Origin of the sequence: Massilia agri (genome assembly GCF_024753255.1) — a bacterium.
Taxonomy (GTDB): domain Bacteria; phylum Pseudomonadota; class Gammaproteobacteria; order Burkholderiales; family Burkholderiaceae_D; genus Telluria; species Telluria agri.
Genome location: NZ_JANUHA010000007.1, coordinates 56,336 through 171,678 on the forward strand (window position 1 = coordinate 56,336; position 115,343 = coordinate 171,678).

The window sequence follows — 115,343 nt, forward strand, 5'->3', positions numbered from 1 at the left end:
GCGTTCGCCGCGCTCGACGTCGACGAGTTCGTAGCCGAGGCCACTCACTGTTTTGGCGATTAATTCAAACTGCTGCACGACGCTTCTCCAGGAGCTTCAAAACGATTTTCCAAAAAAAAAATGGGCATCTGCCCATCTTTTTGTATTCACAACCCAACCAGATGAAAGCACTTGCACCAAGAAAATACTGGGAAGAACTTTGATTAGGCTGCAAATTATACAGTGATCCTGCTTCTCTCGCAATCGCCGTGAGTAGAAATGACAAGTAAACAACAGTTAGCAGGAATACCATAAGGGGCTATGGCCGCCATTCTACGGCATTGCAGCATGGCGCGCCCGGCGTCGCGAAAAAATTCCCGCGCCGGGCGTCAATGACATCAGCCGCGCCATGGCGCGGCCACCCTTCTCAGCCGCGGCGGCCGCGACGCGGGAGACCGTGCTCCGAACCACGCGGACCCTGGCCGCCGCGACGGCCGCCGCCGGTGCCGGCGAAGCCGAAGGTGGTCTGCAGCGGATCAGGCTGCTTTGGACGGCCGCTCTGCTTGCCGCCGCCGAAGGAACCGGCATTATTGCCACGTCCCTTGCCTTTGCCGCCCTGCACACCCTGCGGACGGCCGGCCGGCATGCCGGGCAAGCCCTGCGGGCGATTGGTACCGACGCGCACCACCGGCGGACCGAAGGGGTCCACATTGCGGTTGGCGTCGGCGCGGTCGATGCGGTTGCCGTCGGCGCGGTTCGGTTGCGGGCCCTGGCCCTTGCCGCCCTTGCCGCCGCCCTTGCCCTTGCCCTCCCCCTTGCCAAATTCGGGCGCGCCGCCCTTCTTCTCGACGCCGAACGCGGCCATCAGCGCGCGCACGTCGTTGTCCTGCAGCTCTTCCCAGCGGCCGCGCTTGAGGCCCGTCGGCAGGGTCATCGCGCCGTAGCGGGTACGGATCAGGCGCGAGACGGTCAGGCCGACCGCCTCGAACATGCGGCGCACCTCGCGGTTGCGGCCTTCGCCGATCACCACGCGGTACCACTTGTTGATGCCTTCGCCACCGCCATCCTGGATCTTCGAGAACGAGGCCAGGCCGTCGTCCAGCTCGACGCCTGCGAGCAGCTTCTGGCGCATGCCCTCTTCCAGCTCGCCCAGGGTGCGCACCGCGTATTCACGGTCGATGTTGTAGCGCGGGTGCATCAGCCTGTTGGCCAGGTCGCCCGAGGTGGTGAACAGCAGCAGGCCCTCGGTGTTGAAGTCGAGGCGGCCCACGGCCAGCCACTTGCCGGTCTTCATGGTCGGCAGGCGGTCGAACACGGACGGACGGCCTTCCGGATCGTCGTGGCTGACGATCTCGCCGGCCGGCTTGTGGTACACCAGCACGCGCGGCGGCTTGTTGTTGTTCACCTTACGCTGGATCAGCTTGCCGTTGATGCGCACCGCGTCGGTCGGCAGGATGCGCTGGCCGATGTGGGCCGGCTCGCCATTCACCGACACGCGGCCGGCGATGATCAAGTCTTCCATGTCGCGGCGCGAGCCCAGGCCGGCCTCGGCCAGCACCTTGTGGAGCTTGGGCGCGTCGTCGTCGGCGGTCAGGTCGCGGCGCACGGGCTTGGACTGCTGCTGACCACGGCCGCCTTCATTGGCGTCGAAGGCATCCGAGGTGACGAAGGAGAACACGGCGTCGGCTTCATTGCCCTTGCCGCCCTGCTTGCCTCCCTTGCCCTGCTGCTTGCCCTTGCCCAGCTGCTTGCCCTGCTTGCCGCCCTGGGCCTGCTGGCCCGGCTGGGCATTCTGCTGCGGACGCTGGCTTTGCTGGCCGCGGCCTTTTTGCTGCTGGTTGCGGCCACGTCCTTCGCGCTTGCCTTCGACCGGAGCCTGCTCACCCTCGGCGGGCGCCTGCGCAGCCGCTTCCGGCTGGGCGGCCTGCTGCTCCATCTGGCGCGCTTCGCGTTCCTGGCGCTTCTCGCGCATCTGGCGCGGACCGCGCGGCTTGCGCGTCTCGCCGTCGGCGTGCGCTTCCTGCTGCGCCGCGACCGGCTCGACGGCGACCGGAGCCGGGGCAGCGGCGGGCGCTTCGGCCGCCTTGGTGGCGCGCGGCTTGCGGGCCTTCGGCGCCGGCTTGGCCTCCAGCTCGGGCGCGGCTTCCGTCACGGGAGCGGATTCGGCAGGCGCGGCGGCCTTGCGGGTGCGCTTGGGCTTGGCAGCGGCTTCGGCCTGCACTTCCGGCTGCGCCTCAGGCGCCGCTTCCTTCGGCGCGGCCGGCTTGCGGGTGCGCTTCGGCTTTGCCGGCGCGGCGTCGCCCGCGTCCACGGGCAGGGTGTCGTTCGGTTCAGTTGGGTTCATCGTTCGTGTCTTTATTATGCTGACCCGGCCCAGCGGCATCTGCCGTCTCGTGGTCACTATTCCGGTCAAAAATCGAACCGTCGACAGGCAGGACGCCCGTCTCGGTATTCATCTCGTCTTCATTGGCGGCCGCCTCGGCATCCGCCTTCTCAAAGTTCTCGTTCAGCGCCTGCTCCAGCGCCTCGAGGCTGCGGCTGTCCGGGCCCTCGCTGACCGCCTGCAGCGGCGGCAGCTGCGACAGCGAGGCCAGGCCGAGGTCGTCCAGGAACTGCTTGGTGGTGCCCAGCAGCGCCGGGCGCCCCACCACTTCACGGTGGCCGACCACGTCGATCCAGCCACGGTCTTCCAGCATCTTGATGGTCTGCGAGTTCACCGCGACCCCGCGGATTTCCTCGATGTCGCCGCGCGTGACCGGCTGGCGGTAGGCGATGATGGCCAGCGTTTCCAGCGTCGCGCGCGAATACTTCGGCGGCTTCTCGGGCGACAGGCGGTCGAGGTAAGGCTTCATCTCGGGCCGGCTCTGGAAGCGCCAGCCCGACGCCAGGCTGACGATCTCGATGCCGCGCCCCTGCCAGTCCTGGCGCAGTTCTTCCAGCAGAATCTTGATCGTGTCGCTGCCGACGCCGGCGTTCAGCTGGCGGCCATTGGCGTCGACCTCGGCGAAGAGCTTCTTCATGCCGTGGATCGTCATCGGCTCGCGTGCGCACAGCAAGGCGGTCTCGAGGACGCGCTTGGCCTCGTCAGTATTCATATCGCGGTATCGTCACGCTCAGAATGCAAGAATCAAGTTCAATAATCCGTCTACGCGGGTGCAATCGCGGATGCCAGGCGCGCGCCAGGGTGGCGGTGCGAAGGTGCTGCGCAAATGCTGGAATCCGGGGCCCGGGCCTGGATGCGCCGGGCTGGTTTGGCGGCGGAAAAGGTTCCGATGCGGGTTCCGATATGCGCCACGGCTCTGTTGGTGTTTCGGCGAAACGCGGGTTCGCGGGTGATGCGGCGGGGGCGTCTCTAGCAACTGGAAGGCATTGTAACCGATAAAACCGGCGAATGGACAAGACCCGCCCTCCGGGAAAGCACGATTGCCGTCAAATCCTGCCTGGATTGGTGTCGAATCGGCGCGACTCGGGCCGATTCGTCTCAAGCGGCCAGTTTTTCCGACAAAATCGCCGACACGCCGAGGAAGGCCGGGTAGTCGGCCGTGATCACGTAGGTCGGCACCGCGGCCAGGTAGGCGCTGAAACGGCCCTTCTGTTCGAAGCGGCGGCGGAAGCCCGACGCCAGGAAGCGCTCGCCCAGGCGCGGCACGATGCCGCCGCCGATGTAGACGCCGCCCTGGGCGCCGAGCGTGATCGCCAGGTTGCCGGCGGCGGTGCCGAGCATGCCGCAGAAGACTTCCAGCACCTCGTCGCACAGCAGGCATTCGCCGGCCAGGGCGCGGCGCGAGATTTCCGGCGCCGCCAGGCTTTCGCCCGGACGGCCGGCGCGGTCAGCCAGGGCACGGTAGATCAGCTCCACTCCGGCGCCCGAGAGCAGGCGCTCGCTCGAGACGTGCTCGAACTCGCGCCAGGCGTACTGGAGGATCGCGACTTCAAGCTCGTTGACAGGCGCGAAGCTCACATGGCCGCCTTCGCTGCGCAGTGCGGTCCAGTGCCCGTCGGCGCCCGGCACCAGGCCGGACACGCCGAGTCCGGTGCCCGCGCCGAGCAGCCCGAGGGGCGCGTCAGGCAGGGGCGCGCCGCCGCCGACCTGCAGCTTCTGCTCACCCAGGTGCGGCAGCGAGCGCGCCAGCGCCGAAAAGTCGTTCACCACTTCCAGCGTGTCGAAGCCGCACTCGCGGCGCAGCGCCTCGATCGAGAAGGCCCAGTGGTGGTTGGTCATGCGCACCTGGTCGCCCGTCACCGGATTGGCGATGGCGATGGCCGCGTGGCGGATGCCGGCGTGGAGCGCGGCAGCCTGCGGCAGGGCCAGGTAGCTGCGGATGGCATCGGCCAGGGTCGCGTGCTCGCTACAGGCCAGCACCTCGATCGCCTCGAATCGCCCGGCTGCGGTTTCCAGCGCGAAGCGGGCGTTGGTGCCGCCGATGTCGGCGAGCAGGCGTGCGCCGTCCGCGAAGGCGGACGAGAGGAAAACGGGGCTGGGAGCGAGGACGGTCATTGCAGCATGAAGAGAAGCGATGACCAAGCTTACTAAACTTCGTAGTGCTCTTACAAGTTATTTTTGTAGTTTAGGTACAAGCACGCAAATCCACCTCGCTTCGTACAACAGGGAACCAGCCATTCTGAAGTAGTCGAACTACCTCATCAACACGTTGCCGGATCCAGCTCCGGACCGGCGCCGTGGTGCGCGTTCCAGGCGTCCAGTCCGCCCTTGAGGGGGCGGGTGCGGTGGAAACCGTTGGCCAGGAACTGCTTGGCCACCTCGGCGGCCGTCACGTCGTTCGGGCAGCTGCAATACACGACGATGTGGCGGTTGCGGTCGAGGCCCGCCATCAGCTGCTCCGGCGGGCAGGACTTGAACACCAGGGCGCCGGGGATCGCCGCCTCGATGCCCTGCGCCGTCAGGCTGCGCGCATCGATGATGAGCGGGTCGTGGCCGGCGTCGATCAGGTCCAGCAGCTCGCCCACCTCGATGCGCGGCACGGCGGTGCGGGCGCGGTGGCGGCGGCGCTCGACGTACTTGACGGCGACGAACAGGGCCAGCAGCGAGGCGAGGACGGACAGCGCGGTGCCGCCCATGGTTTCCAGGGTGGCCAGCAGCTCCTCGACGCCGTCGTGGAAGAGCACGCCCAGCAGGATGCCGGTGCCGCTCCAGAGCGCGGCGCCGGTGATGGCATAGGCCAGGAAGGGGCGCGCCTCGGTGCCGATGGCGCCGGACAAGGGTGCGGCGATGGTATTGAAGCCCGGGACGAATTTCGATACCAGCAGCGATTTCGCGCCGAAGCGGCGGAAGCGGTCCTCGGTCTGGTTGACGCAGGAATCCGGCGACAGCGAAATCTTGCACAGCAGGCGCAGGATGCGCTTGCCGTAGAAGCGCCCGGCGCGGAACCAGAACAGGTCGCAGATCAGGCAGGCGCCCACGGCGGCGAGCAGGCACAACTGCCAGGCCAGGTCGCCGTCGACGGATAGCGCGCCGGCCACCACCAGGATCGGGAAGGCGGGAATCGGCAGGCCGAACTGCTCGACAAGGACGATGCCGAACACGATCAGCACACCGTAGATTTGCAGCAGTTCGATAAGTTGAGGCATCGTTCTAGTGTATCCGAATTCCCCTCCGATCACAGGCGGCCCGGCCCTGTCCTTTGGCAGGGAAACAACGCTTTCCTACACCCCTCGTGGAATCGCATCCAGCAAGGTGCGGGTGTAGGCGTGCCGCGGGTTGCGATACAACTCGTCCGAGTCCGCCAGCTCCACCACCCTCCCCTTGTGCATCACCATCACCTGGTCGGCGATGTACTTCACCACCGACAGGTCGTGCGAGATGAAGATGTAGCTCATGCCGTACTCGTCCTGCAGGTCCTGCAGCAGGTTCAATACCTGGGCCTGCACCGACACGTCCAGCGCCGACACCGATTCGTCGCAGACGAGGATTTCCGGCTTCATGGTGAGGCAGCGCGCGATCGCGATGCGCTGGCGCTGGCCGCCGGAGAACTCGTGCGGGTAGCGGTGGAACGCGTGCTCGGGCAGGCCGACCCGCCCCAGCAGCATGTGGGCGGTCGCCACCCGCTCGGCGTCGTTTGCGCCGATGCGGTGGATACGCATGGGCTCCAGCAATATCTGCCCCACCGTGAAACGCGGGTTCAGCGAGGCATAGGGATTCTGGAAGATGATCTGGATGCGGCGTTTATACGCCTGGTAGTCGCGCTCCGGCATGCCGAGCAGGTCCCGGCCGTCGAACAGCGCGCTCCCCGCCGTGGCGCGGTGCAGGCGCAGCAGGGTCAGGCCGACCGTGGTCTTGCCCGAGCCCGATTCGCCGACCACGCCCAGGGTCTTGCCGCGCCCCAGGGTGAAGGACACGTCCTGCGCCGCCTTGAATTCGCGCTTGCCGAACAGGCCCTCGCGCAGCCAGAAGCTCTTGGCCAGGTTCTTCACCACCAGCAGCGGCTCGTCGCCCGGCTCGGTGCCGCGCGTGCGCTGCGGCAGGGCTTGATCGGGCTGGAGGCGCCCCTCGATGTAGTCGTCGATCACCGGCAGGCGCAGCGGCCGCTCGTCCAGCTTCGGACGGCAGTGCAGCAGCGCGCGGGTGTAGGCGTCCCGGGGCGCGCCGAACACCTGGCTGGCCGCGCCCTCTTCCCGCACCTCGCCGTGGCGCATGACGATCACGCGGTCGGCGATCTCGGCGACCAGGCCGAGGTCGTGGGTGATGAAGAGCACCGCCATGCGGTGCTTCTTCTGCAGCCGCGCGATCAGCTCCATGATCTGCTTCTGGATCGTCACGTCGAGCGCCGTGGTCGGCTCGTCCGCGATCAGGAGCTTGGGCTCGCAGGCGATCGCCATCGCGATCATCACGCGCTGCTGCTGGCCGCCCGACATCTGGCTCGGGTAGGCGTCGATCTTCACCGCCGGATCGGGAATGCCGACCTCGGCGAGCAATTCCAGCGTGCGCGCCCGCGCGCCCTTCGCCGTCATGCCCATGTGCCTGCGCAGCACCTCGCCGATCTGGTAGCCCACCGTGAACACCGGATTAAGCGAGGACATCGGCTCCTGGAAGATCATTGCGATGTCCTTGCCGCACAATTCCCGGCGCGCGGACGGCGGCAGCGCGAGCAGTTCGCGCCCGTCGAAGCGCGCGCTGGAACCGGGCTTGACGATGGTCGTTTCAGGCGCCAGCAGCCCCATCACGGCCAGCGAGCTGACCGACTTGCCGCTGCCGGACTCGCCGACCAGCGCCACCGTGCTGTTTCTCGGCACATCGAAGGACACGCCTTTCACGGCCTCGACCGTATTCTTCCTGTCGACACGGAAGTCGATGCGCAGGTCGCGCACCTGGAGCAGGATGTCCTCGTTCATTTCAGCTTCGGATCGAGCGCGTCGCGCAGCGCGTCCGCGAACAGGGAAAAGGCCGTCACCAGCACGGCCATGGCGCCGGCCGCCGCCGCGAGCTGCCACCACTTGCCGAGGATCAGCTCGTTCTGCGCCTCATTGAGCATGCTGCCCCAGGACACCACGCCGACCGGCACGCCGAAGCCCAGGAAGGACAGGATCACCTCGGCCTTGATGAAGCCGACCACCAGGATCGACATCTGCACCAGGGCCACGTGGGCGACGTTGGGCAGGATGTGGCCGAACATGCGGCGCCAGCCCGATGCCCCGATCGCATCGGCCGCCATCACGTACTCGCGCGCCTTGTGCTTGATGTACTCGGCGCGCATCAGGCGGTAGGGGCCGGTCCAGCCGGTCAGGCCCAGGATGAGCACGATGGTCGTCACGCCTTTCTGCTGCAGCACGGCGGCCACCGTGAGGATCATCAGGATCGAGGGAATCGAGGTGAAGATGCTGTAGAACCAGTTGAACAGGTCGTCCACCACGCCGCCGTAGAAACCCGAGAGCGCGCCGAACAGGGTGCCCAGCGCCACCGCGACCAGGGCCGCCACCAGGCCGACGACGATCGAGGTCTCGCCGCCCTTGATGGTCTTCTTGACGATGTCGTGGCCCCACTTGTCGGCGCCGAAGGGCAAGGTCGTGGCTTTCTCCACGGGCGGATGGCTGGCCGCTACCTGCGCCTTGAGCTCGGCCAGTTCAGGGCCCAGGGGGTCGAAGGCATTCGGCGGGGTCTCGCGCGGCAACTGGGCCGCGGCCAGCGCGCGGGTTCCCGCATCGGCGCCGATGAAGGTGGGCGGCGCATAGTTGACGGCCACCTCCTCTTCCCAGTCGGCGGCCAGCAGGCCGGCGCTGGACAGCAGCAGCATCACGAGGAAGGCGGCGACCACCGCGAGCGCGCCCATGGCGACGCGGTCGGCGCGCAGGCGGCGCCAGGCCAGGGCCCACAGGCCGGGGGAAGCGGCATGGGCCATCATGAGAGCTTCACCCGCGGATCGACGGCCTGGTACAGCAGGTCGGCCAGCAGGTTGAACACCATGGTCGCGGCGGCGACGTAGACCGTGATCGCCTTGATCACCGGGAAGTCGCTGCGCTCGACCGCCAGGATCACCTCCCGTCCGATGCCGGGAATGCCGAAGAAGCGCTCCAGCAGGAAGGCGCCGATGAGCAGGGCCGGCAGGTTGGCCATGACATGGGTGATGATGGGGATCGCGGCATTCCTCAGCACGTGCACCCAGACCACGCGCCGCTCGCTCAGGCCCTTGGCGCGCGCGGTCCGCACATAGTCCTGGTTCACCTCGTCGAGCACGAAGCTGCGGTAGAGGCGCAGGGTCGGCGCGATCGACACAGCCAGGCCGATGATGATCGGCAGCAGCGCATAGCGCAGCAGGTTCTCGCCGAGGCTGTTACCCCAGCCCTGCACCGGGAACAAGCCCATCTCGTAGGCGAAGACGTACTGGAACACGATGATGTAGACCAGGATCGAGATCGACATGCCGACCGTGCAGGCCACCATCACGGCGCGGTCGGTGAGCGAACCGCGCACGAAAGCGATGCCCAGCGCCAGCGCGATGCCGAACAGGGTTTCCAGGATGGTGAGCGGCACCAGCACGGTGAGCGAGGGCCCCAGGCGGCTGGAGATGATGTGCGACACCGGCTCGCCCGTGCTCCAGGCGTTGCCGAAGTCGAAGGTCAGGATCTGCTTGATGAAGATCCACAGCTGGACGGCATACGGCTGGTCGGTGCCGAGCTGGCGCCGGATGTTCTCGATGGCGGCCGTGTCGGCCATCTTCCCGGCCAGCAGGTAGGCAGGGTCGCCGCCGACCCAATTGAACAGGACGAAGACCAGCACCACGACCCCGAGCATGGTCGGCAGCATCTGCCACAGGCGCCGGACGATAAAACTCAGCATGGAACTCCCGGATGGTTGAAGCGCCTATTCTGCCGTCTTGCCGTGCCGACAGCCATTCCTATTCATTGCCTCGCCATAACGTAGGGTGGGCGATCCTTCGCCCACGCGTTCAAACTACGTCTCCCGGCCCGCTCCGTGGCTGGCATACGTCCGTTGAACGCGTGGGCGGAATCTGCGGGGCCGCCCAGGCCCAACCTACTCCTGGCGCAGGCGCCGCTGGCGAACGGCCGCCGCCAGGTTTTCCAGCACCCCGATGCTGGTCTCCCAATCGATGCAGCCGTCGGTGACCGACTGGCCGTAGGTCAGTTCCTTGCCCGGCACCAGGTCCTGGCGGCCGCCCACCAGGTGCGACTCGATCATCACGCCGACGATGCGGTCGTCCCCGCCCGCGATCTGGCTGGCGATGTCGGCGCACACCGGCACCTGGTTCTGCGGGTTCTTGCTGCTGTTGGCGTGCGAGGCGTCGATCATCAGGCGGCTGGCCAGGCCGTTGGCGGCCAGCTGCCTGCACGCATCCTCGACGCTCGCGGCGTCGTAGTTCGGCGCCTTGCCGCCGCGCAGGATGATGTGGCAGTCCTCGTTGCCCGAGGTCGAGACGATCGCCGAGTGCCCGCCCTTGGTCACCGACAGGAAGTGGTGGGGCTGCGACGAGGCCTTGATGGCGTCGGCCGCGATCTTGATGTTGCCGTCGGTACCGTTCTTGAAGCCGACAGGGCAGGACAGGCCGGAGGCCAGCTCGCGGTGCACCTGCGACTCGGTGGTGCGCGCGCCGATCGCGCCCCAGCTCACCAGGTCGGCGATGTACTGCGGGCTGATCACATCGAGGAATTCGGTGCCGGCCGGCAGGCCCAGCTCGTTGATGTCGCGCAGCAGCTCGCGCGCCATGCGCAGGCCGTCGTTGATGCGGAAGCTGTTGTCCATATAGGGGTCGTTGATCATGCCCTTCCAGCCCACCGTGGTGCGCGGCTTCTCGAAGTAGACCCGCATCACGATCCCGAGCTCGCCCTTGAAGCGCTCGCGCTGCTCCACCAGGCGGCGCGCATATTCCAGAGCAGCCTTGGGGTCGTGGATCGAGCAGGGGCCGACCACCACCATCACCCGGTCGTCCTGGCCGTGCAGGATGCGGTGCAGGGCCACGCGCGCGCCGGCTGCGGTCTGTTCGGCCGCCGGCGTCACCGGAAACTCGCGGATGAGGTGCGAGGGCGGCGTCAGTTCCTTCATTTCGCGGATGCGTAAGTCGTCGGTGCGAGGCATGCTGTACTCCGTATCTTGGTGGGTGGTATGTGAAAGCAGGGCTATAAACGAAAAAACCGCCATCGCTGGCGGTTTGTCTGGATTGCGTCGGACTGTTCTTTGTTAAATCGCGTGAACCTGCCGCTACTCCACCGCCAAGGGGCTGGAATGGCTAAAGTAAAAGTGGCGGCTAAAGAAAACGGTGCGGTGCATGCGATGTCCGATGGGGTCGGGGTTGACCATGTCTCATTGACTATAACAACATTGCATGAAGCTTGGCAAGCTCTTTGTCGCTTGTCCAGACAAGCTGTTTTGCACCTCGGCCGCACCGTGACCCGCCCCCGATTTGGCGACTGGTTGCGTGAACCACACAGGCCCCCCTTCCCTTTCCGAGCACTTTGAGCGGGATCAGTCGCCGTTCATTAATCAGTGCAACAGTCCCTCCAAGCCCCGCCGGTTTCTGCACTGCTTGCGTTCTCGCAAGAAAATCATCTTGAGATATTGATTGCACTCAAGAGTCAGGACTGCGGGAAAACCCAACCACTGGAGTCCGGACATGACTGAAACCCTGCTCTCGCGCGCCTTGCGGCGCATCTTCGCCGGCGGCGGCGCCGTCGGCCTGGCGTTGTTGGCGGTACCACCCGAAGTGCTCGCGCAGGAAGCGGCGCCCAAGCCGGTGGCCCGCGTCGAAATCACCGGCTCGAACATCCGGCGCGCCCAGGCCGAGACCGCCTCCTCGGTGCAGACCGTGAACCGCGCCGACATCGAGCGTTCCGGCAAGACCACGGTCGCCGAGCTGCTCCAGACGCTGGCGGTCGACAACTCGGGCTCGGTGCCGATGACCTTCGGCGGCGGCTTCGCCTCGGGCGCTTCCGGCATTTCGCTGCGCGGCCTCGGCACCGCCTCGACGCTGGTGCTGCTCAACGGCCGCCGCATGGCGCCCTACGGCCTCGCGGACGACGGCCAGAAGGTGTTCTCCGACCTAAACGTCATCCCCACCGACGCCGTCGAGCGGGTCGAGATCCTGAAGGACGGGGCGTCGGCCATCTACGGTTCCGACGCCATTGCCGGCGTGGTCAACATCATCCTGCGGCGCGACTTCAAGGGCACCACGACGCGCGCCATGATCGGCACCGGCGAGGCCGGCGACGGCCAGACCAACAACGTCGCCCTCACCTGGGGCACGGGCGACCTCGACACCGACCGCTACAACGTGCTGCTGAACTTCGAGTACAAGAAGACCGACGAGATCTGGAACCGCGAGCGCGGCAACCGCGACTGGATCGGCAAGGCCGACCTGCGGCCCTGGGGCTTCTCGGCCCAGGAAGCGCTGGGCGGCTCGGGCGCCATCACCGGCAACAACGCCTCGGGCAGCGGCTCCATCAACGGCAATGTGCGCAACCCCGACACGCTCGACTACTACAACCGCGGCAACCCGGCGGGCGTCGGCTTCACCCGCCTGTTCCCCGGCGCGGCCTGCAGCAACTTCACCAACCACCCGCAGGGCGACCCGGGCGGCGGCTGCCTGATCGACGCGGCCTGGCAGTACAGCCAGATCCAGCCCGACTCGGAATACGTCTCGGTGTTCGGACGCGGCACCTTCAAGCTGAACGAGCGGGTCGAGGGCTACACCGAGCTCAACCTCTACAACAGCCTGAGCGAATCCGGCACCACGCCCACCGCGGTCAGCTTCAACCAGGGCTATCCGGGCGGCCCGGTCAGCGGCGCCGGCGTGGCGCTGGGCGCCGCCCACCCGGACAACCCCTACTTCGGGCGCGAAGCGCGGCTGCGCTACCTGGCGGCCGACGTGGGTCCGCGCATCTCCAGCATCGACTCCACCTTCCTGCGCGCCCTGGTCGGCGCGCGCGGCGAGGCGGCCGGCTGGGAATGGGACAGCTCCCTGCTCTACTCGCGCAACAAGGTCAGCAACGAGCGCACCGGCTACCTGCAGCGCGACGTCACCTTCGCCCTGCTCAATCCCACGGCCGAGAACGTCGCCGCGGCCATCGCCAACAGCCCCGGCTACCGCGCCCTGCCGGTCGGCAGCTTCTGGCGCATCGCCGAGAATGCCGGCCTGAATTCGCCGGCCATCTACGCCGCCCTGTCGCCGGAAATCTCGAACGACGCCCACACCGAAATCGCCCAGGTCGACTTCAAGGCCACGCGCGAATTCGGCAAGCTGGCGGGCGGCGCGCTCGGCGTGGCGGTGGGCGCGGAGTTCCGCCACGAGTCGGCCGAGCTGGAACCGACCTCGGGCACCGAGCGCGGCAACATCATCGGCCTCGGCTATTCGGCCTACGAAGGCCAGCGCAATGTCTTCGCCATGTACGGCGAGGTGCTGGCGCCGGTGCTGCCGGGCCTGGAACTCACCGGCGCCATGCGCTGGGACCATTTCACCGACGTGGGCAATGCCTATACGCCGAAGGCCGGCATCAAATGGACGCCGATGCGCCAGCTGGCCCTGCGCGCCACCTTCGCCCGGGGCTTCCGCGCGCCGAGCCCGGCGGAAAACGGCCGCGGCGGCCTGGCGGCCTTCTCCACCGCCGACGACCCGATCCGCTGCGCCCTCGGCGTGGAGGCGGCCTGCAACCCGGCCAGCATCGCCCTCATCACCTCGCCCAACCCCGACCTCGATCCCGAACGCTCGAAGAGCTTCAACGTCGGCGTGATCTGGGATCCGCTGCCGCGCACCAGCGTCTCGCTCGACTTCTGGCAGATCAAGCGCAAGAACGAGATCAACCAGGAACAGGTCGACGCCGCGATCCTGGCCGGCCGCGTGGCGCGCGACCCCAGCACCGCGGAAGCGGGCATCCCGGGCGACCCCGGCGCCATCACGGCGGTGCTGGCCAGCTACGTCAACTCGGCCAGCACCAAGGTGCGCGGCATCGACCTCGACGCGCGCCACAGCGTGCCGCTGCCGCAGGGCCTGGGCAACCTGGTCTTCGACGCCAAGTGGACCCACCTGATCAAGTGGGAGCGTACCGAGCAGGACGGCAGCACCCGCGACTTCGCCGGCACCCACGGCAACTGCGACGTCACCAACTGCATCGGCACCCCTGACAACCGGGTGAACCTGCGCGCATCCTGGGAGCGTCCCGACTTCCGCCTGTCGGCCAACGTGAACTACCGCGGCCGGATCGACAACACGCTGTTCAAGGACGATCCGGACGGCTGCGCCACCCACTTCGCCAACGGCAACGACGCCCCGACCGATTGCGAACTGGCCTCGTTCACGACGGTCGACCTGGTGTTCCGCTGGAAGCCGCAGCCGCGCTGGGAGGTGTTCGGCTCGATCCAGAACGTGTTCGACAAGGTCGCCCCGCTCGATCCGCTGACCTATGGCGCCGTGTCGTACAACCCGCTGGACTACGCCGGCGCCGTCGGCCGCTTCTACACCCTGGGGGCGCGCTACAGCTTCTGATATGCGCAAGGGCCCGGGACGGTGGCGCAGGCGCGCGCGCCCCGGGACCGGGCCCGCTCCCGCCGGTCCAGGGGCCGGCGCGCGGCACATGCGCCGGGCGCCGGCCGTTTTTCATCCAACACAGCACTCCTCGCCACCATGAACGAAACCTTCCTGTCCCGTACCCTGCGCCGCCTGTTCGCCGGCGGCTCGGCCGCCGGCGCGCTGCTGTGCGCCCCACCCCTGCTGGCCCAGACCTCGCCGCCGGCGCTCCAGCCGCCCCAGACCCCGACGGCCGCGCCGATGCAGCGCGTCGAAGTCACGGGCTCCTCGATCCGGCGCCGCCTGGCGGCCGAAACCTCACTGCCCATTACCACCATCCGCGCTTCCGAATTTGCCAAGCAGGGCCTGGCGACGGCCCAGGAAGTGCTCAATTCCATCCCGATGAACCAGTCCTCCGAGGGTTCGACCGCGGCGGTCGGTTCCGGCACCGGCGGGCGCGCCACCGCCGACCTGCGCGGCCTCGGCGGCGACAAGACCCTGGTGCTGCTCAACGGCCGGCGCCTGGCCAACCACCCTTATTTTGCCGACAGCGTCGACCTCAACATCATCCCGGTGGCGGCGCTCGAGCGGGTCGAGGTGCTGCGCGACGGGGCGTCGGCGATCTACGGCACCGACGCCATCGGCGGAGTGATCAACTTCATCACCAAGCGCTCCGTGGAGGGCGCGGCCGTCACCTTCGAAGGCTACGAGCCCTACCGGCGCGGCGGCGGCAACGAGCAGCGCCTCAACCTGTCCGGCGGCTGGGGCGACCTCGAACGCGACGGCATCAGCGCCTGGGGCGTGATCGACTGGCACCAGCAAAGCCCGCTGCGCGCGACCGACCGTGACTTCTCGCGCACCGGCATCCGGCCCGATCGCGGCATGTTCGAGGTCAGCGGCACGACCTTCCCCGCCAATTTCTTCTCCGATCTCGGCATCAGCGGGAACCCCTACTACCCGACCTGCCAGCTGCCGGAATCCCCGCCGCTGCCGGACGCGCCGCTGTGCGCCTTCGATTACACCCGCTATGTCGACAACATCCCGAAGACCCGCCAGTTCAGCGCCATGGGCAGGCTGAGCCGCAAGTTCGGCGAACACACCGGCAGCCTGGAATTCGTGCACGGGCGCAGTACCAACGAAGCCCTGGTCTCGCCGCCGCCCCTGTCCGGCATCGGCGTCATCATGCCGGGCAGCAGTCCCTTCTATCCGGGCAACGGCATCGTGCCGGCCTTCCCCGGTCTCACCGGCGAGCCGCTCGACATCAGCTGGCGCCCGCTGGAAACGGGCCGGCGCAACAATTTCGACGCCAGCGTGACCGACCGCCTGCTGGCCAGTCTCGAAGGCACGTTCGCCGGCTGGGACTACAACACGGGGATTTCCTATTCGCTGGGCAAGGCGCGCAGCGTCTTCAACGGCGGCTACGTCATCGACCAGCGCATCATCGACGGCGTCGCCGCCGGCATCCTGAACCCCTTCGGCATGCAGGATGCGGCCGGCAGGGACTACCTCGCCAACTCCCTCCTGTCCGGCGAATACCTGCACGCGCGCATCCACAGCGCCGCCGTCGATGCGCGCGCCAGCCGCGAGCTGATGGCGCTCCCCGGCGGCCCGCTGGGCTTCGCCGTCGGCGCCGAGTTCCGGCGCGACCGCGCCAAGTACTTCGTCAACCGCGAGCTGGCCTCCCAGGCATCCAGCTCGGGTTCGGCCGATGCCCAGGACCAGTCGGGTGCGCGCAGCATCTGGGCCCTGTTCAGCGAGGTCAATGTTCCCGTCATCAAGGACCTGGAACTCAACTTCGCCGCACGCTACGACCACTACAGCGACGTCGGCGGCAGCTTCAACCCCAAGGTCGCGCTGCGCTGGCAGCCGACCCGCCAGGTGCTGGTGCGCGGTTCCTTCAACAAGGGTTTCCGGGCGCCGACCCTGTTCGACCTGTTCGGCCCGCAAACGACGACCAACAGCTCGGACACCTACAACGACCCGGTGCTGTGCCCGGGTGGCGTGCCCATTCCCGGCGCCAACCCCAACATCGCCTGCGACCAGCAGCAGCAGGTACGCGGCGGCGGCAACCCGGACCTGTCGCCCGAACGTTCGCGCACCTACAGCGCCGGCATCGTGGTCGAGCCGACGCAGAACCTGACCGTTTCGCTCGATTACTGGAACATCCGCCTGAAAGACCAGATCAGCTCGCTGGCCGAGCAGACCGTGTTCGGCAACTTCGAAAAATACCGCGACCTCTTCGTCTACAACGCGGCCAGCAACCAGCTGCAATACGTGCTCCTGATCACTGACAACCTGGGCGAGGTCAAGACGCGCGGCCTCGACCTGTCGGTGGCCTACCGGATGCCGCGCACGCGCTTCGGCAATTTCTCGGCCAACCTGGACGGCACCTACGTCAACAAGTACGACTACCAGAACGAACCGGGCGGCCCTTTCACCGAGAACGCGGGCCGCTACGCGGACGCGACGCCGGTCTTCCGCTGGCGCCACAACCTGCTGTTCACCCTGGTGCGCGGCGACTGGAGCTTCAACCTGACGAACCGCTACATGTCGCATTACACGGACCAGAACACGGCAGTGGCGCCGGAGTTCTTCAACAAGGTCGGCCACTACTCGACCTGGTCGATCTCGACGACGTATACGGGCAACGACAAGGCCGAGCTGACCGCCGGCATCAAGAACCTGTTCGACGAGAAGCCGCCCTTCACCAACCAGGTGACCAATTTCCAGCTGGGCTACGATCCGCGCTATACCGACCCGCTGGGCGCGACCGTGTACATGCGCCTGACCTACCGCTTCCGCTAGACCAGGCACAGCACCGCATCGGAAGCGCGGCTGGAAACGGCAACGCCCGGTCGAAACCGGGCGTTGCTGTTCATGCCGTGAGTAGCGGGGTGGATATCAGGCGGTACCGCCCACGGTCACGCCATCGATGCGCAGGGTCGGCTGGCCGACGCCCACCGGGACGCTCTGGCCTTCCTTGCCGCACACGCCGACGCCCGAATCCAGGCGCATGTCGTTGCCGATCATCGAGATATTGTTCATCACTTCCGGACCGTTGCCGATCAGGGTGGCGCCCTTGACCGGATAGCTGATCTTGCCGTTCTCGATCATATAGGCTTCGCTTGCCGAGAACACGAACTTGCCGTTGGTGATGTCGACCTGGCCGCCACCGAAGTTCACCGCGTACAGGCCGTTCTTCACCGAGGCGAGGATCTCCTGCGGATCCTTGTCGCCGGCCAGCATATAGGTGTTGGTCATGCGCGGCATCGGGAGGTGGGCGAAGGACTCGCGGCGCGCATTGCCGGTCACCGGCATCTTCATCAGGCGCGCGTTCAGGGTGTCCTGGATATAGCCCTTCAGGATGCCGTCCTCGATCAGGGTGGTGCACTGGGTCGGGTTGCCCTCGTCGTCCATGTTCAGCGAACCGCGGCGGTCCTGCAGGGTGCCGTCGTCGACCACGGTCACGCCCTTGGCCGCAACGCGCTCGCCGATGCGGCCCGCGTAGGCCGAGGAACCCTTGCGATTGAAGTCCCCCTCCAGGCCATGGCCGACCGCCTCGTGCAGCAGCACGCCGGGCCAGCCCGGGCCGAGCACGATGGTCATCGGCCCCGCTGGCGCCGGACGCGCCTCCAGGTTGACGCAGGCCGACTTCACGGCCTCGCTCGCATACTTGTCCAGCAGCTCGTCGCTGAAGTAGCCATAGTCGTAGCGCCCGCCCCCGCCGGACGAGCCGACTTCGCGGCGGCCGTTCTGCTCCGCGATGACCGTCACCGACACGCGCACCAGCGGTCGGATATCCGCCGCCAGCACGCCATCGCTACGCACCACCAGCACGACGTCGTATTCGCCGGCCAGGCCGGCCATCACCTGCACCACGCGCGGATCCTTGGCGCGCGCCATCTTCTCGACCCGCTCCAGCAGCTTCACCTTCGCGGTCGCGTCGAGCGAAGCGAGCGGATCGTGCGGCAGGTAGAGCGAGCGGCCACCGGTCGGACGCGCCGCGGTGGCGATCTTCACGCGGCCAGCGCCCGCGCGCGCAATGGTGCGCGTCGCCGCCGCCGCATCCAGCAGCGCCGCTTCGGAAATATCGTCGGAATACGAAAACGCCGTGCGCTCGCCCGACACGGCCCGCACGCCGACACCCTGGTCGATCGAGAAGCTGCCGGTCTTGACGATGCCCTCTTCGAGACTCCAGCCCTCGCTCTTGGTGAACTGGAAATACAGGTCGGCGTAATCGACCTTGTGCGTGAACATCGAGCCCAGCGCCTTGAGCAGCTTGCCCTCGTCGAGGCCAAAGGGCGTCAACAGCACGTCACGGGCGACGGCCAGGGAGGAAAGGTTCGGTTCGAATGGTTTCATTTTGCGTTCGGTCTTTCTATGGAAGTTTCATTGTGCCATATCCGCCCACATCGTACCGGACACAAACCACCCAAATGGGGTCAGAGTCAAATTGTTGAGCACGATCCTTCAGACCATACCCGTTGAATAATAGATCTGGCATTACGCCAATTGATCCGAGTTTCTTGGCAAATAATTCGACTCTGACCCTCATTACCAGGCAATTGACCACCCCATCCCCTAATTAGGGTCAGAGTCAAATTATTGAGCACGGTCCGTAAAACTATTGCTAAGAAAGACGAAACATGGACTGCAAGCTACTGAGCGGTAGATCTTGGCGAACAATTCGACTCTGACCCCAAGTCAGCGTGCTTCAACACGGTCAGCGTCGACGTTGAGCATGAACCGTCGGACTATTGGCGATAGGAATGAAACATGGTTCGCCGTCGACAAAGAAAAGGATATGGCGAACTATTCGACGCTGGCCCTCGTTGCGAGGGCCAGGGGAGGATTTACAGCTTGCGGTGGCGCAGGGCAGGCAGGCTTTCGCGCACGCCGGCCAGGAAGGTCGCGTCGAGTTCGCCGTGGATCACGCCCTCGCCTTCGCGCAGCACGGCCTTCACTTCGCCCCAGGGGTCGATCAGCATGCTGTGACCGAAGGTGCGGCGGCCGTTGGTGTGCAGGCCGCCCTGGGCCGAGGCCAGGACGTAGCTCTGGTTTTCGATGGCGCGGGCGCGCAGCAGGACTTCCCAGTGGGCCAGGCCCGTCGTGTGGGTGAAGGCCGCGGGGACGATGATCAGCGCGCATTCGCCCATCGCGCGGAACAGTTCCGGGAAGCGCAGGTCGTAGCAGACCGACAGGCCGACGCGGCCGAACGGGGCCTCGAAGGCGCCCACGCTTTCGCCCGGCACGATGGTGCGCGCCTCGTCGTAGGATTCGCTGCCCTTGTTGAAGCCGAACAGGTGGATCTTGTCGTAGCGGCTCACCTCCACGCCCTGCGGGTCGTAGACCAGGGTCGTGTTCAATACCTTGCCGGCGCTCGGGGACACCAGCGGCAGCGTGCCGCCGACCAGCCAGATGCCGTGTTCGCGCGCCAGCGCCGCCATGCAGTGCTGGATCGGACCGCTCCCCTGCTGCTCCGCGTGCGCGACCTTGTCGCTGTCGCTCATGCCCATGATGGGCCAGTACTCGGGCAGCGCCACCAGCTGCGCGCCGGTTGCCGCGGCCTCGCCCACAAGGCGGCGCGCGGTCGCGAGATTTTCTTCGACCACGGGCGTGGACACCATCTGTACTGCGGCTACGGTCGCCATATCAATCCTTTCCTTGTTTCTTCGCGGCCGGGCGCGGGGGTGGCGGGGCCGGCGGTGGGTTGTCGAGCTTGGTGATGGTGGGTGACTTCCATGGCCCCGAGATGCGCATCTGGTAGGTCAACGCCTTCATCACCGGCGCGCGCAGGAACAGCTGGGCAAGGTAGCTGCCGATGCCGATCACGGGATTGACCGCCAGGCCGTACACCAGCGGCCCGGTGCCCAGGTTGAACTCGGGGATCACGACCACGCGCAGATTGGTCGTCTCGTTGGCGATGTCGGCGCTGCCGTCCATCAGGACGGTGGCCGCGACCCCATGCATTCTCAGGTTATCCGTACGCAGCACGCCGCGCTGGATGATGGCATTGGCGCTGATGCCGTCAAAAGCCAGCCCTTCCGAGAACACATCGTGGAAGTCCAGCTTCAGCAGGCGCGGCAGGGCCTGCAGGCTGAGCACGCCCAGCAGCTTGGCGGCACCGGGATCCTGCTTGAGGAACTGGCCCGACTCCACGTTCATCTCGATCTGCCCCGACAGGCTCGGAATGTCCAGCGCATACGGCAGCCCGCTCCAGGCGATATCGCCCGACATCTTGCCCTTGCCGCGGCGCAGTGTCTCGGGGAAGCCGAGGCGATCGAGCAGCTTGCCGGCGTCATCGATGTCCAGCGCAAAATTCAGGCTGGTGGTGCTGCGGCCGTCCTTGGTCAGCCAGCGCCCGTTAGCCTTCAGCTGGCCGTCCGGATTGTCGAGGGTCAGGCGGTTGATGCGCCACTCGCGTCCGGCGAGCGCCTGCACATTGTTCGCCTGCAGCTCGAGGCGTCCGAGGCGCTTGTCAAACAGCTGGAACTGCTCGGCGACGATGTCGAGCGAAGGAATGGTGGCGCTGGCGCCGCGGTTCGACTCCAGCAGGTCCTTCACTTCGGCCTGGGCCGATTCGGGGATCACGAGCGAAGCCAGGCGCGCGGTCACCTTGCCCAGGCCGCCCGCCGACTCGACCCAGGTCAGGTAGCCGCTGGCCTGGCGCGAATGGATGTTGGCCTGCCAGGTGTCGCGCAGGTGGGTGGCGCCCAGCACCACGTCGGCCATGCGGCGCTCGCCGATGGTCAGTTCGGCCACCCGGCCGGCCAGCACGGTCGGCATCACGTACTGGGCGAAGCCACCGCCAGTGCCCTCCTCGCCCGCCGCGGCGACGGCATCCTCGCCGGCGATCGCCTTGCCGGCCGCGATCCAGCCATCCACGTTCAGCGCGCGCATGTCGACGTGGATCATCATGCCGCTATCCGGCTCCGGCGCCGGCACGTTCACGCCGATGCCGCCGCGGCGCACGATCCAGGGGCCGCGGCCCTGCTTCTCGCGCTGGTAGCGCGCGGCGATGTCGTCGCCCAGGCCGATGCGGATATCGTCGTGCGCCAGGCCGTTCACGGTCGGCTCCCCCGCGAGCACGAAGCGCAGCGGCAGCGCATTCGGCGCCGGCTTGTTCAGCGGCGCCGGCAGCTCCATGCCGAGGCCGGCCAGGTTCGATTCGAGGGTCACCGTGCGGCGGCCTTCGCGCACCGCCACCACGCCGGAGTACGGGGTGCTGCCGGACAGGCGGGTCGCCAGGCGCTGCAGGGCCGGCATCGGCGCGGTGCGGCGCATGCCCTCGCTCGACAAGGTGCCTGCCATGCGGATCGCGATGCTGCCGTCGCGCTGGGTGCCGCCGGACAAGGCCAGCGGCCCGCCCAGGAAGCTGGCGCCGACACCGTTCAGGTTCACGCCATGGTCATGGAAGTCGATCCGGCCCAGCGCCGCGTTCAGGGGCGGCAGTTCCGGGAACAGGCTGACGTCGTTGCCCATCAATTGCAGGCTGCCCTGCACTTTCGTTTCCGGCAGGTGCGCCAGCGGCATGCGCAGTTTCAAGCCAAGCCGCGCATTGCCGCTTCCACGGGTTTCCTCAAGAAAGTGGCCGATCCAGCCTGTCACCGGGCTCGCCGCCACGTAGCGCAGGAATTCCTGCAGGGGTCCGCTGGCGGCGCCGTCGATCTCCAGCATCATCTTCTCGTGCGCGCCGAGGTCGGGAATCACCGCCTTCACATTCGACAGCGCGACACCCAGGGTGCGCAGGGTATCCCCATGGATCTCCATGCGCGCGCGGTCGAACTCGATGCGGCCGTTGATGTGTTCGGCCAGCGGCCACAGCGGCGTGCCGTCCGGATGCCGGTGCCCCGGCGCGTACTCGAGGCGCGCATCCTGCAGGCGGCCGGCCACGTTGAATTCGCCGCGCGCCCGCTCCAGCACGTTGGTCGCGCGGAAAGGGAAGCCGGCCAGGTCGCCGCGCAGGCGGAAGGTGGCGTCCTTCAGGGTGCCGCCCCGCAGGGCGCCGACCAGCCAGTCGCGCAGATGTTCCGGGGTGGCCAGCGGCAGGAAGCGGCCGATCGAATCGATCGCGAAGCCGTCCAGGGTGCCCGTGAAATCGGCCGTGCCCGGTCCCGCCCCCGGTCCGAGCGGCAGCGCGTGGCGTCCCGACAGCGCGCCGTTGAGCGCGCCAAGCGCGAATTCCAGGCGTTCGAATTCGAGCAGCAGCTGGCGGCCCGGATCGTAGGTCCAGCGCGCCTTCATGTCCAGGCGGTCGAGCGGCAGCGCCGGATCGGCGAACCAGGCCGGCATGTCCAGCACCAGGGCGGTCGAATCGACCGTCACGCTGCCGCCGCCCTCGGTGGCGTCGACGCTGCCGCTGAGGTTCTGGAAGCCGGGCGTGGCCGGCCGGGCGGGCAAGGCCGGCACGCCGGGCCGGGCCGCCTGCGCCGGGCGGGCCGGCTGGGCCTTGAGCGCCAGGCCCGCCACGTCGGCGCGCACGTGGAAGCCGCGCAGCGCGGGATAGCGGCCGGTCCACTCTGCCGACACGTCGCGCAGCACGCCGCGCGGTGCGTAGTCCTGCAGCATCTGGCGCTGCTGGGGCGGAAGCGGCAGGTAGTTGGCCAGCGCGGCCAGCGCGCCGACGTCGAGCTGGCGGGCGCGCAGCTCGCCGCGCTCGGGCTTGCCGCGCTGCGCCGGGCGCCAGCGCTGCTCGAGCGTGGCCGGCGGCAGGGCCTTGCCATCCACGGTCGTGATCGTGAAGCCCGTCAGGCTGATGGTATGGCCGTGGGCGCCGAAGGTCGGCTTGCCGTCTTCCTGGCCCGGCAGCAGCTCTTCACGCGCAGCCAGGCGTCCGCTCAGGCGCGCCAGGGCCAGCGGCGCGAGCTGCGGGTCGAGCCGGGCATTGACGTCGGCCAGGGCCAGGTCGGCGGTAAAGCCGGCCAGCCGGGCGTGGTCGAAGTTCAGCCAGGCGCGCAGCGAGCCGCGTCCGCGCGACAGCTCGAAAGGCATGTCGATGTGGCGGCGCCAGGCCGTCAGGTCGGCGTCGCGCAGGTCGGCGTAGAGCTCGCCCTTCCAGCGCGTGACGTCCGATGGGCGGGCGCCGAAGCGGTGGCGGAACTGGGCGCGCACGTCCAGGGGCCTGGCGTAGGCGCGCGGCGGGGTGGCGCGCAGTGCGAAACGGTGGCCTCCGCCAAAGCGGTTGAGCAGGGCCATGGTGACGTCGGTGAGGGCCAGGGCCGGCGCGCCGCGCAGCTCGTCGGTCCAGTCGACGCGGCCCTCGCGCACCACGATCTCGCGCTGGCGCAGCAGCCAGTCAGCGCCGCCGCCCTCCTCCTTCTTGCTGGGGTCGAGGCGCACCCCGGCCACGGTGAAGACGCCGTCCCGGCCCCTGCGCACGTCGAGCTGGGGCCGGCGTATCTCGAGCGCATGCAGGCGCGGCTCGAAAGCGGCCAGGCTCCACCAGGACAGGGTCGCCGAGACGGAAGGCAGGGCCAGCAGCTGGCGCCCCGCGGGGTCGATCAGGCGCACCTCGCCCAGGAACAGCCGGGGGTGGATGCCCTGCCAGGATGCGGCCAGCTGGCCGATGGCGACCCGGTTGCCGAGGGCGCGTCCGGCCGCGTTTTCGATGTCGCTCTTATAGAGACCGATATTGGGCAGGACGGCGTAGCGCAGCACGAGGAAGAGCACGGCCAGCGCGAAGTAGATGAACAGCACCAGCTTGATGGTGAAGCCGAGGACGTGGTGCGAGGCCAGGTTCGCATAGCGATAGGCGGCGCGCAGCCGCTGCCATCGAACGGCGAGCGGCAGGTGCTCGCATGCGGCCTGCGGTTCCGGATTGTCCATCAAGGTGCTCAAAAAGGCTCGCCGTAAATATATTCTCTAATAACAGGTAGCGGATGTGAAAAAAATTCCAGGGCAAGTGGCCCGGCAATCCGGCGCCGAGTCGAGGCAGTACGCTAGTACGACGAGACGAGGCAACGCAGCCATGGAGGAATTTTTCGCATCCGCGTGGCTTGCACGGGGCGCGGCGTCTACCTTACCATCCTGCTGACCGGCGCAGCACGGCGGGCAATTCTACCGCACGAATGCCTGCCGGACGGCAAAAAACACTTAAGGAAAGCCATGCCCCCAGCCCCGCCGGTCGCGGTTCCACCTCAACGCTTCTCCCGATTCCTGCAACGCTGGCTCGATGCCGACCCGGCCCGTTCCGCGCTGCTCGACGACATCACCCGATTATCGCTGGCGCAGGCCGACCTCGGCGCAGCCTTGGCGCGCGAGCTCGAGGCCGGCTTGCCCCTGCCGCGCGCCATGCGGCGGGTACGCAACCTGTGGGTCTGCGCCATCATCCGGCGCGACCTGGAGGGACGCGCCGACCTCGACGAAGTCGTCACCGCCATGACCCGCTTCGCCGACTTCGCCATCCAGACCCACCTGGCGGCCCTCACCGACGAGCTCATCCAGGCCCACGGCGTGCCGATGGGCGAGGAATCCGGCCGCCCCCAGCAGATGATGGTGCTGTCCATGGGCAAGGGCGGCGGCGGCGAGCTCAACGTCTCCTCCGACATCGACCTGATCTTCGTTTACCCCGAGGATGGCGAGACTGCCGCCGGCCCCGGCCAGCGCCAGCTGTCCAACCACGAGTTCTTCGTGCGCCTCGGCCGCCGCCTGAACGCGGCACTGTCCGAGATCATCGAGGACGGCTTCACCTTCCGGGTCGACATGGCGCTGCGGCCCAACGGCAACTCGGGCCCGCTCGCGGCCAGCCTCGCCATGGTCGAGGAATACCTCATTGTGCAGGGCCGGGAATGGGAGCGTTATGCCTGGGTCAAGGCGCGCGCGGTCACCGGCGATCCCGAGGACATCGCCGCCCTGGACGCCATCGTGCGGCCTTTCGTCTTCCGCCGCTACCTCGACTTCGGCGTGATCGACGCGATCCGCAATATGCACGCCCAGATCCGCGCCGAAGTGAAGCGCCAGGAACGCCTGCACCCCGAGCGCAGCCACAACGTCAAGCTGGGGCGCGGCGGCATCCGCGAGATCGAATTCCTGGCCCAGGTCTTCCAGCTGATCCGCGGCGGGCGCGACCCCGCCCTGCGCGACCGCTCCACCCGCGCGACCCTGCGCCTGCTGGGTGAACGCGAACTGCTGCCCCAGGACACGGTCGAGCGCCTGCTCGCCGCCTACACCTTCCTGCGCAACCTGGAGCACCGCCTGCAGTACCTGGAGGATGCCCAGACCCATACCCTGCCGGTGGGCGAGGCCGACCGCCAGCTGGTGGCGGAAATGATGGGCGCACCAAGTGTGGCGACCCTGCTGGCGCGCCTGGAGGAGCAGCGCACCTATGTGGCGGCCCAGTTCGACGCCATCTTCGCCGACAAGAGCGAGAGCCCCGATCCCGACGTCGTCCTGCTGGCCGACGACCCCGAGAACCGCGAGTTGATCGCCGCGCGGCTCGTCGAGCTCGGCTACGACGAGCCGGCGGGCGCCGCCGCCCGCCTGGTCTCCACCCTGCAGGGTCCGCGCCTCGTGAGCCTGCCCGAAGCCAGCCGCGCCCGCCTGCTGGCCCTCGCCGACACGGCGCTGGGCCAGATCGCCACCGTGGTGCGGGAAGCCGGCGTCGGCAGCCATGCGGCGACCCTTGGCCGCCTGCTCGACTTCTTCGAGGCCATCGCGCGCCGCTCGGCATATCTCTCCCTGCTGACCGAATACCCGCACACCCTGGAACGGGTGATCCGGATGATCAATGCCAGCGGCTGGGCCGCCACCTATCTTGCCCAGCATCCGATCCTGCTCGACGAGCTGCTCGACGACCGCAATGCCGGCGCCGAGGACATCAAGCAACTGGCCGCCAGCCTCGACGCCCAGTTATGCGAGGCGGCGGGCGACACCGAGCGCCAGCTCGACATCCTGCGCGAGACCCACCACGCCCAGCTGTTCCGCCTGCTGGCCCTGGACCTGGCCGGCGAATTGTCGGTCGAGCGCCTGGCCGACCACCTGTCCCTGCTGGCCGACACCATCGTCGGCGCCACCATCCGCCACGCCTGGCGCACGGTCGCCACCCGCCACGTCGAAGAACCGCGCTTCGCCGTCATCGCCTACGGCAAGCTGGGCGGCAAGGAGCTCGGCTACGTCTCCGACCTCGACGTGATCTTCCTGTTCGACGACGAAGACGACAGCGCGCCATCCAATTACGCGAAACTCGCGCAACGCTTCATCACCTGGAACACGGCCCACACGGCGGCCGGCATCCTGTTCGACGTCGACACCGCCCTGCGCCCGGACGGGGCCAGCGGCATGCTGGTGAGTTCGGTGAGCGCCTTCGAGCGCTACCAGGACAGTTCCGCCTGGCTGTGGGAGCACCAGGCCCTGACCCGGGCCCGCTTCTGCGCCGGCGACGCCGCCATCGGCGCGCGCTTCGAGGCGATCCGCGAGCGCGTGCTGCGCAAGGACAGGAGCGGTCGCGAGGCCGAGCTGAAGGAAGAGATCCGCGCCATGCGCCGGCGCATGCGCGACGCCAACTTCAATCGCGGCGAGCTGTTCGACCTGAAGCAGGACGAAGGCGGGATGATCGATATCGAGTTCATCGTCCAGTACCTGGTGCTGCGCCACGCAGCCACCTACCCGCAACTGACGGCAAACGCCGGCAATATCGCGCTTCTTCGCATGTGCGGCGAACTGGGACTGATCGACGCGGCGCTGGCGGCGAAGGTCGCGGATGCCTACCGGACCATGCGCAAGCTGCAGCACCAGGTGCGTTTGCAGGGGCAGGACAAGGCCAGGGTCGAGCCTGCTTTGGTGAAGGCGCATTCCGACGCGGTTACCCGATTGTGGCATATCCTTTTGGAAACGTGACGTGATTCAATACAAAAATACAACAGTGTTAAATCAGTAGCAGCACACAATTGACCGATATACATCGTTTCAAAAAGAATGCGGGTTGGTTTTACATTGCAGCGGCCGCTTGGCGGCCGCCTTCATACCTTCCTAGGAGCATTCAGAAATGATGGAAACTATCCTGTCCCGCTCGATCCGGCTGATCTGCCTGGGCGGTGTCACGCTCGGCATGCACGCTGCCCATGCACAGACCGACGCGCCGGCGCAACCCGCTGGCCAGGCGGCAGTCGTGACGGTGACCGGTTCGCGCATCGCTGCCCCGGGCGCCGAATCGCCCTCCCCCCTGCAAGTGCTGACCGCGGCCGACATCGCTGCCTCCGGCGCCACCAACCTGCAGGAATTGCTGCTGCAGAACCCGACCATCGGCACGCCGGGCATCAGCCGCACCAACTCGAACTTCTCGACCGCGAGCGCGGGCGTCGCCACCATCGACCTGCGTGACCTCGGCACCTCCCGTACCCTGGTCCTGCTCAACGGCCGCCGCTTCGTGTCCGGCGTGCCGGGCTCGGCCTCGGTCGACCTGAACTCGATCCCCACCGACTTCATCGAGCGCGTCGAACTGCTGACCGGCGGCGCCTCGGCGACCTACGGTTCGGATGCGGTGGCCGGCGTGGTCAACATCATCACCAAGCGCAACTTCAACGGCATCCTGTTCGATGCGCAGATGGGCGAAACCTACGAGCAGGGCGACGACCAGAAGCGCAAGGCCTCGATCACCTTCGGCACCAGCAACGACGAAGGCACCGCCAACGTCATGGGTCACCTGGGCTACTCGCGCCAGGGCGCCGTGATGTCGCGCGACCGCAAGTTCGCCGCCGTCGACCAGTACTCGCGCATGGCCGGCGTGACCGGCGAGGCGGCCGACGCCTTCGTCATCCAGCGTCCCTTCTACTCGGGCTTCACGCCCGCGGGCACCTTCTACCCGGACAGCGGCAGCTTCACCTACGACGCCGCCGGCAACCCGATTCCGGCCAACACCAATGGCACGGGCGGCGCCCAGCCTACCGGCTTCAACCGCTCGGCCTACCGCGCGATCGCCGTGCCGACCGAGCGCTTCCTGATGGCCCTGACCGGCGAAATCCAGCTCAACGCCAACCACTCGGCCTTCTTCGAGGGTAACTATGCCTCGACCCGCGTCTCGACCACCATCGAACCGTATCCGCTCGGCGCCGAAGACATCTACCCGTCCACCGGCGGCCAGGTGCCGGCCGAGTTCCTGGTGAACGGCAGCTACGTGCGCAACCCGATCGTGCCGCAATACCTGTGGGACCGCATCAGCGACACCGACGGCGACGGCGCGCGCGACTACTACTTCACCCGCCGCATGGCCGACTTCGGCAACCGCGGCAGCCGCGCCGAGCGCGACACCTTCCGCGTGGCCACCGGCCTGAAGGGCCTGATCGCCGACAAGTTCAACTATGAACTGTTCGGCGCCTACGGCCAGACCAAGGAAGCCCAGGAATCGGGCGGCCAGGTCAACGTGCTGAACTTCCGCAATGCTCTGGAAGCCATCGTCGACGTGGACGACCTGAACGGCAACGGCAGCCGCACCGATGCGATCTGCCGCGACGCCAACGCGCGTGCCCAGGGTTGCGTGCCGGCCAATGTGTTCGGCGCCATGACCATGAGCCCCGAAGCGGTGCGCTACATCGCCGCGCCGGGTTCCCTGCAATCGGTCATCACCCAGACCATCGTGGGCGGCTCGATCAACGGTGACGTGTGGGAACTGCCGGCCGGCGCCCTGTCGTTCGCGACCGGCTTCGAATGGCGCAAGGAAGAATCGCGCGCGACGCCGGACGCCCTGACCCAGGCCGGCCTGAACGCCGGCAACGCGACCCCGGAAACCCAGGGTGACTTCAGCGTCAAGGAAATCTTCGTCGAAGGCCGCCTCCCGCTGCTGAAGGACAAGCCGTTCGCCAAGCAGCTGACCCTGCTGGGTGCCTACCGCGCTTCCGACTACTCGACCGTCGGCCGCACCAACAGCTGGAACGCCGGCCTCGAATGGTCGCCGGTGTCCGACTTCAAGGTCCGCGCCACCCGCTCGCTGTCGACCCGCGCGCCGAACATCGACGAGCTGTACCAGGCCCCGAGCCAGGACTTCCCGACCGGCATCCAGGATCCCTGCCTGGGCGTGACCGCCACCTCGACCGGCCTGTACGACGCGGCCTGCCGCGCCGCACCGGGCGTGATGGCCAACATCAACGCCAACGGCGCCTTCACCCTGAACCAGTCCGACCTCCAGGGCATCAGCGGCTACAACCGCGGCAACCCGGACGTGCAGGAAGAAAAAGGCCGCTCGACCACGGTCGGCGTGGTCTGGACCCCGCGCTCGATCCGCGCCCTGAACCGCATGACCTTCACGGCCGACTACTTCAAGATCAAGATTGCGGACGCCATCGTGCCGACCGACCGCCAGTACGCCCTGCGTAACTGCTACGCCGGCGGCAACCAGGCCTTCTGCAGCTTCATCACCCGCCGCCCGAACGCCGTCGGCGCCAACAGCGCCGGCTCGCTGGAGTTCATCGACACCGCCGTCAGCAACAGCGGCGGCCTGGGCACCGAAGGCGTCGACCTGACCGTGGGCTGGGCCGACCGCGTCGGTCCTGGCCGCATGAACACCCGCCTGGCCTACACCTGGGTGCGCAACCTGTGGGATCGCGGCCTGCCGGATGCCGACATCGACGAGAGCGCCGGCGAAGTCGGCTCGGCCAAGAACAAGGCCTCGCTGAACCTCGGCTACCAGTGGAACGACTTCAACATCCAGTCGACCTTCAGCTACATCGGCAAGTCCTACCTGGACGACCAGTTCCTGTCGGGCTTCGACCTGGCGCCGAAGTCGCTCGGCGTCGGTTCGCGCACCTACACCGACCTGCAGATGACCTACGCGCTGCGCAAGTCGACCGAGGTGATCCTGGGCATCGACAACGTCTTCGACACCAAGGCGCCGCCGATCATCAGCGGCCTGCCGGGCAACGTCACCGGCGCCGAAACGGCCGCCGACGTGTACGACGCGATCGGCCGCCGCATCTACGTCGGCCTGCGCGTCAAGCTGTAATCCCGCGCGCCATGCAGCCTGAAAACGCCCTCCGGGGCGTTTTCGTCGTTTGGCGCTGTCGGCTGACAGCGCCATTCCTGATAGGGCACGGTATCATGTGCGTTTCCACGCATCAGGACGGCGACCCGTCCATCCCCCATGGCAATCAAACTCAAGAATCAAAAGGACATCGACAAGATGCGCGTGGCCGGCCGCATGGCCTCCGACGTGCTCGAGATGATCGGCGAATACGTGGTCCCGGGCGTCTCCACCGAGGAGCTCGACCGCCGCTGCAATGAATTCATCCGCAAGGTGCAGAAGGCGACGCCGGCCAACGTCGGCTACCACGGCTTCCCCAAGACCCTGTGCACCTCGATCAACGGCGTGGTCTGCCACGGCATCCCCAGCGAGAAGGATGTCCTGCAGGATGGCGACATCGTCAACATCGACGTCACCGTGATCAAGGACGGCTGGCACGGCGACACCAGCCGCATGTACTACGCCGGCACCCCGCGTCCCGAGGCGCAGAAGCTGGTCGAGACCACCTACAAGGCCATGATGGCCGGCATCCGCGCCGTGAAGCCGGGCGCGCGCCTGGGCGACGTCGGCCACGCGATCCAGAAGCTGGCCGAGAGCGCCGGCTACTCGGTGGTGCGCGACTACTGCGGCCACGGCATCGGCCGCGTCTACCACGAAGACCCGCAGGTGCTGCACTACGGCCGCCCGAACACCGGGCTGCTGCTCAAGGAAGGCATGACCTTCACGGTCGAGCCCATGATCAACCTGGGCGGGCCCGACGTCGATCAGCTGGATGACGGCTGGACCGTGGTCACCGCCGACAAGTCGCTGTCGGCCCAGTGGGAGCACATGATCGCCGTCACCGCGCACGGCTTCGAGATCCTCACGCCGGGCAGCCACGACAAGTAAGCCGCCGCATGGCGAAAAAAAACCCCGGCGCGCAAACGCCGGGGTTTTTTCATGGTGCCGGGAATTCAGCTTAGAAGCTGTACTCCAGCGCCACGCGCAGCGTGCGGCCGCGCGGCGACGGGTCGCCGGCGCGCATGTCGACCTGCTCCTTGCGGTTGAACACATTGTTCAGGTAGGCCGAGATGGTGGTGTTCCTGATACCCGAATAGCTCAGGTTCAGGTTGACCAGCACGTCTTCCTTGATGCGGCAGTATTCCGAAGGAATGCCCTGGTCCGCACAGCCGTCAAGGGTCCAGTTGCTCGAGTACTTCCAGTCGATCAGCTTGGTTCCCGGCACATAGGTCACGACGCCGCCGACCTTCCAGTCGCCCTTGGCCCAGGTGGTGGCGGCACGGACGTTGTAGCGCCAGTTGTAGTAGTTGCCCACCAGGTTTTCGCTGTAGTCGTTCTCGATGCTGTCCCAGGTGCGGTAGTCGAGCTGGTAGTTCGCCTTGACGTTGGTGACCAGGCGGCCGTACGCACCCAGGTTCGCGCGGTGGTTGATCTCCATGTCCAGGCCCTCGACGCGGGTCTTGTGCAGGTTCTCGTAGCGGCGGTTGAGCGACGCCACCGGACCGACCGGCCAGGTGAAGGTCTGGCCGGAGAGTTCGCTTGCGCGGGCGGCCAGGCGCAGGTCGTCGGCGGTGACGGCCAGGCGGTTCACGCTGCCCGGCACCAGGTCTTCGCTGGCCAGCACTTCGTCGGTGTCACGGGTGCCGATTTCGTTGCGGCGCTCGATCTTGTAGTAGTCCAGGGTCAGGCTCAGGTTCTTGATCGGCTCGATCACGAAGCCGGCGTTGAAGCTGCGCGACTTCTCCGGCTCCAGGTCCGGATTGCCCTGCACTGCCGAGGCGAAGCTGACGCTGCAACCCAGGTCGCGGGCACGCAGGCTGTCGGCCTTGTCCAGCGCCGTGCCGTTCTTCAGCACGTCATAGATGCGGTTGGCGGTGGCGCAACGCTTCGGATCGGTGACGCCGTTGTTGAAGGCGGCCAGCGCGACCTTGCCGGTCTCGGCGACGTTCGGCGCACGGAAGCCGTGGGCGAAGGTACCGCGCAGCATGAAGCTCTTGTTGACTTCGTAACGAGCCGACAGCTTCGGCACCAGCGAGGCGTCGGTGTCGCCGACCTTGTCGACACGGACCGCGCCGTTGACTTCCAGCTTCTTGGTCAGCGGTGCGTTCAGTTCGGCAAACGCGGCGGCGATGTTGCGCGCGCCGGTGACGGCGATCGAGCCGTAGCCGACGATCTCGGCGTTGGCCACGTTCTGGCTGGTCCAGGAATCGAACTGGTCGCGGCGGAAATCGGCGCCGACCGCCAGGCCCAGGGCGCCGCCCGGCAGCTGCATCAGCTCGCGCGAACCCTTGATGTCGGCAAAGATCTGCTTCGACTCGCCACCGAAGGTGATGGTCGGGAACATGCGGTCCAGCAGTTCCGGGCTGTTCTGGCCGCCGAAGCGGTATTCGCCGCTGTTGATGGCAGCCAGGTAGTTGGCGGCATGCTTGGCGCCGCGCTCGTCATTGTCGACCTTCGAGCCCATCACGCCGACCGCGGCGTTCCAGTCCCAGCCGTAGTCGTAGCCTTCCATGCCGACCAGCACGCGGTACTGGTTGGCGGTGACGGCGCTCTTGAACATGTCCATATTGTCGGCGTAGCGATAGCGCAGCGCGACCGGGAAGGAGTAGGGATTGTCCGGATGGCCCACCGGCAGCTTCGGCTCGGTGAAGGACACCAGCGAATTGCTCTTCGCGCTGTACCAGTTCGACGGGGTGCCGGTGTACTGCATGATCGGCGGCGGGTTGTAGTAGCTCGTCTTGGTCTGGGCCAGGGTGACTTCCGTATACAGCTGGTGGTCCTGGTCGATGTTCAGGCGGCCGCCACCGTAGAAGTTGACGCGCTTGGCTTCGGCGTGGATGCCCAGGCGGCCGTACTGGTCGAAGCGGCAGGTGCCGTCGACGATGGTTTCGCAGCCCGGACGGGCGACCGTGAAGGACTTGCCGGCCAGCGCGGGATCGGCGTAGTTGCTCGGATAGCGGTCGACGAAGTTACCCGGGTAGGAATAGGTCGAGGTGACGCCGAAGCTCGGATTCACGTATTCGAGGTACCAGGGCGCGACGGTCGCTTCGACGTCGCGGTCGGTGTAGGGGTTGCGGTGGTAGGCCTCGAGGTGGCCGAACACGTTCCAGCCGTCGTTGACCAGGTCACCGAAACCGGTGGTGATCGAGGCGGTCTGGTCCTTGTCGAGCTTGCTGTTCAGCAGCGACTGGCGGGCGCTCGCGCGCACGGTGGTGCCCTTGAAGTCCTTCTTGGTGATGATGTTGATCACGCCGGCGACAGCGTCCGAGCCGTACACGGCCGAGGCGCCGTCGAGCAGGATCTCGACGCGTTCGATGATCTCCGACGGCAGCGCGTCGATGTTCACGAAGGTTTCCTGGCCGCCGTCGGCCAGGCCGTAGTTCGACACGCGGCGGCCGTTCAGCAGCGTCAGGGTCGAGTTCTTGCCCAGGTTGCGCAGCGAGACGCCCGAGGCGCCGGCCGCGAAGGAATTGCCGCCGCCCAGGTCGGACAGGGCGCCGGTGTTGGCGGTCAGGGTGTCCAGCACGTCCTTGACGGTGCTGGCGCCGATGGTGGCGATCTCGGCGGCGGTCACGACCTGGACCGGCGAGGAGGTCTCGGTGTCAACCGCGCGCTTGATGTTCGAACCGGTCACGTAGACCTTCTGGACCGGCTGTGCTGCGGGAGCGCCGCCGGCGGCGTCTTGCGCAAAGCCGTACGACGATGCCAGGGTCATGGCGACGGCCACGACACTGGTCTTCAAAACGAGTTGCTTCTTCAAAATTTCTCCGTGATTGCTATGTTGCGGCTTTGTCTAAACAAAGCACGCATGAGTTTGGCAGATGTTTATCTTTTCAAACATAGGCAACGAAGAAAATTTGAAAATTGCCGGAGTCAAATGTTGTTTTCACACAAAATTAGACAGATTCATTGCAGACAATTGCCGAAAACGTGCGTGCGAGACAGGTGAATCTGTCTATACATCCCGTCCATACAGGCAGCCCATCGTTTGCCAGGGAAGTCAAGCTTTGTCTCGCACGGGCGTAAAAAAACCCCGGACCTTTCGGTCCGGGGTTTCCTTGGCGGCAGAGGCCGGAAGTTATTACTTGGCGTTCATCAGCGCGACGGTGGTGTCGAGCATGCGGTTCGAGAAGCCCCACTCGTTGTCGTACCAGGACGAGACCTTCACCAGGCGGCCCGACACCTTGGTGAGCGTCGCGTCGAAGTTCGACGATGCCGGGTTGTGGTTGAAGTCGACCGAGACCAGCGGGTCGGTGTTGTAGGTCAGGATGCCTTTGAGGGCGCCTTCCGATGCCGACTTCATGATCTGGTTGACTTCATCCACGGTGGTGTCGCGCTTGGCGATGAAGGACAGGTCGACGATCGACACGTTGATGGTCGGCACGCGGATCGCGAAGCCGTCCAGCTTGCCGTTCAGTTCCGGCAGCACCAGGCCGACCGCGGCGGCGGCGCCGGTCTTGGTCGGGATCATCGACTGGGTGGCCGAACGGGCGCGGCGCAGGTCTTCGTGCATCACGTCGGTCAGCACCTGGTCGTTGGTGTAGGCGTGCACGGTGGTCATCAGGCCGGTTTCCAGGCCGATGGCTTCGTGCAGGGGCTTGACCAGCGGGGCCAGGCAGTTGGTGGTGCAGGAGGCGTTCGAAATCACGGTGTCGCTCGACTTCAGCACGTCCTGGTTGACGCCGTAGACGATGGTCGCGTCGACGTCCTTGCCGCCCGGCGCCGAGATGATGACCTTCTTGGCGCCGCCCTTCAGGTGGGCCGACGCTTTCTCTTTGGTGGTGAAGAAGCCGGTGCACTCCAGCACCACGTCCACGCCCAGCTCGCCCCATGGGATCTCGGCCGGGTTGCGCTGCGCGAACACGCGGATCTTGTCGCCGTTGACGATCATGTTGTCGCCTTCGACCGTGACGGTGCCCGGGAACTTGCCGTGCGCGGTGTCGTAGCGGGTCAGGTGGGCGTTCGATTCGGCATTGCCGAGGTCGTTGATCGCCACGATCTGGATGTCTTGCTTCTTGCCGCCTTCGTAGAAGGCGCGCAGGATGTTGCGGCCGATGCGGCCATAACCGTTGATTGCAACTTTGATCGTCATGCTTTGCTCCTGATTAGAAAGAAACTTTTTTATCACGCATACGAAACGGGCTGCCTCTCACAGCAGCCCGCGATGAATCTTACGCGCCGATCACGCCCTTGGCCTTGGCCACGACGTTCTCGACGGTGAAGCCGAAGTGCTTGAACAGCACCGGCGCCGGCGCCGATTCGCCGAAGGTGTCGATACCGACCACGGCGCCTTCCAGGCCCACGTACTTGTACCAGAAGTCGGTCACGCCGGCTTCGATCGCGACGCGCGGGATACCGCGCGGCAGGACTTGCGCCTTGTAGGCGGCGTCCTGGCGTTCGAACACGTCGGTCGACGGCATCGAGACGACACGTGCGGCAATGCCCTCGCCTGCCAACGCATCGGCAGCCTTGACCGCCAGCTCGACTTCCGAACCGGTGGCGATCAGCACGACCTTGACATCCGCGGCGTCGCGCAGCACGTAGCCGCCCTTCGCCACGTTGGCGACGGTGGCGCCGTCACGCTCCATGAACGGCAGGTTCTGGCGCGAGAAGATCAGGGTCGACGGGCCGTCCTTGCGCTGGACCGCCGCGCCCCATGCCACCGCCGACTCGACGGTATCGCAAGGACGCCAGTTGTCCAGGTTCGGGATCAGGCGCAGCGAGGAGACGTGCTCGATCGACTGGTGGGTCGGGCCGTCTTCGCCCAGGCCGATCGAGTCGTGGGTGAACACGAACAGCGAGCGGATCTTCATCAGGGCGGCCATGCGCAGGGCGTTGCGGCTGTAGTCCGAGAAGGTCAGGAAGGTTGCGCCGAAGGGGATGAAGCCGCCGTGCAGGGCGACGCCGTTCTGGATCGCGGCCATGCCGAATTCGCGCACGCCGTAGTTGATGTGGTTGCCCGGGATGCCCGAACGCACGGCGACCGATTCTTTCCAGTTGGTCAGGTTCGAGCCGGTCAGGTCGGCCGAGCCGCCCAGGAATTCCGGCAGCGCCGGGGCCAGGGCCTGGATCGCGTTCTGCGAGGCCTTGCGGGTGGCGATGGTTTCTTTCTTCTCGACACAGGAGGCGATGGCGGCGTCCAGCACCTGCTGGAAGTTGCCCGGCAGCTCGCTCTTCATGCGGCGCTCGAACTCGGCGGCCAGCTCGGGGTGGGCGCCGCGGTATTCGGCGAACTTGGCGTTCCATTCGGATTCCGCCTGTGCGCCGCGCGCTTTCGCGTCCCAGGCTTCGTAGACGTCGGCCGGGATGTCGAAGGGGATCGGATCCCACAGCAGGTGCTGGCGCACGGCCGCGATTTCCTTGTCGCCCAGCGGGGCGCCGTGGACTTTGTCTCCGCCTTCCAGGTTCGGGGCGCCCTTGCCGATGATGGTCTTGCACATGATCAGGGTCGGACGGTCCGACTGCTTGGCCTGCTCGATGGCGGCGGAGACGTCGGCAACGCTGTGGCCGTCGATCTGGCCGATGACGTTCCAGCCGTAGGCTTCGAAGCGCTTGCGGGTGTCGTCGGTGAACCAGCCTTCCACGCGGCCGTCGATCGAGATGCCGTTGTCGTCGTACAGCCAGATCAGCTTGTTCAGGCGCAGGGTGCCGGCCAGCGAGGCGGCCTCGTGCGAGATGCCTTCCATCAGGCAGCCGTCGCCCAGGAAGGCGTAGGTGTAGTGGTCGACCACTTCGTAGCCCGGGCGGTTGAATTCATAGCTCAGCAGCCATTCCGCCAGCGCCATGCCGACCGAGTTGGCGATACCCTGGCCCAGCGGGCCGGTGGTGGTTTCCACGCCCGGGGTGATGCCGACTTCCGGGTGGCCGGCGGTCTTCGAATGCAGCTGGCGGAAATCGCGCAGGTCGTCCATGGTCAGGTCGTAGCCGGCCAGGTGCAGCATCGCATAGTGCAGCATCGAGCCATGGCCGTTCGAGAGCAGGAAACGGTCGCGGTTGAACCAGCCCGGATTGGCCGGGTTGTGGCGATAGTGCTTGTCCCACAGCGCGACGCCGATCTCGGCCATGCCCATCGGCATGCCCGGGTGGCCGGAGTTGGCCTTCTGGACGGCGTCCATCGCCAGCGCGCGGATCGCGTTGGCCATCAGGGTGGTGGTTTGCGTAGATTTCATGGGATACGAAGGATCAAGGATGGGAAAGCGGTGGCGATACGTCTGGCCGTAGCCCATTATTTTACCAGAGCCGTCCGCCAGGAGCCGAAAGCGGCGCCCCCTCATTATAAGAACATTAACCCTGGCCTGCAGCCGTCCCGAGGGCAGCCGGGCGGCATGCGGGAAAAATGAAAATGGCCCCGCGCCGCCGGCGGCGGCGCGGGGCCGTGGAGACAAAGTCCTTAGAACTCGTACTGCGCCATGAAGCGGATGCTGCGGCCCGGCTGGAAGGCGCCCGGCTGCAGGTAGGTCGGGCTCGGCGTGCCGAGCGAAGCCTCGCCGGCCTCCTCGACCTGGGCCACGGCGCGCGCGTTCAGCACGTTCAGGACGTCGACCGTGAAGGTGCTGCCCTTGAACCACGCCGGCTGGTAGCTCGCCTGCAGGCCGAGCTCGCGGGTCCATGGCAGGCGGCCCAGGGTGCCGCGCGGGTTCAGCTTGCGGTTGCACCAGAACGAAGCGGACTTGTACTCGATCGAGACTTCATCGAGGTTGCCCGCGTAGTAGCCCAGGCAGTTCAGCGGACGGCCGCTCTGCAGGATCACGTTGGCGCCGATGCGCAGTTCCGGGGTCAGCTGGTAGGCGCCGAACAGCTTCAGGGTGTGGCGGCGGTCGTTCGGCAGGTAGCCGTAGGCGCCTTCCATCAGGCCCGGGTAGTCCCAGTCCTGGCTGATGCCGGCGTCATCCTGGCCGATGTCCGACTTGACGTAGCCTTCGGTATTGCCGCGCGACTTGGCCCAGACGTAGGAGCCCTGCAGGTTCCACTTGCCGTCCCAGGCGCGCTCGAAGGTGAATTCGACCGCGGTCCACTTGCGCACCGGCTTCTCGAAGCCGAGCGAGGCTGCCGGAATCTTGATGGCGGTCAGGCCCTTGCCGTCTTCCAGGTCGATGTTGGCGGTCAGGTCGCCGCCCGGGTTGTACAGGAAGCAGTGGTTGATGGCCTCGCCGATGATGGCCGCCTGTGACGCGTTGAAGCCGTTGGCCAGCGCCCAGCTCTGCGCGCCCGGGCCGTTGCACATGTCGTCCATCACCGACTGCAGCTTGCGGTGGGTGACCTTCGCCCCCACCGACCAGCGGTTGGCCAGCGCCTGCTGGAAGCCGACGATGAACTCGTCCTGGTACATCGGCTTGATGTTCGGATCCACCACCGAACGCGGATCGCCCGCCTCGCCGTTGGAGCTGACCACGCGGGTGCCGAGCTGCTCGCCGCGGCCCGGACGCTGGAAGGCGTCGGCGCCGTTGCTGCCGGTGTAGCGGTAGAACTCGGTGTAGTCGAGCTCGGCGCCCGAGAGGCGCACATTGGTGTTCGACATCACCGGGATGTAGTAGCGGCCCGCGTTCGCGAACAGCTTCATGCTCTGGTCGCCCTTGACGTCCCAGCTCAGGCCGAGGCGTGGCGCCCAGGTGTTCTTCACCTTGATGAAGGTCTTGTCTTCCGCGTTCAGGTTTTCGAAGGATTCGTTGCGCACGCCGACGTTCAGCATCAGGTTCTTGCTGACCTGCCAGTTGTCCTCGATGTAGTAGGCCGCGTTCTTGGTGGTGAAGGCGCCGCCGTTCTCGAAGTGGCGCGACTCGACGTAGTCGAAGGCGGCGCCGGTGTTGTTGGTGTAGCCGTTCGACAGGGTCGCGCCGGGAGCGGCCGTGCGGATCCATTCGCGCGCGCCGCCCGAGCTGATGCTGCCGCTGACGACCTTGTACTCGTCGTTGTCCAGGCCGAAGCGCAGGCCGTGGTCGCCCAGGTTCCATTCGGCGTCGATGCGGTAGGCCTTGCGTTCGTCCCTGGCGTCCGACAGGCTGGTCGAGGGCGCCGTGGCGCAGCCCAGCAGGCGGGTGGTCGCGGTGCGGTTGTCGGTGATGTAGGGGCAGGCCGCCGAGCCGATCACCTGGCCGTTGTTGTAGCGGCCCAGGCCGGCCAGGGCCGAGATGGTGAAGCTGTCGGTCAGCCAGGAAGTGTACTTGGCGATGTAGTTCTCGCCGCCGGTGGTGTATTCGTCCGGCAGCTTCTCGGTGGTCGGCGTGTCGCTGTACGGGCGCGCCAGGTTCCAGGTGCGGACCTTGTCCTTGCTCTTGTCGCTGAAGGCGGTGAACTCGAGCAGGTTCTTGTCGGTGATGTTCCAGTCCGCCTTCAGGAGGTAGCGCGGCGTGCTGGTCTTGTATTGCGTCTGGACGCTCGAACCGAAGGTGTTCTGCTCGATGTCGGCGCCCTGCACCAGGCCGAAGACGAACAGCTTGTCCTCGACGACCGGGCCACCGAGCCACAGGTTGGCCTGCAGGTCGTCCAGGCCGCCCGGGCGCTCGCTGGTGACCCAGTTGCCGCTGCTGGCGCCGCGCTCGGCGTACACTTCCTTGGCGCGCAAGTCGACCGGACTCCAGATCACGTTGGCGCCGCCCTTCCATTCATTGGTGCCGCGCTTGGTCGTCACCGACAGCACGCCGCCCAGCGAACGGCCGTATTCCGGGCCGTAGCCGCCGGTCTTGACCTGCTGCTGCGCGATCGCCTCGAACGGCACCTGGTTGAACGCCACGCCGTTGAGCATGTTGGTGACGTTGAAGCCGTTGATGTAATAGACGTTCTCGGCAGGCGACGCGCCGCCCAGCGACGGCACGTTGCCGGCACGCAGCGTGGTCGAACCGATGCGCGGGTCGCCGCGGGTCGCGCCGGGGGCCAGCAGGGCCACGGCGGTAACGTCGCGCGCCACCGGGATGCGGTCGATCGCGGCCTCGTTCAGGACCATGCTCGATTCGGGCGACTTGACATCGATGCGCTGCAGGCGGCCGGTCACGACGACGGTATTGGTGCCGGCGGCCTCGAAGTTGGCCGACACGCCCTCGCCGGCCGTGACCGACACCTGGCGCTCTTCGACCGCGCCGTCGGCGCGCTTGGCGCGCACCACATAGCTGCCGGGCGGCAGCATGGTCAGCTGGTAGTCGCCGTTCTGCCCGACGGTCAGGCTGCGCGTGAAACCGATCGATTTGTTCTCGATGGTGATCACGGTGCCGGCCGCGGCGCGGCCGACGATGTCGCCGGCCGAGTTGGAGGCGGCGTGGGCGCTGCCGCCCAGAGCGAGGCTGAGGCTGGATGCGGCGAATGCGATGGTGAGCGCATGGGCCAGCACTGTCTTTCTCAACATGGTGTGTCTTCCTATGGATGATGCGGCGACCGCGCAGCGGGCCGCAATTTGTCGTCTCGGGCGCAGGAGCGCCAATGCACTCAAGGATTTCGTCGCAAGACAAACACTTGAGCTTTTGGCATGACAACATTCACACAGGAGCTCGTCAATTATCTCCAAAGTCGCAGAAGATGACGCATACATATGCGAACTTGACGAAAGTTAGCGACATATTGAATAGCGATCGCGCTCGTTGGCCGCGTTCGGCCGCCTCGTTCCCGCACCGAGGGCATCCACCTGGCGCGCCATATTCCCCCAGCGGTGGGGGATATGCTCGTCTGGTTTTCGCAACGGGCGCGCAAATAAAAAACCCGGCGCCGAGGCGCCGGGTTGTGTCGACAGCGCGATCCGGTCAGAACTTGACCGATGCGCCGAAGGTGATGTAGCGGCCGATCGCGTCGTAGTACTGCGGGAAGGTGTTGCCGCTGTTGGTGCCGGTGCTGCCGATGGTGCCGCCGACGATCGGCGGTTTCTTGTCGGTCAGGTTGGTCACCGAGGCGGTCAGGCGCACGTTCTTCAGCACGTTCCAGCTCGCGCTCAGGTCCACGTAGTTATACGAGGGAATGCTCGAGAAGGCCGGCAGGAAGGTGGCGCCGCCCGGCTCTTCGACCAGCGCGCTGGTGTAGCGCCAGTTGTAGCCGACCGACCAGGCGCCCATGTTCCAGGTGGTGCGCTGGTTGAACTTGCGCTTGTAGTTGATGGTGCCGTTGATCTCCGTGCAGGCCACGCTGTAGTAGCCCAGGCAGTTGCGGTTGACCGCGTTCGGGGTTGCCTGGTATTCCCACTCGTTGACGAAGTTGGCGCCCAGGCCCAGGTCCAGGCTGCCGTAACGTGCATCCATGCCCAGCTGGCTGAAGTTCAGGCGATAGTTCACGTTCAGGTCCACGCCGGCGGTGCTGAAGCGGCCCAGGTTCGACTGCGGACGCGCCACGCCCTTCGAATCGACGCCGTTGAAGGTGCCGTTCAGCGGATTACGTCCGATCACGGCGCAAGCCTCGTTCATCACCAGGCCCGGGTTGAAGGCCGTGCTGTAGCAACGGTCGATCACGTCGGCGCTGGATGGACGCGACACGGCGTCCGTGATCACGATCTTGTAGTAGTCGACGGCGACGGCCAGGCGCGGCAGCGGCTCGAGCACGAAGCCGAAGGTACGGGTCTTGGCCGATTCCGGGCCCAGTTCGGTATTGCCGCCGACCAGGGTGTTGATCTGGCCCGAGGACGGCACGGGCAGGCTGCCGATCTCGCTCAGCGGCACGCCGGTCAGGCGGCACAGGTTCGACAGGGTACCCGCGGTGTTCGCCTGGGCCTTGTTGATCAGGGCGCCCTGGCAGGGGTCGGTCGCCAGGTTGGACAGGCTGGTGACGGCCGGCGCGAACAGCTCGTTCACGTTCGGTGCGCGGGTCGCTTTCTGTACCATGCCGCGCATGCGGAACATCTTGACCGGAGCCCATTCACCACCGAACTTCCAGCTGCCGTAGTCCTTTGACTTGCCGGCGGTCTCGAACGAGGTGGTGCGGTAGCCCAGTTCCATGTTCAGCGACTGGATGAACGGTTTGTTCTTCACCAGCGGGACGAACATCTCGTAGGCATACTCTTCCAGCAGGAAGCTGCCGCTGCGGTCAGGCGTCGGCGCGCCGGTGCCCAGCACTTCGCCCTGGATCTGGGAGGCGGAATCCGACTGGGTGCCAGCGGTCACCTTGCGGCGCTCGGCCATCAGCGACAGCGCGATCGGGTCATCGGCCCAGGGGCTCTTGAAGGTCTCGCCCAGGTTGCCGGAGATCGACGCCAGCAACACATCCTGCTCGACCTTCTGGCGCAGCACCGCGCTCTGGTTGATGAAGGCGGCCTGTTCCGGGGTGATCGAGCCGCCCGCACCGAACACGTTCAGCGGCACGCAGCCGTTGGCCGGGTTCACGCAGGCGGTGGTGGTCAGGGCGTTGAGCGCCTGGCCGACCTTGGACAGGGAACCCCAGTTCTGGCGGGTCTGGATCTGCTCGGCGGTGCCGCGGCTCCAGTAGGTGTCATAGGTCCAGTCGCCGGCCAGGTCGCCCTTCAGGCCGATGTTGTACTGCAGGGTCTTGTTGTCGAAGTTGTTGTAGCGCGGACCCAGCTCGGTGAAGCGGCGGTTGACCGTCATCGGCACCATGGTCGTGTTGCCGACCACGCAGGCTGCCGCCGGAATGCCGCGGCGTTCGCAGATCTGCTGGCGGGCCGCTGCCGGGATGTACGGGTTACCGATAGGCACATTGAAGGTGTTGGCGAAAGTACCGGTCTCGGCAAGGGCGGACGCCACCGAGCTGTCGGTGAAGAACAGCTCGGTATACACCTCGAAGTTATCGTTGATGCGGTAGTTGCCCAGCGCGGTGGCCTGGGTGCGCTCCAGTCCCGTCGCGTAGTAGTTCGGCGGGTTGGTGTTGTAGGCGACGGCCGGCTGCACCAGGGCGCCGGTGGCCGGGTTGATTTGCCAGTTGCCGGCCAGGGTGCTGGTGCCGCCAGGGCCGACGGGGACCGAGAAGCCGGAAGGCACGGTCGTTGCCGAGCCGGACGGCAGGCCGGAAACCGAGTTCAGGCTGGTGATGCCGTATTCGCGCTCGCCCTGGGTCAGCGGGTCGGTCTTGGTCTTGCCGATGCTCAGCACGACGTTGCCGCGGCCGTCATCCAGGTTCGCGCCCATCGTCAGGTCGACGCGGCGGCGCTTGGTGTCCTTTTCGTCGGCGGTCGCGCCATAGGTGCTGCTGATGTCGACGCCGGTAAAGTTCTTCTTCAGGGTGAAGTTGGCCACGCCGGCAACGGCGTCGGCGCCGTACACCACCGAAGCGCCACCCGTGACCAGGTCGACGCGGTTCAGCAGGGCCAGCGGAATCGAGTTGGTGTCGACGGTACCGTCGAGGCTGTATGGCACCAGGCGGCGGCCGTTGATGAGGACGAGGGAACGGTTCGAACCGAGGCCGCGCAGGTCGATGGTCGCCGCGCCACCGCTACCGTTGTTGGTGCCCTGGCCGATGGAGGGAGCGGCAGCCGGCAAATTCTTGAAGAATTCCTCAACCGCGATCGGCTGGTTCGCCTGGATTTCAGCGGCGGTAACGGACGAGATCGGGCTGTTCGAGGTAATGCCGGGCGAGGTAATGCGGGTGCCGGTCACTTCGACGACGGCGGTTTTTTCCTGGGCCAGGACCGGCTGGGCGGCGACTCCGAGACCAGCGACCAGCAGGGACATACGGACAGCGCGCGATAAGGCTTTTTCTTTAATCATTTTTGTAATCCGACGGTTGGAACATCACGAATGCGCCTGGCCCGGGTCACGGAATCCACTAGCCCATTCCCTCTCACGCACATCGCCTTTTGAGCAGAATCAAAGTGTATGCACGTGTAAATATAATAAATACAGTTCCGATTGCTTAGAGTCAATCCAAACAGCTGTGCTGTATCCAAAATGAAACACTTTCTATCAAGATTCTCGCTTGCGGTTGCCTCTCCCTCTGCTGGCTGAGCCGGGCGCCAGGCACTACAATAGCTTCCCCGAACACACGCCCCTGACGACATGCCCCGCTTCTACTGCCCTGCTTCCCTCGCTCCAGGCCACACCGTCGAGCTGCCGGCGCCGGTCGCCCACCACCTGCATGTACTGAGGATGGAAGCCGGCGACGCCCTGACGCTGTTCGACGGCCGTGGCGGCCAGTACGCCGCCATCTTGTCGGAGGTCGGCAAGAAGCGCGCGAGCGCGGCGGTCCAGGCCTTCGAGGACGTGGAAGCCGAGCTGCCCTACGCCGTCACCCTGGCCCAGGGCCTGCCGGAAGGAAGCAAGATGGACTGGATCATCGAGAAGGCAGTGGAACTGGGAGTGGCCGCCATCGCGCCGCTGGCGGCCCGCCGCAGCGTGGTGCGCCTGCAGGGCGATCGCGCGGAAAAGCGCCACGCCCACTGGCAGGGCGTGATCGAGGCGGCATCCGAACAGTGCGGGCGCAACCGCCTGGCGCAGCTGGCCCCGGTGGCCGACGTCGGGCGCTGGCTGGAGGCGCCGCAGGCCGCGGCCGGCCAGCGCATCCTGCTCAGCCCGAGGGCAAGCAGCTCGCTGGCGCAATGGGCACAGGAAGCGGGCCCGCAGGCGGTGACCCTGATGGTGGGTCCGGAGGGCGGTTTCACCCGGGAAGAAGAAGATGCGGCGGTCGCGGCCGGCGCCCGCATGCTCTCGATCGGACCGCGCGTGCTGCGCACCGAGACCGCCGCGCTGGCGGCGCTGGCACTGCTCGGCGGGATCTGGGGCGGCATGTAAGACCGGCGCGCCTGCAAACAGCAAAGCCCCGGCGGCGACTCTCCGCTCCGGGGCTTTTTTGCGTCCCTGCAGAGGACGCAAAAAAAAACCGGCCCCTTCCGGGGCCGGCTTCATGCACGGATGCTCGCTGGATTAGAACGAGTAGCGTGCGCCGACGTACAGGCGGCGTGGTTCGACGAAGGTGTTCGACTCGCCGAACTTGTACACGCCGTTGCCGTCGATGAGAGGCATCGCCGTCATGCCCGACTGCTTGTCGAGGATGTTGAAGACGTCGAGGAAGAACTCGACCTTCTGGCTGCCGGTCAGCTTGTAGGTGTACTTCAGGCGAACGTCCAGGGTGTAGTACGACGGACCGGTCTCTGCGCCGATGACGCCCGGCTTGATCCAGGTGTCCAGGATGCCGTTGTAGACGTAGGCCTCGTCCATATCCGGCAGATAACGGCTGGAGATGTTGTTCGCACGGGTGTACAGGCTGCCGCTGTTCCAGTTGTACACAGCGCTGGCCTCGATACCGTTGTTGAAGAAATAGGTACCGTATGCCTTGAACTGGTGCTTGATGTTGCCAGGCTGCGGGCCGTAGGCGTTCGGCGCACGCGGGTCCAGCGCCAGCCAGTCGCCCTGGTAGTCGGCGTTACTGTCCGAGTTCGAGTTGCCCTTGGCTTCGTTCCAGGTGTACGAGGCCGAACCCTGCCAGTTGTCGCGCTTGGCCTTGGTCAGGCTGATCTCCACGCCCTGGTAGTCGCGCTTGCCGCCTGCGAGGGTGGCCAGCACGTAGTTCGAATTCGGCTTCGACGAGTAACCGAAGTACGAGTACGGCAGGAACAGGAAGGTGCCGGGCGCGGCGCGGCCTTCGACATCCGGGGTGTTTTCCGGATCCGAATACAGGCCCAGATCGTAGTCTTCCAGGATGTCGCGGGTGCGGCGCTTGGTGTAGGCGATCGAGGCGGTGTAGTCACGGCCGATGTTGGTCGCGTAGCCGAGCATGAACTCGTCGGTGTACGGGGTCTTGGTCGACGGTGCGAACAGCGCATCCGGGGTCTTGGCGCCGCCGCGGGTACGGTAGGTCAGCCAGCGGTCGCCCAGGTGGATGTCCTCTTCCAGCACCGGGCCGCTCAGGTTACCCGCGAAGTCCGACATATTGGTGCGGATCGGGTCGTAGTAACGGCCCAGGAAGCCCCAGATCTTGCTGCGGCCGTCGCCGCTCGGGTCGTACACGACGTTCAGGCGCGGCGCGATCTTCCACTTGAACTTGGCAGATTCCTTGCCGGTCGAATCCTCGTGCTTCCATTCCTCGGTACGGATACCGGCGCCGATGGTCAGGCGATCCTTGGTCCAGGTGTCCTGCAGGTAGAAGGACTTGCCGGTCGCCGTCACGCTGTACGGTGCGGCCTGCGCCTGGCGGATGCGGTACTGGTTGACCTGGCCGCCCGGATTGCCGGCGGTGCTGGTGAAACGGTAGGCGCGCAGTTCGGCGTCCGACACGGCGCCGTCGCGGTCGGTGTCGAGCAGGCCGACGAAATAGGCCTTGTCCGCGCTGCCATTGATGGCGCTGATCACGCGCGGCAGGTCGACGGCCGACATGTCCTTGGCGCCGGTCCAGCCCGAGCCGAAGTACTGGGCCATGGTCACGCCCGCGTTGGCGGCCGCGATCGAGGTGTACTGCGCGCGCTCGGTGCCACTATAGATCGAGTTGCGGAAGTACTCGTTCTCCGACATCGTCAGGCCGGTCTTGATGGTGTGGGTACCGGCGTTCGCGGTCTCCAGGAAGTACTCGGCGTTGATGCCGATTTCGTCGCGGTTACGCTCCGAGATCGAGTCCGAACCGGCGCCACCCAGGTTGCGCTGCTCCAGCGTCGCGCCCGGATTGTTCAGGAAGGCGACGTCGTTCAGCGGGGTCTGGTTGGCGGCGAAGCTCGAGACCTCGCCTTCGTGGCGGAACGCGTAGGCGGTCACGCGCAGGTTTTCCATGTCGCGCGAGTATTCGAGCCGGTAGTTGTTGCCGCCCTGCTCCTGGCGGACGTCGCGGTTGTTCAGCGTGGTCGCGGTGGTGGTACCGGTGGTGCGGACCGGGTCATTGAAGAAGGACGCCACCAGTCGGTCGTTCTCGGTAGCCTGCCAGGTCAGCTTCAGGAAGCCCAGCTTGTCGTCGCGCTTGACGGTACGCATGAATTCGCCGGAGCCGGCGTTGACCACGTCGGTCTCGCGGCCTTTCTTCTGGAACGAGCCGAAGAACCACAGCTTGTCCTTGATGATCGGGCCGCCCAGGGTGACCGCCGCGTCGTAGGTCGAGAAGCCGGACGAGGTATTGTGCTTGTTGTCGGCGACCAGGTTGTCATTCTGGAAGTAGTAGTTGATCGAGCCGTGGTATTCGTTACCACCCGACTTGGTGATCACTTTCGACACCAGGCCCGAGCCGCCCGCGTATTCGGCCGGGATGCCGCCCGTCAGGATCTGCTGTTCCTGGATGATCTCGGAGTTGATGTTCGAGCCGAAGGTGCCGGTGGTCGGGTCGGTGACGTCGACGCCGTCCAGGATGTAGACGTTGTCGGACGAGGAGCCGGTCGCGCCGCCGATGTCCGAGTAGTTCACGCCGGACTTCGAGGACGGGTTGCCGCCCGAGGAAGGCTTCACGCCCGGGACCAGCTGCAGGTAGCTCTGGTAGCTACGGGCGGTCGGCAGGGATTCCACGACGCCCAGGTTCAGGATGGTGCCGACGACGGCCGAGGTGGTGTCCACCTGCGCCAGGCGCGAGCCGGTCACGACGACCTGTTGCGCGGTGGCGGTCGATGCGTCGCCGCCGATCGCGTAGGTCAGGGACGGGTTCTGGTTCGAGACGACCGCGACGCCAGTGGCGGCGAAGTTCGAGTAGCCGGGTGCAACGACTTCGACCTTGTAGTCGGTTGCCGGGTCCAGGCCTGCGATACGGACGGTGCCGTCCGCTTCAGTGACGCCGGTCTTGGTGACCAGGCTGCTCGGCGAGCTCACACGCACGGTTGCACCGGCGACGGGCTTGCCGCCATTGCCGGTGATGTTGATACGCAGACCGCCCGTATCGGCTGCCAGCGCAGCGCCCATGAAGCACATGCCGATCGCAACCGAGATTGCGGAACGACGGATCACTGCCACTTTCGACTTCTGTTTCACTGTATGCAACATATGTGATTCCCTAAATGTTGTTGTTACGGGAGCACCTTCGACCTACAGGCTCAAAGTTTTCCCAGCGCCGGTACTGTTGTGCGTACCTTGTGCCGGAGTGCCACGGCTCTTGACCCCGCCAAGTTTGTCTCCCAACCGGGCAAGAAAGGAACAAATCATTCCTTGTTCCGATGGGTTGTTCCCAGCGGAACTTTTACATAGAACCATACGCAAAGTTGCGGCGTCAACAATAAGTATGTCATTTTGCATACTTACAACACTTTCCAATTTGCTATGCGTCGAGAGCATAAAAGTATTATTTTGGTGCAACGCACCAATATTTTCGCCGCCAAAAGCGACAAATCACGGTGTTTTCATTGGGATTTACGGTATGCACCATTTTTGCGCAGCAGTTACAAAATGGTGCTAAATGTGTCGCGGTGCAGCGCAGCAATACGTGTTTCAGACCGACCTCCCCTTCAATGGGGAAGGCGCTTGTGCTATGCAAAAAGAAATATGCTCGACAAGCGCGTTCTGGAGCACATTTAGCCTTTTCGTGTATTGACGCGCTGAACGACGTATCCGTGTCTGATGAGATGGTTTTTGGGGCGGGTCCGCTTTGCGCCACGCTACAAGAACACGCGGGCGCAAATGAAAAAAGCCGCGCCCTGCGAATGCAGGACGCGGCCTCAGGTACGGTTCAGACCAGCTGGAAGCTTGCTTCCAGGCCGGTCAGCCGAGCAGGCTTAGAACTCGTATTGCGCCATCAGGCGGACACTGCGGCCCAACTGGAAGGACAGCGGCTGCAGGTAGTTCGGGCTCGGGGTGCCGCGTGCGGATTCACCCGCTTCTTGCACCGAGGTGATACCACGCTCGTTGAAGACGTTCAGGACGTCGAGCGAGAACGTGGTGCCCTTCAGCCACTTCGGCTGGTAGTTCGCCTGCAGGCTCAGCTCGCGGGTCCACTCGAGGCGGCCGACGGTGCCGCGTGCGTTCAGCGTGCGGTTGCAGTAGAACGACGACGAACCGTACAGGATCGACACGGTGTCCAGGTTACCCGAGTAGTAGCCCAGGCAGTTCAGCGGACGGCCGCTCTGGATGATTGCATTCGCACCCAGGCGCAGCTCCGGGGTCACCTGGTAGGCGCCGAAGATCTTGAAGGTGTGGCGACGGTCGTTCGGCAGGTCGCCGTACGAACCTTCCATCAGGCCCGGGTAATCCCAGTCCTGGCTGATGCCGGCGTCGTCCTGGCCGATGTCCGACTTGACATAGCCTTCGGTGTTACCGCGCGACTTGGCCCAGACATACGAGCCCTGCAGGTTCCAGACACCGTCCCATGCACGCTCGAAGGTCAGCTCGATGGCGGTGTACTTGCGCTCAGGCTTCGGGAAGCCCAGCGAAGCTGCCGGAATGACGACTTCGCTCAGACCCTTGCCGTCGCCCAGGTCGATGTTCGCGGTCAGGTCGCCGCCCGGGTTGTACAGGAAGCAGTGGTTGATCGACTCGCCGATGATGGCGGCCTGGTCGGCGTCGTAGCCATTGCTCAGCGCCCAGGCTTCGGCGCCCGGACCGTTACACATGTCGTCCATCACCTTCTTCAGCTTGCGGTAGGTGAACTTCGCACCGACGGTCCAGCGGTTGGCCAGCGCCTGCTGCGCGCCGATGATGAATTCGTCCTGGTACATCGGCTTGATGTTGGGATCGACCACCGAGCGCGGATCGCCCGCAGTGCCGTCGCCGCTGACGGTGCGTTCGCCCAGCTGGGCACCGCGGCCCGGAAGCTGGAAGGCGTCGTTGCTGTTGGTGCCGGTGTAGACGAAGTAGTCGGTGTAGTCGAGCTCAGCGCCGGCCAGGCGGACGTTGGTGTTCGACATCACCGGGATGTAGTAGCGGCCCAGGTTGGCGAAGACCTTCATGCTCTGGTCGCCCTTGACGTCCCAGCTCACGCCGAAGCGCGGTGCGATGGTGTTGTCGACCTTGATGAAGGTCTTGTCGTCCGCGTTCAGGTTCTCGAACGATTCGCTACGCACGCCCAGGTTCAGCATGACGTTCTTGGTAACCTGCCAGTTGTCCTCGAGGTAATAGGCCGAGTTCTTGGTGGTGAAGGCGCCACCGTTCTCGAAGTGGCGCACTTGCAGGAAGTCGATCGGTGCGCCGGTGTTGTTCACGTAGCCGCTCGGCAGGTCGGAGCCTGGCGCGAGGGTCTTGATCAGGATGGTTTCGCCACCCGGATTCTTCGTGCCGTCCACGACTTTGTATTCCTCGTTGTCCAGGCCGAAGCGCAGGCCGTGGTCGCCGAGGTTCCATTCGGCGTCGAGACGGAAGGCCTTGCGCTCGTCGTTGGCGCCCGGATCGGTGATGCTGCTGGTGGTGGCGCAGCCCAGACGCGTCTGTGCCGAGGTGCGGTCGTCACGGATGTAGTTACATGCCGCCGAACCGACGTTCGAGCCGCGGTTGTACTTGCCCAGGCCGGCCAGTGCCGAAACCGTGAAGTCATCGGTCAGCCACGAGGTGTACTTGGCGATGTAGTTCTGGCCGCCGGTGGTGTATTCGTCCGGCAGGCGCTCGGCGCCACGCGGGGTCTGGTACGGAACCGTCGAACCCCAGGTGCGGACCTTGTCCTTGCTCTCGTCGTCGAAGGCGGTCAATTCAAGGGTGTTGGAATCATTGATATTCCAGTCAGCCTTGACCAGGAAGCGCGGCGAAGTGCTCTTCGTGACGGTCTGGGTGCTGACGCCATAGGACTTCGCCTCAATATCCGCGCCCTGGACCAGACCGAAGATGAACAGCTTGTCCTTGACCAGCGGACCGCCAGCCCACACGTTGGCCTTCAGGTCGTCAGTGCCGCCCGGACGCTCGGCAACCAGCCACTTGCCGGTAGTCTTGCCGGCTTCGGTGTAGATCGACTTGCCGCGCAGGCTTTCCGGTTCCCAGATGACGTTGGCGCCGCCCTTCCATTCATTGGTGCCGCGCTTGGTGGTGATCGACAGCACGCCGCCCAGCGAACGACCGTATTCCGGACCGTAGCCGCCGGTCTTGACCTGCTGCTGCGCGATGCCTTCGAACGGGACTTGGTTGAACGCCACGCCGTTGAGCATGTTGGTGACGTTGAAGCCATTGATGTAGTAGACGTTTTCCGCCGGCGATGCACCGCCCAGCGACGGCACGTTGCCGGCGCGCAGGGTGGTCTGGCCGATACGCGAGTCGCCGCGGGTCGCGCCCGGGGCCAGCAGGGCCACGGCGGTCACGTCGCGCGCCACCGGGATGCGGTCGATCGCGGCTTCGTTCAGGACCATGCTCGATTCCGGCGACTTGACGTCGATGCGCTGCAGGCGGCCGGTCACGACCACGGTGTTGGTCTGGGCTTCGAAGTTGGCCGAAGTGCCTTCGCCCGCATTCACCGCCACTTGGCGCTCTTCGGTCGAACCGTCCGGACGCTTGGCGCGCACAGTGTAGGTGCCCGGCGGCAGCATGGTCAGCTGGTAGTCGCCGTTCTTGTTGACGGTCAGCGTGCGGGTGAGGCCGATCGATTTGTTCTCGATCGTGATCACGGTACCTGCAGCGGCGCGGCCGACGATGTCACCGGCCGAGTTCGAGGCAGCGTGGGCGTCGCCGGATACGAGGACGCTACCTGCCGAAACTGCGAATGCAATGGTCAGCGCATGCGCCAACACAGTCTTTCTAAACAACATAGTGTGATCCCTGAAATGACAAGCTGTACTGCAAGCCTGCGGTTGGTTGTTATACAAATCACTTCACGAGGCTGATCGCTGCTCCACTGATCCCGCCACGCTTTGCTGCACTTTTTAGAGCAGAGTCGACATAAAACATGTCCGTGAATAAATTGTCAAACTTAGTTGCTCGTAAAGACACAGAGATACAACATACTGATTTGATTGTATTTTTTTGTAACAACGTTGCACTGCAACATGAAAAACACGCGAAAAAGAGAAAATCCCTACTACTAAAGTTTCTTTTGTGTAAATATAGTCGTTTTGCATCGCAGCAATTCTTGTTGCCGGGTCGAGACTGTCCGCAGAACGTCTCACTTGGGTACAATAGGCGTTTGGCCGGGCCCGCCCGGCCGTTTCCTTTTCTGTTGCATCACCAGCAACCACGACTCCAAGAAGACCATGCTTCGAATCAGCGAACTGAAACTCCCCCTCAACCATCCTGAACCCGCCCTGCGCGACGCCATCCTTGCCCGCCTCGGCATTGCGAGCGACGAGCTGCTCGATTTCACCGTGTTCAAGCGCAGCTACGACGCGCGCAAGAAGTCGGCCATCGTCCTGATCTATGCGATCGACGTCGAGGTGCGCAACGAAGCGGCCGTGCTGGCGCGACTGAAGCAGGATGCGGCGGTCTTCCCTTCGCCCGACACCAGCTACAAATTCGCCACCACCGCCAAACCGGCGCCCGGCACGCCGCGCCCGATCGTGGTCGGCATGGGCCCCTGTGGCATGTTCGTGGCCCTGATCCTGGCCCAGATGGGCCTGAATCCCCTGGTGCTCGAGCGCGGCAAGATCGTGCGCGAGCGCACGGTCGACACCTTCGGCTTCTGGCGCAAGCGCAAGCTCAATACCGAGTCGAACGTACAGTTCGGCGAGGGCGGCGCCGGCACCTTCTCGGACGGCAAGCTGTACAGCCAGATCAAGGACCCGAAACACTACGGCCGCAAGGTGCTGACCGAGTTCGTGAAGGCCGGCGCGCCGGAAGAGATCCTCTACGTCAGCAAGCCGCACATCGGCACCTTCCGCCTGGTCAAGATGGTCGAGCAGATCCGCGCCGAGATCATTGCCCTGGGCGGCGAGATCCGTTTCGAGACGCGCGTGGACGACATCTACGTGAGCGAGGAGAACGGCGTGCGCCAGGTCCAGGGCGTGCGCCTGTCGAACGGCGAAGAGATCGCGACCCGCCACCTGGTGATGGCGATCGGCCACAGCGCGCGCGACACGTTCGAGCTGCTCTACGAGCGCGGCGTGTATATCGAAGCCAAGCCCTTCTCGATCGGCTTCCGCGTCGAGCACCCGCAGTCGCTGATCGACGTGTGCCGCTTCGGCCCGAATGCCGGCAACAAGCTGCTGGGCGCGGCCGACTACAAGATCGTGCACCACGCCTCGAACGGCCGCTCGGTGTACAGCTTCTGCATGTGCCCGGGCGGCACCGTGGTCGCCGCCTCGAGCGAGGAAGGGCGCGTGGTCACCAACGGCATGAGCCAGTACTCGCGCGCCGAGCGCAACGCCAACAGCGCCATCGTGGTCGGCATCACGCCCGAGGACTACCCGGGCCACCCGCTGGCCGGCATCGCCTTCCAGCGCGAGCTGGAGTCGCGCGCCTACGTGCTGGGCGGTTCCAACTACGACGCGCCGGGCCAGCTGATGGGCGACTTCGTGAAGGGCGTGGCATCAAGGGAATTCGGTTCGGTGGTCCCCTCCTTCAAGCCGGCGGTGCACCTGACCGACCTCGCGCCGTCCCTGCCGGACTACGCGATTGTCGCGCTGCGCGAAGCCTTCGTCGCCTTCGACAAGCAGATCAAGGGCTACTACAAGCACGACGCGGTGCTGACCGGCGTCGAGACCCGCACCTCTTCGCCAATCCGCATCAAGCGCAACGACGACGACCTGCAAAGCCTGAACACGCGCGGCCTGTTCCCTGCCGGCGAAGGCGCGGGCTACGCCGGCGGCATCATGTCGGCGGCGGTGGACGGCATCCGCGTGGCGGAAGCCGTGGCCCTGTCGCTCGTTGCGTGACGATCGCGTGAAGACCGCGGTCGCGACGCCCGGCGCCTTCGGTCCGGGGCTGGCCATCCTGGCCTCGATGGTGTCGGTGAACGCCGGCGCCGCCTGGGCCAAGCACCTGTTCCCCCTGGTCGGCGCCCAGGGCGTGACCGCCGTGCGCGTCGGCCTGGCGGCCGCCATCATGCTCGCCATCGTGCGCCCCTGGCGCCAGCTGCCCGCGCGCCGCGACGCCCTCAACCTGCTGGTCTATGGCCTGATGCTGGGCTGCATGAACCTCCTCATCTACGCTGCCTTCGCCCGCATCCCGATCGGGGTCGCGGTGGCCATCGAAGTGGTCGGTCCCCTCGGCGTGGTAGTGCTGTCCTCGCGCCGCGCGCGCGACTTCGGCTGGGTGCTGCTGGCGGCCCTCGGCCTGTGGCTGCTGGCGCCCGTGCACGAAGGCGTTCCGCCCCTCGATCCGCTCGGCGTGGCCTATGCACTGGGAGCGGCCTTCTGCTGGGCGATGTACATCGTGTTCGGCAAGCGTGTCTCCGGGCTGAACGGCGGCCAGGCGGTCGCCTGGGGCATGCTGGCGGCGGCGCTGTTCACGGTGCCGGTCGGCGTGGCGCATGCGGGCGGCGCCCTGCTCGAGTCCTCCGTGCTGCTGGGCGGTCTCGCAGTGGCGGTGCTGTCTTCCGCCCTGCCCTACACGCTCGAGATGGCGGCGCTGGCGCGCCTGCCGCAGCGCGTGTTCGGCATCCTGGTCAGCGCCGGACCCGCTTTCGCGGCGCTGGCGGGCTTCGTGGTGCTGGGCGAGATGCTGACCTTCATGCAGTGGCTGGCGATCGCGCTGGTGATCGTCGCCTGCGGCGGCGCGGCGGCCACGGCAAAGTAGGGTGGACGGCTACGCCGTCCGCGCGTTCAAACTTCGATTGAATAGCCCGCTCGCGTCTGTCCAACGGTTAGTCGAACGCGCGGACGTTCGTAATTTCGGCCATTGCCCGAAATTACCCCGTCCACCCTACGAAAACCAAGCCGCAATATCAAAGCCAGCCGGCCTTCTTGAAACGCCGATACAGGTAGAAGCACACGCCGCCCATGATCGCCAGCGCGAGCGGATAGCCGTACTTCCATTTCAGCTCCGGCATGAACTCGAAGTTCATGCCCCAGATGCCGGCGAAGGCCGTGAAGACGGCGAAGATCGCCGCATACGAGGCGAGCTTCTTGCTGATGTCGTTCTCTTCGATCGCCACCATCGACAGGGTCACCTGGATCGCGGTATTGATGGTGTCGCGCACCGCGTCCAGGCGTCCCAGGATGCGCAGCAGGTGGTCGTGCACGTCGCGGAAGTAATCCTGGGTCTCGACCACGACACCCGGCACGCGCCCGCCATGCAGGCGGCCGATGGCGTCGAGCAGGGGGATCACCGCATGGCGCAGCACCTGGGACTTGCGCTTCAGGGCATACAGGCGCTCGATGTTGGCGCGTTGTTCGCCGACCTGGCCGAAGATGTGGTCCTCGATCGATTCGAGCTCGGATTCGAGCGCATCGACCACCGGGAAGTAGCGGTCCACCACCGCGTCTACCAGGGCGTAGAGCACGAAGCCCGAGCCTTTCCTCAGCTGGTGCGGCTCGCGCTCGGCGCGCGCGCGCACGCCCAGGAAGCCCTGGTTGGCGTCGCGCCGCACCGAGAGCACGTAGTTGGGGCCGGCGAAGATGGCCAGCTCGCCGGCATTGAGTTCGTCGCCATTCAGTTCGACGATGTGGACGATGACGAAGACGCAGTCGCCATATTCCTCCATCTTGGGCCGCTGGTGGCCGCGCGCGGCATCTTCGACGGCCAGTTCGTGCAGGTTGAATTCTTCCTGCATGACGGCGATTTCCTCCTTGCCTGGATCGCGCAGGGCGACCCAGACGAAGGTGTCGGGCAGCTTCAGGTACTCGCTGATGTCGGCGACGGGTATGTCGGACAGCTTCTTGCCTTCCTGGTAGGCGACACAGTTAATCAGCATGGGTGTGTAAGGGGCGTGACAAGCAAGTAACAAGCAAATAAGCGCCAGCTTACACCATCGGCCCTACTCGTCCCGTGCGCCGTCTATCCCAAGCTCGACGATCTTGCGCGTGATGGTGTTGCGGCCGATCCCGAGCCGCATCGCGGCGTCGTTCTTGCGCCCGTGCGTGTGCTTGAGCGCCGTCTTGATCAGGGCGGACTCGAACTGGCGCCCGAGGATGTCCATCACGTCCATCTGGCCGGCGCTCAGCATGCCGGCCGCCTGCAGCTCGAGCAAACCGATCCAGCCTTCCGGCGCAGCCTGCACCCGGATCGGAGCCGGCGCGCCGGCGGCTGCCGGCGCCGGCATGCCGGGCAGGCCGGCGTCCTGCAGGGTCGAGGGCGCGGGACTGCCTTGCGTGAGGTCGCGCGGCAGGTCCTTCACCTCCACGGTCTGGCCGGGCGCCATCACGGTGATCCAGTTGCACAGGTTTTCCAGCTGGCGCACGTTGCCCGGCAGCTCCAGGCCGGAGAGGAAGCGCATCGCCGGTTCGGACAGGCGCTTCGGTTCGACGCCCAATTGGCGTGCGCTCTGCACCAGGAAGTGGCGTGCGAGGATCGGAATGTCCTCGCTGCGCTCGCGCAGGGACGGCAGGCGCAGGCGGATCACGTTCAGGCGGTGGTACAGGTCTTCGCGGAACAGGCCGTCGCGCACGCGCTGCTCGAGGTTCTGGTGGGTGGCCGCGATCACGCGCACATTGGCTTTCACCGGCTGGTGCCCACCCACGCGGTAGAAGTGGCCGTCCGACAGCACCCGCAGAAGCCGGGTCTGCAGATCGAATGGCATGTCTCCGATCTCGTCGAGGAACAGCGTGCCGTTCTCGGCCTGTTCGAAGCGGCCGCGCCGCATGGCCTGGGCGCCGGTGAAGGCGCCGCGTTCGTGGCCGAAGAGTTCCGATTCCAGCAGGTCCTTCGGGATCGCCGCCGTGTTCAGGGCGATGAAGGGCTGCTGGGCGCGCGGGCTGTGCTTGTGCAGGGCGCGCGCGACCAGCTCCTTGCCGGTGCCCGATTCGCCGGTGATCAGGACCGTCACGTTCGACTGCGACAGGCGCCCGATGGCGCGGAAGACTTCCTGCATGGCCGGTGCATGGCCGAGGATCTCGGGCGTCTCGGCGGGCGCCGCCTCGACGCTGGCTTCGCGCAGGCTTTCCTCGAGTGCGCGGCGGATCAGCGCCACGGCCTTGTCGATGTCGAAGGGCTTGGCCAGGTAGTCGAAGGCCCCGCCCTGGAAGGAAGCGACCGCCGAGTCGAGGTCGGAGAAGGCGGTGATGATGATGACCGGCAGGCCCGGATGGCGGGCCTTCACGGCCTGCAGCAGGTCGATGCCGGATTCGCCCGGCATGCGGATGTCCGACACCAGCACCTGCGGCGTATCGGTTTCGAAGGCGGTCAATGCATCGCGCGCGTTGGCGAAGCTGCGGGTCTCCAGGCTTTCGCGCGCCAGGGCTTTTTCCAGTACCCAGCGGATCGATGCGTCGTCGTCGACAATCCAGATTGGTTTCATGTGTTCGTGGTTCCCGCAATATGGATGGTTCGGGGACTCACGGCGGATCCGCTACCCCCGCTTATGGCAGCGGCAGCAGGATCCGGAAATCCGTCAGTCCAGGCCGGCTTTCGCACTCGATCACACCCAGGTGCTGCTGCACGAAGGTCTGCGCCAGCGTCAGCCCGAGGCCGCTGCCGCCTTCGCGCCCGGAGACGAGCGGGTAGAAGATGCGGTCGCGGATCTCGGGCGCGATGCCCGGTCCATTGTCGATGATATGCAAATCTAATGCCAGCCCGTAGCGGACCTTGGCCAGGGTGACCTGGCGCGCCACCCGGGTGCGCAGCACGATCTCGGCGTCGCCCTGGGCGATGCGCGCCTTCAGGGCCTGGGCGGCGTTGTGGGCGATGTTCAGGACCACTTGGATCAGCTGCTCCATATCGCCCCTGAACTCGGGAATCGAGGCGTCGTAGTCGCGCCGGATGGTCAGGCCCGTGGGGAATTCGGCCAGGATCAGGCTGCGCACGCGCTCGCAGACTTCGTGGATGTTGACGTCGCCGACGATGTGCGGCTTGCGATGCGGCGCCAGCAGGCGGTCGACCAGGGTCTGCAGGCGGTCGGCCTCCTTGATGATGACTTGCGTGTATTCCTGCAGTTCCAGCAGGTGGTGGGGAGGCAGCTCGAGTTCCAGCAGCTGCGCGGCGCCGCGGATGCCCCCGAGGGGATTCTTGATCTCGTGCGCCAGGTTGCGGATCAGTTCCTTGTTGGCCTGGCTCTGGTCGAGGATGCGCTCCTCGCGATCGAGCTTGAGCTGCTGGACGTTCTCGCGCAGCTCGATCAGCAACTCGCCCTCCCCCAGCGCGCTGACGATGGAGTTCACGTGCAGGGGCTCGCGGCCGTTGCGCTGCAGGGCCAGGTCCTGGCGCAGGTCGGCGTACTGGTGGGCCAGCGCCTGGGCGCACAGGGCGGCCAGCTCCTGGCCATTGGTGAACAGCTCGGTCAGCGGCGCGCGTTGCAGGGATTTCAGGGACAGTTCGAGCAGGTTCTCGGCGGCCGGGTTCGCATAGCGCACCTCGACTTCGGGGCCGACCAGCAGCACGCTGGAAGCCAGCAGGTCGAGGCCCGCGTAGCGTGAATGGCCGGATTCGCTCATGTGTTCCTGTCGGTCCTATCGGATATTCGTGATCTCGCGCTGCAACGCTTCGATATTGCGTTCGGTGCGGCCGATCTCGTCGCGCATCGAGGCCACGCGTTCCTGGTACTTCGCGTAGTTGCGCTCGTTGCCCATGCGTTCGGGCTCGCCGCCGTTGAAGTCCTTGCGCAGGTCGGCCAGTTTCTTCTGCTCGGCCCTCAGCTCGTCGTTCAGGATCTCGCGGCGATCGTCGTCGCGGGCGCGCTGTTGGGCGCTGTCCACCCGCGGGAAGCTGGCCGGGCTGGCGGTGGGCGCCGGGCCGGTGCTGCCGCTGGCGCGCACGGCCGGGATAGGCGCGGAGGCGCGCACCGGCGCGGGCGCGCTCGAGAAGAAGCTCTCGAGCTGCTTGCAGCCCTTGCGGTTCTGGTCGGTGAATTCCACGCGGCCCTGCTCGTCCACGCATTTGTAGACCGCGCCCTGCGCCTGCGCCCCATTGTGGAGCGCGAGGCCGAAGGCGAGGACGGCGGCAGCACGGAAAAAGCGGTAGAAGCTAATTGTCGTTCCCATCAGAAATCAATTTGCACAATAAACGTGCACATATTGTAGAACGGCCCGACTATACAGCAAGCATGAAAAAAGGCGGGGAAAGCCCTCGCTTTCCCCGCCTTTGTTACACAGCCTTACGCATGGTGACGCACCCGCGCAACGCTTGTGTTGACCACTTGATTACGACGAGTAGTACATGTCGAATTCGGCCGGGTGCGGGGTCATGCGCAGACGCTGCACTTCCTGCATCTTCAGGTCGATGTAGGCGTCGATCATGGCATCGCTGAACACGCCGCCGCGGGTCAGGAACTCGCGGTCCTTGTTCAGGGCTTCCAGCGCTTCTTCCAGCGAGGCGCAGACGGTCGGGATCAGCTTGTCTTCTTCCGGCGGCAGGTGGTACAGGTCCTTGGTCGCGGCTTCGCCCGGGTGGATCTTGTTCTGGATGCCGTCCAGGCCGGCCATCAGCAGCGCGGCGAAGCACAGGTAGACGTTGGCCAGCGGGTCCGGGAAGCGCACTTCGATGCGGCGGCCCTTCGGGTTCGCCACGTGCGGGATGCGGATCGAGGCCGAACGGTTGCGGGCCGAGTAAGCCAGCTTGACCGGGGCTTCGTAGCCCGGCACCAGGCGCTTGTAGGAGTTGGTGCCCGGGTTGGTGATCGCATTCAGCGCGCGTGCGTGCTTGATGATGCCGCCGATGTAGTACAGGGCGGTTTCCGACAGGCCGGCATAGCCGTCGCCTGCGAACAGGTTCTTGCCATCCTTCCAGATCGACTGGTGCACGTGCATGCCCGAGCCGTTGTCGCCGTTCATTGGCTTCGGCATGAAGGTCGCGGTCTTGCCGTAGCTGTGGGCCACATTCCAGATCACGTACTTCATGTTCTGGGTCCAGTCGGCGCGCTCGACCAGGGTCGAGAAGCGGGTGCCGATTTCGTTCTGGCCGGCGCCGGCCACTTCGTGGTGGTGCACTTCGACCGGGATGCCCATCGATTCGAGGATCAGGCACATTTCCGAGCGCATGTCCTGGAAGCTGTCGACCGGCGGGACCGGGAAGTAGCCGCCCTTGACGGTCGGGCGGTGGCCGCTGTTGCCGCCTTCGATTTCCTTGTCGGTCGACCAGGATGCCTCATCCGAGTCGATCTTCACGAAGCAGCCCGACATGTCGATCTTCCAGCGGATCGAGTCGAAGATGAAGAATTCCGGCTCCGGGCCGAAGAAGGCGGTGTCGCCCACGCCCGAGGACTTCAGGTAGGCTTCGGCGCGCTTGGCGATCGAGCGCGGGTCGCGGTCATAGCCCTTGCCGTCCGACGGTTCGATCACGTCGCACTGCATGAACAGGGTGGTCTCTTCCATGAAGGGGTCGAGATTGGCGGTGTTCGGGTCCGGCAGCAGGAGCATGTCCGAGGCTTCGATACCCTTCCAGCCGGCGATCGACGAACCGTCGAAGGCGTGACCCGACTCGAACTTGTCTTCGTCGAAGTGCGACACGGGGACGGTCACGTGCTGCTCCTTGCCGCGGGTGTCCGCGAAGCGCAGGTCAACGAATTTCACTTCGTTGTCTTTGATGAGTTGAATTACGTCTGCAGCCGTCTTTGCCATTCGTATCTCCTGATTGAAAAGGGGGTGCCGCGCCATATCTTCATGGCAGGGCAACTTGCTCTACTTCAAAGCATGAACCGTGCCAACCCAGCGTTATGAGTAAATGCACAATGCTTCGTTGGAATTCGCTCGTGCTGGTCCTACAATCGGTGCATGGTCACTGTCACACCGTGAATACACTCGCACCAAATGAGTGCACCATTCGGGTGCGATGCACCATCGCAGCGCAGGATACACCGAACCAAGTTGGTGCAATGCTTTTTATTCTCTAAAAAATGGACCGATGATCATGAGTACTTCCGAATCCATCCTCGCTACTGCCCGCGAGCGCGCCCCGGGCCAGCCCTATGCCGGCGCCGTCACGCCGGAAGAAGCGTTCGCCCTCCTGCAGAGCGACCCGCGCGTGAAACTGGTCGACGTGCGCACCAATGCCGAGCGCGACTGGGTCGGCAAGGTCGCCGTCCCCGAATCCCAGCACGTGGCGGTGCAATGGGCCACCTACCCCGGCGGCCAGCCGAATCCCGACTTCGCCGCCCAGCTGGACAAGCTCGCGCGCAAGGACGAGGTGCTGCTCTTCCTATGCCGCTCGGGCGTGCGCTCGCGCCACAGCGCCCGCGTGGCGACCGAGAACGGCTTCGCGCAGTCTTATGACATCCTGGAAGGCTTCGAGGGGGATCGCGACGAGCAGGGCCATCGCAAGACGGTGGGCGGGTGGTGCAAGGCGGGGCTGCCCTGGATTGGGGCGTAGGGTGGCCTCGGCGGCCCCGTCGGCTCTGCCGACCGCGCGTTCAACCGGCGTGAAAATGGACGATGCGCCGCATTTCACCATGTTGTTGAACGCGCGTTCGGCGAAGCCGAACACCCTACGGCATCACCATCAGCTGCAGGCCCGACGCCGCGCCCGGTGCGCGGTAGACGCGCTGGGTCGCCTTCTGGAAGTCCTCCGGCTTTGCTTTCGGAATGTGCACGAAGGTCTGCGGGTTCAGGTCGATCAGCGGGAACCAGGAGCTCTGCACCTGCACCATGATGCGGTGGCCGCGGCGGAAGGTGTGGTTGACCTGGCCGATGTCGAAATTCAAGACCTCCTGCTTGCCCGGGGTGAAGGGCTCGGGTTTCTCGAAGCTGTTGCGGAACTTGCCGCGCAGCGGATTGCCGCGCACCAGCTGCTGGAAGCCGCCCATGTTCACCGACGGCGGGCCGACGTCGTTGCCCTTGCGGTCAAGCTGCGGGGTCGGGTACTCGGCCGGGTAGACGTCGATCAGCTTGACCACCCAGTCCGCGTCCGTCCCGGTGGTCGAAACGAAGAGTTTCGGCAGCACCGGGCCGGCGACGGTCACGTCCTGTTCCAGCACCTCGCTCTGGTAAACCAGCACGTCGGGGCGGGTCGCGGCGAAGCGCTGGTCCGAGACCATGTATTCGCGCGGTACGCCGGTGGCGGCGTAGCCGATGTAGGGAACCGGCTTGCGCGGGTCGGCGACGTATTCGTCGTAGCCCGTGCCGCTCGCTGCCGGCTGTTGCCAGCTCAGGGTGCCGTTCGGGCCGAAGTACAGGGTCTTCGCTTTCGCCGGCGCCGGCGGCCAGGACGCGTAGCTGCGCCAGACATTGGTGCCGGTCTCGAATGCGTTCACATTGGCCAGCGTGCGCGCCGGCTTGACGCCCTTCAGGTGCTGCTCGAAGAAAGGGAACTGTATCTCGCGGCGGTAGTATTCGCTGGTCTTGGCGTCGAAGCTCACGTGGCCGAGGCGCGCGCCGTCGCTGCCCGCCCAGCCGCCGTGCACCCAGGGACCGATCACCAGGGAATTCGGGGTCTTCGGGTTGTACTTGCCCACCGCGTCGTAGATCGCGAAGGGTCCGGCCGGGTCTTCCGCGTCGAACCAGCCGCCGACCGTCAGCACGGCCGCCTTCACGTTCTTCATGTGCGGCGTGATCGCGCGCGAACGCCAGAACTCGTCGTAGGTGTCGTGCACGATGGTGGGCTCGAGCAGCGCGCGCTGTTCTGCGCTCAGCGTGGCGAGGATGTTCGGCATCGTCAGGCGCTTCAGGAAGAAGTCGTAGGCGTCGGCCTCGCCATAGTCGAAGCTCGATCGGGCGCGGTTCGGCAGGGTCGGGTTCTTCTGCGGCAGGAAGTTGGTGTAGAAGTCGAAGTTCGCCGACAGCATGAAGGCGCCGCCGTGGTAGGAGTCGTCACCCATGTAGAGGTCGGCGATCGGCGCCTGCGGCGAGGCGGCCTTAATCGCCGGGTGCGAATCGATGATGCTGGCGGCGGTATAGAAGCCGGGATAGCTGATGCCCCAGATGCCGACGCGGCCGTTGTTGTTCGGGATGTGCTTGAGCAGCCATTCGACGGTGTCGTACATGTCTTCGCTCTCGCTGCCCTCGCCTTTCTCGCGCTTGGCCTTGGCGTGGGGAGTCATCTCCTGCCATGCCCCTTCGGACATGTAGCGGCCGCGCACGTCCTGGGTCACGAAGATGTAGCCGGACTGCTCCAGTTCGGGCGTCGGGCTGAGCGCGCGCGGGAACCAGTCGACGCCATAGCGCGTCTCACCCTCGGCGCGCGTGCCGGCGCTATACGGCGTGCGCTGCATCAGGAAGGGATAGGATTTCGAGCTGTCCTTCGGCACGTACACCACCGTGAACAGCTTGACGCCGTCGCGCATCGGGATCTGGTACTCGTACTTGGTGTAGTGCTCGCGCGGATTGCGCTGCTGGGCGGGCGCGTCGGCGAAGTTCGTGTGAGCTACGGCGGATTCGTTGGCGGCCTGCGCGCCGGCACAGGCCAGCAGCGCGCCCAGGGCCAGGGCGGAAAGGGGACGGCGTATCATGGCTTCCTTCAGGATGCGGAACAAAGGCCGCCAGTGTAATCCTTTTCCTGAAGAAATTTGCTATTTACGCATCATCCCTTCGGGGTGGCCCGGCCATGCATGTCGATGGTGCCGCGCACCCGCTCGCGCACGAAGTTGATGTGGCTGCGCAGGCGGTACAGCTCCTCCGCGTAGGCCAGCGGAATCGAGATGTGGTTCACGCGATCCTCGATCTCTTCGAGACGCAGCAGCAGTCCCTCGCGCGCCGCCTCGCGCCCCTCTGAAGGCGTCGCCTCGAGCTCCTGCTCGACCTTGCGCAGTTCGCCATACCAGCGGTAGACGCGCGAGCGCACCCGCCACACGTAAATCGGCGGCACCACCTTCGACAGCGGGATCAGGAGGGCCGCCAGCGCCACCACGACCACCCACAGGCGTTCGGCCAGGTTGGCCAGCCAGAAACGCATATAGCGCTGCAGGAAGGGCGGACCGTCGCGGTAGTAGCGCTCGGCCTCGCGCGCCACCGGGATTTCGGTGTACTTCGGCGACGGGAACTGGCCCTGCTGCTGGAACCACCCTGCCTTGCCATGGATCTCGCCGGCCGATTTCACGAGCAGGCCCACCAGGGCCGGATGCAGGTCTTCGCGTGCGACCAGGGTCGCGGTCGGTGCGATCAGGTGATAGTCCTGGCTGGGGATGTCGCGTCCCAGGTCGACGATCCCGCGCGGCAGCACCACATGGGTCAGGAAAGGCAGGCGGCGGGTGTAGGCATCGGCCTGGGTGAAATTGAAAAGCCTGATGCCGGGCGTCTGCAGCAGCATCTGGATCAAGGGGGCTTCCGGGGCGGAGCTGAACACCAGGCCGTCGATGCTGCCGGCCAGCAGCGCCATCGTGGCCGGGGTGTTCTCCAGCGCGCCGATCTGCAGCTCCATAGGGTCGATGCCGCTCGCATCCAGCACCTGGCGGAACAGGCGCGGCACGCCGGTGCCTTCCGGCCCCAGATTGATGCGTTTGCCTTTCAGCTCGGTCAGGTGGTTCACCTTGGCAGACTCGCGCAGGAAGAGCCAGACCGGTTCGGTGAACAGGCTGCCCAGCGAAATCAGCCCTTCCCGCTCGGCCTGGCCGTCCACGGTGGAGCCGCTCTGCACGAATGCGACGTCGGCCTTGCCCGCAATGAGGCGTTCCAGGTTGTCCTGGGAACCGAGCGAGGGTTCGAGGGTGAGCGTGATCTCGTCGCGCGCCAGGGTGGCCGCGTACTGGCGGCCGAATTCCTGGTAGGCGCTGTTGAACTGGCCGGTGGCCATGGTGAGCTTGCGCGGCGGCGCCGGGTCGACCCAGAGATAAGCCAGCACGGCCACCGCGATCACGGCCAGCAGGGTCGGCCCCATTGCTACCAGCATGTCGCGCAGGGACACGATGCTGAACTGGCGCACGCGCGTCACGGCGCGCTTGACGGCGGAGCCCCCGGGTCGCCGGTCCGCCTTCAACGCACGCACTGCCGCTGCGCGGCGACGCTGCCCGCGGGCGGTTCGATCATCGGCATCAGGCTCGGCGCCAGGTTGGCCAGCAGCTGCACCGGCAAGGCGCTGGTGAAGTCGTAGTCGCCGGACTGCGGGCCATGCACGTAGGCGGTCATGCTGCCGAAGTAGCGCTCGCCGATGTTGAACACAAAAGTAGCCGAGCGGTTCACGAAGCGCGACTCGATCACGCGGCCGCCGCGCGCATACACCTCGAAGCGCTGGTCGCCGGTACCGGTCTTGCCGCCCAGGGCGATCACGCTGCCGTCGGACTGCACGAAGGCGGTCTTCACGCGCTTGGCGGTACCGTCGCTGACCACGCCCTGGATGGCGTCGGCCACGACGCGGGCGACTTCCGGCGCCAGCACCTGTTCCTTGCCGCCGCCCTTGGTGCGCTTGACCAGGGTCTCGTACGGCGTGTCCTTGGCGAAGTGCAGCGAGTCGATGCGCTCGACGGGCTTCCTCACGCCGCCGTTGACGATGATGCCCATGAGTTCGGCCAGCGCGGCCGGACGGTCGGCCGAGGCGCCCAGCGTGGTCGCGTAGGACGGCACCAGGGAATCGAAGGGGTAGCCCATCTTCTTCCACTGGGCGTGGATCTTGAGGAAGGCTTCGACCTCGATCAGGCCGGCGATGCGCTTGTCCTGGGCGTGCTTGCGGTGGGTCTTGAAGAGCCAGGAGTAGACGTCCTGGCGCTGCTGGACGCTGGCGTTGGTGACTTCGGTCCAGCCGGCGTTCGGATGGGTGCGCAGGTAGCTCACCAGCCACAACTCGAGCGGATGCACCGAGGCCACGTAGCCGCGGTCGGCCAGCGACATGTTCTTCACGTCGTACATCTCGTACATCTTCGGAATGCGGTCCGCATCCATGTCGTGCGAGGGCGGCAGGCTCTTGTCGACAAACGCCCCGAACTGCTCCATCGTCGCCTCCGGGAACACGGTGCGGTGGGCCGCGGCCAGCTTCGAGGCCATCGGACGCACGCCGGAGAAGAGCAGGTCCACCACCTCCTGCGAAGTCTTGCCCTTGTACTTGTTCCAGAACTTGGCCAGGAACACCTTGCCTTCGTTGTCGGCGAAGCGCGCCAGGTAGGTCTGGCGGCGCGGATCGTCGGCGTCGGCCAGCAGCTGGGCCGAGGAGCCGGGCAGCTGGAACATGTAGTAACGCACCACGTCGCGCATCATGCGGACGAACACCAGGTTGGTCGAATTGCGCAGCGCCTCGGTGACCGTCATGATCTTGCTGTTATCCAGCTTGCTGAAGTTGCCGAAGGTGTGCAGGCCGCCGCCGGTGAAGAAGGCTTCGCCCGGGTTGGCCGAGTACTTGCGCTCCATGGCCGCGGCGAGCATGGGCTTGAGGCCCCGGTCGGCGCCTTCCGGCAGCTGCTGGAAGTATTCGACGGCCCACTGGGACATGCGGTCCTTCGGATCGGTCTCGACGCCCATCAGGCCAATTTTGTCCATCGGCTCGTAGCGCTTGTGCAGCTGGTCGACGATGTCGAGGTAGGTCACCAGGGTGCGCAGCTTGGCGGTCGAACCGAGGTCCAGCTTGGCGCCCTCGTTGATGTCGAGCGGCTGGTCGTAGTTGTCGGTCTGGACGCGCAGGTAGTTCACGTGCTCGCCGCGCTCCATCAGGGTGAAGCTGTAGACCACCTGGGACGGGTCGCCGTTGCCGAGCAGGCCCTTGCCGGTCAGGCCGGCAGCCTTCGCGTGCTCGGCGTCCGACAGCTTGCGCAGCGCGTCGGTGACGGCCTGCTGCACGCCGGCGTCCAGGGTCGATACCACCGAGAGGTCGAGACGGTCGAGGTTGTACAGGCGCGAATCGCCCACCAGGTAGCCCAGGTGGTTGCGCACCGCGTTGGCGGCCTTGCGCGAGACGAAGGCGTCGGCGCCCGGCGCGGCCACGCCCGAACCCTGGGCCGGGTGCAGCTCGACCTTCAGGGCGGCGTCGCGCAGCTGCGGCGAGATCACGCCGGCCTGGGCCAGCACGCGCAGGTGGCTGTTGGTCAGGGTTTCGAGGTCGTGTTCGCCCGCGCCCAGGTAGTAGGCCGGGCGGCGCTGCGCGATCATGAGGGACAGCGCTTCCTTGTAGGCGGTGACCGCTTCAGGCGTCGTCATCGGGCCCTTGAGGAGCCTGGATACCTCCTCGAAGTCGCGGCCGTACCAGACCCACATGCCGTCGCCGATGCCGTTGACTTCACCGTAGCCCGGCTTGGCCGACAGCGGCACGGTATTCAGGTAGTCGAGCACGATCTGGCGGCGCGCCTTGGTCGTGTCTTCGCCGTCCTGGTAGGCGCGCAGGGTGGCTGAGGCCATCTGGATCATCTTGTCCGACAGCGAGCCGGTGCGGCCTTCGGGCGAATGGCGGTATTTCTCGATCTGGGTCGCGAGCGTGGATCCGCCTGCCACGCGGCCTTCGCCGCCCAGGCCCACGGTGCTCAGGGTCTTGTCGAACACCGCCTTCGAGAAGCGGTCCCACTCCACCGCCGGGTTGCGGTGCGGGTAGGCAGGGTCGAGCAGCTCGCGGTTCTCGATGAACAGCAGGCTTTGCACCAGCAGCGGCGGCGCGTCCTTGAATTCGTGGTAGAAGCGTTCGGGGAAGCGCGAGGCGAACAGGGGCTGGGCGCGGCAATCGAGGATCTCGAGGCCGACCTTGGTCTTCTCGTGGTAGGTGGCATAGAGGCCGCGGTCGGCCATCTCGACCATCTTGGGCGAGATGCGGGCCTGCGCGTCGATGTGATAGCCGCGCGACTGCAGCTTGCCGAGGTAGGACGGCATGTTGGCGTAGCCCAGGCGCGTGTCGTAGGGGCTGGCGGCCGGGAAGCGGATGGAACTGCTCGGCCCTTTGTCCATGCGGTAGGTGAGGTCTTGCGCCATGCCGGCGAAGATCTTGGCCTGCAGGCGCGAGGTGCGCATTTCGAGCGCGCCCCAGCCGCCCAGCAGCACCAGCAGGATCAGGAGCGCGAGGTAGAACCAGGTCTTGAAGCGGCGCTTGCGCGGCCCGCCGGCGGGCTTGTCCTCAGGCGAATCTTCGGGCCCCTCGCCTTCCGGCGGTTCGGCCGGCGGCACGCGGCTGCGGCCGGGCGCAGCGCCGCTGGCCAGGTGGGGATAGGCTTCGTACAGGGGAACATCGTTGCCGCCCGCGGACGCGAGCACGGGTGCGCCGCCGGCCATGCCGAAGGCGAAACGTCCGCGCAAGCTGGAGAGAATGCGGGAGAGAAGACTGGGCCGTTCGAAACGGCGATTACTTTCCATGATGGCTCAACTGGTTTGAATCAATACGCGTGCAATCCCCGCCAACCTGCCTGCCATCCGTGCTGCTGGTTCGATCGAGTGATTGCTCGCGTCAGGTCGCAAAACGCGTGGTGCAAGCTCACTCAGGATTGCACCTCCACAGGTATCATTCCACCACATCAATACGACACGCGCGAGACACGGTTTAACAAATTTGATGCGCACGAAGCATTTTCGCAAAAAAACAACGGCAGAGTTAGCTCGACGGCATCGAGTCCTACACGGGCCCGATTTCGGCGCCGCGGCGCTCCAGTTCCGAGCGCATCGCGGCGAAGGCGGCCGTCACTTGCGCGGGCTCGCCCTTCACGCCCAGTTCGATGTGGCGGCGCGTTTGCGCATCGCCCACGCTGGGCAGGCTGAAGACCCGCACACCGGGATAGTCCCGCTGCAGTGCTTCCATCAGCGGCGTCAGCGCGGCCTCGGCCGCCTCGAACACCAGCAGCGAACGTTCTTCATGCGCCTCGGCGTGGAACAGATGGGCATAGCGGGTCTCGAGCACCCATTCGATCATCGGCCAGGCCATCACCGGAAAGCCCGGCACGAAGTGATGGTCGCCGACCGTGAAGCCGGCGATGCGGTTGTAGGGATTCGGGATCAGCTCGGCGCCTTGCGGGAACTCGGCCATCTTGAGGCGCTGCAGGTTGTCGGGGGCGTCGAAGTCGGGCTCCCGCCCTGCTTCGCGCGCCGTCTCGCGGATCCGCTCCTCGATGTTGCGCCGCCCTTCCGGATGCAGCACCAGGGGCAGGCCGAGCGCGGCCGCCGCGCACTGGCGCGTATGGTCGTCGGGCGTGGCGCCGATGCCGCCGCAGCTGAACACGATATCCTTCCCGGCGAAGCTGCGTTGCAGGGTGGCGGTGAGGCGCGGCGGATCGTCGCCGGCGAATTCGGCCCAGTCGAGCTGCAGGCCGCGCGCGCCGAGCAGCTCGACCACCTTGCTGAAATGCTTGTCCTGGCGCCTGCCGGACAGGATTTCGTCGCCCACGACGATCAAGCCGAATCCCATGCGTTCTCCCTATGCCTATCCTTCTTGAACGGCGCAGCCACCGGTCCGGTTGACGCAGACATTTGACAAGAAACATGACGACACCCGATCCGCTCGACAGTTTGAAGGCGCGCCTCGCGCAGTTTGCCGACCCCGCACGGGCCGTGTCCATGCGCGCCTACCAGCGCGACCAGTTCGATTTTCTCGGTGTGGCGACGCCCGCACGGCGCGCGGCAGTGAAGCAATGGGCGCCGCGCCTGCCCTGGCCCGCGCTGCTGGAACTGGCCGGGCGCCTGTGGGACGAGCCCCTGCGCGAGTACCAGTACGCTGCCATCGACCTGCTCGACCTGCGCCGCAAGGAGCTGCCCCTCGGCGCCATCGATCCCCTGCTGGCGCTGGCGCGCCGCAAGCCCTGGTGGGAAACGGTCGACGGCATGGCGGGCGTGATCGGCAAGCTGCTGCGTGCACACCGGGCGGGCGGCGCGCAGGAGATCATGGATGCCGCCCTGCTCGACGACTCCTTCTGGATCCGCCGCATCGCCATGACCCACCAGCTGGGCTGGCGCCTCGAGACCGATGAGGCGCGCCTGTTCGGCTATGCCCTGCGCCTGGCGCCCGAACGCGAATTCTTCATCCGCAAGGCGATCGGCTGGGCCCTGCGCGACTATGCCAAATGGGCGCCGCAGGACGTCGGGCGCTTCGTCGATGCCCACGAAGAGCGGCTGGCCCCGCTCACGGTCCGCGAAGCGCGCAAGCACCTGCGGTAGGGGGCTTCAGGCCGGCGCCGTCCCCGCGCGCAGCTCGTCCAGGGCGCCCAGGCAGTAATACTGGAACCAGAGCCCGGCGAACAGGAAGATCATGATGTAAAGCCACAGCGACAGCATGGCCAGGACCGGGAACAGCACGATCGAGATCAAGGCCCCGCCCATCCAGGCGATGCCCGGCAGCGCCCCGGCCAGGCCGGAGGCGAAGCCGATCGCCAGCAGCGCGCCGCGGTGGCGGCGCATCAGCTCCCGCCTCTCCTCGGGGCTGGCGTGGGCGGCCAGCGCGTCGTAGCTCATCACGCGCGAAGTCACCCAGGCCCACAGGCAGGCCTGCACCAGCCAGGCCAGCGGCGGGACCGCGTACAGCGGCAGCGTGAGGAGCCACAGCACCGCGAACACCGCCGTGCTGCCCACGTTGATGCCGACACTGCCGATAAAGGAACCGCCCTGCTTCTTCTCCAGCTTCGGGTACTGGGTATTGCCGACGTGGCGCTCGATCACCGGCATCGCGATCACGCCCATGAACAGCAGGGCCGAGGCGATCATCAGGGGCAGCAGCAGCGCGATCGCCAGCAGCGGGATCACCATCACCTTGAGCATGCCCAGGCCGAGCATGGACAGCATGCTGCCGCTGGTCTGGAAGATCTCGTACTGCGCGAAGGTGCCCTGCAGCCAGTCGAGCAGGGGCTGCAGGCCGGTCCAGAGAACAAAACCCCACAGCAGCAGCGACAGCGCCAGCGGCGCGGTCGAGAGGATCAGCATGCGGCGCGAGAACTGGGCGCCGAGGGCGCGCCGGTAAGCCAGGCCGACGCCCTTCATGGCGCATCCTTCCAAAAATGGTCAGCTCGGGCGCAACTGGTCGGCATCACGGCTCCTTGTCGGGTTTCATTATTTCGGACAGCGCCATTCTACGCAAAGCCTTGTGCGATGCACTACAATCGCCCTTCAACTTGAACAACAGGGAATACCATGTCCACCATTACCACTGATTCCGGCCTGCAATACGAAGACACCGTCACCGGTAGCGGCGCCGAGGCGAAAGCCGGCCAGCACGTCACCGTCCACTACACCGGCTGGCTGCGCAACGATGACGGCAGCCAGGGCGCCAAGTTCGATTCGAGCAAGGACCGCAACGACCCCTTCCAGTTCGCGCTGGGCGCCGGCCACGTGATCCGCGGCTGGGATGAAGGCGTGCAGGGCATGAAGGTCGGCGGCCAGCGCCGCCTGACCATCCCGGCAAGCCTCGGCTACGGCGCGCGCGGGGCCGGCGGCGTGATCCCGCCGAACGCTACCCTGATCTTCGACGTGGAACTGCTGGCCGTCTAAGACTCCCCTGGCGGCGCCGAGCGGCGCCGCTTGAGCATCCCCTCTAAAGTGCGCCCGGATTCCCGGCGTACGCTCTCCTCCTGCGCTAAGATGCCTGCGCATAATATATTGCCAACGCAACCAACCACAGGAGTACTCATGAGCTTGCAAGAACAGTTCGCCCAGGCCCAGGCCGAATCCAAGAATCTGCCGGAACGCCCGGACAACATGACCTTGCTGAAGATTTACGCGCTGTACAAGCAGGGCTCGAGCGGCGACGCCACCGGCGAGCGCCCCGGCATGACCGACTTCGTCAACCGCGCCAAGTTCGACGCCTGGGCCGCCCTGAAGGGCACCTCCCAGGAAGACGCGATGCAGCAGTACATCGACCTGATCGAGGAACTGAAGGGCTGAGCCTTGTAGCTCCCCTCATGGACGGCCACCTGCGGGTGGCCGTTGTTTTTCGTAGGGTGGGCGGGTCTCCCGCCCACGCGGTCGACTCCCCTTCGAACAGCGATACGGCAATTCCGAAGCTGGTTGAACGCGTGGGCGGCATTGACATCGCTGGCTGCTCACACAATCCGGTGGAGCCGCGCCACCCTACGCCGGAACGAAGACTTTCCGCATCTTCTCCGCCACCTTGGCCTCGATGGCCGGGGCGAACGCACCCATGAAGAAGCCCAGCCGGATGCGCATCGCGGCGCGCTGGTCTTCCAGGGTCAGGGCACCCTCCACCCCGCTGCGCTCGAAGCGCAGGACGTCGCCATCCCATTTGCATGCCAGGCCATATTCCGTGGCGATGCGCTGGGCCACCTGCTGGGCCGCGTCGCGCGCCTGTTCCGGGCTCAGGTTATGTTCCTGGACGATGCTGATTTCCGACATGGAGTCTGTTTCCTTCAATCTGTTGCAAGACAATCCGCAATGATGCCACCTGGAAGCGGACTAAGCCAGTCCAACGGTGTTGCCCGCTCTTCAATATAGATCAATTGACTTTCGTCAATGTCCACGCCGCCCGGCGCGCGACCATGGTCATGCCGCCCGACATTTCGCAAGGAGCCGTCATGGAACCAGGTCCCCTCCTGCCCGACGCACTGGCCACGCCCGATCGTGACCAGCCGCCGGCCCGCCCCATTCCCACGCCCAGCGCGCCCTATATGCAGCAGCACCGCGCCGCCCGGCTGCTCGAGCAACCCCTGCTTCCCGACACCGGGCCGCAGCCGGCATCAAGCACCGCGGCAAACTCCGAGGCCGGCACCGGCGGGGACGACGCCGCAGCCGAGCCCCCCGCCCTGCCCCAGGCCTTCGGCGCGCGCGTGCTGATGTGGAAACAGGATCCGACGGTCGGCGAGATCGGCACCCGGCGCGCCTGGCTGCCCGGCCCGGTGCTGGCCGGCCCGCGCGACGCCCGCATCGCGCCGGGCGCACCCGGCATCGACCCGGTCGAGCCGAACGCCTTCGGCGACTTCGTGACCCGACCCGACACTCCACAGTTCGACGCTGTTCATACCTTCGCCGTGGTGCGCCAGACCCTGACCATGTACCAGCGCGCCCTGCTGGCCGCGGGCCTGGACATGCCCCTGCCCTGGCAGTGGAACACCAGCATGGACACCCGCCCCCTGATGCTCTTCCCGCACGGCCTGCCGAACGTGATGAACGCCTTCTACAGCCGTACCCAGGGCTGCCTGAAGTTCGGCGACTTCGTGCCCAGCCTGGAGCCGGCCGGAGCCGGCGCAACCGAACCGGAGCGGGTCTACACCTGCCGCTCCTTCGACATCGTGGCCCACGAGACCGCCCATGCGGTGCTGGACGGCCTCAAGCCCCAATGGCTGCTGGCCGACGCCCCGCCCCAGACCGGCGGCCTGCACGAAGCCTTCGGCGACCTGACCGCGATCTTCCTGGCCCTGTCGCAGCTCGACCTGTGCGAGGCCGTGATCGCCCAGACCCGGGCCCAGCTGCACGACAAGAGTTTTTTGTCCGACGTGGCCGAGCAGTTCGGCCTGGCGCTGGGCTCGACGGTGGGCCTGCGCAACGCCGACAACGACCTGACGCTCAGCCAGGCCGGCACCCAGGTGCACGCGATCTCCCAGGTCTTCACCGGCGCCGTGTACGACGTGCTGGCCGATATGTTCGCCTACGAGCGCAATCCCGTGCTGGACGACTGCGCCGCCGTGCTGCACCGGGTGGCGGCCTACCTGCGCGGCCTGCTGCTGCGCGCCCTGATCGCCGCCCCCGACAGCGCCGCCAGCTATGCCGACGTGGTCAACGAGATGCTGCGCCTGGTGGTCGAGGACGGCAAGCCGGCCGCCTACGCCGGCTTCATCCACAACCAGTTCGCGCGCCGCGACGTGGTCGAGGCGCCGGGCCAGGCCTCGGCTGCGACGGCGGTCCCGGGCGTCGACAAACTGGCGCCGAAGGTCTGCGACAAGGCGGGCGCCCGCCAGGACCGGCGCGCCTGCTGCGGCACCATGAACCTGCCCGAGTACTACCGGATGGACCGGGCACTGGACGCCGAGGCGCGCGCGCTGGCGCTCTGGTGCGGCGCGAACGGCCGCCTGGCCGAGTGCGTGGCGCCGCCGGTGGCGCTCGCCCCGGAACAGCCATGAAGATCAGCGCACGCGCCTGCGGCGGCTTCGCCGGACTCGCCCAAGCCTACGACCTCGACACCGCCGCCCACCCGGACGGCGGCGAGCTCGAAGGCCTCCTCGGGCGGCTCGACTTCTTCTCGGCAGCGCCCGCCTGCCCGGTCGGCGCCGACCTGCCGCGCTGGGAGATCACGGTCGAGGACGGGCAGCGCTGCCACACGGTCTTCATGCGCGAGGACGGCAGCGGCGGCGACTGGCAGACCCTGCTCGACCGCCTGCGCGCCAGCGCCTGAGGGGGGTTCAACGGTCCGCGCGGTGCCAGCCGCGCGCCGCGCAATGCATTTGCTTATATATATTGTGTATGAAGGTCAATTTGAAGGAAACGCCGAATTGCCCTAAAATACAGTGCTTTGCCATGTCCCGTCGGCCCAGTCAGCGCCCGGCGCTGCGACCCAATAAACACTAATAGGACTGTTATGACCCACGTTGTCACCGAATCGTGCATCCGTTGTCGTTACACCGACTGCGTCGATGTATGCCCGGTAGATTGTTTCCGGGAAGGCCCGAATTTCCTCGCCATCGACCCTGACGAGTGCATCGACTGCGCCGTCTGCGTGGCCGAGTGCCCGGTGAACGCGATCTACGCGGAAGAAGACGTGCCGTCGGACCAGCAGCAATTCATCAAGATCAACGCGGACCTCGCGCGCTTCTGGCCGTCGATCACCAAGACCAAGCCGGCGCTGCCAGACGCCGAAGAGTGGAAAGACGTCAAGGACAAGCTGGACCAGCTGGCCCGCTGAAGCCGGCGGACGTCCGGCCCGCCGGGCCGGCGTCTGCGGCAGTTCTTCAATCGTGGCACACTGGCTGCCACCGTCCCACTCATACCCCATTCCAAAGAAAGACAAGCGCATGACTATCAGTGCCTCCCACGAAGCGGGCAGCATCGCTCCCAACAGCTCCTTCGCCGGCGCGATCGACGCCGACGCCGTCATCATCGGCGCCGGTCCGGTCGGCCTGTTCCAGGTCTTCGAACTCGGCCTGCTCGAGATCAAGGCCCACGTCATCGACTCGCTGCCGGCCGTCGGCGGCCAGTGCGTGGAACTCTACCCTGACAAGCCGATCTACGACATCCCGGCCGTGCCGGTGTGCACCGGCCAGGAACTGACCGACAACCTGCTCAAGCAGATCGAGCCCTTCGAGCCGACCTTCCACCTGGGCCAGGAAGTCACCACGGTGCAGCGCCGCGAAGACGGCCGCTTCAACGTCGAGACCTCGATCGGCACCCGTTTCATCACGAAAACCATCTTCATCGCCGCCGGCGTGGGTTCCTTCCAGGCCCGCACGATGAAGGTCGACGGCATCGAGAAGTTCGAGAACAGCCAGCTGTTCTACCGTGTGAAAGACCCGGCACTGTTCGAAGGCAAGAACCTGGTCATCTGCGGCGGCGGCGACTCCGCCCTCGACTGGGCCCTGAACTTCGTCGGCAAGGCCGAGTCGGTCGTGCTGCTGCACCGCCGCGAGGACTTCCGCGCCGCCCCGGCTTCGGTCGCCAAGATGAAAGCCCTGTGCGACGAGTACGAGATGCAGCTGATCATCGGCCAGGTCACCGGCTTCGATGAAGCGGACGGCAAGCTGTCGGAAGTGAAGGTCACCGGCGCCGACGGCGTCACCCGCCGCGTGCCGCTGGACATGCTGCTGGTCTTCTTCGGCCTGTCGCCGAAGCTCGGCCCGATCGCCGAATGGGGCCTGGACATCGAGCGCAAGCAGCTGAAAGTCATGGACACCGAGAAGTTCGAGACCAATGTCCCGGGCATCTTCGCGGTGGGTGACATCAACACCTACCCGGGCAAGAAGAAGCTGATCCTGTCGGGCTTCCACGAAGCCGCGCTGGCCGCCTTCGGCGCCGCGCCCTACATCTTCCCGGACAAGAAGATCCACATGCAGTACACGACGACCTCGCCGAAACTGCACAAGATCCTCGGCGTCGAGACCCCGGTCTTCGACTGATCCCGAAGCGCTTCCTGAAAAAGCCGCCCCGCGCAAGCCGGGCGGCTTTTTTGTTGCCTGTGAGCCTTGTTCAGTAAGTGCGAAGCGACGAAGTCCGGCTAACGCACCGCGCTTTCGGTTTATGTGGGACGCCTCACCGAAGCCGCTTGCACAAATATGCTACAAGTGAGCCATGGGTTCCGGGGTGTGAAAACGACTGTTTCCACAAGTAAATGACTATCCCCTATAATTGATGAATCCATTGCGCAAACGATTGCGACATGCGTGTAGACGACGCGCTCCAAAAAGAAGGAATTATTTATGCTTTATCAACTGCACGAGATGCAACGCTCCTTCCTGACCCCGCTCATGCAGTGGGCCGATGCGTCCTCGAAACTCTTTTCCAACCCGGTTTCCCCGTTCGCGCACACGCCGTTCTCGCAGCGTATCGCCGCCGGCTACGAACTCATGTACCGCCTTGGCAAGGACTACGAAAAGCCTGCCTTCGGCATCAAGACCGTGAAGATCAAGGATGCCGACGTCGGCATCATCGAGCGCACCGTCGTCGAAAAACCGTTCTGCAAGCTCATCCACTTCAAGAAGGACCTGAGCGACAAGGCCTTCGCCGCCCTGAAGCAGCCCTCGGTGCTGGTGGTGGCGCCGCTGTCCGGTCACCATGCGACCCTGTTGCGCGACACCGTGCGCGCCCTGCTGGTCGAGCACGACGTCTACATCACCGACTGGATCGATGCCCGCATGGTGCCGCTGTCCGAGGGTCCCTTCCACCTGCACGACTACATCTACTACGTGCGGGACTTCATCCGCCACCTGGGCCCGGACGTGCACGTGATCTCGGTGTGCCAGCCGACCGTGCCGGTGCTGGCCGCGATCTCGCTGATGGCGACCAACAAGGACCCGAAGCTGCCCAAGACCATGACCATGATGGGCGGCCCGATCGACCCGCGCAAGTCGCCGACCGCGGTCAACGACCTGGCGATCGAGAAGCCTTTCTCGTGGTTCGAGAACACCGTGATCTATTCGGTGCCGGGCAACTATCCCGGTTATGGCCGCAAGGTGTATCCGGGCTTCCTGCAGCACGCCGGCTTCATCGCCATGAACCCGGGCCGCCACGCCCAGAGCCACCGCGAGTTCTACCAGCACCTGGTGCAGGGCGACGACGATTCGGCCGAGGCGCACCGCCAGTTCTACGACGAGTACAACGCCGTGCTCGACATGCCGGCCGAGTACTACCTCGACACCATCAAGACCGTGTTCCAGGAACACGCCCTGCCGAAGGGCACCTGGGAAGTCGGCGGCCAGCTGGTGCGTCCGCAGGACATCACCTCGGTCGCCCTGTTCACCGTCGAGGGCGAGCTGGACGACATCTCGGGCCTGGGCCAGACCCGCGCGGCGCACGACCTGTGCAGCGGCATCCCGAAGGAAAAACACCTGGAATTCGTGGCGCCGAAGTGCGGCCACTACGGCATCTTCTCGGGCCGCCGCTGGCGCGAGATCATCTGTCCGAAGATCACGGAGTTCATCAAGGCGAATGCCTGATCGATAAGAAAACGCCGGAGCTTGTCTCCGGCGTTCTTCGTTTGGCGCTTCCGCCAGTTCACTTCCCTACCAGTACCTCCGTGACGACCCCGGTCGCGATCGACACCAGCGCATAATCGCTCCCCGCCTGCACCCACTGGTGCCCCGCCGGCGGCTGCGTCAGGCGATGCGCCTTCCAGTTCTCCACCACGTAGTGATGGGTGCGGTAGCGCGGCGGCAGCTGCTCGCCGCGCTTGAGCTGTCCGCTCGCTTCCACGCTGCGGTAGGGCCCCGCCTTGACGGTCCTGGCCTGCTGCTGGCGTGCTTCCTCCACGTTGCGCTGGTGCGCCTGGGCCGCGGCTCCACAGGCCAGCGCCATGGCGACCAGGGCTGGAACGATGATCTTGTTCATGTCGGCTCCCTGTTTGTCGATTGGCTCCAGTACACCACGCGCACACGGCCCGGTCTGTTCGCTCCAGCACGCAGGTCGCAGAGGCCGCGGTTTTGGCGGATAATGTCGGCTTTCGCGCACGACACGCGCTAATGCCTGACTACCGTGACCAAAACGCTCGCCGACCTGATCGAAGACCAGCTGCCGCAGACGCAATGCACCAAGTGCGGCTACCCCGCATGCCGCCCGTATGCGGAGGCGATCGCGCGCGACGAAGCGGAGATCAACCAGTGCCCGCCGGGCGGCATCGAGGGCGTGCGCCGGCTGTCCTCGGTGACGGGCCGGCCGGTCATCCCGATCAACCCGGCCAACGGCATCGAGCGCCCGCGCGCGGTCGCCTTCATCGACGAGTCGCTGTGCATCGGCTGCACCCTGTGCATCCAGGCCTGTCCGGTGGACGCGATCACGGGCGCCGCCAAGCAGATGCACACCATCCTGCCGAGCCTGTGCACGGGTTGCGACCTGTGCGTCGCGCCCTGCCCGGTCGACTGCATCTCGATGGTGCCGGTCACGGGCGATCGCACCGGCTGGGCCGCCTGGTCGCAGGAAGCCGCCGATGCGGCGCGCAGCCGCCACGACTTCCGCACCGAGCGCCTGCGCCGCGAGAAGGAAGAAAACGATGCGCGCCTGGCCGCCAAGGCGCTGGAGAAGATGCGCGCGGTGACGGCGGAAGTGAGCAACACGCCGGAGGAGCTGGCGGAGAAGGAGCGCAAGCGCGCCATCATCGCCGCCGCCATGGAGCGCGCGCGCCTGAAGGCCGCCGGCAATCCACCGCCCGACAAAGAATAAGATGAACCCAGCCAAACGCCTTGAGATCTTCACGCGCTTCCGCGCGGCCAACCCGAAGCCGACCACCGAACTCGAATTCACCACGCCCTTCGAACTCCTGATCGCGGTGCTGCTGTCGGCGCAGTCGACCGACGTGGGCGTCAACAAGGCCACGCGCAAGCTCTACCCGGTGGCCAACACGCCGCAGGCCATCCTCGACCTGGGGCTCGAGGAACTCAAGTCGTATATCTCGACCATTGGCCTCTACAACACCAAGGCGGCAAACGTCATGGCGACCTGCCGCATCCTGGTGGAGCAGCACGGCGGCGAAGTGCCGCGTTCGCGCGAGGCGCTGGAAGCCCTGCCGGGCGTGGGCCGCAAGACCGCCAACGTGGTGCTCAATACCGCTTTCGGGGAGCCGACCATGGCGGTCGACACCCATATCTTCCGCGTCTCGAACCGCACGAAGATCGCGCCGGGCAAGAACGTCGACATCGTCGAGCAGAAGCTCCTGAAGTTCGTGCCCAAGGAATTCCTGATCGACGCCCACCACTGGCTGATCCTGCACGGCCGCTATACCTGCGTGGCGCGCAAGCCCAAGTGCTGGAACTGCCTGATCGCCGACCTGTGCGAGTTCAAGGACAAGACCCCGGCGCCGCCCGGCACGCTCGACCCGGCAGTCGAAGCGCTCGAAGCCGCCGGCCGGCTGTAGGCCTCAGCCCATCCGCTTTTCGCCGGTGGCGAACGAGGCGCGCGCGATGCGCCCGTCGACCACCTCGTACACGCACAGCATCTCCACCGTGCCGCGCCCTTCCGGGAAGTTGCGGGTCACGACCTCGACGTCGGTGACGAAGTTGCCGATGACGGAGCGGCTGATCAGGCGCGCGTGCAGGTCCGGTTCGGCGAAACGCTCCTGGTAGCGCGGGCGGATCGCCTCGAGGCCTTGCGCCAGCAGGGCGCCGTGCAGCGCGAACTGCTGCGCATCGGGCGCGTAGGTCGCCATCAGGGCGTCGAGGTTCTTGGCGTTGTAGGCGTCGAGCTGGGCCTGGACGACGGCGAGAGGGGACGTGGTGTTCATAAGCTCCGTGGGTAGATGAAAAAACGCGCCAGGGATGGCGCGTTTTTCATCTTACCTTAGGGTGGTCGGCTCTGCCGACCGCGCGTTCAACTCCGCGAGGCTTCGCCACTGGGCATCCGTGAGTTGAACGCGCGTTCGGCGAAGCCGAACACCCTACGCGGCCAGGCGCTTCGGCGAATGCATGCCGAGCGGCTTGCGTGCATCCTCGAGCTTGAACACGGAAACCACGTCGTTCAGCGCCACGGTCTGGTCGCGCAGCGATTGCGCCGCGGCCGCCGCCTCTTCGACCAGCGCCGCGTTCTGCTGGGTGGTCGTGTCCATCTCGCCGACCGCCATATTGATCTGCGCGATGCCCGCGCCCTGCTCCGCGCTGGCGGTGCTGATCTCGGCGATGATGTCCATGACGCTGCGCACGCTGCTGACGATCTCGCCCATGGTGGCGCCGGCCTGGCCCACCAGCAGGTTGCCGGCATCGACGCGCGCGACCGAGTCGTTGATCAGTTCCTTGATTTCCTTCGCTGCCGTGGCCGAACGCTGGGCCAGGTTGCGCACTTCGCCGGCAACCACCGCGAAGCCGCGGCCCTGCTCGCCGGCGCGCGCCGCTTCGACCGCCGCGTTCAGCGCGAGGATATTGGTCTGGAAGGCGATGCCGTCGATGACGCTGATGATGTCGACGATCTTCTTCGAGGATTCGCTGATCGAGGCCATGGTGCCGACTACCTGCTCGACCATCTGGCCGCCCTTGCTCGCGACGTCGCAGGCCGAAATCGCCAGCATGCTGGCATGCTGGGCGTTCTCGGCGTTGCGCTGCACGGTCGTGGTCATCTCTTCCATCGACGAGGCGGTTTCCTCGATGGCACCGGCCTGCTGCTCGGTACGGGCCGACAGATCGGCATTGCCCTGCGCGATTTCGTCGGAGGCGACGGCGATGGTTTCGGCGCCGTTGCGCACCTGGGCCACGATGGTCTGCAGGCTGCCCGTCATGTCCTTCAGGGCCTGCAACAGCTGGCCGGTTTCGTCCTGGCTGCGCACGTCGATCGTGGTGCGCAGGTCGCCCGAGGCGACGTTCTGGGCCACCTCGACGGCGTCCTCGAGAGGACGGGTGATCGAACGCGACACCAGCACGCCGGCGACGACGGCTGCGACGGCGCCCAGCAGCATCAGGCTGTAGCTGAGGATGGTGGCCTGCCTGCCCACCGCTTCGGCCGCCGCAACCGTCGCGACGGCCTGTTTCGACATCGCCTGCTGGGCCTGGTGCAACAGCTCGGCGGGCGCACGGTCCATGCCCTTGACAGCGGTGTCGCCCGCGGCGGCATCGAAGCCGGACGACGTGAAGTCGGCGTAGCCGCGGCGATACCCCTCGCCCATCTTCGCGTGCTCGCCCTCGAAGCGGTTCAGCAGATCACGCACCTCGCCGGCCGGCAGGACTGCGACCAGCGCTTTCGCTTCCCTGGCGACTTCGGCTTCACTCTTCTGGAAGGCGCCCCAGTATTTGCCGCGCTGCGCCTCGTCCTTGCCGCGCAGGAGGGTGTTCTTCCATTCCTGGGTCTGCAGGCGGAAGTGCGAGAGCAGGCCTTCGACGCGCTGGGCGTGGCCGGACTGGGTCACGGCCCCGTTATAGGTATCGAGCGCCTGGTTCATGCGGCCCATGCCGAAGAAGCCGGCACAGGCGACGACCAGGGTGGCGGCGGCAAAGCCGATCGGAAGTTTGCGGCTGAGTTTCATGGTTCATGCGGAACGAGGAAGGCGCCCACGCGCCATGCATGACCAGTCTACGGATTTTGTGTCCATACGGCAAAAATGGACAGACTGGTCTTTCCAGACTGACCATAGTTATGTGTCCGTGTAGCAACAGCACACGGACACAATGGGGCATTACAGCAGGACCAGGTTATCCCGATGTACCAGCTCCGGCCCCTCGACATAGCCGAGGATGCCCTCGATCTCGGCCGAGGAGTGGCGCATGATGCGCCGCACTTCGCTGCTGGTGTAGTTGGTGAGCCCGCGCGCCAGCGGCGTGCCGGCTTCGTTGATGCAGGTGATCACCTGCCCGCGCCCGAATTCGCCGCGCACGCCGATCACGCCGATCGGCAGCAGCGACTTGCCTTCGCGCGTGAGCTTCTGCGCGGCGCCGGCATCGATCACCACTTCGCCCGTGGTGTGCAGGTGGTCGATCATCCACTGGCGGCGCGCCGTCAGGCGGCCGGTCGGCGCGGTCAGCTGGGTGCCGATCGCTTCGCCGCCCGCCAGGCGGGTGAGGACATTCTCTTCGCGGCCCCAGGCGATGATGGTGTGGGCGCCCGAGCGCGCGGCGCGCCTGGCGGCCAGCACCTTGGTCAGCATGCCGCCGCGTCCCAGGCTGGAGCCGGCGCCGCCGGCCATCGCTTCGAGCTGGGGGTCGCCGGCCTGGGCTTCCCCGATGAGTTTGGCCTGCGGATCCTTGCGCGGATCGGCGGAAAACAGGCCGCGCTGGTCGGTGAGGATCACCAGGGCGTCGGCTTCGATCAGGTTGGCGACCAGGGCGCCGAGCGTGTCGTTGTCGCCGAACTTGATCTCGTCGGTGACGACGGTGTCGTTCTCGTTGATGATCGGGACCACGCCCAGGCGCAGCAGGGTCGTGAGGGTCGAGCGCGCGTTCAGGTAGCGCTCGCGGTCGGCCAGGTCGGCGTGGGTCAGCAGCACCTGGGCGGTGCCGATGCCATGGCCGCGGAAGCTCGTTTCGTAGATCTGGGCCAGGCCCATCTGGCCGACGGCCGCGCAGGCCTGCAGTTCGTGGATGTCGGTCGGGCGGGCGGTGAAGCCGAGGCGCAGCATGCCTTCGGCGATGGCGCCGGAGGAGACCAGCACGACTTCCTTGCCGAGGCCGCGCAGGGCGGCGATCTGTGAAGCCCAGCGGGCGATGGCGGTGTGGTCCAGGCCCCTGCCCTCGTCCGTGACGAGGGAGGAACCGACCTTGACGATGATTCTGGAGGCTTGCTGAAGGACGGAATGGAGGACTTGAGTCATGGCGACAGGAATTTTCCTCGCGGCCGTAAGGCCAGCAGGGAAAGTCCTGCCAACAGCTCGACCGCGCAGACAGCTAATAATACCCCCTTCGGCAGCCCGATCGCGAATGCGGCGACGAGGCGCCCGGCCGGCTGGGCCAGGAGGAACAAGGCGGTGAGGTCGCCGAGGATGGGCTGGTCGCCCTGCCTGGCTGCCAGGTAGGCCAGCATCGCGGTGGCGAGGCGGACACCCACGTAGATGGCGTAGAACTGGCTGTAGCCATTCACGCCCACGAGAAACAGGCCCATCGCCGACGCGATGCGGTCGGGATCGAGCAATGCCGCCAGCGCCGCCAGGGAACTGGCGGTGGCGACGAGGTGCAACAACCGGCTGCGCAGCCGGCCGCGATGGGGCAGGACTGCGGCCAACTTAGTCTTCGAGGATCTTGAAGCGGGGATCGTCCGGGTCGATCGAGTTGATGCCGCGCGCTTCCTCGGTCATCGAGGTCTCTTCGGCACGCTGCTCGCTGGTGCGCTTCTCTTCCAGGTGCAGGTAGATCGCATTGACCAGGTCCTGGCAGCCTTCGCGGTTCAGGGCCGAGATCTCGAACACGGGGCCTTTCCAGGCCATGCGCTTGACGAAGTCCTTGACGCGCTTCTTGCGCTCGGCTTCGTCGAGCACGTCGAGCTTGTTCAGCACCAGCCAGCGCGGCTTGTTCAGCAGGTCTTCGTCGTACTTCTCGAGTTCCTTGACCAGCGCCTTGGCTTCCTTGACCGGATCGACCTTCTCGTCGAAGCCCGACAGGTCGACGATGTGCAGCAGCAGGCCCGTGCGCGCCAGGTGGCGCAGGAACTGGTGGCCCAGGCCCGCGCCTTCGGCCGCGCCCTCGATCAGGCCCGGGATGTCGGCGATGACGAAGCTCTTCTCGTGCGAGACGCGCACCACGCCCAGGTTCGGATGCAGGGTCGTGAACGGGTAGTCGGCGATCTTCGGCTTGGCGTTCGACACGGCGGTAATGAAGGTCGACTTGCCGGCGTTCGGCATGCCCAGCAGGCCCACGTCGGCCAGCACCTTGAGCTCGAGGCGCAGGGTGCGGCGCTCGCCGGCCTTGCCTTCGGTCTTCTGGCGCGGCGCGCGGTTGGTCGAGGTCTTGAAGTGGATATTGCCCCAGCCGCCCTCGCCGCCCTTGGCCAGCAGTTCGGTCTGGCCATGCTCCATCAGGTCGGCGATGATCTCGCCGTTGACGTCGTCCACGATCAGGGTGCCGACCGGCATGCGCAGGTAGACATCTTCCGCGCCCTTGCCGTAGCAGTCCGAGCCGCGGCCCGGTTCGCCGTTGCGCGCGTGGTGGGTCTTCGAATAGCGGAAGTCCACCAGGGTGTTGATGTTACGGTCGGCCACCACGAAGATCGAGCCGCCCTTGCCTCCGTCGCCGCCGTCCGGGCCGCCGAATGGGCGGAACTTCTCGCGGCGGAACGAGGCGCACCCGTTGCCGCCGTCGCCGGCGATGACTTCAATTCTTGCTTCGTCGATAAACTTCATGATGGTGACCGATAAAAACTAAAAAGGCCCTACCGTGGGCAGAGCCTTTCGATGGAAGGCTTACGCCTTGCAAAGAAGCGCCGTGGAATGCGGCGCGAGTGCTTTATTAAGCAGCGACTGCTTCGTTAGCAACGACGGTCACGTACTGCTTCGAACCGATGCCTTGCTTGACGAACTTGACAGTACCGTCGACCAGCGCGAACAGGGTGTGATCCTTGCCGGTGCCGACGTTGACGCCAGCGCGCACCGGGGTGCCGCGTTGACGGATGATGATGCCGCCGGCGTTGATCGCCTGGCCGCCGTAGACTTTCACGCCAAGGCGTTTGCTTTCTGAGTCACGGCCGTTGCGGGTAGTACCGCCACCTTTTTTGTGTGCCATTTATTTGCTCCTTGATGAATGAACTTGGTGGATCTGACGGGGATTAGCCGTTGATCGACACCACCTGGATTTCGGTGAAGTTCTGGCGATGGCCCTGACGCTTCTGGTAGTGCTTACGACGGCGCATCTTGAAGATGCGGACCTTGTCGTGGCGACCGTGGGAAACAACTTTCACCAGGACCGAGGCACCTTCGACCAGCGGAGCACCAAACTTGATGCTGTCGCCCGCGCCGAGCGCGAGAACTTGATCGATGGTGAGTTCGGAACCAATGTCAGCAGGTATCTGTTCTACTTTGAGTTTTTCGCCAGCGACAACTTTGTATTGCTTGCCACCGGTTTTTATGACCGCGTACATGATTGAAACCTCATCAAATGTTAAAAGAATCCCGCCGGCGTCGAGACGCTGGACTGTTCGGATGCCGGGGAACAGGGGATTATACATAACTCGTGGCACGCGGTCAAAAGGGCTTGACGTTTCCCCGGCTGGGGCCTGAACAGGCGTAGCGCAAAGCCAACGGCACGTCCGGCGACCCTTCGCTGTAGCGCTCTCTCAGCCAGGCGTGGGACGGCCTCCCCTTGCATGACGTATAATCCCCGCGATTGATCAAAATCCACCATATTTACTTACTGTTACCGCAGGTTCGCCTTGTCAGCCGCTACCCAAACCGCCCAGAACACCATCGCCCAATCGATCGCCGCCGACATGGAGTCCGTGAACACGGTGATCCGACAGCGGCTGCACTCGGAAGTGAGCCTGGTGAACCAGATCGCCGAGTACATCATCAGCGCGGGCGGCAAGCGGATCCGGCCGGTGCTGGTGCTGCTGCTGGCCAATGCCTACGGTTACAAGGGCAGCGCCCACCACGAGCTGGCGGCGGTGGTCGAGTTCATCCACACCGCGACCCTGCTGCACGACGACGTCGTCGACGAATCCTCGATGCGCCGCGGGCGCCAGACGGCGAACGCCCTGTTCGGCAACGCGGCTTCGGTGCTGGTCGGCGACTTCCTGTACTCGCGCTCGTTCCAGATGATGGTCAGCCTCGACAATATGCGCGTGATGCGCATCCTGTCCGACGCCACCAACGTGATCGCGGAAGGCGAAGTGCTGCAGCTGCTGAACATGCACGATCCGGACGTGACCCACGAGAGCTACCTGAAGGTGATCCGCTCGAAGACCGCCAAGCTGTTCGAGGCGGCCGCCGAACTGGGCGCCCTGGTCGGCGGCGCGAGCGATGCCCAGATCGAGGCGGCCGGCGAATACGGCCGCTCGCTGGGCACGGCGTTCCAGTTAATTGATGATGTGCTGGACTACGCCGGCGACGCCGCCGAGATCGGCAAGAACCTGGGCGACGACCTGCGCGAAGGCAAGCCCACCCTGCCCCTGATCTGGCTGATGGAAAACGGCACGCCGGAACAGCGCCAGCTGGTGCGCAGCTGCATCGAGCACGGCGACGAAGAACAGTTCGACGCGGTGCTGGCGGCCGTCACCTCCAGCGGCGCCCTGGACTACACGCGCACCCAGGCGGAAGCCGCGGCACGCCGCGCGGCCGAGGCCATCAGCGGCCTGCCGGACAGCATTTACAAGTCGAGCCTGCTGCAGCTCTGCAGTTTCGCTGTTGACAGGAACCACTGAGCAAATTATAGTAATGCCTTCCCGAGATTTCGGAAACGAAGTCTCAAACCGTCGGGGTGTAGCTTAGCCCGGTAGAGCGCTACGTTCGGGACGTAGAGGCCGGAGGTTCGAATCCTCTCACCCCGACCACGAATTCGAAAAGCCAGATACGGTGCAAACCGATCTGGCTTTTTTCATTTTGTCCTCGGGATATGGCGCCGGCAAGCGGCGCCCTCCATTGCTAGAAGATTTCGTGCTGCGCACGCTCCCGCGTGGCGTCCGCCGGTCGACCCTGCCCATCAGCCCTGGAAACCCGGCTGCCCAGGGCCAGCGCTACCACGCCGGCAGCGAGCCACGCCAGTCCGATCGCAAGCTCTCCCAGCAGCAGCATGCGGTGCACCCCGGCCAGCAGCGCCACGGATCCGCCGACCACCCCGGCCCAGCGCAGGGCCGTGACGGCGATCGCGCGCGCGCCCTCGCGCACCGGCTTGCCGGGCCAGAAGCCAATCGGCGCGACGCCGGCGACGAAGGCCTCGATCGTGGCCCTGTCGGTCGGCGGGCCCCACAGCATGCCGGCGGCCAGGCCGACTAGGCTGGCGCCGGCGATCAGGAGCAGTTCCGTTTCGTACGGTAGGGACAGCCAGCCCAGCGCCAGCGCCGTGGCCAGGCCTGCCACCATGGCAGCCAGCTCGCCGGCCGCGTTCACGCGCCACCACACCCAGCGCAGGGCCGTCGGCGCGCCGAGAGCGGCGCCAAGGGCGGCGACCCACTTCCACGCCTGCTCGATGGTCTCGATCTGGAAGCTGACCAGCACCGCGCCCACCGCGAAGGCCAGCACCGCCACGCGCGCGACGGCGAGCTGGCGGCGCACCGGCGCCTTCGGCGACAGGCGCAGGTACACGTCGTTGACGATGTAGGACGCGCCCCAGTTCATGTGGGTGTCAACGGTGCTCATGAAGGCCGCCAGCAGGCTGGCCACCAGCAGGCCGAGCAGGCCCGGATGCAGGAGCACGCCCATCAACACCGGATATGCCTGTTCGCGGTCGCCGGCGACGACGGCCCCGGCGCCGCCCAGGGCCGCGCCCTCGGCGCCGATCGGTATCAGCACCAGGGCGGCCAGGCCGACCACCAGCCACGGCCAGACGCGCACCGAATATTGCAGGATGAGGAAGAGCAGCGACGCCTTGCGCGCGTCGCCCGGCGAGCGGGTGGCGTTCAGGCGCTGCATCAGGTAGCCGCCGCCGTCGGCCGGCACGTTGGCATACGACTGCACCAGCATGTACAGGCCGAACAGGGCAAAGGCGAGCGCGCCCGCTCCCGGCAAGTCCGGGAACAGGTCGAGATAGCGGTGGTCCGCGCCATACAGGCGGCTCAGGCCCTCGGCCAGGCCGGCGCGTCCGCCCACGGCGGACCATGCCAGCCAGGCGAAGCAGACGCTGCCCACGAGGGCGAAGCCCAGTTGCACCAGGTCGGTGATGATGACGCCGCGGATCCCGCTCAGGCCGGAATACACGACCACCAGCGCCAGCAGCAGGACGATGGTCAAGCCTTCCGAGGCCGTGCCCATCGGCGAGTTTGCCGGCCAATACAGGGCGAAGGTGCGCATCATGTCGGGAAACCAGGTATCCCAGTGGAAGAACGGCGAAGCGATCTTGACCATGGCGCGCAGCACCCAGCCCAGGATGATGGCGTTGTACACCACGCCATACAGGCCGGCGCGCGCCGTGCGCAGCACCGAGGCGGGGCGGCCGGAATAGCGTTTGGCGATCAGTTCGGCGTCGGTCATGACGCCGCTGCGGCTCCACTTCTCGGCGAACAGCACGACCACCGCGGCATGCACGCCCATCCAGGCCAGCCAGATCCAGTTGCCGCTGATGCCCTTGGTAGCGATGATGCCGGCCACGGCGAGCGGCGTGTCGGCGGCGAAGGTCGTGGCGGCGATCGAGGCGCCGGCCCACCACCACGGCAGCGACCGGTCGGCCAGGAAGTAGCTGCGCACGCCGCTGCTCGCCAGTTTGCTGGCCCACAGGCCGACGCCCAGCGCCAGCGCGAGGTACAGGCCGATGACGACCCAGTCGATTGCTTGCAGCGCCAGCGGCGCGCCCATCACGCGGCCTGCGCAGGCGCCGTACCTGCGTCATGGTGCGATGGATGCGAATGAACGATGGTCGAACATGGATGCAAGGTCGGTCTCCTTGAAATGCGCGGCGCGCCCTGCAGGCGCATTCTTGCAAGTGGACGGGCCACGCCGGCGACCCGCGGAGCGGCCGCCGATGACAGGACGGGAACGGTACGGCGACGAGGCCGGCCGCGGCGATACGAGGCGGCGCAAGGACAGTGGAACTGTCCGCCGGCCTCGCGGGGATGGTGATCAAATGTCAAAACATTGTAACGCCATCATAGCCGATGGGCAACCCGCAGCCGCCGGGACCGCCCCGCCGGAAGTGCTGCGAAACGCGATCGACCGCTCACGGAGCGAGCGTCACCTGCTGCACGTTCTCGCCGGGGAGCCGGATCCGGAGCCGGCCTGTGGCCGCATCGAAGCCGGCCTGTCGCACGGTCTCGCCGTCGATGCGCACATCCGCGGGCCGCGCCGGGAGTCCGATGAAGGCGACGGCATCGACCCGCTGGTAACCGGCCTTGCGCGGGATGTCCAGCCGCACATCCCGCCCCTGCTGGCGCGCCGTGATCGTGCGCGACATTCCCTGCCGGTAGCCATAGCCATCGCCCGCATCCTGGAAAACGCGTCCGCCACCATCGGCGCCCGTGGCGACCAGCAGCGTCAGGGGCTGGTCCTTCATCTCGCCGGTGTGCTGCGCGACGTCCGCCACCGGCACGATGGCGCCGGCGCGGACGAACAGCGGCAGGCGCTCGAGCGGCGCCGCGATCTTCGCCGTCGTGCCGCCCTTGTGGCGCCGTCCGCTCCACCAGTCGATCCAGGTCTCACCTTGCGGAAAATAGACCTCGCGGCTGCGCTGCCCTTCCTTGATGACCGGCGCCACCAGCAGGTCGGCGCCCAGAAGGAACTGGTCCTCCACCAGGCCGGCGCGCGCATCCGCCGGGTACTCGAACCACAGCGGCCGCATGGGCGGCCTGCCCGTGCGCTCGTTTTCCTCGAACAGCGTGTACAGGTAAGGCAGCAGCTGGTAGCGCAGCTCGATGGCGGCGCGGTTGATGCGTTCGTACTCCGGCCCGAAAGCCCAGGGTTCGCGCGGCGCCGAGACGTCGTTCGAGTGCGTGCGGAAGTATGGCGTCAGCGCGGCCGCCTGCATCCAGCGCGCGTGCAGTTCGGCGCTCGGGCTGCCCATGAAGCCGCCGACGTCGGCGCCGACGAAAGGCACGCCCGACACCGACAGGTTGGCCAGCATCGGGATGGTGAGTGCGAGGCTGCCCCAGGTCGGCGAATTGTCCCCGGTCCAGACCGCCGCATAGCGCTGCACGCCGGCGAAACCGGCGCGGGTGAGCACCATCGGGCGTTTCTCGGGACGCAGCTTCTTCAAGCCCTCGAAGCTGGCGCGCGCCATCTGCATGCCGTAGACGTTGTGGTACTGCGCATGGCTGCCCGGCCGGCCGTCGCCGTCGTGGCGCACGTCGAGCGGGAAGGTGCGGTGCGGGCCGAGGGGAATCTCGGGCCCCTTGAAGTCGTCCGGCGGGAAGACGCCCGGTTCGTTCATGTCGTTCCAGAAGCCGTCCACGCCCAGGTCGAGGGCCGATCGATACAGGCTGCCGAACCAGTCACGCGCCGCTTTTGACGTGAAGTCCGGGAAGGCGCAGATGCCGGGCCAGACTTTCTCATGCAGCTCGCTGCCATCCGGCCTGCGCACGAAATGGCCCCCTGCCCGGCCGCTCTGGTAGATCGGGAAGTCCGGGTCCAGCTTGATGCCCGGGTCGACGATGGTCACGGCGCGGAAGCCCTGCTGGTGCAGGCTGTCCAGCATGGTCTTCGGCGCGGGGAAGGTCTTGGCATTCCAGGTGAAGACGCGGAAGCCGTCCATGTGGTCGATGTCGAGGTAGAGCACGTCGGCCGGGATGCGGCGCTGGCGGAACTGCCGCGCGACGTCCAGCACCTTCTCCTGGTTCATGTAAGACCAGCGCGACTGGTGGTAGCCCAGCGACCACAATGGCGGCAGCGCGCCGCGTCCGGTCAGGGCCGTGTAGTCGCGCAGCACGCCAGCGGGCGTGCGTTCGGCGCCCCCCGTGAACACGTAGTAGTCCAGTTCCCCGCCCTTGGCCCCGAAGCTGTAGCGGTGCGGGTCGAGCTTGCCCATGTCGAACCAGCTGCGCCAGGTATTGTTGAAGAACAGGCCATAGCTGCGGCCTTCGTGCAGGGCGATGAAGAAGGGAATCGCCTGGTAGGAGGGGTCGTGGCCCGCCGGGTAGTCCGGCACGTCGGCGTTCCACATCACCATGGCCTGCTGGTGGCGCGACATCGGGAAGGTCTTCTCGCCGAAGCCGTAATACAGCTCGTAGTCGTCGCGGCGCATCGAGGTTTCGACCGAGCCGTCGACCGGGTTGAAGGCCATGGGACGCGCCGGGTCCGCACCGACGACCAGCCGGCCGGCGCTATCGTAGACCGAGACCGCGAGTTCGGGCGATCGGCGGATCGTCACCCGGTTGCCGCTGCTGGAGCGCAGCTCGGTTACCTCGCCCTTGCCGCTCAGCGTCGCCCGCGAGGCGGGCGGCGTCCCCTCGATGGCATACGAGACGTCGGGAGCGAAGCTGCCGGTGGGGCTCATCCGCACGCGCACCACGTCCGGGGTGACGAAGCCGATGCGCACCAGTGCGCCGCTGGACAGGCGCAGCTCCACGCCGTCGGGGGACGGACGGCTGTGCACGACGGCGCCCGCGGTACGCAGTGCGGCCGCGGCGGGAATGGCGGCAAGGGCCAGCAGCAAGCAGGCCGCGGCGTGGACGGTTCTACTGGATCGCATCGAAGATGACCTTTCTTTCGGGAGCAATGAATTCGCGCGCCAGGGTGATGGGCGCGATCGCGGACCAGCCGCAGAAATCGGGTTTGGCGGGCTGCCCGGCCTGCACCGCGTCCGGGGCCAGGTTCTCCCAGAAGGTGCCGGTGCGTTGATAGACCTCCGCCACGCAGTCGTAGTAGCGGCGCGCCAGCCTGGCGGCCAGCGCGTGCCGGCCATAACGTTGCAGGCCGCGGATCACCATGTAGTTGGTCGGCGCCCACACCCCGCCCAGCCAGTAGGCGCCCTCGGGCGCGAAGCCCGGCTGGTCGGCGGGATAACTCGCGACCGGCACCGTGCGCCAGAAGCTGGCCGGATCGACCAGTGCGCGCAGCAGCGGCGCCACGCGTTCAGGTGGGACCACGCCGGCCGCCATCGTCCAGAACATGCCGACGTGCTTGCGCCGGATCTGCCTGCCGTAGCCCAGGTCGTAATAGAAGCCGTCTTCCTCGTGCCAGCAGTGCGCATTGATCGCCTTCTTCATCGCGGCGTGAAAATGCCGCAGGCCGGGGACATCGCCGGTACGCCCGATCAACCGGGCGATGCGGGCAAGGTTCTCCGCACACAGGGCCATCTGGGCCGAGGTGTCGACCGCCCGCCCCTGCACGTTCCAGGCGGGGTCCAGGCCGCGATAATCGAAAGGCAGGGCGTCGCGCGGCGCCAGCACGATGCCCTGCCCGTCGTCCTGCCACCCTTCCGGATGGCGCGGGATATTGTCCATGCCCGAGCCGAGCGCATCGTTGAAGCACAGCCCGTCCTCGCGCACCAGATAGGCGGCAAGGTAGTCGAAGTGGCGCTTCAGGGCCGGATACACGCGACGCAGGCGCGCCAGGTCGCCGCTCTGCCCGAACAATTCGAGTTCGGCGAAGGCGAGCAAGGGTGGATTGATCGAGACGGGGTGGGCCTTGGGCCACACCGGCCTGCCGTTGGCGTCGTACTCGCGGCAGATGTAGCCGTCGGCTTCCTGCAGCGCATGGAAGTTGTCGAGCGCATTGGCGATCGGCAGCAGCTCGGGATGGTATTTCGCGTAGCAGGCGATGAAGCAGGTATCCCAGAGGAAGATATTGCTGCTGAAGGCCGCATCGACGAAGGGCTTGCCGAACACCGAGTCGCCGGCGGGACGGACATGGCGGCGGGCGCTGGCCAGCGCCGCGCGGTACATGGCGTCGACCAGCGCGGCAGGCGGCGACGTCGGCGCAAGCGAGCAGCCGGCCAGGCCGGCGCCCGCCAGCGCCAGCAGCAGGCGCCGCCGTCCGCACGGGTCGCGCGAGGCGTCGGGCGGCAGGCCCGCTTGCAGGGGCCGCCCTCCTCGCATCAGAGCTGTGCGCCCTTGCCGTACAGGTTCGCGTACTTCAGGCCGAAGTACAGGATGAAGGCATAGCAGGCTGCCGGCACCAGGAAGGACGTCTGCACGCTGATGCCGTCCGCGAAGAAGCCCTGCACGAAGGGCACGATGGCGCCGCCGACGATGGCCATGCACAGGATGCCCGAGGCCTGGCCGGTGAACTTGCCGAGCTTGAACAGGGCCATGCTGAAGATGGTCGGGAACATGATCGAGTTGAACAGGCCGACGGCGATGATCGCCCACATGGCCGCCTGGCCCTGGCCGAAGACGGCGAACAGGATCAGCGCGATCGAGGCCGCCGAATTGAAGGCCAGCGCCTTGCCCGGGCTGACGTAGCGCATGGCGGCGAAGCCGATGAAGCGGCCGATCATGGCGCCGCCCCAGTAGAAGCTGACGTAGTGGGCCGCGTCCGCGTGCGACAGGCCGGCGATGGTCGGCTCGGCGAAGAAGTTGATCAGGAAGCTGCCGATGCTGACCTCGGCGCCGACGTAGACGAAGATGCCGATGGTGCCCAGCAGCAGATGGCGATGCGCCAGCACCGAGCCCTTGGCCTCCTCACCCGCGTTCTGCACCGGATCGTCCGCGTGCACGATCTTCGGCAGGCGCACGAGGGCGAACAGCACGGCCAGCACCAGCAGCGCGCCGGCCAGCACCAGGTAAGGGCCCTGCACGCTGGCCGCCTGGGCCGCGCGGTAGGCGGCCTGCTCGACTGCCGGCAGCTTGGCCAGCTCTTCCACGCCCATCACGCTGCCCGACAGGATCAGGATGCCGCCCAGGGCCGGCGCCACGGTCGTGCCCAGCGAGTTGAAGGCCTGGGTGAGCGTGAGGCGGCTGGAGGCATTCCTGGCGTCGCCCAGCACCGTCACGAAAGGATTGGCCGCCACCTGCAGGATCGTGATGCCGGCGGCCAGCACGAAGAAGCCGAACAGGAACAGCGCATAGCCGCTGTTGGCGGCCGGGTAGAACAGTCCGCAGCCGATGGCCGCGACCACCAGGCCGGCGACGGCGCCGTTCTGGTAGCCGATGCGCTTGATGAGCGCGCCGGCCGGCAGCGACACGATGAAGTAGGCACCGAAGAAGCAGAACTGCACCATCATCGCCTGCACGTAGCTCAGGGTGTAGAGCTCCTTCAGGTGCGGAATCAGGACGTCGTTCAGCGCCGTCAGCAGACCCCACATGAAGAACAGGATGGTGATGATGACGAGCGGGCCCGTGGTGCCGGCCTGCGTGGTCGGGTGCGGCAGCGTCGTCGTCGTCGGCTGCGGAATGTTTGCCATGTGAAGTCTCCTGAATATTTATACGTACAGCATGCACATCGCCCCGGCGCGGGCCGGGGCGATGGTCTTGAAGCTAACGATTACTGCGCGACGCCTGCGGGCGGGTTCGGCAGGTCCTTGGCCCGGGTGCCCCAGCCCGCGGTGTCCGGCTGCGCCGACAGCCCGTACTGCAGGGTGCCGGCCTGTTGCAGCTGCTCCCAGTCCAGCCACACGCGCTGTACCGGCTTGCCGGCATAGCTCACGGACTTGACGAACTGGCGCACGCCCGGCTTGGCGCCCGGCGCCTCGATGCGCAGCACGCCGCCCTTCGGCAGGTCGATCTCGGCCTTGGCAAAACGCGGCGCATGCAGCAGGAAGCGGCCACTGCCCGGAGTGTCCGGGTAGATGCCCAGCGCGCTGAACAGGTACCAGGCCGACATGGTGCCCAGGTCGTCGTTGCCGGTCACGCCGCCGGCGCCGTTGGTGAACAGGGTCTCGGCCGCGCGCAGCACCGTGGTGGTCTTCCAGGGCTGGCCCATCAGGGTGTACATCCAGGGAGCGTGCAGGTCGGGCTCGTTGTTCGGGTTGTAGCGGAACTGGGCGTAGTAGCTGTACGGACCCACGACCCAGGACTTGCGCACCGCGTTCGGGTCGGCCACCAGGGCGTCGTAGTCGAAGAACTGGTCGAGGCGGCCCAGGGCCTGCTTGGCGCCGCCCATGGCGGCTGCCAGGCCCGGCACGTCCTGCTGCACCAGCCACTGGTACTGCCAGGCGGTGCCTTCATGGAAGCCATGGTCGCCGCGCGGGTCGAAGCCGCTGCCGACGTCCGCGAACCAGCTGCCGTCCTCGAGGCGCGGACGCGGGAAGCCCTTCTGGCCGGTCGGCGCATCGACCACGCTCGGGTCCCAGATCTTCTTCCAGTTCAGGGCGCGCTGCGACAGGATCTTTGCGTCCTCGTTCTTGCCCAGGGCCTTGGCCATCTGCGCCAGTGCGCTGTCGGCCAGTGCGTATTCCAGGGTCGCCGAGGCGCCATGGTGCGGGTCGGTATCCATGCCCTTCGAGATGAAGCTGCGGTCATACTGCACGAAGCCCTGGCGCAGGTAGCTCGGGTTGCCCGAACGGCCCTGCGGGCGGATGGCAAAGGCCGGCACGCCGAAGGCGTTCTCGCGCAGGGCGGCATAGGCTTCCTTCTCGCGGCCCTTGAGGGCGCCATAGCGCCACAGGTCGACCATGAACGGGGTCACCGGGTCGCCGGTCATGATGTTGGTTTCGAAGTTGGCGTAGCCCCAGCGCGGCAGCCAGCCGCCCTGCTCGCGGATCTTCAGCACCGAGTTGGCGATGTCGCGTGCGCGCTGCGGACGCAGCAGGGCGATCAGCTGGTTCTGGGCGCGGTAGGTGTCCCACAGCGAGAAGTACTCGTAGTAGGTCCAGTCCTTGGCGGTATGGATCTTGTCGTCGTAGCCGCGGTAGCGGCCGTCGGCATCGTTGCCGGTCATCGGCTGCAGCAGGGCGTGGTAGAGCGCGGTGTAGAACACGGTGCGATCATCATTTGAGCCGCCCTCAATGCGCACGCTGCCCAGCTCGCGCTGCCATTCGGCTTGCGATTTGGCTTTCATCGCATCGAAGGTGATCGGCTGGCCGTTCGCCATGCCGTCGGCCTTCAGGTTGATGCGCGCGCCTTCCGCATCCACGTGCGAGATCGCGCTCACCGCGGTGACGGCCTTGCCGTTCTTCAGGTCGAAGCTCAGCCAGACGCCGTGCGGCTTGGCCTCGCCGTTCTGGCTCGGGCCGTCCACGCCGGGCCAGCCGCCGCGGTCGTCCCAGATGCCCTTGGCAACGAAAGGCTGGTCGAACTGGATGCGGAACCAGGTCGTGTACTTGGCGCCGCCACAGAAACTCTTGGTGACGATCTGGCCTTCGACGCTGCGGTCGTCGACGATCTTCACCTGGCTGCCGATGACGGAATGGCGCTCGTTGGCCTGGCCCAGGTTGAGCAGCACGTGGCCGGTCGCGGTCTTGTCCGAGAAGGTGTAGCGCTCGGCGGCGGCGCGGGTCAGCGCCGTCGCTTCGGCGGTGATGCCGCCGTAGCTGGTGAGCTTCACCTTGTAGTAGCCGGCCTGGCCGACTTCGCCGTCGTGGGTGTATTCGGCGGCGTACTTCTTGTGGTCGAAGCTGCCTGGTTTACTGGTATCGAAATCGCCGCCCGGCTTGATGCTGCCGGTCACCGGCAGCACGGACAGCTGGCCGCCCTGCTCCCAGCAGCCGGCGCCGGAGACGAAGGAGTGGCCGAAGCCGCGGATGCGCTTGTCGCTGTAGCGGTAGCCGGCGTAGTGGTCGGCGATCGGGCTGACCTGGATCTTGCCGAAGGGCGCCGAGGCGCCGGGGAAGGTGTTGCCTTCGTCCTGGGTGCCGATGAAGGTGTTCACGGGCGTGGTGTTGGCGGTTGCCGCCGACAGGGGCAGAGGTAGGGCCAGGACCACAAGGGCGAGGCCCAGGGCGGGAGCAAAACGGGTTTGACGCATCACGATACTTCTCCTTCGAGCAGTTCGAACAATTGGTGCATGGCCGCTGGGGTCGGCGGCGTGGCGCCCGCTTGCAGGCAGGCGGCGGAACCGGCAGCCAGTGCGGCGTGCAGGTGGGATTGCAGGCTGCGCGCCGGCTGGCGCGACAGGCTGTGCAAGAGGCCGGCGATGCTGGCGTCGCCGGCGCCGACGGTGTCGACCACGGCGACCTTCGGCGCCATCGCGTGAACACGTTCTTCACCGCGGAACAGGCTCGCGCCCTGGCCGCCGCGCGTGAGGAGGAACAGCGCTGCCGGATTCATGGCGCGCAGGCGGGCAAAGGCATCAATCACGCCCAGGCCCGGGAACAGGCCGCGCAGGTCGTCGTCGGACACCTTGATCACGTCGGCGATCGCCGCCAGGGCTTCGAGGGTCGGCGTGTAGCGCTCGTCCATCAGGTTGCGGTAATTCGGGTCGTAGCTGATCGACACGCCCTGGGCCTTCAATTGCTTCGCCAGCGCCACCAGCGTGGACGCCAGCGGCTGGCGCGCCAGGCTGATGCCGCCGAAGTGGGCCCACTGCAGGGCCTCGGTCCAGCCAGCCGGGTATTGGCCCGGGTCGAAATGCAGGTCGGCGCTGTCGTCGCCGATGAAGAAGTAGTGCGGCGGCTCGCTTTTCTCGACGATGGCCAGCAGCGGCGAGCGCGGCACGCGCTGCAGCAGGCGCAGGTCCAGGCCGACTTCCTCGCTGGCCGCCCACAGGGCGTCGCCGAAACGGTCCTGGCTGATGGCGCCGGCGAAGGCGGCCTTCTCGCCCAGGCCGGCCAGCGCGCGCGCCACGTTCCAGGTCGAGCCGCCCACGCGGGCGACCCAGGTGTCATTGCCCTGGTCGATCATGTCGGTGAGCGCCTCGCCGGCGCACAGCATCACGGGTGCCGCAGTCATCGTTACGTCAGTCATATCAAGCCTTCGGCAGCACGGCCACGATGTCGTAGACGGCGCCCATGGTGTGGTAGTCGACCTTGCCGGCCGGGCTCTTCTCGTCGCTCAGCTTGCGGTTCTCGCGGTCGAGGATGCGGTACCAGGCGCCGTGCTGGTGGTCGACCATATGGGTCCAGCTGTAGGCCCAGATGCGGTCGTACCATTCCCAGTAGTAGGCATTGCCGGTGCGCTCGGCCAGCATGGCGGCGGCCGCGGCGCTCTCTGCCTGCACCCAGAAGTACTTGTGCCAGTCGCAGATCTCGAGGCTGGGGGCCAGCGAGTAGCACAGGCCGCCGTGCTCACTGTCCCAGCCCTGCTCCACCGCCACCTTGAACAGGCGCTCGGCGGTCGGCAGCAGCCAGCCCAGGTCTTTCTGCAGCACGCCTTCGGCGCGCGCTTCCAGCAGCAGGAGCAGCTTGGCCCACTCGGTGAAGTGGCCCGGCTGGTAGCCCCAGGGACGGAACAGGTTTTCCGGGTCGTCGATATTGAACTTCCAGTCCGGCTGCCACGCCTGGTCGTAGTGTTCCCAGATCAGGCCACCGCAACGCCCCGCCTGGCGCTGGGTGATGTTGTAGGCGACCGTGTAGGCGCGCTCCAGGTAGCGGGCTTCGCCGGTGGCCTGGTGGGCCGCCAGCAGGGCTTCGACCGAGTGCATATTGGCGTTCTGGCCGCGGTAGGTCGACAGCACGCTCCAGTCCTGGCTCGCCTCATCGGCGTAAAGGCCGTCCGCTTCGCTCCAGAAGCGGCGCTCCATCAGCTCGAAGGCTTCGCCGATCCAGGGACGGGCTTCCTCCACGCCGGCCATGGTGGCGTGCGAGTAGGCCAGCAGCACGAAGGCTTCGCCGTAGGCGTGCTGGGTGCCGTCTTCGATCTTGCTCCCGTCGAGCATCCAGGCATAGCCGTCGCCATCCGGCGCACGGTGCGCCTCGCGCACGAAACGCACCGCGTGCTTCAGGCCCTCGAGGTAGGCCGGGTCCTGGAAGTGGCGGTAGGCCATCGCATAGGTGAACACGAAACGCGTGCTGCTCACCAGGTGGCGGTGGGTGGCGTCGTAGACCGCGCCGTCGTCCTTGAAATAGTGGTACATGCCCCCTTGGGGGTCGATCGCGCGCGGATGGTAGAAGCGCATCGTGTGGCGCGCGTGGTCGAGCAGGACGTCCGGGCTGCGGAAGTTCGGGAGAGTGGTCATATTGTCGTGTGGGGTCGGGTGGGGACTAATCGTCGTAACTGCTCTCGCGCACGATCATCTCGACCGGCACGGTAATCTGGGATGGCTGTTCGTCCGGCTTGTGCAGCAGGAGATCGACCCCGGCCCGGCCCAGCGCTTCCTTGTCGACGCGTACCGTGCTCAATGGGGGAATCGCGGCAGCCGCCGCGGCGATGTCATCGAAGCCGACGATCGCGATGTCGTAGGGGACCTTCAGGCCTTCGTTCAGGCAGAACTTCATGGCGGTCAGCGCCGTGCTGTCGTTGTAGCAGAACACCGCGTCGGCGCGCTTCGGAAGAGCGAGCAGGCTGCGCATGGCTTCGGCCACGGCCTCGTCGCCCTCGCCCATCGAGGGCACGATGACTTCGAGGTCGGGGTCGGCGTGGACCTTGGCGTCGAACAGGGCCTGGCGGAAGCCCCGGTTGCGCTGCTGGATGCTGTAGTGGGCCAGCGAGCCGGAGAGCATGGCGATGCGCTTGCGGCCGGTGCGCAGCAGGTGCTGGGTGGCGAGGTAGCCGCCGCGCAGGTTGTCCGGATTGACCGAGGTGAAGCCGCGCCGGTGCATGTCGACCAGCACCATAGGCTTGCCGACCTGCTGCAGGGCGGCCAGCACTTCGGGTTCGAAGAAGCCGGCGCAGATGATGGCGTCGGGCTGGTGCAGGCGAATCTGGCCCAGCACCGGTTCGGCCGGGCCGACCGCGATGAAGGACAGGGCCACGCCCTCGCGGCGGCAGGCCTCTTCGGCGCCGTGCAGGACGGGTGAGAAGAAGGGACTGGAGGCCAGGGTGTTGTGCTGGCTGTGGAGCAGGAAGGCGATGCGGCGGATGCGGCCCTTCTTCAGCTGCGAGAAGTCATAGCCCAGGCGCAGGGCCGCTTCGCGCACCTTGTCGCGGGTGACTTCGGTCATGCCGGCCTGGTTCTTCAGCGCGCGCGAGACCGTGCCGATCGACAGGCCGGTGGTTTCCGCGATGTCGCGCAGGGTTACCTGGCTCATGGCCGCACCTCAAGGCGCCGGCCATGCAGCGAAATGACGTGCATGAAAGGTCTCCAGTCTTTGTTTTATTAAACGCGTTTTTCACCGCGTCTTCCTGCTGTCGGAGGGCGCCTTCGCGCCACTCCTTTTCATAGTCGGTTTTTATATCAGCCGCGTTTTGGCAGCGTCAACCGCAGTTGCGTAAAGCGCGGCTTTTTTAGCTTATTTTTAGTAAACAAACTTTTGTTAATAGGTGATGTCTTTTGTCAGGGTTTGCAGGCGCAAGCCCTTGCGCAAGGCGGCCAGGCCGGCCTTCGACGACACGCGCAGGCTGACGCGTTCCCCCGGCAGCAGGGTCAGGGCGTTATCCGACACCTCGGCCTCGCCCGCATCGACCCACAGGCCCCGCACCAGGGCCGCCGCCTGCAGCTCGAGCACATAGGCGCCGTCCTTGCTGCGCCATTGCGCCTGCAGGCCGGGCTCCTGCCATGCCATGTCCTTGGCCGCCTTGAAGTACACCACGCGGCGCGAAGCCGGCTCGCCCTCCGCGCGCAGCTCGAAGACCGCCACGGTGGATGCCGGGTCGGCCCGGCCGAGCAGGTCGGCGTCCAGGTAGTCCGCGACCCTCGATGCCGACAGCGGCGCCATCTCGACCGGCTTGCGCTCGTCGCGCAGGATCGCGCCGTCGAGCGTCATCACGCGCAGGCGCAGTTCGCCGCGCACGGCCTGGGCGCGGTCGTTCAGCAGGTGTACCTGCGTCTTCCCGGCCGCATTGCGCAGCGCGGACACCGCCACCGGCGCGAAGAAGCGGCGCGCATGGAACTGCAGCGCCTTCCAGCGCCCGAACCAGTCCACGCTGGACCAGGAAGCGCCCGGCCACACGTCGTTCAGCTGCCAGTAGAGGGAACCCATGGTGAAGGGACGGCTGGCGCGGTGGTGCAGGGCCGCCAGCTCGATGCCCTCGGCCTGCATCACCTGGCTCAGGTAGATGAAGCGGCCGAAATCCTGCGGCTCGCCGAATTCCTCCTTCACATATTTCATCAGGCGTTCATTGCCTTTACCGGCCAGGAACTTCTGGTGCGCCTCGATCACCGGCGTCGCCACGCCCTGCTCCGCGCGCTTGGCGAAGGCGTCGACCGTGCGCTGCACCGGCCAGGCCTGCAGGCCGTACTCGGACATGAAGCGCGGCGTGATCTCCAGGTATTTGGTGACCGGATGGGCCGGGTTGCCCCAGACTTCCCAGTAGTGCATATCGCCGCTGGCCGGGGTGTTGGCGACTTCCGCCAGGTCGTCGCCCGGAGAACTGGACCAGTAGCCGATGCCGCCGGCTTCCTCCGCCACGACCTGGCGCAGGTCGCCGCCGAAGAGCTGCACATAGCCCTTCCAGACCTTGTCGGCGAAGGCGGGATCGGCCTTCTTGAGGTCCTTGCCGTGCCCCCAGTACTTCCACGCGATCTCTTCCTCGTTGTTGCCGCACCAGAGCACGATGCTCGGGTGGTTGCGCAGGCGCCGCACCTGGTCGCGCGCCTCCGCCACCACGCTGGCGCGGAAGCCATCGTCGTAGGCCGGCTGCATGCCGCCGCCGAACATGAAGTCCTGCCAGACCATCAGGCCCAGCTCGTCGGCCAGCTCGAAGAAATCGTCGTTCTCGTAATAGCCGCCGCCCCAGCTGCGCAGCATGTTCATGTTGGCGTCGCGCGCCGATTCGAGCACGCGGCGCAGCTGCGCCCTCGTCACCCTTGGCTGGAACATGTCGAAGGGGATGGTGTTCGCGCCCTTGGCGAAGACCGGGATGCCGTTCACGAGGAAGTAGAAGCTCTTGCCCTTCTCGTCCGGGTCGCGCCGCAACTCCACGCTGCGCAGGCCGGTGCGCGCGGCCAGCCTGGCCACGGTCGCCTTGCCCTCGCCGACTTCCAGCTCGTAGCGGTACAGCGGCTGGGCGCCGTAGCCGTTCGGGAACCAGCGCTGCGGCTGGTCGATCCGGACCGGCAGTTCGATGCGGTTGGCGCCCGCACGCAAGCTCGCTTCCCGCTGCGCCGCCAGGCTCCGCTTGCCGCCCGGCGCGGTCTGCCACAGGCGCAGCGTGACCGCGCCATCGCGCACCGCGTCCAGCGTGGCGATCGCGGCGACGTCGGCGCGCGCCGCCTCCGCGCGGTCCTGGCGCAGCTGCAGGTCGTCGATGCGGACCGCATCCCAGCTTTGCAGCACGACGGGCTTGTTGATGCCGGCAGTGACGTAGCGCGGCCCCCAGTCCCAGCCGTAATGGTAGGCCGGCTTGCGCGCGAAGTTGCCCGTCATCGCGTCCTTCGGTTCGTCGCCATAAGGAGATGGGTAGTTGCCGGCGATCTTGTGCGGCATCGCCTGTACCTGCGGCAGCAGGGTCGCGATCGGCGAGCGGAACACGATGCGCAGCTCGTTGCCTTTGGCGCGCAGCTTGCCCTGGACCGGCAGCCGCCAGCTGCGGTGGGCGTTGTCGGCCTTCAGGAGCTGCTCGCCATTGAGCCAGACCTCGGCATAGGTATCGAGGCCCTTGAATACGAGGTCGCTGCGCGCCCGTCCCAGGAGCTCGCGCGGCGCATCGAAGCGGGTCTGGTATTCCCAGTCCGCCAGGCCGATCCATTGCAGGCCGGCCTCGGGGGCGCCGACATAGGGGTCGGCGATGACCTTGTGCGCCAGCAGGTCGGTGTGCACGGTGCCCGGCACGCTCGCCGCGCGCCATGGCGCCGCTTCCGGATGGGCGCCCGCCTGGGCGCTGCCCGGCAGCAGGCGGAAGGTCCAGCCCTTGTCGATGAGGATCTGGCCGGGCGCCGCCGCCATGGCCGAGGCGGTGGCGATGGCCAGCACGGCGCCGAGCAGCAGGCGCGCGACAGGGCCCAGCAATGGACGCTTGTTCATGGCGTGTTCGCTTTCCAGTAACGGTCGATCCACTCCTGGTGGGTCGGCATGGTGGAGACGGCACGCGCAAGGAGCGTGCGGATGCCTTCGACGTGCTCGACGAGCTTCTCTTCCGGCATCTCGTCGACGATCGGGTGGTAATTCTGCGGAACGATGCGCTGCCCCAGCATCACCTGCACCCAGCTCGGCAGCGCGAAGAAATCCTCGCCGTTGCGGAAGTAGCGTCCGTCATAGCGGAACAGGTCCATCGCTTCACGCAGGCTGTCCGGCACCGACATGGTGCGGCAGTAGTCCCAAAAGGGCGTGTCGTCGCGCTCGGTGGCGTGGTAGTGCAGGATCAGGAAGTCGCGCACGCGTTCGTACTCGAAGGCCGATTCGCGGTTGTAGCGATCGATGAGCAAGGGGCTCATGTCGCGCGTCGGGAACAGGCTCAGCAAACGCGTGATGCCCGACTGCGCGAGATAGATGCTGGTCGACTCGAGCGGCTCCAGGAAGCCGCTGGCCAGGCCGAGCGCCACGACGTTCTTGTTCCAGAACTTGTTGCGCATGCCGGTGGTGAAGCGCAGCGGGCGCGGATCGGCCAGGGCCTTGCCGTCCAGGTTCGCAAGCAGCGTGCTTGCCGCCTCATCGTCGCTGATGTATTTGCTCGAATAGACATAGCCGTTGCCCGTGCGGTGCTGCAGCGGAATGCGCCACTGCCAGCCGGCCTCGCGCGCGGTCGACTTCGTGTATGGCGTGATCGGATCGACCTTCTCGCTGGGCACGGCCATCGCGCGGTCGCAGGGCAGCCAATGCGACCAGTCGACGTAGCCGGTCTTGAGGGTTTCTTCGATGAGCAGCCCGCGGAAGCCCGAGCAGTCGATGAACAGTTCACCCTCGACGAGCTGGCCGTTCTCCAGCACCAGCGACTCGACGAAGCCATTGTCCGCGCGTTGGTTGACCCTGACGATCTTGCCTTCGATGCGCTGCACGCCGCGCTGCTCCGCCAGCTCGCGCAGGAAGCGCGCGTAGAGCGTCGCATCGAAGTGGTAGGCATAGGCGATGTCGGCCAGGGGCGAGCCCGGCGGCGCGCTCCTGTCGCCCGGCGCGACCCGGCCTTGCGGCGCCATCACCGTCTGCGCCGAGTACGCGCCGATCGGCGCGGCGCGTCCTTGATGGTGCAGCTTGAGCCAGAACTGGTGGAAGGGCAGCGGCCCCACGGCGCGGCCGATGGTGCCGAAACCGTGCAGATAGCTGTCGCCGAGCCTGGCCCAGTCATTGAACTCGATGCCCAGCTTGACGGTGGCGTGGGTGCGCTTGACGAAGTCGGCTTCGTCGATGCCCAGCCACTGGCCGTTGAACATGCGGATATGGGGGACACTCGCCTCCCCCACGCCGACGATGCCGATTTCCTCGGACTCGACCAGGCGAACGGTGGCGCTCTTGCCGAGATAGGTGACGAGGCTTGCCGCGGCCATCCAGCCCGCACTGCCGCCACCGACGACCGTGATTGAACGGATGCGGTTCTGCTTTTCCATGATTGTCCCAAACGAAGACGGCCTTGCCGGAACAACCGGCAAAGCCTGGGAAAAAGACTCCCCGGCCAGCAGCACCGGGGAGGAAACGGAAAGGCTTAGAACTTGTAGTTCAGGCCCACGTAGGCGACACGTCCGGCGTAACCGTTCGAGTAGAAGCGGTCCTTGGTGTCGTTGCCCAGGTAGGAGCGGGTCTCTTCCTTCGTCAGGTTCAGGATCGACGCGGTCAGGCTGAGCTGCTTGGTGAAGTTGTAGGCAGCGTTCAGGTCGATCTGGCTGTACGGCTCGTCATACACGTTCAGGCCGTTCTGCAGGCCGTTCACGACTTCGCCGCGGCGATTGTACGAAGCACGCAGCAGCATCTTGTCGTTCGAGTAGAACAGCGTGACGTTGGCCTGGTTCTTCGCGCTGCCGACCAGCGGCGACGTGCCGATCTCGGTGCCATCTTCCAGCGTGATGGCGGCCTGGTTGGTCTTGTTGTAGGTGTAGTTCACCTGGAAGCCGATGCCATTGGCGAAAGTATGTTGCGCATACAGTTCGACGCCCTTCGACACCGCGTCACGCCCGCCCGCGCTGGTCGAATAGTTCTGCACGGTGACGGAATCTCCGCCCACGTTCAGCTGGACGTCACGCACGACGGGCACCGAGAAGTTCTTCACGTTCTTCCGGAACAGGCCGCCACCCAGCACCGAGCCGCGCTGGAAGTACCACTCCAGGCCCAGGTCGTACTGGTCGGCCTGGTACGGTTCCAGGCTCTTGTTGCTGCCCGAACCGAACCAGCCCTGCTGGTCGCCGCCACCGATCAGGCGGCGGTCGTTGACGTACTCCTGGCTGTAGTAGTTCAGGCCACCCGGCGACGCGATGCTGCTGTAGCTCGGGCGCGCGATCACCTTCGATGCGGCGCCGCGCAGCAGCAAGGTGTCGCTCAGGTCGTAGGCCAGGTTCAGGCTCGGCAGCACGTCGTTGTAGGTGCGGTCCAGCGCGCTGACCACGAAGGTCGACACGTGGCGGGTCGCCGGGTTGGTCTGGCTGTCAGGCAGGACGGTGAATCCGCTGATGCAACCCGAGCCGCTTGGTGCGCCGGTGGCCGGTGCGCCGCCCGGGAGGCAAGGCGCCGGACGGCCGTCGGGACCGTTGAAGAAGTAGTCGTTGTAATAGTCGACCTGGTCGGTCGAATCCGCGTGCTGCTTGGTGCGCACGTAGCGCAGGCCGATGTTGCCGCGCAGGCGTTCGGTCTTGATCTTGATATTGGCCTGGAAGTACAGTGCGCTGATCTCCTCCTCGACGTTGTACACGAAGTTGTCTTCGTTACGCGTCTGCATCTCGCCATAGGTATTGTTCAGGTGCGCGATATAGGCCGGGAAGTTAATGCCCGGGAAAGCGCTGGCATTGATGGCGCCGACGATGTTCGGCAGCGACTCGCCGTACATGAACTCCGGACGGAACTTGTTGGCGTTGGTGTCGCAGCCGTTCTGGTAGCGGTTGTCGTAGCCGGTCAGGCCCTTGCAGGTCCAGTAGTTGTTGCCGGTGCTGCGGCTGATGCCGCCGTCGCGGTACTTGGCGCCGAACTGCACCGAATCCAGCCAGTTGCTGTCGGCATGCCAGGTGAAGTCGGCCTGGGCGAAGTTCTGCTCGTTGCTGTTCTTGGTCCACGAGGATGCGGTCGAGCCGAGGTCGATCTCGGCGATGCCGTTGCGCAGGTTGGCCATCAGCTGCGGCGAGAAGGTCATGCTCGGAGTGCCCGCCAGGCTCCAGGACGTAGCGGTGTTACCCAGCGCCCAGCTGCCGTCGGCGTTCTGCATGCGCGGCTTCATCGGCGCGGAGAACTGCAGCTCCGGACCGCCCCTGGCCCAGGTGCGGCCAGCCTTGAAGGTGGCGTCCAGCGACTGGCCCTTCCAGTCGACTTCGAAGTCGAAGGCTTGCGACAGCGACTTCTCGCGGTTGTAGGAACCGGTGATCTGCGGGGTCGGCACGGTGCAGTCGTCCGGACCCCAGCCGCCCGGCGCCTGGCCGTTGGCGGCGGCCTGGGCTTCGCTGCAGTAGTAGGCCTTGCCCGGATGCATGCTGTAGTTGGCGCCGGTGACGATGGTGCCGCTCGGGTCGAAGGTCAGGCCGTCGAGCAGGCGGCCGCCCGGCCAGTTGCCGTCGCCGCTGTAGCGGGCCAGGTTCCACTCCGGCACCTTCAGGGTATTGGTCTGCGAATTCTGCTTCAGGTCGAAGCGGAAGTAGTTCGCGGTCATGTTCAGGTTGCGCAGCGGCTTGAACTGCAGGGTGATCTGGCCGCCCTTGCGTTCGCGCTCTTCTTCGCGGACGTTGAAGTTGACCGAGGTCGGCATCATGAAGTTGGTGTAGTACTTGCCGTTCTGGTCATAGAAGCCCGACTCGCCCCACCAGTAGGAGGTCAGGTCCGAAGGCTTGCCGTTGACGTCGGTCGCCGGGTGGCCGTCGTAGTCGTCGCCGTACCACTGCCAGTTCTCGGTGCTCGTGCTCATGGTGCGCACGGTGCGCTTCTGCTGGGTGAAGCCGACCAGCACGCCGAAACGGTTGCTCTTGTCGTGCCAGGCGTACTGGCCGGAGATCTGCGGATCGGTCTTCTTGGTGGTGTCGGCCCAGGTGCCTTCCATGTTGACGAAGCCGCTGCCCGACTCGACGTCCAGCGGACGGCGGGTGCGCAGGATGACGGTGCCGCCGATGCCGCCTTCGTCGAGGCGCGCTTCCGGCGTCTTGTACAGCTCGGCGCTGCCCAGCATGTTCGAGGGCATCAGGGTGTAGTTGAAGGAACGGGTCGGATCGCCGTTCGATTCGGCGGTGGCGATGTAGTTGCCGTTCAGCTGGGTCAGCGTCAGCTCCGACGACAGGCCGCGCACGCTGACGTTCTTGCCTTCACCGCCGCTGCGGGTGACGACCACGCCCGGCACGCGCTGCAGCGCGTCCGCGACGTTCTTGTCCGGGAATTTGCCCACGTCTTCGGCGGTGACGACCTCGACGATCGAGTTGGCATCGCGCTTCTGGTCGAGGCTCTTCTCGATCGCATAGCGATAGCCGGTCACGACCACGGTGGTCGGCTGGGAGCCGGCGGCCGCCGGGGCGTCGGTGGTCGTCTGGGCCTGGGCGCCCATGCTCAGGAGCGCCATGGCGACCGCGGTGGCGATCGGCGTGGCGCTGATGCGTACGGTGGAACGCACGGCGGGGCGCGATGCAAGAACTTTGCTGAACATCATTTCACATCTCCTTATTGTGCCCTGTGGATGGGCTCTTTATCTGTCGCGACAGGGGGACACTCCCGGCTCGCGGCACACCTGGACCGGCGCCAGCAGGTGCGTTTGGCATCATTTACTAAACGGTGATGCTGGTCGCTCTGCGTCTCTGGGTATGGCACTTCGGTTGTGGCAGTTATACAAAGTTGGTTTGAGGAACTCAACTGAGTTTCAAAAAAGCTGCGCAGTTTAGCCCCGTTTTCCTAAACATGTTTGTTGCGGTTTTGCCACAGTTTCCTGTGTTTACAGAGGGAAGATGGGGGACCTGTCACAGGGAGGTCATTTACGACGCATAAAGGCCGGAACAGCGGAGCTGTCCGGCCTGCGAGGGGTGTGCGGAAGGCGGCTAGCGCGCTTCGGCGAGCAGCTGCCGGATCTCCGGCAGGCAGGAACCGCAGTTGCCGCCCGCGCGCAGGCAGGCGGTGACGGCGCCCGCATCCTTCAGGTCTTGCTGCACGATGGCGCTGCGGATGGTGTTGCGGCCGACGCCGAAGCAGGCGCAGACCGTGGGTCCCGGATCGCTGCCCTGGACTGCGGCACGCCCGGCCAGCAGGGTGGCGCGGTCGCGGGAGGACAGTTCGTCCAGGGCGAACAGGCCGCCCAGCCAGCCGCGTGCCGGCAGCTCCGGCCTGCGCGAGACGAACAGGCAGGCCTCCAGGCGGCCGCCGGCCAGCAGGGCGCAGCGCAGCATGCCTTCGGTCCGGTCCTCGTACTCGATCCAGTCCGCATCGCTTCCCGCCCCCAGCAGCACCCTCGCCCACTCGGGCGAGACGGCTTCGCGGCCGCCCAGCTCATAGCGCAGGAAACCGCTGCCGCACACCCGCGTCCAGTTGGCGACGCCCGACAGGTCGAGCGGCGCGCGGCTGAGGATGAAGCCATGCCAGGCCAGGGCGAAAGGTTCGACCCGCACCGGCGTGTGCTTGAATTCCGGCTCGCCCGAGACCGGGTCGACAACGGGATTCACGACCGCCCCCACCCGCGCGTCCGAGGCGTTCTGGCCGGTCCAGTGAATCGGAACGAAGGCGCTGCCGCGCGCGATGCCGCCGCCATGGCTGACCCGCGCCACCAGCGAGCCCCAGCGGCTGCGCACGCGCGCCAGCTCTCCCTCGCGCACGCCGGCCAGCAGCGCGTCGTGCGGGTGCATGTCCACAAAGGGCTCGGGCGCGTGGCCGGCCAGGCGGGGCGACTTGCCGGTGCGCGTCATGGTGTGCCACTGGTCGCGCAGGCGGCCGGTGTTCAGGGTCAAGGGGTAGTCGCCGCCCGCCGCATTGGCCGGCAGGCGCGGCCTGGTCGCGACGAAGCGCGCCTTGCCGTCGGCATGGGCATAGCCGCCGTCGGCGAACAGCCGCGCCGTGCCCTCGCCGCCTGGCGGCACCGGCCACTGGATCGGCGCGAGGGCGTCGTAGGCCGCGCGGTCCAGGCCGGCCAGGCCATCGATGCGGAAGGCACGCGGCGCGCCCTGGGCGTCATTGCGCCAGCCGGACAGCCGGGCATGTTCGTCGAAGATGGCATGCGCGTCCATGTAGTCGAATCCCTGGTAGCCCATGCGCCGGGCCACCTCGCAGATCGCCCACCAGTCGGCGCGCGCCTGGCCGGGCGCCTGCAGGAAGGCGCGCTGGCGCGAGATGCAGCGTTCCGAATTGGTGACCGTGCCGTCCTTTTCTCCCCAGCCAAGGGCCGGCAGCAGCACGTCGGCGAGTTCGGCGGTGTCGGTGGCGGCGGTCATGTCCGACACCACCACCAGCTCGCAGCGCGCCAGCGCACGCCGCACCTGGTCGGCGTCGGGCAGGCTGACCACCGGATTGGTGGCCATGATCCAGACCGCCTTGACGCTGCCCTCCTCGATGGCGCGGAACAGCTCGACCGCCTTCAGGCCGGGGTTGGCGGCCATCCTTGGCGCATCCCAGAAGCCGCGCACCAGCTCGCGGTGCGCGGGCTGGTCGAGTTCGAGATGGCTGGCGAGCATGTTCGCGAGGCCTCCAACTTCACGCCCGCCCATGGCATTGGGCTGGCCGGTCAGCGAGAACGGGCCCATGCCCGGCTTGCCGACGCGGCCGCTGAGCAGGTGGCAGTTGATGATCGCGTTGACCTTGTCGGTGCCGCTGGAAGACTGGTTCACGCCTTGCGAATAGGCGGTGACGACCTTGGCCGTGGCGGCAAAGGCTTCGTAGAACTCGGCCACGAGGCGCGCGTCGATGCCGCAGCTGCGCGCCACGAAACCGATGTCCACGCATTCGGCGGCCGCCGCCAGAGCGCCGTCCAGCCCCTGCGTGTGCGTCGCCACGAAATCCGCGTCCACCGCGCCGGTCTGCGCCAGATAAACCAGCAGGCCGTTGAACAGCCAGACATCGCTGCCGGCCTTGATGGGCAGGTGCAGGTCGGCCAGCTCGCAGGTGGCCGTGCGGCGCGGGTCGATGGCGACGATGCGCAGGCCGGGACGTGCTTCCCTTGCCTTGGTAATGCGCTGGAACAGGGTCGGGTGGCACCAGGCCGTGTTCGAGCCGACCAGCACGACCAGGTCGGCCAGCTCGAAGTCCTCGTAGCAGCCGGGCACGATGTCTTCGCCGAAGGCGCGCTTGTGGCCGGCGACGCTGGACGACATGCACAGGCGCGAATTGGTGTCGATGTTGGCGCTGCCGACGAAGCCCTTCATGAACTTGTTGGCGACGTAGTAATCCTCGGTCAACAGCTGGCCGGAGACGTAGAGCGCCACCGCGTCCGGGCCGTGCTCGGCGATGATGGAGGCGAAGGTCGACGCGACCTTGTCGAGCGCCTCGTCCCAATCCGCCGTGCGCAGGCTGCCCTCCTCGCGCATCGCGGGGGCCAGCAGGCGGCCGTCCAGGCCCAGGGTTTCGCCCAGCGCCGAACCCTTCACGCACAGGCGGCCACGGCTCGCCATGTGCTCCGGGTCGCCCTCGATCAGGGCGCCGTCCGCCATGGGCGTGGCTTTCACCCCGCACCCCACGCCGCAATAGGGACAGGTGGTGCGCACCGCCGGTGCGATGGGAACGATGGGCGCTCCCATCACGCCGCCCCGCACAGGGCCGGGCCGAACAGCAGGCGGTCGCGGATGGCGGAGATGTCGGCGCCGCTCTGGATCAGGTCGAAGTACCAGGGCCCATCCGCCACGTCGCCGTACAGCACGGCGCCGGTGACGCGGTTCCCGGTCAGCACCAGGCGCTTGTACACGCCGGCATGACGGTCGCGCAGCACCAGGTCCTCGCTGTCCTCCAGGCCATTGAAGTCGCCGGCCGAGTACAGGTCGATGCCGGTGACCTTCAGCTTGGTGGCGGTCGCCTGCTGCACGTAGCGGCGGTGGCCGCAGCCGGCCAGGTGGGCGGCGCAGACGCGTGCCTGTTCCCAGATCGGCGCGACCAGGCCGAAGGTCGCCTTGCGGTGCTGGACGCATTCGCCCACCGCGTACACGCGCGGGTCGTAGGTCTGCAGGGTGTCGTCGACGACGATCGCGCGCTCGCAGTACAGTCCCGCCTGGCGCGCCAGGGCGATGTTCGGCCGCACCCCGGCCGCCATCACGACCAGGTCGGCAGGCACCTCGAGGCCGTCGGCGAAGCGCACCGCTTCCACCTTGTGTTCGCCGAGGATGCTTTCCGTCTGCGCGCCCAGCAGGATGCGCAGGCCGCGCCGCTCCAGCGCCGCCTTGAGCAGCAGCGCCGCCTGCGGGTCGAGCTGCTGGTTCATCAGGCTGTCCGTAAGGTGGACGACCGTCACCGCCATGCCACGGCGCAGCAGGCCGTTGGCTGCCTCCAGGCCGAGCAGGCCGCCGCCGATGACGACCGCATGGCCGCCGCGACCGGCCGCCGCCAGCATGGTATCGACGTCGTCGAGGTCGCGGAAACCGATCACACCTGGCAGCTTCGAGCCCGGCACCGGCACGATGAAGGGGCTCGAGCCGGTCGCCAGCAGCAGGCGGTCGTAGCCCACTTCCAGCCCCGATCGTGCGCGCACCACGCGACGATGGCGGTCGATGGCCACCACCGGGTCGCCCGCGTGCAGATCGATGCCGTGCTCCTCGTACCAGGCGCGCGGGTGCAGGACGATGTCCTCCGGCTGCTTTTCGCCCGCCAGCACGGGAGACAACAGGATGCGGTTGTAGTTCACGCGGGGCTCGGCGCCGAACACGGTGATGTCGTACATGCCGGCGTCGAGCTTCAACAGCTCCTCGACGGTGCGCATGCCGGCCATGCCGTTGCCGACGACGACCAGCTTCTGCTTCACGGGACGATCCATACCTTGCCTCCTTCCACGCGGGCCGGGTAGCTCGCCACCGAATGTTCGGGGGCTTCCAGGCATTCGCCGCTGTGCAGGTCGAAGTGCTGCTTGTAGATGGGCGAGGCCACCACGATGCGCTCGCCGATGCTGCCGACCAGGCCGCGCGACAGGACCGCGGCCCCGGCGTTGGGGTCGAAGTTGTCGATGGCGAACACGCGGGGCTCTTCCGTCCCGACGCGGAAGATCGCTACCTGGCGATCGTTCAACAGGGCGCAGACGCCGGTATCGGGGACGATGTCGTCGATGGCGCAGACGGCGGTCCAGTTCTGAAGCGCATTCAGCTTTAAATTCGGGTCTCGGTGCATGTTGGGCTCCTGTTCAGGCCGCGCTGGCGGCGATCGGGATGACGCGTCCGCGTCGCTCTTCAAGACTGGCCGGGCGGATCTGGCCGCGCTCCGGCACGAACACGACATTGCTGTCCGCTGCCTCGCTGTTGACGAAATGGCGGAAGCGGCGCCGCACCTCGGGATTGCTGACGGCTTCCTTCCATTCGCAGGCATAGGTGTCGACCACGTGCTGCATCTGCGCCTCCAGTTCTGCGGCGATGCCCAGCTTGTCCTCGACCACCACCTGCTTGAGGTATTCCAGCCCGCCCTCCAGGTTCTCGCGCCACACGCTGGTGCGCTGCAGGCGGCCGGCGGTGCGCACGTAGAACATCAGGAAGCGGTCGACCAGCTTCACCACCGTCGCCTCGTCGAGGTTGGACGCGATCAGTTCCGCATGGCGCGGCTTCATGCCGCCGTTACCGCAGACATAGAGGTTCCAGCCCTTCTCGGTGGCGATCAGGCCCACGTCCTTGCCCTGGGCCTCGGCGCATTCGCGGGTGCAGCCGGACACGCCGAACTTGATCTTGTGCGGCGCGCGCAAGCCCTTGTAGCGGTTCTCCAGCGCGATCGCGAAGCCCACGCTGTCGCCCACGCCGTAGCGGCACCAGGTCGAACCGACGCAGGATTTCACGGTGCGCAGCGACTTCCCGTAGGCGTGGCCGGACTCGAAGCCGGCGGCGATCAGCTCTTCCCAGATCTGCGGCAGCTGCTCCAGGCGCGCGCCGAACAGGTCGACCCGCTGGCCGCCCGTGATCTTGGTGTACAAGCCATACTTCCTGGCCACCTGCCCCACCGCGATCAGGCCGTCCGCCGTCACCTCGCCGCCCGGCATGCGCGGGACCACGGAATAGGTCCCGTCCTTCTGGATGTTGCCGAGGAAGTAGTCGTTCGAGTCCTGCAGGCTGGCGTGTTCCGGTTTCAGGACGAAGTCGTTCCAGCTTGATGCAAGGATATTCGCCGCCACCGGCTTGCAGATGTCGCAGCCCAGCCCCTTGCCGTGCTTCGCCAGCAGTTCGCCGAAGCTGCGGATGCCTTCCACGCGCACGATGTGGTAGAGCTCCTGGCGCGAGCAGGCGAAGTGTTCGCACAGGTGGTCGTTGACCGCCACGCCCAGGCGCGACAGCTCGGCGTTCATCACCTGGGTCATCAAGGGAACGCAGCCACCGCAGGCGGTGCCGGCCTTCGTACAGCTCTTCAGGGCGCCGACCGAGGTGGCGCCGCCCGCGACCGCCTCGCACAGCGCCCCCTTGGAGACGTCGTTGCAGGAGCAGATCTGGGCGCCGGCCGGCAATGCATCCACGCCGAGCGCCGGACGCGCGGCGCCGTCGAGCTGCGGCAGGATCAGGACTTCGGGCGAAGCCGGCAGCGCGATCCGGTTCAGCATCATCTGCAGCAGTTCGCCGTAAGGAGTCGCGTCGCCCACCAGCACGGCGCCGAGCAGGTATTGGCCGCAATCGGAGGTCACGATCTTGCGGTAGACCTGCTTGCGCTCGTCCAGGAACTGATAGCTGCGCGCGCCCTTCGTGGCGCCATGCGCGTCGCCGATGCTCGCCACGTCCACGCCCATGAGCTTGAGCTTGGTGCTCATGTCGGCGCCGGTGAACGCGCCCTCCTCAAGCAGGATATGGCGGGCCGCCGTGCGCGCCATGTCGTAGCCCGGCGCCACCAGGCCGAACAGCTGGCCATTCCAGAGCGCGCATTCGCCGATGGCGTAGATGTGCGGGTCCGATGTCAAACAGCAGTCGTCGATCACGATGCCGCCACGCTGGCCGAGCGCCAGGCCGCCATGGCGCGCCAGCTCGTCGCGTGGACGGATGCCGGCCGAGAACACGATCATGTCCGCGTCCAGATGGGTGCCGTCGGCGAACTGCATGCGATGCGTGCCAACCTCACCGTCGACGATGGCCAAGGTGTTCTTCTGGGTGTGCACCTGCACGCCCAGCTCCTCGATCCTGTTGCGCAGGACGCGCGCGCCCGGCTCGTCGACCTGCACCGCCATCAGGCGCGGGGCGAATTCGACGACGTGGGTCTGCAGGCCGAGGTCGCGCAGCGCCTTGGCGCATTCGAGGCCCAGGAGGCCGCCGCCGACCACGACGCCCGTCTTCGAACGCGATCCGCCTCCGCGGACGGCGCACTCCCGCAGCGCCTCCAGGTCTTCGATGGTGCGGTAAACGAAGCAGTCCTTGCGGTCCGCCCCGGGAACCAGCGGCACGAAGGGATAGGAACCGGTGGCCAGCACCAGCCTGTCGTAGGCGACGGTTTCGCCATCGGCAAGCAGAACGGTGCGCGCCTCGCGGTCGATCCCGGTCACGCGGGCATTCAGCCGCAGCAGCGCATCGTCGCGCTCGAAGAAGCCGGGCGCGACGAGCGACAGGTCCTCGGCGCTCTTCCCGCTGAAGAATTCGGACAGGTGGACCCGGTCGTAGGCGGGACGCGGCTCCTCCCCGAGGATGGTGACCCGCAGGCCGGGCGTGCCCGCTGCCAGCAGGGTCTCGACGAATTTATGGCCCACCATGCCGTGGCCGACGACGACGATATGCATTGCGTACTCCTTAAGCGGCGGTAGCGAGGGGGGCATCCTGCGCGGCGCCAATGGTGAAACGGGCGGCGATGGCGCACAGGCTCGAGACCAGCACCAGCACGCTCAGGATGGTGAGGGTCTGGGCGATGTCGCCCGTGCCCTTCATCAGGAAGCCGGCCAGCACGGCGCCGACATTGCCGCCGGCGCCGACGATGCCGGCCACCCCGCCCAGCGCCTTGGGCGCCACGAAGGGCACCAGCGCATAGGTGGCGCCGCAGGCCATGTGGGTGAAGAGGCCGAAGCACAGCATGGCGATCACGGCATAGGCGACGCCGTCGGCCTGGGCGAACCACAGCAGGCCCAGGCCCTCGCCGATCATCAGGACGAACAGCACGGTGACGCGGCTGTTCAGGCTGCCCTTGCGTGCGCTGCGGTCCGAGAGCCAGCCGCCCAGGGCGCGGGCGAACAGGGCCAGCAGGCCGAAGCTGCCGGCCGCCAGGCCCGCGGCGCCCAGCGAGAGGCCGTACTTGTCGACGTAGTACACGGCCGCGATGTTGTGGATGAAGATCTCGATGCCGAAGCAGGCGCCATAGGTGACGAAGAGCAGCCAGGCGCGGTGGTTGCGGCAGGCCTCGCGGAAGCTCGCCCAGCCGCCCTTGCCGCCCTGCGGCAGCTCTCCCTGCGCGCGCAAGTCGTCGTAGTTCCCGGCCGGGCAATCCTGGGTGTAGCGCCAGTAGAAGAAGGCCATCACGATCATCATCAGGCCCGGCACCACGAGGGCCACGCGCCAGCTCAGGGCCTGCGAGACACCCAGCATGGTGACCGCGGTGAGCAGCAGCGGCATCACGGCCTGCGCCGCGCCGCCACCGCTGTTGCCCCAGCCGGCCGCCGCCGCATTGGCGGTGCCGACCACCTTCGGGCCGAACATCACCGAGGTGTGGTACTGGGTGATGACGAAGCTCGCGCCGACGGCCCCGATCCCGAGGCGGAACAGCAGGAAGCTTTCATAGCTCTGCGCCATGGCCACGCCCAGCACGGGAATCGCGCCGAGCAGCAGCAGGCCGGTGTAGGTCTTGCGCGGGCCGTAGCGGTCGCACAGGGGGCCGACGATGAGGCGCACGAAGATGGTGATCGCGACGGCCGCGATATTGATGTTGGCGATCTGCTCCATCGAGAGGCCGAACTCGCCCTTGATCACCGGCATGAGCGGTGCGCAGGCGAACCAGGCGAAGAAGCAGATGAAGAAGGCCACCCAGGTGAGGTGGAAGGCGCGCATCGGCGCCGTGTCGAAAGAGAGAAGCTTGATGCTGTCCGCTTTGCTGGCCATGTTTCTTCCTTTGGAAAACAAAACGGCGTCCGCGCTCCTGCTCGTGAATGAAGCAGGTAGCCGCGGACGCCGTTGTCCTGGTTGCCGGTCCTTCGTTAGACCGGCGAAAGTATGAAGAGGATCGCCATTGACCCTGTACCCACTATGAGCAAGAGCCGTGCCACGCAGGCGCCAGAGGGAAGCGCAGGCGCGCTCGCCCGCAGCGCGCTA

The 115,343-nt window shown here is 66.3% G+C and carries 74 protein-coding genes and 1 tRNA gene (1 of these 75 cut by a window edge); 21 read left to right on the forward strand and 54 right to left on the reverse strand.

Translation table 11 applies throughout. The features are described 5' to 3' along the window. The 9 genes from rimP to aroG all read right to left on the reverse strand — a co-directional run. Positions 1-78 carry the 5' end (the start) of a ribosome maturation factor RimP gene (gene rimP / locus NX780_RS11955; protein WP_258828088.1) on the reverse strand. 411 nt of this gene lie to the left of the window's left edge, so only the first 78 of its 489 coding nucleotides appear in the window; its start codon is at positions 76-78; its stop codon lies beyond the left edge, outside the window. A 328-nt stretch (positions 79-406) separates the two neighbouring features. Next, positions 407-2,323 (reverse strand): 23S rRNA pseudouridine(2605) synthase RluB, encoded by a 1,917-nt coding sequence (rluB, locus tag NX780_RS11960; RefSeq protein ID WP_258828089.1) that lies wholly within the window; start codon positions 2,321-2,323, stop codon positions 407-409. Next, entirely contained in the window at positions 2,310-3,074 is a 765-nt protein-coding gene (scpB, locus tag NX780_RS11965) for an SMC-Scp complex subunit ScpB (protein ID WP_258828090.1), read from the reverse strand. Before scpB ends, rluB begins: the two co-directional genes overlap by 14 nt. A gap of 386 nt (positions 3,075-3,460) precedes the next feature. Beyond that, positions 3,461-4,477: a glucokinase gene (locus tag NX780_RS11970; protein ID WP_258828091.1), complete on the reverse strand. Its 1,017-nt coding sequence runs from the start codon at positions 4,475-4,477 to the stop codon at positions 3,461-3,463. A 146-nt stretch (positions 4,478-4,623) separates the two neighbouring features. Then, positions 4,624-5,568, reverse strand: coding sequence for a VTT domain-containing protein (locus NX780_RS11975; protein ID WP_258828092.1), 945 nt, complete (start codon positions 5,566-5,568; stop codon positions 4,624-4,626). A gap of 75 nt (positions 5,569-5,643) precedes the next feature. Next, entirely contained in the window at positions 5,644-7,329 is a 1,686-nt protein-coding gene (locus NX780_RS11980) for an ABC transporter ATP-binding protein (RefSeq protein WP_258828093.1), read from the reverse strand. Next, entirely contained in the window at positions 7,326-8,333 is a 1,008-nt protein-coding gene (locus tag NX780_RS11985; protein ID WP_258828223.1) for an ABC transporter permease, read from the reverse strand. Before NX780_RS11985 ends, NX780_RS11980 begins: the two co-directional genes overlap by 4 nt. Beyond that, entirely contained in the window at positions 8,333-9,271 is a 939-nt protein-coding gene (locus NX780_RS11990; protein ID WP_258828094.1) for an ABC transporter permease, read from the reverse strand. Before NX780_RS11990 ends, NX780_RS11985 begins: the two co-directional genes overlap by 1 nt. Positions 9,272-9,466: 195 nt before the next feature. Beyond that, positions 9,467-10,525, reverse strand: a complete 1,059-nt coding sequence (aroG, locus tag NX780_RS11995; RefSeq protein WP_258828095.1) for a 3-deoxy-7-phosphoheptulonate synthase AroG — start codon at positions 10,523-10,525, stop codon at positions 9,467-9,469. A 535-nt stretch (positions 10,526-11,060) separates the two neighbouring features. Here aroG and NX780_RS12000 point away from each other — a divergent pair. Both NX780_RS12000 and NX780_RS12005 read left to right on the forward strand, forming a co-directional pair. Next, positions 11,061-13,925, forward strand: a complete 2,865-nt coding sequence (locus tag NX780_RS12000; protein WP_258828096.1) for a TonB-dependent receptor — start codon at positions 11,061-11,063, stop codon at positions 13,923-13,925. 138 nt (positions 13,926-14,063) lie between these two features. Further along, complete coding sequence (locus NX780_RS12005; RefSeq protein ID WP_258828097.1) at positions 14,064-16,751, forward strand: TonB-dependent receptor; 2,688 nt, start codon at positions 14,064-14,066, stop codon at positions 16,749-16,751. A gap of 96 nt (positions 16,752-16,847) precedes the next feature. Here NX780_RS12005 and tldD read toward each other — a convergent pair whose 3' ends face one another. From tldD to NX780_RS12020, 3 genes are all read right to left on the reverse strand, one after another. After that, a complete protein-coding gene (gene tldD, locus NX780_RS12010; protein WP_258828098.1) occupies positions 16,848-18,308 on the reverse strand; it encodes a metalloprotease TldD in 1,461 nt (486 codons plus the stop codon). Positions 18,309-18,799: 491 nt separating this feature from the next. Next, positions 18,800-19,597 (reverse strand): carbon-nitrogen hydrolase family protein, encoded by a 798-nt coding sequence (locus tag NX780_RS12015; protein WP_258828099.1) that lies wholly within the window; start codon positions 19,595-19,597, stop codon positions 18,800-18,802. Position 19,598: 1 nt separating this feature from the next. After that, positions 19,599-23,771, reverse strand: a complete 4,173-nt coding sequence (locus NX780_RS12020; protein WP_258828224.1) for a YhdP family protein — start codon at positions 23,769-23,771, stop codon at positions 19,599-19,601. A gap of 246 nt (positions 23,772-24,017) precedes the next feature. On the opposite strand from NX780_RS12020, the gene glnE reads away from it, so the two are divergent. From glnE to map, 3 genes are all read left to right on the forward strand, one after another. Continuing rightward, positions 24,018-26,780, forward strand: coding sequence for a bifunctional [glutamate--ammonia ligase]-adenylyl-L-tyrosine phosphorylase/[glutamate--ammonia-ligase] adenylyltransferase (gene glnE / locus NX780_RS12025; protein WP_307732812.1), 2,763 nt, complete (start codon positions 24,018-24,020; stop codon positions 26,778-26,780). 148 nt (positions 26,781-26,928) lie between these two features. Further along, a complete protein-coding gene (locus NX780_RS12030; RefSeq protein ID WP_258828101.1) occupies positions 26,929-29,877 on the forward strand; it encodes a TonB-dependent receptor domain-containing protein in 2,949 nt (982 codons plus the stop codon). Between the two features lie 138 nt (positions 29,878-30,015). Then, the gene (gene map, locus NX780_RS12035; RefSeq protein WP_258828102.1) at positions 30,016-30,783 is read left to right on the forward strand and encodes a type I methionyl aminopeptidase; all 768 of its coding nucleotides are present in this window, start codon (positions 30,016-30,018) and stop codon (positions 30,781-30,783) included. Positions 30,784-30,853: 70 nt separating this feature from the next. Here the strand turns inward: map and NX780_RS12040 are convergent, their stop codons facing one another. The 5 genes from NX780_RS12040 to NX780_RS12060 all read right to left on the reverse strand — a co-directional run bounded on the left by NX780_RS12040 (position 30,854) and on the right by NX780_RS12060 (position 43,487). Then, positions 30,854-33,655: a TonB-dependent receptor plug domain-containing protein gene (locus NX780_RS12040; RefSeq protein ID WP_258828103.1), complete on the reverse strand. Its 2,802-nt coding sequence runs from the start codon at positions 33,653-33,655 to the stop codon at positions 30,854-30,856. 321 nt (positions 33,656-33,976) lie between these two features. After that, entirely contained in the window at positions 33,977-34,987 is a 1,011-nt protein-coding gene (gene gap / locus NX780_RS12045; RefSeq protein ID WP_227800215.1) for a type I glyceraldehyde-3-phosphate dehydrogenase, read from the reverse strand. Between the two features lie 79 nt (positions 34,988-35,066). Continuing rightward, on the reverse strand, positions 35,067-37,064 hold the full coding sequence (gene tkt / locus NX780_RS12050) for a transketolase (protein ID WP_258828104.1): 1,998 nt from the start codon (positions 37,062-37,064) through the stop codon (positions 35,067-35,069). Between the two features lie 221 nt (positions 37,065-37,285). Continuing rightward, complete coding sequence (locus NX780_RS12055) at positions 37,286-40,231, reverse strand: TonB-dependent receptor (RefSeq protein ID WP_258828105.1); 2,946 nt, start codon at positions 40,229-40,231, stop codon at positions 37,286-37,288. Between the two features lie 391 nt (positions 40,232-40,622). Then, positions 40,623-43,487, reverse strand: coding sequence for a TonB-dependent receptor domain-containing protein (locus tag NX780_RS12060; RefSeq protein WP_258828106.1), 2,865 nt, complete (start codon positions 43,485-43,487; stop codon positions 40,623-40,625). Positions 43,488-43,811: 324 nt separating this feature from the next. On the opposite strand from NX780_RS12060, the gene NX780_RS12065 reads away from it, so the two are divergent. Next, positions 43,812-44,543: a 16S rRNA (uracil(1498)-N(3))-methyltransferase gene (locus NX780_RS12065; protein ID WP_258828107.1), complete on the forward strand. Its 732-nt coding sequence runs from the start codon at positions 43,812-43,814 to the stop codon at positions 44,541-44,543. A gap of 132 nt (positions 44,544-44,675) precedes the next feature. Here the strand turns inward: NX780_RS12065 and NX780_RS12070 are convergent, their stop codons facing one another. Then, positions 44,676-47,663 carry a TonB-dependent receptor gene (locus tag NX780_RS12070; RefSeq protein ID WP_258828108.1) on the reverse strand — a complete coding sequence of 996 codons (2,988 nt, stop codon included), beginning with the start codon at positions 47,661-47,663 and terminating at the stop codon, positions 44,676-44,678. Positions 47,664-48,424: 761 nt separating this feature from the next. Continuing rightward, positions 48,425-51,349, reverse strand: coding sequence for a TonB-dependent receptor (locus tag NX780_RS12075; RefSeq protein ID WP_258828109.1), 2,925 nt, complete (start codon positions 51,347-51,349; stop codon positions 48,425-48,427). A gap of 462 nt (positions 51,350-51,811) precedes the next feature. Between NX780_RS12075 and NX780_RS12080 the strand changes: the two genes are divergently transcribed. Next, a complete protein-coding gene (locus tag NX780_RS12080; RefSeq protein WP_258828110.1) occupies positions 51,812-53,428 on the forward strand; it encodes an NAD(P)/FAD-dependent oxidoreductase in 1,617 nt (538 codons plus the stop codon). Between the two features lie 67 nt (positions 53,429-53,495). Beyond that, the gene (locus NX780_RS12085) at positions 53,496-54,290 is read left to right on the forward strand and encodes an EamA family transporter (protein WP_258828225.1); all 795 of its coding nucleotides are present in this window, start codon (positions 53,496-53,498) and stop codon (positions 54,288-54,290) included. Positions 54,291-54,438: 148 nt separating this feature from the next. On the opposite strand, the gene corA is transcribed toward NX780_RS12085, so the two are convergent. From corA to glnA, 5 genes are all read right to left on the reverse strand, one after another. Then, positions 54,439-55,407 (reverse strand): magnesium/cobalt transporter CorA, encoded by a 969-nt coding sequence (gene corA / locus NX780_RS12090; RefSeq protein ID WP_258828111.1) that lies wholly within the window; start codon positions 55,405-55,407, stop codon positions 54,439-54,441. 63 nt (positions 55,408-55,470) lie between these two features. Continuing rightward, a complete protein-coding gene (gene ntrC / locus NX780_RS12095; RefSeq protein ID WP_258828112.1) occupies positions 55,471-56,949 on the reverse strand; it encodes a nitrogen regulation protein NR(I) in 1,479 nt (492 codons plus the stop codon). A 61-nt stretch (positions 56,950-57,010) separates the two neighbouring features. Further along, on the reverse strand, positions 57,011-58,081 hold the full coding sequence (gene glnL / locus NX780_RS12100; RefSeq protein WP_258828113.1) for a nitrogen regulation protein NR(II): 1,071 nt from the start codon (positions 58,079-58,081) through the stop codon (positions 57,011-57,013). Between the two features lie 15 nt (positions 58,082-58,096). Further along, on the reverse strand, positions 58,097-58,627 hold the full coding sequence (locus tag NX780_RS12105; protein WP_258828114.1) for a DUF4124 domain-containing protein: 531 nt from the start codon (positions 58,625-58,627) through the stop codon (positions 58,097-58,099). A gap of 159 nt (positions 58,628-58,786) precedes the next feature. Further along, positions 58,787-60,202 (reverse strand): type I glutamate--ammonia ligase, encoded by a 1,416-nt coding sequence (gene glnA, locus NX780_RS12110; protein WP_258828115.1) that lies wholly within the window; start codon positions 60,200-60,202, stop codon positions 58,787-58,789. Between the two features lie 289 nt (positions 60,203-60,491). On the opposite strand from glnA, the gene NX780_RS12115 reads away from it, so the two are divergent. After that, positions 60,492-60,950, forward strand: coding sequence for a rhodanese-like domain-containing protein (locus NX780_RS12115; protein WP_258828116.1), 459 nt, complete (start codon positions 60,492-60,494; stop codon positions 60,948-60,950). A gap of 115 nt (positions 60,951-61,065) precedes the next feature. Here NX780_RS12115 and NX780_RS12120 read toward each other — a convergent pair whose 3' ends face one another. From NX780_RS12120 to NX780_RS12135, 4 genes are all read right to left on the reverse strand, one after another. Then, positions 61,066-63,024: a CocE/NonD family hydrolase gene (locus NX780_RS12120; protein WP_258828117.1), complete on the reverse strand. Its 1,959-nt coding sequence runs from the start codon at positions 63,022-63,024 to the stop codon at positions 61,066-61,068. Between the two features lie 71 nt (positions 63,025-63,095). Beyond that, entirely contained in the window at positions 63,096-64,400 is a 1,305-nt protein-coding gene (locus NX780_RS12125; protein ID WP_307732813.1) for a TAXI family TRAP transporter solute-binding subunit, read from the reverse strand. Between the two features lie 83 nt (positions 64,401-64,483). Beyond that, positions 64,484-67,768, reverse strand: coding sequence for a transglycosylase domain-containing protein (locus NX780_RS12130; protein ID WP_258828118.1), 3,285 nt, complete (start codon positions 67,766-67,768; stop codon positions 64,484-64,486). A gap of 256 nt (positions 67,769-68,024) precedes the next feature. Beyond that, complete coding sequence (locus NX780_RS12135; RefSeq protein ID WP_258828119.1) at positions 68,025-68,810, reverse strand: competence/damage-inducible protein A; 786 nt, start codon at positions 68,808-68,810, stop codon at positions 68,025-68,027. 74 nt (positions 68,811-68,884) lie between these two features. Between NX780_RS12135 and NX780_RS12140 the strand changes: the two genes are divergently transcribed. Further along, entirely contained in the window at positions 68,885-69,556 is a 672-nt protein-coding gene (locus NX780_RS12140; protein WP_258828120.1) for a DNA alkylation repair protein, read from the forward strand. 6 nt (positions 69,557-69,562) lie between these two features. Here NX780_RS12140 and NX780_RS12145 read toward each other — a convergent pair whose 3' ends face one another. After that, entirely contained in the window at positions 69,563-70,372 is an 810-nt protein-coding gene (locus NX780_RS12145) for an EI24 domain-containing protein (protein ID WP_258828121.1), read from the reverse strand. A gap of 150 nt (positions 70,373-70,522) precedes the next feature. On the opposite strand from NX780_RS12145, the gene NX780_RS12150 reads away from it, so the two are divergent. Together NX780_RS12150 and NX780_RS12155 are read left to right on the forward strand one after the other, a co-directional pair. Then, positions 70,523-70,879: an FKBP-type peptidyl-prolyl cis-trans isomerase gene (locus tag NX780_RS12150; RefSeq protein WP_258828122.1), complete on the forward strand. Its 357-nt coding sequence runs from the start codon at positions 70,523-70,525 to the stop codon at positions 70,877-70,879. Positions 70,880-71,017: 138 nt separating this feature from the next. Beyond that, positions 71,018-71,272: an acyl-CoA-binding protein gene (locus NX780_RS12155; RefSeq protein ID WP_227800198.1), complete on the forward strand. Its 255-nt coding sequence runs from the start codon at positions 71,018-71,020 to the stop codon at positions 71,270-71,272. A 186-nt stretch (positions 71,273-71,458) separates the two neighbouring features. On the opposite strand, the gene NX780_RS12160 is transcribed toward NX780_RS12155, so the two are convergent. Then, on the reverse strand, positions 71,459-71,740 hold the full coding sequence (locus tag NX780_RS12160) for a polyhydroxyalkanoic acid system family protein (RefSeq protein WP_258828123.1): 282 nt from the start codon (positions 71,738-71,740) through the stop codon (positions 71,459-71,461). Positions 71,741-71,919: 179 nt separating this feature from the next. Here NX780_RS12160 and NX780_RS12165 point away from each other — a divergent pair, with 179 nt between their 5' ends. From NX780_RS12165 to NX780_RS12185, 5 genes are all read left to right on the forward strand, one after another. Continuing rightward, entirely contained in the window at positions 71,920-73,461 is a 1,542-nt protein-coding gene (locus NX780_RS12165; RefSeq protein WP_258828124.1) for a gluzincin family metallopeptidase, read from the forward strand. Beyond that, the gene (locus NX780_RS12170) at positions 73,458-73,733 is read left to right on the forward strand and encodes a protealysin inhibitor emfourin (RefSeq protein WP_258828125.1); all 276 of its coding nucleotides are present in this window, start codon (positions 73,458-73,460) and stop codon (positions 73,731-73,733) included. Before NX780_RS12165 ends, NX780_RS12170 begins: the two co-directional genes overlap by 4 nt. Before the next feature lie 183 nt (positions 73,734-73,916). Further along, a complete protein-coding gene (fdxA, locus tag NX780_RS12175) occupies positions 73,917-74,240 on the forward strand; it encodes a ferredoxin FdxA (protein WP_258828126.1) in 324 nt (107 codons plus the stop codon). Between the two features lie 109 nt (positions 74,241-74,349). Next, positions 74,350-75,447 carry an NAD(P)/FAD-dependent oxidoreductase gene (locus NX780_RS12180; protein WP_258828127.1) on the forward strand — a complete coding sequence of 366 codons (1,098 nt, stop codon included), beginning with the start codon at positions 74,350-74,352 and terminating at the stop codon, positions 75,445-75,447. A 300-nt stretch (positions 75,448-75,747) separates the two neighbouring features. Further along, complete coding sequence (locus NX780_RS12185; protein ID WP_258828128.1) at positions 75,748-76,983, forward strand: polyhydroxyalkanoate depolymerase; 1,236 nt, start codon at positions 75,748-75,750, stop codon at positions 76,981-76,983. Positions 76,984-77,041: 58 nt separating this feature from the next. Here the strand turns inward: NX780_RS12185 and NX780_RS12190 are convergent, their stop codons facing one another. Further along, a complete protein-coding gene (locus NX780_RS12190) occupies positions 77,042-77,374 on the reverse strand; it encodes an RcnB family protein (protein ID WP_258828129.1) in 333 nt (110 codons plus the stop codon). A 144-nt stretch (positions 77,375-77,518) separates the two neighbouring features. Between NX780_RS12190 and rsxB the strand changes: the two genes are divergently transcribed. Beyond that, on the forward strand, positions 77,519-78,202 hold the full coding sequence (gene rsxB / locus NX780_RS12195) for an electron transport complex subunit RsxB (RefSeq protein WP_258828130.1): 684 nt from the start codon (positions 77,519-77,521) through the stop codon (positions 78,200-78,202). A gap of 1 nt (position 78,203) precedes the next feature. Beyond that, entirely contained in the window at positions 78,204-78,893 is a 690-nt protein-coding gene (nth, locus tag NX780_RS12200; protein WP_258828131.1) for an endonuclease III, read from the forward strand. 3 nt (positions 78,894-78,896) lie between these two features. Here the strand turns inward: nth and NX780_RS12205 are convergent, their stop codons facing one another. The 7 genes from NX780_RS12205 to rplU all read right to left on the reverse strand — a co-directional run bounded on the left by NX780_RS12205 (position 78,897) and on the right by rplU (position 84,520). Continuing rightward, on the reverse strand, positions 78,897-79,259 hold the full coding sequence (locus NX780_RS12205; RefSeq protein WP_258828132.1) for a nuclear transport factor 2 family protein: 363 nt from the start codon (positions 79,257-79,259) through the stop codon (positions 78,897-78,899). A gap of 153 nt (positions 79,260-79,412) precedes the next feature. Further along, positions 79,413-80,984: a methyl-accepting chemotaxis protein gene (locus tag NX780_RS25225; protein ID WP_307732803.1), complete on the reverse strand. Its 1,572-nt coding sequence runs from the start codon at positions 80,982-80,984 to the stop codon at positions 79,413-79,415. A 150-nt stretch (positions 80,985-81,134) separates the two neighbouring features. Continuing rightward, on the reverse strand, positions 81,135-82,265 hold the full coding sequence (proB, locus tag NX780_RS12220) for a glutamate 5-kinase (RefSeq protein ID WP_258828133.1): 1,131 nt from the start codon (positions 82,263-82,265) through the stop codon (positions 81,135-81,137). Beyond that, a complete protein-coding gene (locus NX780_RS12225; RefSeq protein WP_258828134.1) occupies positions 82,262-82,630 on the reverse strand; it encodes a hypothetical protein in 369 nt (122 codons plus the stop codon). The genes proB and NX780_RS12225 overlap by 4 nt, the downstream gene beginning before the upstream one ends. A gap of 43 nt (positions 82,631-82,673) precedes the next feature. Further along, entirely contained in the window at positions 82,674-83,786 is a 1,113-nt protein-coding gene (gene cgtA / locus NX780_RS12230) for an Obg family GTPase CgtA (RefSeq protein ID WP_258828135.1), read from the reverse strand. Positions 83,787-83,892: 106 nt separating this feature from the next. Further along, a complete protein-coding gene (gene rpmA / locus NX780_RS12235; protein ID WP_258828136.1) occupies positions 83,893-84,165 on the reverse strand; it encodes a 50S ribosomal protein L27 in 273 nt (90 codons plus the stop codon). Positions 84,166-84,208: 43 nt separating this feature from the next. Continuing rightward, the gene (gene rplU, locus NX780_RS12240) at positions 84,209-84,520 is read right to left on the reverse strand and encodes a 50S ribosomal protein L21 (RefSeq protein WP_027865917.1); all 312 of its coding nucleotides are present in this window, start codon (positions 84,518-84,520) and stop codon (positions 84,209-84,211) included. 291 nt (positions 84,521-84,811) lie between these two features. On the opposite strand from rplU, the gene ispB reads away from it, so the two are divergent. Together ispB and NX780_RS12250 are read left to right on the forward strand one after the other, a co-directional pair. Beyond that, positions 84,812-85,798, forward strand: a complete 987-nt coding sequence (gene ispB / locus NX780_RS12245) for an octaprenyl diphosphate synthase (protein ID WP_258828137.1) — start codon at positions 84,812-84,814, stop codon at positions 85,796-85,798. 52 nt (positions 85,799-85,850) lie between these two features. Continuing rightward, positions 85,851-85,927 (forward strand) — tRNA-Pro (locus NX780_RS12250). Between the two features lie 91 nt (positions 85,928-86,018). Here the strand turns inward: NX780_RS12250 and NX780_RS12255 are convergent. The 16 genes from NX780_RS12255 to NX780_RS12330 form a co-directional block, all read right to left on the reverse strand. Continuing rightward, positions 86,019-87,884 (reverse strand): sodium:solute symporter family transporter, encoded by a 1,866-nt coding sequence (locus NX780_RS12255; RefSeq protein WP_258828138.1) that lies wholly within the window; start codon positions 87,882-87,884, stop codon positions 86,019-86,021. A 361-nt stretch (positions 87,885-88,245) separates the two neighbouring features. Next, a complete protein-coding gene (locus tag NX780_RS12260) occupies positions 88,246-90,708 on the reverse strand; it encodes a glycoside hydrolase family 31 protein (RefSeq protein WP_258828139.1) in 2,463 nt (820 codons plus the stop codon). Further along, complete coding sequence (locus NX780_RS12265; protein WP_258828140.1) at positions 90,695-92,056, reverse strand: MGH1-like glycoside hydrolase domain-containing protein; 1,362 nt, start codon at positions 92,054-92,056, stop codon at positions 90,695-90,697. Before NX780_RS12265 ends, NX780_RS12260 begins: the two co-directional genes overlap by 14 nt. Beyond that, the gene (locus tag NX780_RS12270; protein WP_258828141.1) at positions 92,056-93,363 is read right to left on the reverse strand and encodes a sugar MFS transporter; all 1,308 of its coding nucleotides are present in this window, start codon (positions 93,361-93,363) and stop codon (positions 92,056-92,058) included. Before NX780_RS12270 ends, NX780_RS12265 begins: the two co-directional genes overlap by 1 nt. A gap of 80 nt (positions 93,364-93,443) precedes the next feature. Continuing rightward, the gene (locus NX780_RS12275; RefSeq protein WP_258828227.1) at positions 93,444-95,864 is read right to left on the reverse strand and encodes a GH92 family glycosyl hydrolase; all 2,421 of its coding nucleotides are present in this window, start codon (positions 95,862-95,864) and stop codon (positions 93,444-93,446) included. Next, positions 95,864-96,802: a carbohydrate kinase family protein gene (locus tag NX780_RS12280; RefSeq protein WP_370663606.1), complete on the reverse strand. Its 939-nt coding sequence runs from the start codon at positions 96,800-96,802 to the stop codon at positions 95,864-95,866. Before NX780_RS12280 ends, NX780_RS12275 begins: the two co-directional genes overlap by 1 nt. Before the next feature lies 1 nt (position 96,803). Next, on the reverse strand, positions 96,804-98,012 hold the full coding sequence (locus tag NX780_RS12285) for an AGE family epimerase/isomerase (RefSeq protein ID WP_258828142.1): 1,209 nt from the start codon (positions 98,010-98,012) through the stop codon (positions 96,804-96,806). Between the two features lie 25 nt (positions 98,013-98,037). After that, positions 98,038-99,024, reverse strand: coding sequence for a LacI family DNA-binding transcriptional regulator (locus NX780_RS12290; protein WP_258828143.1), 987 nt, complete (start codon positions 99,022-99,024; stop codon positions 98,038-98,040). Between the two features lie 225 nt (positions 99,025-99,249). Continuing rightward, entirely contained in the window at positions 99,250-101,898 is a 2,649-nt protein-coding gene (locus NX780_RS12295) for a beta-mannosidase (RefSeq protein ID WP_258828144.1), read from the reverse strand. Next, complete coding sequence (locus NX780_RS12300) at positions 101,895-103,415, reverse strand: tryptophan halogenase family protein (RefSeq protein ID WP_258828145.1); 1,521 nt, start codon at positions 103,413-103,415, stop codon at positions 101,895-101,897. Before NX780_RS12300 ends, NX780_RS12295 begins: the two co-directional genes overlap by 4 nt. Before the next feature lie 95 nt (positions 103,416-103,510). After that, a complete protein-coding gene (locus tag NX780_RS12305; protein WP_258828146.1) occupies positions 103,511-106,633 on the reverse strand; it encodes a TonB-dependent receptor in 3,123 nt (1,040 codons plus the stop codon). A 382-nt stretch (positions 106,634-107,015) separates the two neighbouring features. Continuing rightward, on the reverse strand, positions 107,016-109,694 hold the full coding sequence (locus tag NX780_RS12310) for a nitrate reductase (RefSeq protein WP_258828147.1): 2,679 nt from the start codon (positions 109,692-109,694) through the stop codon (positions 107,016-107,018). Continuing rightward, positions 109,694-110,917 (reverse strand): NAD(P)/FAD-dependent oxidoreductase, encoded by a 1,224-nt coding sequence (locus tag NX780_RS12315; RefSeq protein ID WP_258828148.1) that lies wholly within the window; start codon positions 110,915-110,917, stop codon positions 109,694-109,696. The genes NX780_RS12310 and NX780_RS12315 overlap by 1 nt, the downstream gene beginning before the upstream one ends. Continuing rightward, a complete protein-coding gene (gene nirD, locus NX780_RS12320; protein WP_258828149.1) occupies positions 110,902-111,264 on the reverse strand; it encodes a nitrite reductase small subunit NirD in 363 nt (120 codons plus the stop codon). Before nirD ends, NX780_RS12315 begins: the two co-directional genes overlap by 16 nt. A 13-nt stretch (positions 111,265-111,277) precedes the next feature. Further along, positions 111,278-113,827: a nitrite reductase large subunit NirB gene (nirB, locus tag NX780_RS12325; protein WP_258828150.1), complete on the reverse strand. Its 2,550-nt coding sequence runs from the start codon at positions 113,825-113,827 to the stop codon at positions 111,278-111,280. 10 nt (positions 113,828-113,837) lie between these two features. After that, positions 113,838-115,133, reverse strand: a complete 1,296-nt coding sequence (locus tag NX780_RS12330; protein WP_258828151.1) for an MFS transporter — start codon at positions 115,131-115,133, stop codon at positions 113,838-113,840. Between the last annotated feature and the right edge of the window lie 210 nt (positions 115,134-115,343).

Excerpts from the sequence above, each read along its gene's own strand:
- rluB (WP_258828089.1), bottom strand. The coding sequence starts at position 2,323 with ATGAACCCAACTGAACCGAACGACACCCTGCCCGTGGACGCGGGCGAC.
- scpB (WP_258828090.1), bottom strand. The coding sequence starts at position 3,074 with ATGAATACTGACGAGGCCAAGCGCGTCCTCGAGACCGCCTTGCTGTGC.
- NX780_RS11970 (WP_258828091.1), bottom strand. The coding sequence starts at position 4,477 with ATGACCGTCCTCGCTCCCAGCCCCGTTTTCCTCTCGTCCGCCTTCGCG.
- NX780_RS11975 (WP_258828092.1), bottom strand. The coding sequence starts at position 5,568 with ATGCCTCAACTTATCGAACTGCTGCAAATCTACGGTGTGCTGATCGTG.
- NX780_RS11980 (WP_258828093.1), bottom strand. The coding sequence starts at position 7,329 with ATGAACGAGGACATCCTGCTCCAGGTGCGCGACCTGCGCATCGACTTC.
- NX780_RS11985 (WP_258828223.1), bottom strand. The coding sequence starts at position 8,333 with ATGGCCCATGCCGCTTCCCCCGGCCTGTGGGCCCTGGCCTGGCGCCGC.
- NX780_RS11990 (WP_258828094.1), bottom strand. The coding sequence starts at position 9,271 with ATGCTGAGTTTTATCGTCCGGCGCCTGTGGCAGATGCTGCCGACCATG.
- aroG (WP_258828095.1), bottom strand. The coding sequence starts at position 10,525 with ATGCCTCGCACCGACGACTTACGCATCCGCGAAATGAAGGAACTGACG.
- NX780_RS12000 (WP_258828096.1), top strand. The coding sequence starts at position 11,061 with ATGACTGAAACCCTGCTCTCGCGCGCCTTGCGGCGCATCTTCGCCGGC.
- NX780_RS12005 (WP_258828097.1), top strand. The coding sequence starts at position 14,064 with ATGAACGAAACCTTCCTGTCCCGTACCCTGCGCCGCCTGTTCGCCGGC.
- tldD (WP_258828098.1), bottom strand. The coding sequence starts at position 18,308 with ATGAAACCATTCGAACCGAACCTTTCCTCCCTGGCCGTCGCCCGTGAC.
- NX780_RS12015 (WP_258828099.1), bottom strand. The coding sequence starts at position 19,597 with ATGGCGACCGTAGCCGCAGTACAGATGGTGTCCACGCCCGTGGTCGAA.
- NX780_RS12020 (WP_258828224.1), bottom strand. The coding sequence starts at position 23,771 with ATGGACAATCCGGAACCGCAGGCCGCATGCGAGCACCTGCCGCTCGCC.
- NX780_RS12030 (WP_258828101.1), top strand. The coding sequence starts at position 26,929 with ATGATGGAAACTATCCTGTCCCGCTCGATCCGGCTGATCTGCCTGGGC.
- map (WP_258828102.1), top strand. The coding sequence starts at position 30,016 with ATGGCAATCAAACTCAAGAATCAAAAGGACATCGACAAGATGCGCGTG.
- gap (WP_227800215.1), bottom strand. The coding sequence starts at position 34,987 with ATGACGATCAAAGTTGCAATCAACGGTTATGGCCGCATCGGCCGCAAC.
- tkt (WP_258828104.1), bottom strand. The coding sequence starts at position 37,064 with ATGAAATCTACGCAAACCACCACCCTGATGGCCAACGCGATCCGCGCG.
- NX780_RS12055 (WP_258828105.1), bottom strand. The coding sequence starts at position 40,231 with ATGTTGAGAAAGACAGTGCTGGCCCATGCGCTCACCATCGCATTCGCC.
- NX780_RS12060 (WP_258828106.1), bottom strand. The coding sequence starts at position 43,487 with ATGTCCCTGCTGGTCGCTGGTCTCGGAGTCGCCGCCCAGCCGGTCCTG.
- NX780_RS12065 (WP_258828107.1), top strand. The coding sequence starts at position 43,812 with ATGCCCCGCTTCTACTGCCCTGCTTCCCTCGCTCCAGGCCACACCGTC.
- NX780_RS12080 (WP_258828110.1), top strand. The coding sequence starts at position 51,812 with ATGCTTCGAATCAGCGAACTGAAACTCCCCCTCAACCATCCTGAACCC.
- NX780_RS12085 (WP_258828225.1), top strand. The coding sequence starts at position 53,496 with ATGGTGTCGGTGAACGCCGGCGCCGCCTGGGCCAAGCACCTGTTCCCC.
- corA (WP_258828111.1), bottom strand. The coding sequence starts at position 55,407 with ATGCTGATTAACTGTGTCGCCTACCAGGAAGGCAAGAAGCTGTCCGAC.
- ntrC (WP_258828112.1), bottom strand. The coding sequence starts at position 56,949 with ATGAAACCAATCTGGATTGTCGACGACGACGCATCGATCCGCTGGGTA.
- glnL (WP_258828113.1), bottom strand. The coding sequence starts at position 58,081 with ATGAGCGAATCCGGCCATTCACGCTACGCGGGCCTCGACCTGCTGGCT.
- NX780_RS12105 (WP_258828114.1), bottom strand. The coding sequence starts at position 58,627 with ATGGGAACGACAATTAGCTTCTACCGCTTTTTCCGTGCTGCCGCCGTC.
- glnA (WP_258828115.1), bottom strand. The coding sequence starts at position 60,202 with ATGGCAAAGACGGCTGCAGACGTAATTCAACTCATCAAAGACAACGAA.
- NX780_RS12115 (WP_258828116.1), top strand. The coding sequence starts at position 60,492 with ATGAGTACTTCCGAATCCATCCTCGCTACTGCCCGCGAGCGCGCCCCG.
- NX780_RS12120 (WP_258828117.1), bottom strand. The coding sequence starts at position 63,024 with ATGATACGCCGTCCCCTTTCCGCCCTGGCCCTGGGCGCGCTGCTGGCC.
- NX780_RS12125 (WP_307732813.1), bottom strand. The coding sequence starts at position 64,400 with ATGCTGGTAGCAATGGGGCCGACCCTGCTGGCCGTGATCGCGGTGGCC.
- NX780_RS12130 (WP_258828118.1), bottom strand. The coding sequence starts at position 67,768 with ATGGAAAGTAATCGCCGTTTCGAACGGCCCAGTCTTCTCTCCCGCATT.
- NX780_RS12135 (WP_258828119.1), bottom strand. The coding sequence starts at position 68,810 with ATGGGATTCGGCTTGATCGTCGTGGGCGACGAAATCCTGTCCGGCAGG.
- NX780_RS12140 (WP_258828120.1), top strand. The coding sequence starts at position 68,885 with ATGACGACACCCGATCCGCTCGACAGTTTGAAGGCGCGCCTCGCGCAG.
- NX780_RS12145 (WP_258828121.1), bottom strand. The coding sequence starts at position 70,372 with ATGAAGGGCGTCGGCCTGGCTTACCGGCGCGCCCTCGGCGCCCAGTTC.
- NX780_RS12150 (WP_258828122.1), top strand. The coding sequence starts at position 70,523 with ATGTCCACCATTACCACTGATTCCGGCCTGCAATACGAAGACACCGTC.
- NX780_RS12155 (WP_227800198.1), top strand. The coding sequence starts at position 71,018 with ATGAGCTTGCAAGAACAGTTCGCCCAGGCCCAGGCCGAATCCAAGAAT.
- NX780_RS12160 (WP_258828123.1), bottom strand. The coding sequence starts at position 71,740 with ATGTCGGAAATCAGCATCGTCCAGGAACATAACCTGAGCCCGGAACAG.
- NX780_RS12165 (WP_258828124.1), top strand. The coding sequence starts at position 71,920 with ATGGAACCAGGTCCCCTCCTGCCCGACGCACTGGCCACGCCCGATCGT.
- NX780_RS12170 (WP_258828125.1), top strand. The coding sequence starts at position 73,458 with ATGAAGATCAGCGCACGCGCCTGCGGCGGCTTCGCCGGACTCGCCCAA.
- fdxA (WP_258828126.1), top strand. The coding sequence starts at position 73,917 with ATGACCCACGTTGTCACCGAATCGTGCATCCGTTGTCGTTACACCGAC.
- NX780_RS12180 (WP_258828127.1), top strand. The coding sequence starts at position 74,350 with ATGACTATCAGTGCCTCCCACGAAGCGGGCAGCATCGCTCCCAACAGC.
- NX780_RS12185 (WP_258828128.1), top strand. The coding sequence starts at position 75,748 with ATGCTTTATCAACTGCACGAGATGCAACGCTCCTTCCTGACCCCGCTC.
- NX780_RS12190 (WP_258828129.1), bottom strand. The coding sequence starts at position 77,374 with ATGAACAAGATCATCGTTCCAGCCCTGGTCGCCATGGCGCTGGCCTGT.
- nth (WP_258828131.1), top strand. The coding sequence starts at position 78,204 with ATGAACCCAGCCAAACGCCTTGAGATCTTCACGCGCTTCCGCGCGGCC.
- NX780_RS12205 (WP_258828132.1), bottom strand. The coding sequence starts at position 79,259 with ATGAACACCACGTCCCCTCTCGCCGTCGTCCAGGCCCAGCTCGACGCC.
- NX780_RS25225 (WP_307732803.1), bottom strand. The coding sequence starts at position 80,984 with ATGAAACTCAGCCGCAAACTTCCGATCGGCTTTGCCGCCGCCACCCTG.
- proB (WP_258828133.1), bottom strand. The coding sequence starts at position 82,265 with ATGACTCAAGTCCTCCATTCCGTCCTTCAGCAAGCCTCCAGAATCATC.
- cgtA (WP_258828135.1), bottom strand. The coding sequence starts at position 83,786 with ATGAAGTTTATCGACGAAGCAAGAATTGAAGTCATCGCCGGCGACGGC.
- rpmA (WP_258828136.1), bottom strand. The coding sequence starts at position 84,165 with ATGGCACACAAAAAAGGTGGCGGTACTACCCGCAACGGCCGTGACTCA.
- rplU (WP_027865917.1), bottom strand. The coding sequence starts at position 84,520 with ATGTACGCGGTCATAAAAACCGGTGGCAAGCAATACAAAGTTGTCGCT.
- NX780_RS12255 (WP_258828138.1), bottom strand. The coding sequence starts at position 87,884 with ATGGGCGCGCCGCTGGCGCTGCAAGCAATCGACTGGGTCGTCATCGGC.
- NX780_RS12260 (WP_258828139.1), bottom strand. The coding sequence starts at position 90,708 with ATGCGATCCAGTAGAACCGTCCACGCCGCGGCCTGCTTGCTGCTGGCC.
- NX780_RS12265 (WP_258828140.1), bottom strand. The coding sequence starts at position 92,056 with ATGCGAGGAGGGCGGCCCCTGCAAGCGGGCCTGCCGCCCGACGCCTCG.
- NX780_RS12270 (WP_258828141.1), bottom strand. The coding sequence starts at position 93,363 with ATGGCAAACATTCCGCAGCCGACGACGACGACGCTGCCGCACCCGACC.
- NX780_RS12275 (WP_258828227.1), bottom strand. The coding sequence starts at position 95,864 with ATGCGTCAAACCCGTTTTGCTCCCGCCCTGGGCCTCGCCCTTGTGGTC.
- NX780_RS12280 (WP_370663606.1), bottom strand. The coding sequence starts at position 96,802 with ATGACTGACGTAACGATGACTGCGGCACCCGTGATGCTGTGCGCCGGC.
- NX780_RS12285 (WP_258828142.1), bottom strand. The coding sequence starts at position 98,012 with ATGACCACTCTCCCGAACTTCCGCAGCCCGGACGTCCTGCTCGACCAC.
- NX780_RS12290 (WP_258828143.1), bottom strand. The coding sequence starts at position 99,024 with ATGAGCCAGGTAACCCTGCGCGACATCGCGGAAACCACCGGCCTGTCG.
- NX780_RS12295 (WP_258828144.1), bottom strand. The coding sequence starts at position 101,898 with ATGAACAAGCGTCCATTGCTGGGCCCTGTCGCGCGCCTGCTGCTCGGC.
- NX780_RS12300 (WP_258828145.1), bottom strand. The coding sequence starts at position 103,415 with ATGGAAAAGCAGAACCGCATCCGTTCAATCACGGTCGTCGGTGGCGGC.
- NX780_RS12305 (WP_258828146.1), bottom strand. The coding sequence starts at position 106,633 with ATGATGTTCAGCAAAGTTCTTGCATCGCGCCCCGCCGTGCGTTCCACC.
- NX780_RS12310 (WP_258828147.1), bottom strand. The coding sequence starts at position 109,694 with ATGGGAGCGCCCATCGTTCCCATCGCACCGGCGGTGCGCACCACCTGT.
- NX780_RS12315 (WP_258828148.1), bottom strand. The coding sequence starts at position 110,917 with ATGGATCGTCCCGTGAAGCAGAAGCTGGTCGTCGTCGGCAACGGCATG.
- nirD (WP_258828149.1), bottom strand. The coding sequence starts at position 111,264 with ATGCACCGAGACCCGAATTTAAAGCTGAATGCGCTTCAGAACTGGACC.
- nirB (WP_258828150.1), bottom strand. The coding sequence starts at position 113,827 with ATGCATATCGTCGTCGTCGGCCACGGCATGGTGGGCCATAAATTCGTC.
- NX780_RS12330 (WP_258828151.1), bottom strand. The coding sequence starts at position 115,133 with ATGGCCAGCAAAGCGGACAGCATCAAGCTTCTCTCTTTCGACACGGCG.